The sequence below is a fragment of the Mesorhizobium sp. M1307 genome, assembly GCF_040318155.1.
Taxonomy (GTDB): domain Bacteria; phylum Pseudomonadota; class Alphaproteobacteria; order Rhizobiales; family Rhizobiaceae; genus Mesorhizobium.
In genome coordinates this window covers 1-83,411 of sequence record NZ_JAMYLR010000025.1, presented here as the reverse complement: position 1 = coordinate 83,411, position 83,411 = coordinate 1, and the positions used below count along the sequence as shown (strand labels likewise).

At 60.0% G+C, this 83,411-nt stretch carries 75 protein-coding genes, 8 pseudogenes and 1 riboswitch; of the genes and pseudogenes, 35 read left to right on the top strand and 48 right to left on the bottom strand.

Annotation, left to right across the window (positions count from 1 at the left end):
• Positions 1–495: 495 nt before the first annotated feature.
• The gene (locus NKH16_RS23400) at positions 496–2,574 is read left to right on the top strand and encodes a calcium-binding protein (RefSeq protein WP_352746218.1); all 2,079 of its coding nucleotides are present in this window, start codon (positions 496–498) and stop codon (positions 2,572–2,574) included.
• Between the two features lie 160 nt (positions 2,575–2,734).
• On the opposite strand, the gene NKH16_RS23395 is transcribed toward NKH16_RS23400, so the two are convergent.
• Together NKH16_RS23395 and NKH16_RS23390 are read right to left on the bottom strand one after the other, a co-directional pair.
• Positions 2,735–3,718, bottom strand: a complete 984-nt coding sequence (locus NKH16_RS23395; protein WP_352822612.1) for an aldo/keto reductase — start codon at positions 3,716–3,718, stop codon at positions 2,735–2,737.
• A 10-nt stretch (positions 3,719–3,728) separates the two neighbouring features.
• Complete coding sequence (locus NKH16_RS23390) at positions 3,729–4,037, bottom strand: YjiS-like domain-containing protein (RefSeq protein ID WP_352875458.1); 309 nt, start codon at positions 4,035–4,037, stop codon at positions 3,729–3,731.
• Between the two features lie 82 nt (positions 4,038–4,119).
• Here NKH16_RS23390 and NKH16_RS23385 point away from each other — a divergent pair, with 82 nt between their 5' ends.
• Complete coding sequence (locus NKH16_RS23385; RefSeq protein WP_352501394.1) at positions 4,120–4,989, top strand: LysR family transcriptional regulator; 870 nt, start codon at positions 4,120–4,122, stop codon at positions 4,987–4,989.
• Between the two features lie 161 nt (positions 4,990–5,150).
• On the opposite strand, the gene NKH16_RS23380 is transcribed toward NKH16_RS23385, so the two are convergent.
• The 6 genes from NKH16_RS23380 to NKH16_RS23355 all read right to left on the bottom strand — a co-directional run bounded on the left by NKH16_RS23380 (position 5,151) and on the right by NKH16_RS23355 (position 10,103).
• Positions 5,151–5,834 carry an MBL fold metallo-hydrolase gene (locus NKH16_RS23380; protein WP_352746229.1) on the bottom strand — a complete coding sequence of 228 codons (684 nt, stop codon included), beginning with the start codon at positions 5,832–5,834 and terminating at the stop codon, positions 5,151–5,153.
• Between the two features lie 3 nt (positions 5,835–5,837).
• Entirely contained in the window at positions 5,838–6,632 is a 795-nt protein-coding gene (locus NKH16_RS23375; protein WP_352746231.1) for a helix-turn-helix domain-containing protein, read from the bottom strand.
• Between the two features lie 75 nt (positions 6,633–6,707).
• A complete protein-coding gene (locus NKH16_RS23370; protein WP_023679472.1) occupies positions 6,708–7,052 on the bottom strand; it encodes a hypothetical protein in 345 nt (114 codons plus the stop codon).
• Positions 7,053–7,198: 146 nt separating this feature from the next.
• Positions 7,199–7,969 (bottom strand): type 1 glutamine amidotransferase domain-containing protein, encoded by a 771-nt coding sequence (locus NKH16_RS23365; protein ID WP_352746234.1) that lies wholly within the window; start codon positions 7,967–7,969, stop codon positions 7,199–7,201.
• Positions 7,966–9,465 (bottom strand): aldehyde dehydrogenase family protein, encoded by a 1,500-nt coding sequence (locus tag NKH16_RS23360; RefSeq protein WP_352746236.1) that lies wholly within the window; start codon positions 9,463–9,465, stop codon positions 7,966–7,968. Before NKH16_RS23360 ends, NKH16_RS23365 begins: the two co-directional genes overlap by 4 nt.
• Positions 9,462–10,103, bottom strand: a complete 642-nt coding sequence (locus NKH16_RS23355) for an NADPH-dependent F420 reductase (protein WP_352449697.1) — start codon at positions 10,101–10,103, stop codon at positions 9,462–9,464. Before NKH16_RS23355 ends, NKH16_RS23360 begins: the two co-directional genes overlap by 4 nt.
• Positions 10,104–10,484: 381 nt before the next feature.
• Positions 10,485–10,600: riboswitch (guanidine-I (ykkC/yxkD leader) on the top strand.
• Between the two features lie 101 nt (positions 10,601–10,701).
• On the opposite strand from NKH16_RS23355, the gene NKH16_RS23350 reads away from it, so the two are divergent.
• Genes NKH16_RS23350 through NKH16_RS23325 form a run of 6 tightly spaced genes read left to right on the top strand, consistent with a single transcriptional unit; the run spans position 10,702 to position 15,891 of the window.
• Entirely contained in the window at positions 10,702–11,766 is a 1,065-nt protein-coding gene (locus NKH16_RS23350; RefSeq protein WP_352746239.1) for a putative urea ABC transporter substrate-binding protein, read from the top strand.
• Between the two features lie 38 nt (positions 11,767–11,804).
• Positions 11,805–12,683, top strand: coding sequence for an ABC transporter permease (locus NKH16_RS23345; RefSeq protein ID WP_352746333.1), 879 nt, complete (start codon positions 11,805–11,807; stop codon positions 12,681–12,683).
• Entirely contained in the window at positions 12,680–13,489 is an 810-nt protein-coding gene (locus tag NKH16_RS23340; protein ID WP_023679465.1) for an ATP-binding cassette domain-containing protein, read from the top strand. Before NKH16_RS23345 ends, NKH16_RS23340 begins: the two co-directional genes overlap by 4 nt.
• Before the next feature lie 10 nt (positions 13,490–13,499).
• A complete protein-coding gene (locus NKH16_RS23335) occupies positions 13,500–14,708 on the top strand; it encodes an agmatinase family protein (protein ID WP_023679464.1) in 1,209 nt (402 codons plus the stop codon).
• A 2-nt stretch (positions 14,709–14,710) separates the two neighbouring features.
• Positions 14,711–15,250 (top strand): hypothetical protein, encoded by a 540-nt coding sequence (locus NKH16_RS23330; RefSeq protein ID WP_352746241.1) that lies wholly within the window; start codon positions 14,711–14,713, stop codon positions 15,248–15,250.
• A gap of 47 nt (positions 15,251–15,297) precedes the next feature.
• Entirely contained in the window at positions 15,298–15,891 is a 594-nt protein-coding gene (locus tag NKH16_RS23325) for a HupE/UreJ family protein (protein ID WP_352449702.1), read from the top strand.
• Between the two features lie 1,285 nt (positions 15,892–17,176).
• Here NKH16_RS23325 and NKH16_RS23320 read toward each other — a convergent pair.
• Both NKH16_RS23320 and NKH16_RS23315 read right to left on the bottom strand, forming a co-directional pair.
• Positions 17,177–19,378 (bottom strand): xanthine dehydrogenase family protein molybdopterin-binding subunit, encoded by a 2,202-nt coding sequence (locus NKH16_RS23320; protein WP_352901999.1) that lies wholly within the window; start codon positions 19,376–19,378, stop codon positions 17,177–17,179.
• A 3-nt stretch (positions 19,379–19,381) separates the two neighbouring features.
• The gene (locus NKH16_RS23315; RefSeq protein ID WP_352467057.1) at positions 19,382–19,840 is read right to left on the bottom strand and encodes a (2Fe-2S)-binding protein; all 459 of its coding nucleotides are present in this window, start codon (positions 19,838–19,840) and stop codon (positions 19,382–19,384) included.
• A 342-nt stretch (positions 19,841–20,182) separates the two neighbouring features.
• Here NKH16_RS23315 and NKH16_RS35065 point away from each other — a divergent pair, with 342 nt between their 5' ends.
• Positions 20,183–20,446 carry a hypothetical protein gene (locus NKH16_RS35065; protein ID WP_502898322.1) on the top strand — a complete coding sequence of 88 codons (264 nt, stop codon included), beginning with the start codon at positions 20,183–20,185 and terminating at the stop codon, positions 20,444–20,446.
• Between the two features lie 522 nt (positions 20,447–20,968).
• On the opposite strand, the gene NKH16_RS23305 is transcribed toward NKH16_RS35065, so the two are convergent.
• From NKH16_RS23305 to NKH16_RS23295, 3 genes are all read right to left on the bottom strand, one after another.
• A complete protein-coding gene (locus tag NKH16_RS23305) occupies positions 20,969–22,384 on the bottom strand; it encodes a mannose-1-phosphate guanylyltransferase/mannose-6-phosphate isomerase (protein WP_352852326.1) in 1,416 nt (471 codons plus the stop codon).
• A gap of 243 nt (positions 22,385–22,627) precedes the next feature.
• Positions 22,628–23,617 carry a nodulation protein NodZ gene (locus NKH16_RS23300; RefSeq protein WP_352901996.1) on the bottom strand — a complete coding sequence of 330 codons (990 nt, stop codon included), beginning with the start codon at positions 23,615–23,617 and terminating at the stop codon, positions 22,628–22,630.
• Positions 23,618–24,012: 395 nt separating this feature from the next.
• Positions 24,013–24,168: a hypothetical protein gene (locus NKH16_RS23295; protein ID WP_352483792.1), complete on the bottom strand. Its 156-nt coding sequence runs from the start codon at positions 24,166–24,168 to the stop codon at positions 24,013–24,015.
• Positions 24,169–24,415: 247 nt separating this feature from the next.
• Between NKH16_RS23295 and NKH16_RS23290 the strand changes: the two genes are divergently transcribed.
• From NKH16_RS23290 to gmd, 3 genes and pseudogenes are all read left to right on the top strand, one after another.
• Positions 24,416–24,820, top strand: coding sequence for a hypothetical protein (locus tag NKH16_RS23290; protein ID WP_352479097.1), 405 nt, complete (start codon positions 24,416–24,418; stop codon positions 24,818–24,820).
• 440 nt (positions 24,821–25,260) lie between these two features.
• Positions 25,261–25,577 (top strand): annotated as a pseudogene (locus NKH16_RS23285) (nodulation factor ABC transporter ATP-binding protein NodI); the annotation flags it as partial.
• Positions 25,578–25,708: 131 nt separating this feature from the next.
• The gene (gene gmd, locus NKH16_RS23280; RefSeq protein WP_352746249.1) at positions 25,709–26,779 is read left to right on the top strand and encodes a GDP-mannose 4,6-dehydratase; all 1,071 of its coding nucleotides are present in this window, start codon (positions 25,709–25,711) and stop codon (positions 26,777–26,779) included.
• 124 nt (positions 26,780–26,903) lie between these two features.
• On the opposite strand, the pseudogene NKH16_RS35060 reads toward gmd, so the two are convergent.
• The 3 genes and pseudogenes from NKH16_RS35060 to NKH16_RS23265 form a co-directional block, all read right to left on the bottom strand.
• Positions 26,904–27,180: pseudogene (locus NKH16_RS35060) on the bottom strand (integrase core domain-containing protein); the annotation flags it as partial.
• Positions 27,181–27,823: 643 nt separating this feature from the next.
• Positions 27,824–29,177 (bottom strand): annotated as a pseudogene (locus NKH16_RS23270) (IS701 family transposase).
• A 67-nt stretch (positions 29,178–29,244) separates the two neighbouring features.
• Positions 29,245–30,008 (bottom strand): IS5 family transposase gene (locus tag NKH16_RS23265; protein ID WP_352901993.1). Its coding sequence is split into 2 segments (ribosomal slippage): positions 29,245–29,669 and positions 29,669–30,008, totalling 765 coding nucleotides; the frame shifts between segments, so codons are not numbered across the junction.
• A gap of 368 nt (positions 30,009–30,376) precedes the next feature.
• Here NKH16_RS23265 and NKH16_RS23260 point away from each other — a divergent pair.
• From NKH16_RS23260 to NKH16_RS23245, 4 genes are all read left to right on the top strand, one after another.
• Positions 30,377–30,649: a hypothetical protein gene (locus NKH16_RS23260; RefSeq protein ID WP_023680062.1), complete on the top strand. Its 273-nt coding sequence runs from the start codon at positions 30,377–30,379 to the stop codon at positions 30,647–30,649.
• Between the two features lie 123 nt (positions 30,650–30,772).
• The gene (locus tag NKH16_RS23255) at positions 30,773–31,471 is read left to right on the top strand and encodes a thermonuclease family protein (RefSeq protein WP_352901990.1); all 699 of its coding nucleotides are present in this window, start codon (positions 30,773–30,775) and stop codon (positions 31,469–31,471) included.
• 250 nt (positions 31,472–31,721) lie between these two features.
• Complete coding sequence (locus NKH16_RS23250; RefSeq protein WP_352901987.1) at positions 31,722–33,308, top strand: coiled-coil domain-containing protein; 1,587 nt, start codon at positions 31,722–31,724, stop codon at positions 33,306–33,308.
• A complete protein-coding gene (locus tag NKH16_RS23245; RefSeq protein WP_352901985.1) occupies positions 33,292–34,494 on the top strand; it encodes a PAN domain-containing protein in 1,203 nt (400 codons plus the stop codon). The genes NKH16_RS23250 and NKH16_RS23245 overlap by 17 nt, the downstream gene beginning before the upstream one ends.
• Before the next feature lie 570 nt (positions 34,495–35,064).
• Here NKH16_RS23245 and NKH16_RS23240 read toward each other — a convergent pair.
• The 5 genes from NKH16_RS23240 to NKH16_RS23220 form a co-directional block, all read right to left on the bottom strand.
• The gene (locus NKH16_RS23240) at positions 35,065–35,571 is read right to left on the bottom strand and encodes a hypothetical protein (RefSeq protein ID WP_352901982.1); all 507 of its coding nucleotides are present in this window, start codon (positions 35,569–35,571) and stop codon (positions 35,065–35,067) included.
• A gap of 3 nt (positions 35,572–35,574) precedes the next feature.
• Complete coding sequence (locus NKH16_RS23235) at positions 35,575–36,837, bottom strand: DNA methyltransferase (RefSeq protein ID WP_352901979.1); 1,263 nt, start codon at positions 36,835–36,837, stop codon at positions 35,575–35,577.
• Positions 36,834–38,012, bottom strand: coding sequence for an HD domain-containing protein (locus NKH16_RS23230; protein WP_352901976.1), 1,179 nt, complete (start codon positions 38,010–38,012; stop codon positions 36,834–36,836). The genes NKH16_RS23235 and NKH16_RS23230 overlap by 4 nt, the downstream gene beginning before the upstream one ends.
• 94 nt (positions 38,013–38,106) lie before the next feature.
• On the bottom strand, positions 38,107–39,309 hold the full coding sequence (locus tag NKH16_RS23225; protein ID WP_352901973.1) for an FAD-binding protein: 1,203 nt from the start codon (positions 39,307–39,309) through the stop codon (positions 38,107–38,109).
• The gene (locus tag NKH16_RS23220) at positions 39,310–41,121 is read right to left on the bottom strand and encodes a 5'-methylthioadenosine/S-adenosylhomocysteine nucleosidase family protein (RefSeq protein ID WP_352901970.1); all 1,812 of its coding nucleotides are present in this window, start codon (positions 41,119–41,121) and stop codon (positions 39,310–39,312) included. It lies immediately after the preceding gene.
• A gap of 677 nt (positions 41,122–41,798) precedes the next feature.
• Here NKH16_RS23220 and NKH16_RS23215 point away from each other — a divergent pair.
• Positions 41,799–42,401, top strand: a pseudogene (locus NKH16_RS23215) (alpha/beta hydrolase); the annotation flags it as partial.
• Between the two features lie 369 nt (positions 42,402–42,770).
• Here the strand turns inward: NKH16_RS23215 and NKH16_RS23210 are convergent.
• The 13 genes from NKH16_RS23210 to NKH16_RS23145 form a co-directional block, all read right to left on the bottom strand.
• Positions 42,771–43,043, bottom strand: coding sequence for a DUF2274 domain-containing protein (locus NKH16_RS23210; RefSeq protein ID WP_352901967.1), 273 nt, complete (start codon positions 43,041–43,043; stop codon positions 42,771–42,773).
• 11 nt (positions 43,044–43,054) lie between these two features.
• Positions 43,055–44,272: a TraB/TrbI/VirB10 family type IV secretion system protein gene (locus NKH16_RS23205; RefSeq protein ID WP_352901964.1), complete on the bottom strand. Its 1,218-nt coding sequence runs from the start codon at positions 44,270–44,272 to the stop codon at positions 43,055–43,057.
• A 10-nt stretch (positions 44,273–44,282) separates the two neighbouring features.
• Positions 44,283–45,311 carry a P-type conjugative transfer protein TrbG gene (gene trbG / locus NKH16_RS23200; RefSeq protein ID WP_352901961.1) on the bottom strand — a complete coding sequence of 343 codons (1,029 nt, stop codon included), beginning with the start codon at positions 45,309–45,311 and terminating at the stop codon, positions 44,283–44,285.
• Complete coding sequence (gene trbF, locus NKH16_RS23195) at positions 45,301–46,032, bottom strand: conjugal transfer protein TrbF (RefSeq protein WP_352467838.1); 732 nt, start codon at positions 46,030–46,032, stop codon at positions 45,301–45,303. The genes trbG and trbF overlap by 11 nt, the downstream gene beginning before the upstream one ends.
• Entirely contained in the window at positions 46,033–47,355 is a 1,323-nt protein-coding gene (trbL, locus tag NKH16_RS23190; RefSeq protein WP_352901958.1) for a P-type conjugative transfer protein TrbL, read from the bottom strand. It abuts the gene before it with no gap.
• 36 nt (positions 47,356–47,391) lie between these two features.
• Positions 47,392–48,117: a P-type conjugative transfer protein TrbJ gene (gene trbJ, locus NKH16_RS23185; protein ID WP_352901955.1), complete on the bottom strand. Its 726-nt coding sequence runs from the start codon at positions 48,115–48,117 to the stop codon at positions 47,392–47,394.
• Complete coding sequence (gene trbE / locus NKH16_RS23180) at positions 48,114–50,564, bottom strand: conjugal transfer protein TrbE (RefSeq protein WP_352901952.1); 2,451 nt, start codon at positions 50,562–50,564, stop codon at positions 48,114–48,116. The genes trbJ and trbE overlap by 4 nt, the downstream gene beginning before the upstream one ends.
• Positions 50,558–50,830: a VirB3 family type IV secretion system protein gene (locus tag NKH16_RS23175; RefSeq protein ID WP_023680309.1), complete on the bottom strand. Its 273-nt coding sequence runs from the start codon at positions 50,828–50,830 to the stop codon at positions 50,558–50,560. Before NKH16_RS23175 ends, trbE begins: the two co-directional genes overlap by 7 nt.
• Entirely contained in the window at positions 50,830–51,138 is a 309-nt protein-coding gene (locus NKH16_RS23170) for a TrbC/VirB2 family type IV secretion system protein (RefSeq protein WP_023680310.1), read from the bottom strand. Before NKH16_RS23170 ends, NKH16_RS23175 begins: the two co-directional genes overlap by 1 nt.
• Positions 51,139–51,149: 11 nt before the next feature.
• Positions 51,150–52,118, bottom strand: coding sequence for a P-type conjugative transfer ATPase TrbB (gene trbB, locus NKH16_RS23165; RefSeq protein ID WP_352772400.1), 969 nt, complete (start codon positions 52,116–52,118; stop codon positions 51,150–51,152).
• Positions 52,115–52,528 carry a CopG family transcriptional regulator gene (locus NKH16_RS23160; RefSeq protein WP_352458763.1) on the bottom strand — a complete coding sequence of 138 codons (414 nt, stop codon included), beginning with the start codon at positions 52,526–52,528 and terminating at the stop codon, positions 52,115–52,117. Before NKH16_RS23160 ends, trbB begins: the two co-directional genes overlap by 4 nt.
• Before the next feature lie 120 nt (positions 52,529–52,648).
• A complete protein-coding gene (locus NKH16_RS23155; protein WP_352901948.1) occupies positions 52,649–54,676 on the bottom strand; it encodes a conjugal transfer protein TraG in 2,028 nt (675 codons plus the stop codon).
• Between the two features lie 982 nt (positions 54,677–55,658).
• Positions 55,659–55,892: a hypothetical protein gene (locus NKH16_RS23145; RefSeq protein ID WP_352508341.1), complete on the bottom strand. Its 234-nt coding sequence runs from the start codon at positions 55,890–55,892 to the stop codon at positions 55,659–55,661.
• 274 nt (positions 55,893–56,166) lie between these two features.
• On the opposite strand from NKH16_RS23145, the gene NKH16_RS23140 reads away from it, so the two are divergent.
• The 5 genes and pseudogenes from NKH16_RS23140 (at position 56,167) to NKH16_RS23125 (ending at position 59,777) form a co-directional block, all read left to right on the top strand.
• On the top strand, positions 56,167–56,385 hold the full coding sequence (locus tag NKH16_RS23140; protein WP_023722567.1) for a KTSC domain-containing protein: 219 nt from the start codon (positions 56,167–56,169) through the stop codon (positions 56,383–56,385).
• Positions 56,386–57,340: 955 nt separating this feature from the next.
• Positions 57,341–57,679, top strand: coding sequence for a hypothetical protein (locus tag NKH16_RS23135; protein ID WP_352457937.1), 339 nt, complete (start codon positions 57,341–57,343; stop codon positions 57,677–57,679).
• A 1,070-nt stretch (positions 57,680–58,749) separates the two neighbouring features.
• Positions 58,750–58,903: pseudogene (locus NKH16_RS23130) on the top strand (diguanylate cyclase); the annotation flags it as partial.
• A gap of 143 nt (positions 58,904–59,046) precedes the next feature.
• Positions 59,047–59,259, top strand: coding sequence for a hypothetical protein (locus tag NKH16_RS35055; protein ID WP_502895030.1), 213 nt, complete (start codon positions 59,047–59,049; stop codon positions 59,257–59,259).
• A gap of 308 nt (positions 59,260–59,567) precedes the next feature.
• Positions 59,568–59,777 (top strand): DUF982 domain-containing protein, encoded by a 210-nt coding sequence (locus tag NKH16_RS23125; protein WP_352901946.1) that lies wholly within the window; start codon positions 59,568–59,570, stop codon positions 59,775–59,777.
• Between the two features lie 919 nt (positions 59,778–60,696).
• Here the strand turns inward: NKH16_RS23125 and NKH16_RS23120 are convergent.
• Together NKH16_RS23120 and NKH16_RS23115 are read right to left on the bottom strand one after the other, a co-directional pair.
• On the bottom strand, positions 60,697–60,933 hold the full coding sequence (locus NKH16_RS23120) for an alpha/beta fold hydrolase (RefSeq protein WP_352902016.1): 237 nt from the start codon (positions 60,931–60,933) through the stop codon (positions 60,697–60,699).
• Between the two features lie 196 nt (positions 60,934–61,129).
• Positions 61,130–61,459: pseudogene (locus NKH16_RS23115) on the bottom strand (alpha/beta fold hydrolase); the annotation flags it as partial.
• A 346-nt stretch (positions 61,460–61,805) separates the two neighbouring features.
• On the opposite strand from NKH16_RS23115, the gene NKH16_RS23110 reads away from it, so the two are divergent.
• The 7 genes from NKH16_RS23110 to NKH16_RS23080 all read left to right on the top strand — a co-directional run bounded on the left by NKH16_RS23110 (position 61,806) and on the right by NKH16_RS23080 (position 66,078).
• Complete coding sequence (locus tag NKH16_RS23110) at positions 61,806–62,855, top strand: YihY/virulence factor BrkB family protein (RefSeq protein WP_352901944.1); 1,050 nt, start codon at positions 61,806–61,808, stop codon at positions 62,853–62,855.
• A gap of 13 nt (positions 62,856–62,868) precedes the next feature.
• Positions 62,869–63,060 (top strand): hypothetical protein, encoded by a 192-nt coding sequence (locus NKH16_RS23105; protein ID WP_352901942.1) that lies wholly within the window; start codon positions 62,869–62,871, stop codon positions 63,058–63,060.
• A gap of 144 nt (positions 63,061–63,204) precedes the next feature.
• Positions 63,205–63,540, top strand: a complete 336-nt coding sequence (locus NKH16_RS23100; RefSeq protein ID WP_352901939.1) for a transposase — start codon at positions 63,205–63,207, stop codon at positions 63,538–63,540.
• Positions 63,521–64,036 (top strand): hypothetical protein, encoded by a 516-nt coding sequence (locus NKH16_RS23095; protein WP_352901936.1) that lies wholly within the window; start codon positions 63,521–63,523, stop codon positions 64,034–64,036. Before NKH16_RS23100 ends, NKH16_RS23095 begins: the two co-directional genes overlap by 20 nt.
• 4 nt (positions 64,037–64,040) lie before the next feature.
• Positions 64,041–64,436 carry a phage holin family protein gene (locus NKH16_RS23090; RefSeq protein WP_352901933.1) on the top strand — a complete coding sequence of 132 codons (396 nt, stop codon included), beginning with the start codon at positions 64,041–64,043 and terminating at the stop codon, positions 64,434–64,436.
• Positions 64,433–65,311: a hypothetical protein gene (locus tag NKH16_RS23085; protein WP_352901930.1), complete on the top strand. Its 879-nt coding sequence runs from the start codon at positions 64,433–64,435 to the stop codon at positions 65,309–65,311. The genes NKH16_RS23090 and NKH16_RS23085 overlap by 4 nt, the downstream gene beginning before the upstream one ends.
• Entirely contained in the window at positions 65,308–66,078 is a 771-nt protein-coding gene (locus NKH16_RS23080) for a hypothetical protein (RefSeq protein WP_352901927.1), read from the top strand. Before NKH16_RS23085 ends, NKH16_RS23080 begins: the two co-directional genes overlap by 4 nt.
• A gap of 833 nt (positions 66,079–66,911) precedes the next feature.
• On the opposite strand, the gene NKH16_RS23075 is transcribed toward NKH16_RS23080, so the two are convergent.
• Positions 66,912–67,421, bottom strand: a complete 510-nt coding sequence (locus tag NKH16_RS23075; RefSeq protein WP_352901924.1) for a ferritin-like domain-containing protein — start codon at positions 67,419–67,421, stop codon at positions 66,912–66,914.
• Positions 67,422–67,563: 142 nt separating this feature from the next.
• Here NKH16_RS23075 and NKH16_RS23070 point away from each other — a divergent pair, with 142 nt between their 5' ends.
• The 4 genes from NKH16_RS23070 (at position 67,564) to NKH16_RS23055 (ending at position 71,089) form a co-directional block, all read left to right on the top strand.
• Positions 67,564–68,316, top strand: coding sequence for a hypothetical protein (locus tag NKH16_RS23070; RefSeq protein ID WP_352901921.1), 753 nt, complete (start codon positions 67,564–67,566; stop codon positions 68,314–68,316).
• Positions 68,289–68,489 carry a pyocin activator PrtN family protein gene (locus NKH16_RS23065; RefSeq protein ID WP_352901918.1) on the top strand — a complete coding sequence of 67 codons (201 nt, stop codon included), beginning with the start codon at positions 68,289–68,291 and terminating at the stop codon, positions 68,487–68,489. Before NKH16_RS23070 ends, NKH16_RS23065 begins: the two co-directional genes overlap by 28 nt.
• A gap of 702 nt (positions 68,490–69,191) precedes the next feature.
• Positions 69,192–69,716 (top strand): YciE/YciF ferroxidase family protein, encoded by a 525-nt coding sequence (locus NKH16_RS23060; RefSeq protein ID WP_352901916.1) that lies wholly within the window; start codon positions 69,192–69,194, stop codon positions 69,714–69,716.
• A 206-nt stretch (positions 69,717–69,922) separates the two neighbouring features.
• Positions 69,923–71,089, top strand: a complete 1,167-nt coding sequence (locus tag NKH16_RS23055) for a beta-glucosidase (RefSeq protein WP_352901913.1) — start codon at positions 69,923–69,925, stop codon at positions 71,087–71,089.
• 127 nt (positions 71,090–71,216) lie between these two features.
• On the opposite strand, the gene glf is transcribed toward NKH16_RS23055, so the two are convergent.
• Together glf and NKH16_RS23045 are read right to left on the bottom strand one after the other, a co-directional pair.
• The gene (gene glf, locus NKH16_RS23050; protein ID WP_352902011.1) at positions 71,217–72,359 is read right to left on the bottom strand and encodes a UDP-galactopyranose mutase; all 1,143 of its coding nucleotides are present in this window, start codon (positions 72,357–72,359) and stop codon (positions 71,217–71,219) included.
• Positions 72,360–72,361: 2 nt separating this feature from the next.
• Entirely contained in the window at positions 72,362–73,534 is a 1,173-nt protein-coding gene (locus NKH16_RS23045) for a glycosyltransferase family protein (protein ID WP_352901911.1), read from the bottom strand.
• Between the two features lie 399 nt (positions 73,535–73,933).
• On the opposite strand from NKH16_RS23045, the gene NKH16_RS23040 reads away from it, so the two are divergent.
• Entirely contained in the window at positions 73,934–74,857 is a 924-nt protein-coding gene (locus tag NKH16_RS23040; RefSeq protein ID WP_352473704.1) for a glycoside hydrolase family protein, read from the top strand.
• Between the two features lie 238 nt (positions 74,858–75,095).
• Here the strand turns inward: NKH16_RS23040 and NKH16_RS23035 are convergent, their stop codons facing one another.
• From NKH16_RS23035 to NKH16_RS23010, 7 genes and pseudogenes are all read right to left on the bottom strand, one after another.
• Positions 75,096–76,016 carry an ArsR/SmtB family transcription factor gene (locus tag NKH16_RS23035; protein WP_352901908.1) on the bottom strand — a complete coding sequence of 307 codons (921 nt, stop codon included), beginning with the start codon at positions 76,014–76,016 and terminating at the stop codon, positions 75,096–75,098.
• A gap of 430 nt (positions 76,017–76,446) precedes the next feature.
• A complete protein-coding gene (locus tag NKH16_RS23030) occupies positions 76,447–76,938 on the bottom strand; it encodes an alpha/beta fold hydrolase (protein ID WP_352901905.1) in 492 nt (163 codons plus the stop codon).
• Between the two features lie 246 nt (positions 76,939–77,184).
• Positions 77,185–77,394 (bottom strand): annotated as a pseudogene (locus tag NKH16_RS35050) (hypothetical protein); the annotation flags it as partial.
• A 9-nt stretch (positions 77,395–77,403) separates the two neighbouring features.
• A complete protein-coding gene (locus tag NKH16_RS23025) occupies positions 77,404–77,652 on the bottom strand; it encodes a hypothetical protein (RefSeq protein ID WP_352901902.1) in 249 nt (82 codons plus the stop codon).
• A 15-nt stretch (positions 77,653–77,667) separates the two neighbouring features.
• Positions 77,668–78,120: a YidB family protein gene (locus NKH16_RS23020; protein WP_502911732.1), complete on the bottom strand. Its 453-nt coding sequence runs from the start codon at positions 78,118–78,120 to the stop codon at positions 77,668–77,670.
• Positions 78,121–78,474: 354 nt separating this feature from the next.
• The gene (locus NKH16_RS23015; protein WP_352901899.1) at positions 78,475–79,344 is read right to left on the bottom strand and encodes an MBL fold metallo-hydrolase; all 870 of its coding nucleotides are present in this window, start codon (positions 79,342–79,344) and stop codon (positions 78,475–78,477) included.
• 1,170 nt (positions 79,345–80,514) lie between these two features.
• Positions 80,515–80,829, bottom strand: coding sequence for an alpha/beta fold hydrolase (locus NKH16_RS23010; protein WP_352467863.1), 315 nt, complete (start codon positions 80,827–80,829; stop codon positions 80,515–80,517).
• 374 nt (positions 80,830–81,203) lie between these two features.
• Here NKH16_RS23010 and NKH16_RS23005 point away from each other — a divergent pair, with 374 nt between their 5' ends.
• A complete protein-coding gene (locus NKH16_RS23005) occupies positions 81,204–81,821 on the top strand; it encodes a hypothetical protein (RefSeq protein WP_352901896.1) in 618 nt (205 codons plus the stop codon).
• A gap of 129 nt (positions 81,822–81,950) precedes the next feature.
• Here NKH16_RS23005 and istB read toward each other — a convergent pair whose 3' ends face one another.
• Complete coding sequence (gene istB, locus NKH16_RS23000) at positions 81,951–82,679, bottom strand: IS21-like element helper ATPase IstB (protein WP_027038551.1); 729 nt, start codon at positions 82,677–82,679, stop codon at positions 81,951–81,953.
• Positions 82,612–83,411: pseudogene (locus NKH16_RS22995) on the bottom strand (Mu transposase domain-containing protein); the annotation flags it as partial. The gene istB and the pseudogene NKH16_RS22995, both read right to left, overlap by 68 nt.

The window sequence follows — 83,411 nt, the reverse complement described above, 5'->3', positions numbered from 1 at the left end:
ATCTGCAATCTCTTCTCTCCAACAGAATGCAGAAATTACTTCGCAGCCGCAGGGTATGGACTCACATGAAAGTCCGCCGCTCTAGATCGGCAGCTTCGTCGATTGCGTCACATTTTGTTCTTGCTTTGTGCCGGCAGCTATGCTAGTAATTTGGCTACGGTGCAGATTCGCACTGACGACCCGCCGGTAGGCGGGTTTTGTTTTTGGTCTGGTTTTCAGATTTCCCGGCCGTCCTGCGTCGGACGGCTTCTCGACCGCGCCATTCGAGCCAAGCTCCACACGGTCGGATCAAGTTAGCCGAGTCTTATCCCGAATAGAACCATCCTTGGCTGGTCGTCGATACCGTTGCGGAAACGAGTTCGAAGGGAGCGCCCCTCCAACGCTCAATCCTACTTCAAACCTCAATATTTCTGTCAGAGGGTGTCGGTATGTGATTTGGCGCTAATATACGCCGTCTGTAAGTAGGCACGGTCGAAACAGAAAAAGGAATATTGGATGACAACTCTGCATTACACGTCAGGTGGATCGGGCACGGAAATTGCGCAAGCCGGATTCAATCTGGCCGACGTTTCATCTGTTGACCAACTCAATGCGCTGCCGGACGGTATGAAGGGCTTGGTCTACCTCAACGAAACCGACGGAGCGACGTCGTCCTTTATCGACAAGATCACGCCTTTCATCGGCAATCCGAAGCTGTTCGGATTCTTCCTGGTCGACGAGCCGGATCCCACCGGCCAATGGGGCACCTACGCCTCCGCCGCGAATCTGAAGGCAGAATCCGACTGGATTCACGCCAATGTGCCGGACGCCAAGACCTACATCACGATGATGAGCTTGGGGACGTCGGCGAATCCGGATTTTTCGGGCACGTACAATCCCGCCAATACCGGTATCGATTACTACGGCGTGGATGTCTATCCTGTCCGCACGGATGGCGCGGTCGACTATAACATGATCGACAAATTCGTCGCTGCCGCTCAGGCATCGGGCATCCCGACGAGCAAGATCATTCCAGGCTACCAGACGTTTGGCGGTGGCGACTATAACACCGACATGGGTGGCAAATATGTCGTGCCCACCGCCGCCCAGATGGAAACCATGATGGACCACTGGGCCAAGCTGGTTCCGTCACCCGCCTTCGAGTACGCGTACGCCTGGGGTTCACAGCGAGGCGACACCGCGCTTGAGAGCTCCCCGGAACTGCAGGCCGTTTTCCGGCAACACAATCTCAGCACCGCCGGGACTGCTCCTTCCGAAGCTGCGGCCACCGATCCCATTTCTACGGTCCCTTCCGAGGCCACCACCGGCGATAGCACCTCGACCGCCACAGCCCCTTCCGAAGCCACCTCCAGCGGCGGCACCTCGACCGCCACAGCCCCTTCCGAAGCCACCTCCAGCGGCAGCACCTCGACCGCCACCGCCCCTTCCGAAGCCACCTCCAGCGGCAGCACCTCGACCGCCACAGCCCCTTCTGAAGCCACCTCCAGCGGCGGCACCTCGACCGCCACAGCCCCGGCCGAAGCCACCTCCAGCGGCGGCACCTCGACCGCCACCGCCCCTTCTGAAGCCACCTCCAGCGGCAGCACCTCGACCGCCACAGCCCCGGCCGGGACCATCACCGGCGGCAGCACCTCGACTGCCACCGCCCCTTCCGAAGCCACCACCGGCGATAGCAATCATGGCAAGACCATGCTTTCGCATCTCCTCGCCGGCAACGGCGGTTCGACCACTACCGCCGCCTCCGGCGCTACCGCCAGCGATGGCAGTCATGGCAAGACCGCGCTATCGCACCTCCTCGCCAGCGACGGCAGTTCGACTACTACCGCCGCCCCCGGCACTACCGCCAGCGATGGCAGTCATGGCAAGACCGCGCTGTCGCCCCTCCTCGCCAGCGACGGCAGTTCGACTGATACCGCCGCCTCTGGCGCTATCACCGGCGATGGCAGCCATAGCAAGACCGCGCTTTCTCACCTCCTCGCTAGCGACGGCAGTTCGACTGCTACCGCCGCCTCCGGTGCCAGCACCAGCGATGGCAGTCATGGCAAGACCGCGCTTTCTCACCTCCTCGCCAGCGATGGCAGTTCGACTGACACCACCCAAGATAATGCCGGCGACAAGGTAAGCGAGGGCAGCAGCGTTGACCGCATATTGGCCTCGTTGAGCCATTCTCTTTCGGCCGGCTCGGAACTTCTCGCGACCAACGATCCATCCGACAAGACGGCAACCATCCGCCACGGGTTCGCGCAAACCGTCCAGCCCGATGAAAGTGTCGGCGCCCAGGCAAAAAACGGCGCCGCCGCCGAGATCATGTCTGGCCACGGAGGCAACGATGCCTTCGACTTCAGCAAGCTTCAGGACAAGCTGCACCTCGATCAAGCCGCTCTTACCGAGCTTAAGTCGGGCGGGCTTTCATTGCATACTTCCCCTGCTGGTACGGCCACGGATGATGGTTCCCACCACATCATCTTTGACAGCTCAACCGGGTCGCTCTCTCTCGACAGCGACGCGGTCGGCAGCGCAGCTCAAGCGCAGCTCGCTACCCATCTCCCGTTGCAGCATCACTCTTTGATCTGAAAACCGGAGCGGCGGACCTTCAACTCGAGCGTGTCCGCCGCTCCGTCCGTGGTCAATTGCGCCACGGAAGCTTGACTAAGAAAAATGCGATATCGGCAGACATCAGAGAGATCGAAGTTGGTCGCATTATCGCCAATGCGAATTCCGGATTCACCACACCCTACGCAGTCTCGGCAATTTTCAGCACTGCGTCGATCTCGGCCATCACCGTTGCCGGCAGCGGCCCTTTCTCCAGCGCACCGAGATTGTCCTCGACCTGCTCGGGCCGCGTGAAGCCGGGAACCGGCAAGGCGATTGCCGACTTGGCGAGTATCCAGCCGAGCGCGCCTTGCGCAAGCGTGCGTCCGCCCGAGGTGAGCAGGTCGCGGATTGCCGAGAGCCTTGACAGATAGTGCGGGTTGGCGGCGCCATCCCTGAAAAACACCATCCATTCGGCATTCCCGCCGCGCACATCGTTGGTGGGCAGCCGCATGGCCGGCGTGTATTTGCCGGTGAGCAGTCCCATTGCCAGCGGCAGCCGGCTGAACGAGACGAGGTTCTCGCGCGCCGCAACGGCCATCAGCTCGTTCGCCGGGGTAAACACATTGAAGTCGTTCTCTACGGCGACGAACCCCTCGCGCGTCGCGTAGGCGGCAAGCCGTTCGCGGTGATCGGTGCTCCAGCCGAAGCCGCCGATCTTGCCCTCCTGGCGCAACAGGCCGAGCGTATCGAACACCTCGCCGGCGCGCTCGATCGGATACTCGTTGATATGTAGCAGCACGACGTCGATACAATCCCGCTGCAGGCGCTGCCGCGAATTGTCGATCGATGTCCGGATTGCCGCGGCAGAGGCATCCTCGGGTGCGATCTTACGCGTTTCGGGATCGCCGAAATAGCCGACCTTGGTGACGATGACGGCTTCGTCCTTACCCCTCAACGCCCGCCCGAGGATCAGTTCGGCATTGCCGGCGCCGTAGGCGGCAGCCGTGTCGAACACCCGCGCGCCGATCTCATAAGCCATCGCCAGCGCGGCTTGCGACCTGATATCGTCGACCTCGCCATAGATTGTCGCCGTGTCACGCCAACGCGCGGGGCCACCCGCCGCCCAGGTGCCGATGCCGAGGCGCGGTACCGAGCGGCCATCCCAAAGCATCATCATCTGCATGCCCGGCTCCTCAACGACGCAAGCTGGCGTGGCGGGCACGCTCGCGGATCTCTTCGCGAGAAATGCCGGCATCCGCCAGTGTGCTGTCCCGGGCCTGCCTCAAGCTCGCAAGCGTCTGGCGATAGGCAATCCAGCGGGCGAAACGGTATCGAAGTTCATCCAACATGATCGTCTCCTTTGGTACGCAGAATGCCTGCGCGCCTGGGTTGGTCGGAAGCGCAAAACCTCTGCGCCAATCGCATGCGCGATCGAAAGGGTTCAGTTCGCTTCTTGGCCAGCCGAGGCGCTTGTCCCTGTCCGGCCAGGCAGGATTGTCCAACGCCTCCAATGCCTGCATACTTGCGCACGATGCCCGCTTTGCGCTACAGCCACGGTCGCAAGGAGTTTTTCATTTCTGCAAAATGGATATCGGCTGGGACGATCTGAGGTTGTTTCTCGACGTTGCGCGGCTGGGTGGCTTGAGCGCAGCGACGGGAACCACGCGCCTCAGCGCAGCCACCCTTGGACGACGCGTCACCGCGCTCGAAAAGCAGATCGGCGAACCTCTATTCGTGCGCCAGCAGACCGGCTACCGGCTGACCCCGGTCGGCGAGGAACTGCTGCGGCGCGCCGAAGACGTCGAGGCGGCAATGCAGTCGCTGACCCGCTGGCGCGAGGGAAACCTGCCCGACCGCATTGTCCGCGTCTCGGCCGGGCCATGGACCTCGGCCTTCGTTTCCGCCCATATCGGCGAGATCTGGACGGTCGATGACGGCATAAGGGTAGAGCTTGTCACCACTACCGACCGGGTCGACATCGGCCGCCGTGCCGCCGACATCGGCATCCGCAGCGAGCGCCCGACCGAGCAGTGGCTGGCCGGCCGTCAGAGCGGCAAGGTCGCCCACGCCATTTATTCCGGACGTCACCTGATCAATGGCATCGCCGCCGGATTGTTCGTCGGCGTCACCGGCGAAGGCGCAAACATTGCCTCGGCGCGCTGGCTGCAAGCCCATCACGGCGACCGCATCGCCGTACGCGGCAACAACACCCATTCGGTGCGCGAACTGGTGGCCGCCGGCGCCGGCCTTTCGGTCTTTCCGTGCTTCGTCGGTGACGGCGATCCGCGGCTGGTTCGCGTTGCTCAGCCTATCCCCGAACTTGAAACCGACCAATGGATCGTCACCCATCACGAGGAACGTCACTCCCCGCCGGTACGGAAAGTCGCCGACCGGATTGCCGCCTTGATGCGGGCGCACCAGCCGCTGTTTCGCGGCGAGACGCCGATCCGGTAAGCCTCAGGCATCGATCGGCCGCCAGTGGATCAAGAATCAGATATTTTGGTGGGCCGGACGATGGTACCGCCGCGTTGAGGACGCCGGAGTGCGGCGCGCTGCTCGTCGAGATCCTTGCCTTGGACGAAGAGAGCGGTATAAACCGATCAGCAACGGGCCGCCTATCCGGTCACTCGTCCTCCTGCCGGCTCATAGCCGTATGCTTCGCCCTTACGCACCACACGGCCGATGCCCGGCCAGCCAAGGTGCGCGCCGGCGATCCACGTCCCCGCCTCGGCCGCTTCACTGAAAACCTTTAGGCGGGTTGCGCGCGCGGTCAGCTGATCGTCGTCATAGCCCCAACTGAACGCGGGATTGCCGAACTGCAAGGCCGGCACATGAACGATGTCCCCGAAGAATAGGAAACGGTCCTCGTCCGTGTCGAACGTGTAGCCGGTATGACCGGCAGCATGACCGGGCAAGGCGACCGCCCTCAATCGCTCACCCACCTGGTCGCCATTCTGGACAGGCTTCAGCAGGGGCCGGAACTGCGCAAGGTGCGCGTAAGCGAAAAAGCTCTGCACAGCCGCCTCGGGAATTACGATCGCCTTCAAGTTTGGAAAGAGCACTCGGCCGTCGCGGGTCAAAAGTCCGTGCACATGATCCTGATGGGCGTGGGTGAGCGCCAAGACCGTGATCGAAGCCGGGTCGATCTTGGCTTCCGCCATGGCCTGCTCAAGACGCCCCACTGTCGGGGCCCAGCCCCCTCCTCCGCTGTCGATCAGAACGCCGTCAACGCCTGGACCTGCGAGCGCGAAGCAATTGACAGACAGGCGAAGCGCCCCTGCGATGCTGGAATAGATCACAAGTCAGCCGTCGCGCCTGCGAGACCGCAGCCGGCCTGGCGACAGCCCTTTCAATCGGGTCACGACGCGATTCATATGGGCCTGGTGAGTGAAACCCGCGTGCTGAGCAATCTCGGCCAGCGGCAGATCGCTATTTTCCAAAAGCTCGACCGCGCGATCAACGCGGCGGCGTAAAATGAATTGATGTACCGGCAATTGCGTCGCCTCGCGAAAGGCGGCGGTGAAGGCGCGTCGTGGTATTCCCGCGATTCCGGCAAGATGGTCGATCGACACCCCCTTTTCCAGATCGCCGTCAATCGCAGCGAGGACTCGGTCGAACCGCTGCGAGGTTAGGACCGGAGACTTCTGCTGCCGCTGGCGTGCATGCCCGAGACGGAGCAGGTTCGCGAAAACCAGGCCCAGCGTCCATTCGCGGACGATCGGGTTGACTGGCGGGTCGCCTTCGAGGCGTCGGCACAACTCGGCCACCAGCGAATCGCGTATCGGTCGATCGGTCAGGATTACCAGGTCCTCGGGGGTCCCGCCTGCGGATACCAGGAGCCTTGACGCCAGGGCGGAGTCAACGGTGATCATCGTCAGCTCTCGCGGCTCCTCGATCTTGAACCGCGTGGCACGCTCGGGAAGACTGAGCAGCAGGTCGCCGGGGCGGGTGAAGACGCGCCGCAGCCCGCGGCCAAGATCGATCTCTGCATAGGATGAACCGCTGCGAATCACACGCAGCTGAACGACTCCGGCCGGCGCATGGCGATAGTCGCCGGCAGGAAAGAACAACCTCTTTGCACTTGCCGCGGTCACCATCGTTGTACCGGGCGTCCGGACGCAAGTTCCTCCGGGACTTCGATGATCGATCGCCGCATCCTCGATCCTTGATGCCTACACTTTTGCCCGTTTGACTGGTCCACCAGGCGCATCATTTGCCAGGGCAGTCAGTTCACCAATCCGGGGCACAAAGATGTTGTGCAGTGTCTGGGTCATAATGGTCATTTCACGCTGAACTTGCAGTTCCTGTGCGGCGGGAAACAATGTGTCCTGCAAGAAGAGCTCCAGGCCTGCCTTGTCGTCCCATATCTCGATGATGCGATAACCATCGTCTGTGGCATGCGCGATGTGCTGGTAGATGCCGCCAGCGGGCCGTTTCTCCACGCCGATCCGATCGAGGATGCGGCTATAATCTTCGGCCGTCAGGCCGGCAATATCAAGTGTCGTCACTACGGCCATGGTTCATCCTCGCTGCTGATAGTGGTTGTTTGAGGTGGAGTTTCTTGGACGGACCCGGATCCTACTGGGCCGATGTCGTTTGGCATCGCCCGCCCTGACGGCGAGTTTGTCTCCCGAACTTCACCGACAGGAGCGGTCTTTGGTCCTCAGCCACCGAGCGCCTCGATGACAAGACGGGCGGTCGCCGCTCCGGAGAAGTTCTGCTGGCCGGTGATCAAATTGCCGTCGCGCACGGCAAAATCGCGCCACAGCCCGGCCTGAATATAGTTCGCGCCGAGCGCACGCATCTCATCCTCGATCCGCCATGGCATCAGATGCGTACCGTGCGGCAGCGCGCCCATCTCCCAGACGGCATTTTCGGCGAAGTCCTCCTCGACATTGGCGAACCCCGTAACAGTGCGCCCTTTGGCCAGCAGCTCGCCGGTTGGGAGGCGCGCGTAACGCAGCAGCGCGACGCCATGACACAAGGCAGCCGCGACCTTGCCGGCCGCGAAGAAGTTGACGAACAGCCGCTGCAACTCAGTTGCGTCTTCGAAGGTGAACATCGGCGCCTGGCCGCCAGCGACGACGATCGCGTCGAACGCGTCGACCGACAGCTCTGCAATGGGCCGGGTCGTCTCCACCAGCGCCGCCAGTTTCGGCGTCGACAGGAAACCGAGCGAGATCAGATCCATATCCGAATAGCCGGACGGATCGCGCGGGTCGCTCAATGCATCCGCCTCGCATTTGTTGCCCTCAGGCGAGAAGATCGCGACTTCGTATCCGCGCTCGGTGAAGGCGAGCCAGGGGTGAGTTAACTCGCTCCACCAAAACCCGACCGGCCAGCCTGTGGTGGTTGACACAGCCGGGTTTGAAAGGACCATCGCGACGCGTTTGGGATGCCGCGGGTCGAGTGGGTTGGAATCGCGCACGCTCATCGCGCCATCTCGACTGGTTCGCCAAGATTCGCCCAAATCGTCTTGTATTGGGTGTAGCTTTCCCACGCCACGCGGCCCTGCTCGCGGCCATAGCCGCTCATCTTGAAACCTCCGAACGGCGCATTAGGATGGTACTTGTGCCAGCAGTTCAGCCAGATCGTGCCTGCCTTGATCCGGTCGGCGAGCCGCAAGGCGCGGCCGAGATCGCTGGTCTGGATGCCCGAGGCGAGCCCGTAGCTCGTATCGTTGGCGATCCGGATCGCGTCCTCCTCGCTGTCGAATGGAATCACCGGCAGGACAGGACCGAAAATCTCTTCGCGCGATATCCTTAGGTCGTTGGTCGCATCGGCGAAGATGGTCGGCTCGATGAAGAGGCCCTTGCCGTTGACCTGGCGGGTGCCGCCGCCCGCGGCCAGTCGCGCGGTGCGCTTGCCCTCTTCGACATAGCTCAAGACCTTGTCATACTCGCCCCGCGATGCGATCGGCCCGATCATCGTCGCAGGGTCCAGCGGATCGCCGAGTGTCGCCGACTTCGCCATGGCGCTCAGCTTCTCGACGGCCTCGTCATAGCAGGCGCGTTCAACCAGCAGGCGCGATCCGGCGACGCAGACTTCGCCCTTGTTCCAGAAGATGCCCCAGAAGGCTGCCTGTATCGCGACATCGATATCAGCATCGGCGAAAACGATATTGGGACTCTTGCCGCCGAGCTCCATGGTCAGGTGTTTCATCGTCCCGGCACCGTTGCGCATGATGCCCTGGCCGACGGTGGTCGACCCGGTAAAGGCGATCTTGTCGACGCGGGCATCGTTGACCAGCGCGTCGCCGATGGTGCCGCCCGGGCCGGTGACGAGATTGTAGACGCCTGGCGGCACGCCCGCGTCGAGGATCACTTGCGCCAAGGCGAGGGCCGTCAGGGGCGTGTCGGTCGCAGGCTTGTGAACGACCGTGTTACCCGCCGCGAGTGCCGGCGCGATTTTCGAACAGGACAGCGCGAGGGGAAAATTGAACGGGGTGATCGCAGCGACCACGCCGAGCGGCTCGCGCCGTGTCAGGATCCTGATATTTGGTTCGTAGCTGGTACGATAGGCGCCGTCCATCGCGCTCATGGCGAGCCCGCCATGAAAGCGGAACAGTCCTGAGCAGTGCGGCATGATGATATCGCGGAAATCGCGATAGGGCATACCCATATCCATCGCCTCGCGCACCGCGAAATCCTCGGCCCGCTCGTCCATTAGATCGGCGATGCGAAACAGGATCTTGGCGCGCTCCTCATGATGCATCCGCGCCCAGGGTCCTTGCTCGAAAGCCCGCTGCGCGGCCGCGACGGCATCGCTCGTGTCGGTGACGTCCGCCTTCGCAATATCGGTGATCGCCGCCTCCGTGGTCGGATCAAAAGTCGTCGAAGTCTCGCCGCTGACGGCATCGCGCCATTGGCCATCGATCAGCAGACGTCCTACTGGAATCGCCTTGCGCCGCGCGGGTAGATAATCAGTCATGAACCGGTTCCGTCCTGTCGAATGAGATTGAAGGAAATTGTCGGCCCCATCCCGCGCCGATAGGCGAGCTGGACCAATAGCAGCATCATCGGCTCGATCAGGCGCGAGGCCGTGAGATCGCCGACATCGACCGGCATTGTCGGCAGATCGGCGAGAAGCCGGCAAACCGCCGCCTTGGCATCTGCGTCATTGCCGGCGACATAGCTCGTCACCGGATCGCCGTTGAGACGCGGATCATCCCTGTCAAGCAATTCGGCAAAGGTCGGAATGCACTTGACGACAAGGGCGCCCCGCGCGCGCCTCTGAACCTCCTCGCCTACAGACGTAGTAGTGCCTAGCAGCATCGTGGAAAGGTCAGGCGCGACTGCATTGGTGTTGTCCCAGACGATCTTGCCCGACAAATCGCCAAGCGCGTCCATCGCCAGCTCGAGAGCCGGCCATGGCGTCGCCAGGGCAATTACGTCGGCCCATCTCGCTACTTCGTCAGGGGCACCGAAGCCAACACGGAGGGTTGCCGCGATTGCGCGCAACTTGCCTTCGTCACGACTGAAGCTGAGGCGAATTTCGTGCCCGGCGAGGCCAAGACATTTCGCCAAGGCCTTCCCGAGCGAGCCTGGTCCGATGATCGCAACTTTCACAACTGCCTCCCGACACGCGATCGGGCTTGCCTAGCATCATTGCAGTCGCGCTTATTTCACGAATTGCCCTTGCACGATCGGGCGCACTCGTCACATGGGTCGGCGCCAATTGGCATCCGGATCCGCCGCGCGCTCACGCCCTTCCCGAACGTGTCCCTATTGGGCATGTATGTGTGGGCGACCATAGAGCAGGGTGCGATCAGCGGAGGTCCCCAGGGCACAAGCCTTCTCATATTGGTTGACGCTAGATTTTCCTTGCCTAATCCGTCGGCGTTGCGATGACTTTTGTGGCATCAGCATAACGCGATTGCCTGCAAATCCGGGGAAAGGCCGCCTCAGGACGGCTTTCCGGACTGGCACGCCCCTTGCTTCGTTATTCACGTGCAGAGCGTCTAGGGTTCCGGCCGTGTCGATCACGGTGCTGGTCCAAGAGACGCGACCGCTTGAGATGCATTGAGGCATCTGGCGGAACACGGCGGGCCAAAATCCCGGGAGAACCCTGCACGGGTTTGCTGGCGCGAACCTCTCCCGGATGCGCGCTCCGTGAACCCCCCAACAGACGTTCGGACGCAATCCGGATCGCAAACAGGGGTATGTAATGCTTCGCAAACTGGCCACAATCATCCTAGCCGCATCACTCAGCCTCCCCTTCATCTCAGCCGCGCAAGCGGCGCCCAAGAAAGACTTCAAGATTTGCTGGTCGATCTATGTCGGCTGGATGCCGTGGGGCTATCTTTCCGACAGCGGCATCATGAAGAAGTGGGCCGACAAATACGGCATCAATGTCGAGATCACCCGCATCAACGACTATGTCGAGAGCATCAACCAGTACACGGCCGGCGGCTTTGACGGCTGTTCGATGACCAACATGGATGCGCTTTCGATCCCGGCCGGCGGCGGTGTTGACACGACGGCCTTGATCGTCGGCGATTTCTCCAACGGCAACGACGCGGTCATCCTCAAGAACAAGACCGCGCTCAAGAATATTGCCGGCCAGAAGGTCAATCTCGTCGAGCTTTCCGTCTCACATTACCTACTTGCGCGCGCGCTGGAGACGGTAGGGTTGGCCGAAAAGGACATTACGGTGGTGAACACCTCCGATGCCGACATGGTCGCTGCCTACGGCACCAGCGACGTCACCTCCGTCGTCACCTGGAATCCGCTGGTCTCGGAAATCGCTGCCATGCCGGGCGCCCACAAGGTATTCGATTCGACTGAGATTCCCGGCGAGATCATCGACATGATGGTCGTCAACACCGCGACGCTGAAGGACAATCCGGCCTTGGGCAAGGCGCTTGTCGGTGCATGGTATGAAGCCATGGCGCTGATGACGTCGGGCACGCCCGAAGGCAAGGCGGCCAAGGAAGAGATGGCCAAGGCGTCGGGGACGGATCTTGCCGGTTTCGACGCTCAGCTTGCATCAACGGCGATGTTCTTCGAGCCGGCCAAGGCGGTCGCATTCACCAACGGCGCCGAACTGCCGAAGACCATGGATCTGGTGCGCAACTTCCTGTTCAGCCACGGCATTCTTGGTACCAACGCGCCGAGCGTCGACGTGATCGGCATGAGCTTCCCCGACGGCTCGACGCTGGGCGACGTCAACAACGTTAAGCTGCGCTTCGATCCGGCCTTTATGGCAGAGGCAGCGGGCGGAACGCTCTGACGCGGGAGCGCGACATGCTAGCCAGAGGAACCGGCATCATGCAGACCGCAGCAGGCCCCGAAGTCGCACGCCTGCAACTTAGCAGGCCGAAAGCGCGGCTTCGCCTCATCAACGCGACGGTCTCCCGCGGCGGAGCGTTGCTGCTTGGGACGCTGCCGTTTGCCGCCGTGGCGATTGCCTATCTCTTCGCTTCGGCGCAAAGGCTGGCGGTCAATCCCAGCGACAAGCTGCTGCCCTCCCCTGCACAGATGTGGTCGGCCTTTTCAGACCTGGCGACAGTGCCGGACAAGCGCTCCGGCGACCTGATCCTGTGGGCCGACACCTATGCCAGCCTGATCAGGCTGTTCGCCGGAGTCGGCATGGCCACGCTGGTGGCACTCAGCCTCGGCGTCGCCATAGGTTTCATCCCGCGCGTCAGGGCCTTTCTGCTGCCCTTGGTCACAGTTGTCTGCGTCATCCCGCCACTGGCGCTGCTGCCGATCCTGTTCATTGCGCTCGGCCTCGGCGAAACGGCCAAGATCACCTTGATCGCTCTCGGCGTCGCACCGGTCATGGTGCGCGACATCGCCAACCGGGTGATGGAATTGCCGCCGGAGCTCGTCGCCAAGGCACAGACGCTCGGCGGCAACAGCTGGACCATGGTGCTCAGGCTGGTGCTGCCACAGGTCATGCCGCGCCTCATCACTTGCGTACGGCTGGCGCTTGGGCCGGCCTGGCTGTTCCTGATCGCGGCAGAAGCCATCGCCTCCACCGAGGGGCTCGGCTACCGCATCTTCCTCGTTCGTCGCTACCTATCGATGGACGTCATCCTGCCTTACGTCGCCTGGATCACGCTGCTTGCGGTGATGACCGACTGGCTGCTCGTGCGGCTCTCTCACATCATCTCGCCCTGGGCCCATCCGGTGCGGCGCAGATGAGCCGGATCCTCGTCCATGGGCTGGAGAAGAGCTACGGCGACGCCCGCGTGCTGGAACGGGTCAATGTCTCCGCCGAAGCGGGTGAATTCCTGTCGCTGGTTGGCGCCAGCGGTTGTGGAAAATCGACATTCCTGCGCATCCTGCTTGGCCAGGAACAGCAAAGTGGCGGCGTGGTCGTCGTCGGCGACCAGCCGATCGTGCCGGAACCGACGCCGCAGCGCGGCATCGTCTTCCAGCGCTATTCCGTGTTTCCGCATCTGACCGCGCTACAGAACTTGCTGCTGGTCGAGGACTTCCGTTCGGGCGGACCGTTCGGCCGCGTCTTCGGCGCCAGGCGCAAAAGCGCCAGACAAGAAGCCGAAACCATGCTGGAACGGGTCGGGCTTGGCCATGCGCGCGATCTCTATCCGGCCACGCTTTCTGGCGGCATGCAGCAGCGGCTGGCGATCGCGCAGACCTTGCTCGGCCGGCCGCAGATCCTGCTTCTCGACGAGCCGTTCGGCGCACTCGATCCCGGTATTCGCATCGAGATGCATGAGCTGCTCACCGAGCTCTGGACCGAGCACGGCATGACCGTGGTCATGGTCACCCACGATATCGGCGAGGCATTCAAGCTCGGCACCCGCGTGCTGGTCTTCGACAAGGTGCGCCACGACCCCCAGTTCCCGTCCGCCTATGGCGCGACGATCACCTACGATCTGAAGCTCGACCGCAAGCACCGGGCTTCCGCACGAGACGTGGCCGAAGTGGCCGCGATGGTCGGGACGACCCGACTGGATAGCGCAATCGCGACGACGGCGTCGTGAAGGAGGTTTCATGCACAGAGATAGTCCAGAACGCCGGCATCGTCGCGCCGGGCTCACCGACCACCAGCCACGCCAACGCTTCCACCATCCGAACTTCGAGATCCGCGACATGCAGGGCTGGAAGTCGATCGAGGCGGAAGGAAAGCTGCCCGAGGATGGCTGGCGCAAGGAACAGAAATGGGCACTCGACATGGGCCTGCCCGGATCGGATTCGATCATCGACAAGTCGATCCCGACATTCGCGCGAGGCGAGTTGCCGCATTTCGCCGGCATCAACACCTTCCTCAAGGCGCCCTATGTCGAGAACGTCCGCGATGTCGGCAGATATGACGCTGCCGTCATGGGCATTCCTTTCGACAGCGGCACCACCTACCGGCCCGGAACCCGCTTCGGGCCGCAAGGCATGCGCCGCATCTCGGCGCTCTACACGCCTTACAATTACGAGCTCGGTGTCGACCTGCGCGAGCAGATGACGCTTTGCGACGCCGGCGACGTCTTCACCATCCCCGCCAATCTCGAAAAGAGCTTCGACCAGATCACCAAGGGCGTCAGCCATGTCGCCTCTTCCGGTGCGCTGCCGATCATGCTCGGTGGCGACCATTCGATCGGGTTTCCGTGCGTGCGCGGCATCGCCGACGTTACCTCCAAGCGCATCGGCATCATCCATTTCGACCGCCACATCGACATTCAGGAAAAGGATCTCGACGAACGTATGCACACGACGCCCTGGTACTGGGCAACCAACTTGCCGAACGTCTCCGCCACCAATCTGGTGCAGCTCGGCATCGGCGGCTGGCAGGTGCCGCGCTACGGCGTCGCCGAGGCGCGGAAGCGCGGCACCAACGTGCTGACGATTTCCGATATCGAACAGATGGGGCTGGAGAAGGCGGCGGAGATCGCGCTCGAGCTCGCGTGGAAGGACACCGACGCCGTATACATCTCCTTCGATGTCGACAGCATCGATTGCGGTTTCGTGCCGGGTACGGGCTGGCCGGAGCCCGGTGGCTTCCTGCCGCGCGAGGCACTGAAGCTGCTCGGGCTAGTGTCGGCGCCCGGCATCTGCGGACTGGAAGTGGTCGAGGTGTCGCCGCCCTACGACACGTCAGACATCACGGCGCTGTTTGGCGTGCGGGTTGTCGTCGAGGCGCTCGGCTCGATGGTCGCGCACGGCAATCTCGGCAAGCACAAATCCATCATCGACAAGCCGACGAGCTTTTGACGATGCACGATGATCATCACCACCACAGCCATGACCATGGCGACGGTCACCATCACGGGCCGAACGGTCATCATCACCATCCCCACCCCGTCGGCCACAACGGGCCGGCCGGCAAGCCGTTGCAATGGCAGACACCGCATCTACCGCACGACCATGCGCCCGAACCCGCCGACGCGCCGGCGACGGATCTCGATCTCGTCGAGATCGCGTTTCTCGAAGGGTTTTCGCGGGCGCCCGACCCCTCCAGTTTCCTGCGCCTCGCCGGAATTCCCTTCGTCGGCGAAACCGCCGACGGCATGCGGCTGCATCTCCTGCGCGTCGAGACGCAGGACATGGTCGATGTCGGCGCCGTCATGCCGATGATCGGCGGCGCTGGCGTCACCTATCACCCGCTGCCCGCGAAACTGACGTCGCGCCGGCGCCGCCTGGCCTTCGTCTACCATGACGGCAAGGCACAAACGCCCCTTGACTTCGGCGAGGCGCGACTTCTGGCCGACAGGTCCGGCGCCGCACAATTCACCATGCCAGGGGCCGGACAATGAGCACCGGCCTTGAACCGATCGCACCCCTATCAAACAGGTCCAGAACCATGAACAGAACGCTTTCATTCTTCGGCAGACTCGCCCTGGCAGCCGCCACAACCCTCATCCCCTCATTGGCCTTCGCCCATAGCGGCGGATTTCATGCCCACGGGTTTGTAGACGGCCTTCAGCACCCGCTGACCGGTATGGACCACCTGCTTGCCATGATGGCTGTCGGCATCATTGCCGCTCGCGCCGGCGGCAAGGGGATCATCATCGTGCCGTCGTGCTTTGTCTCGGCGATGCTCGCTGGCGCCCTGCTCGGTATCGCCGGCATCGGCCTGCCCTCACTGGAAACCGGCATAACGCTATCGCTGGTGGTCTTCGGCGCCATGATGGCGCTTGCCAAGCCGCTTCCGCTCGCTGTGGCCGCCTCGCTGACTGCTCTCTTCGCCCTCTTCCACGGCAATGCCCATGGCCTCGAAATTCCCGAGACGGCCAGCGGCATCGCTTATGCGGTCGGCTTCGTGGTCGCTACTTCGGCTCTTCACGCGACCGGCGCGTTAGCCGCCCTAACACTTCGGCGCTGGCCGCGAGCCATCCGCACGGCAGGGGTCGGCACGTCGTTGGTCGGCGTGGCGCTGGCGGCACAGATCATCTGAACCGCAGCCCATTCATCTGCGATGAACAGGAGGCGAAGGCGTGATCAACCGGCTAACCGTTTGGCAGCGCATCCGAAACGTGCTGTACCAGATCCTGAAGACCCGGTCTGAGCGACTCTGATCTCATCCGGAGATTGAGGCTAGCAGCTTGCCGTACGCCGCGCGCGCGTACGGAGCGGTCCGCCGTGGGTCGCGATTAACTTCCTAGCTGCAGCCGGACGGTCTTGCCTGACGTCGCCGGCCTGTTCCCAGCTACGCCAAATGATCGCCGTCGTGAACTCCGCGCCGGCGAGCGTGACTTGGACGGCACCGCTGCTGGCGGCCTCCCGGGCGAGGTCATGAAGAACTGGCGTGTCAAAGCGCCGAACACATTCGATCGCGAATTCGGCTTCTCACGCATGGGCTACGAGATCGCCTGGGGTGCGGCGATGGCCGATGTAGCATCCAGACAGTAATTCGAGGTCGATTGCGTAGGGGACTATGCGCGGCTTTCTATTCCGAACACCGTGCCGGCGTCGTTCAAGCACTTGATAAACGATCCTGACACTCCACCGGCGGTTGGCAACACATCTGCGGCCTCCACAGGCCCACCATAAGTCAATAAAATCAAACGCTATGGACGGCGGTTCGCCAGCCTTGACTTGGCTAACCAAGTGCAACAATGCCTCTAAATCATTGAAAGGTAACGATAATGGTGGGCCCGGAGGGTGTTCAGAAAGCGATAAAAATCAATTTCTTAGAGATCAGTGGGACTTCAGAGTATTCAAATCTTTTCCAATGTTTTTCGATGTTGTTGTCCCACTCAGAAGTGCCTCAGTCCACCAAGCCGACGCACTGAACGCCTCACTCGGAAGGGAGGTTTGCGCAAGGCGAAAGGAAGATCGCGTCGGTGTGCAGCCTTCCTGAGAAAGGTCGCGGTAGCGCCAACTGCTGACGCTCAGCGCGAAGACATCAATGTTCTGTTATGGGGCCGTCAGAGGACCGGCCGCTTCTCGCGCCAAGAAAGCGATAGCAGACATGCAACTAGGTGGTACAAAGTCTCTAGCGTGACCCTTTCGAGACATTTGCGTGCGGCATTTGCGTCTCGAAAGCGGTTCTTTAGTGCTACCAGCACCAACGACCGTCTGCGGTCGTTCAGAACACGGGTTACCGTCTCTAAACCGGATATTGGACCGGGCAGCCGCCGGAAACTGATCGAATGGAGGTGATCGCCTGTCAGGAGGCGTTCAAAAACGACCTACGACCGCGATCTTCATCGCGGCCGTTTTCATGGTGTCATTCCCGGCTATGCTGACAAGTTCTTTATGATCGGCAGCTTGCGGATCGTCTTGCCCGTCGCCGCCCGTAGCGCGTTGGCGACGGCCGGGCCGATCGGCGGCACACCCGGCTCGCCAACGCCCGTGGGCGGCTCGTCGGACGGCACAATGTGCACCTCGACGCGCGGCATCTGCTCGATCCTGAGCGGCATATAGGTGTCGTAGTTCTCTTGGTCTACGACACCGCCCGTCAGGGTCAGCTCCTCCTGGAGGATCGCGCCTAGCCCGAAGCCGATACCGCCCTCCATCTGAGCGCGGATCTGGTCAGGATTTATCGCGGTGCCGCAATCTACCGCGCAGACGACGCGGTCGACTTTGAAATCATTTCCATCGTTGAAGGTGATCTCCACCACCTCGGCGACATAGGTCGAGAGGCTTTCATGCAGGGCCACGCCGCGGAAACGGCCTTCCGGCAGAGGCTTGTCCCAGCCTGCCTTCTCAGCAGCCAATTTCAGCACGCCGGCATGCCGTGGATGGTGACCGAGCATCGACAAGCGGAAGTCGACCGGATCACGGTTCGCAGCGGCGGCGAGCTCATCGATCAGGGTTTCCATTGCGTAAGCGGTGTGGGTGGAGCCTACCGAACGCCACCACAGCACTGGGATGTTCACGTCCGTGGTGGTCAGCTCGACCTTCAGGTTCGGGATCGCATAGGGCAGGTTGGTGGCGCCCTCCACGGAGGTCGGATCGATGCCGTTCTCGATCATCGCCGCAAAGGGCGAACCGCCCGCGATCGATTGGCCCACGATGTGGTCATGGAGAGCGACGACATTGCCTTCCTTGTCGAGCCCCGCCTCGACTGCGTGCACATAGGTCGGCCGGTACCGCCCACCCCGCATGTCGTTCTCGCGGGTCCACTGCACCTTCACTGGCTTGCCGGGTCCCAGCGCACGCGCTGTGGAAACAGCTTCGATAATGAGATCTGCGTCCGAGACCGCTCGGCGGCCGAAGCTGCCGCCGGTCTTCATCACGTGCAGCCTCACCTTGTCCGGCGTGGTGCCGCCTACTTGAGCGGCAGCCGCCTGATAAAGGTCGGGCATCTGGTGTCCGCCCCAGACGTCGATGGTGCCGTCTTCGTTGATTCGGGCGGCCGCGTTGAGTGGCTCGATCGAAGCATGGACAAGATAGGGGAATTCGTAGTGCCCTTGGATGACTTTCTCAGCACTGGCCAACGCTGCGGGAGTGTTACCGTCGTCGCGCGCGGTGGCCGCGCCCGGATCGTCTGCTGCCTTAGTGTATTCGGCCATGATCTCGGCCGTGCCGCGCCTTTCGGCCTTCTCTTCGTTCCAGGTCACCTCCACGAGATCGCGGCCCTTGAGCGCCGTCCACATGTCCCTGCCGACCACGGCAATGCCGCGCGGCGTCTGGACGACATCGACAATGCCGTCGAGTGCCTTGGCCTTGGAGGCGTCGAAGCTCTCGATCTCAGCGCCGAACTTCGGCGGATGGATCATAACGGCCGTATTGAGTCCATCCATCTTGAGGTCGATCGTGTAGGTCTGCGCGCCATTGGTCTTGCCGGCGGAATCGTAGCGCTTGAGGCTGTCCGATCCGATCTGGGCCCAGTTGTCGCGGGGCTTTAGCGGCACGTCGTCGGGAACCGGCATTCCCGCTGCGGCTTCAGCCAGGTCACCGAAGCGCGCCTGCATCCCTGAGGCGTGCGACACGACCCCGGAAGCGACTGTGATCTCGCCGGCTGGCACGTCCCACCGCTGCGCCGCGGCCGCCACCAGCATGGCCCGTGCGGCAGCACCCGCCTTGCGGTAGCGCTCCCACGACGAGCTCATCGAGGTGGAGCCACCGGTTCCCTGCGCGGCCCCGCCCCAGGCGAGATTGCCGTAGAGCGCGGTATTGCCATATCCGCCGACCACGTGGACCTGCGCCCAGGCGCCGTCGAGCTCTTCCATAACCAGGGTGGCGATGCCGAAATAGGAGCCTTGTCCCATCTCGAACTGCGACGAGTGGATGACGATTCGGTTCTCCGGTGTGATCTCGACATAAGTCTGGAAGGGGTTCGCCTGGACCGCTGCAGGCGTCGTTTGTGCGTTGGCGGGCGCGGCCATCATTAGCCGGTAGCCCACGGCGAAGCCCGCGGTGGTGACGGCCGTGCCGAGGAGGAACTGGCGCCGCGTGGGCCCCACGGCATTATGCTTCGGGAGAAACTGCAACATGCCTCAAGTCTCCAGCCGGTTGGCGGTCTCGTGGATGGCCGCGCGGATGCGATGATAGGTGGCGCAGCGGCAGAGATTGCCGCTCATCGCCGAATCAATATCATCGTCCGTCGGCTTCGGCGTCTCTGTCAGGAGGGCCACGGCCGACATGATCTGGCCAGACTGGCAATAGCCGCATTGAGGTACGTCGAACTCGGCCCACACGGCCTGGACCGTTTCGCCGATCTTGCCCGACACGCCCTCAATGGTGGTGATCGAGGCTCCTTCGATGTCGCCGACTGCGGTCTGGCACGAGCGCGTCGGCATGCCGTTAACGTGAACCGTGCAAGCGCCGCACTGGGCAAGGCCGCAACCGAATTTCGTTCCTGTGAGTCCGATGCCGTCACGGATCGCCCAGAGCAGCGGCATCTCTGGATCGACGTCGAGTGTTCGCGCCTCGCCATTGAGGGTAAAAGCGACCATGGCTTGCTCTCCTTGTCCTGAGCTGGCTATCTCGTTGCGCCTCCGCCCGGCTAGGAACCGGAGTCTTCTTGCTGAGGCATAGCGACCACAGACTAGGATCGCGCAGCTCGAGCAACAAGCCGCTAGCTGGCAATCGCGAGATCGTGAAGTGGCTCGTGTCGAAAGGCTGGCGGCAACTGAATGTCATTTTTGGGCCCACCGGCCGGTCAGTTTCCGGCTCGATGACCTGGTTGGCAGTCATTCCGCTTCTAAGCCTAAACCCCAGACATGAACTGTAGCAGCATCATAAAAGACGACATCAAGCGGCGATTTTTCGTTGCGCTGCACCGCTAGCTCGTTCGCGTGGTTCATGATCCGCTGGTTATCCGCGGATGCTGGTTCACTCTAGATGCCAACACAGAGCTTGCGAAACTTGCCACGCGCTATGCGGTTAAGGATGTGGTCGTCGTTCGTAGCGAGCGAATGGCCGAAAATGAAGAAGCAATGGCTGGCGGTCTTCACATTCGCGGTGAACTGCTTGAAGCCTTGGTACAGGTAGGCATTGTGACGGATCTTCGCTTTCTTCTGGGCGCTGGTGGGCTGATGAAGGGCGGCTTAGGGTCATGATTTCCGGTTCATTGCGCTGCAATGACCGATGAGTCACAGACGCTGCATTTCGCGCTAGACCGCAGCTGCGGTATTCTCGATCATACGCTCAGCCATCCTATTCGCACCTCGTTGCCGCCGTTCGCCGCACCTATCGATCGGAGGCCTTCCAGCCTCGCGATAGCCGCGCTATGGGCTGCACACAACCTGACGACGAACAGGAGCAAGATTGGACATAGAAGCCCAGCACAAGATCGCCCTCCCCCTGTCCTTGCTCGTTTTCATGCGAAAACAATTGGGCCCTGAGGGTGCTTGGAAAGTCAGAAATATCAAAGGCTATTCGACAGTGGGACTGTGTTGCGTTACTATGCTCTCCGGTCTTTTCCGGTTGATTTGTCCCACCCTGATGCCGATTGCGGTCATTCGCCGCTGCCTTGGTCAATTCCCGATTCCACAAGCATCCTGTCCTGAGTGGGCAGACGGCCTTCCTGGTGGTAATTAGTCAGCGACACGTTGACCGTTCTCGTCATGCGCGGGTGAAATCTACGTTCGACCATATACGTCGTCGAAGCGAACGATATCATCCTCGCCGAGATAATCGCCGCTCTGCACTTCAATGATCACCAGGTCAATTCTGCCTGGGTTCTCCAGCCGATGCTTATGGCCGCAGGGGATGTAGGCTGATTCGTTTGTCGCCAGGAACAACTCCTGCTCGCCATTGACGATTTTCGCGGAGCCGCTGACCACGACCCAGTGCTCCGAACGATGATAGTGCATCTGCAGGCTCAGCCGCCGACCGGGTTTCACCTCGATGCGTTTGATCTTGAAGCGCTCGCCTTCCTCAAGAACCGTGTACCTACCCCACGGCCGGTGTACCGTGCTATGGACCAGGTGAGCTTCATTTCCGGAAGCCTTGAGGCCCTCGAACAGCTTCTTGACGTCCTGAACGCGGTCGCGGGATGCGACGAGCAAAGCATCCGGGGAATCCACGATCACCAGATCGCTGACGCCGACCGTTCCGATGACGCGCTTGTCGGAGCTCACGTAGCTGCCGGTCGTGTCGACCATGTGAACATCGCCGCGGATCCTGTTCCCGCTTTCGTCGGGGGCGATCAAATCGGCCATTGCGTTCCAGGATCCAATGTCGTTCCAACCCATGTCGCAGGGAACCACGGCAAGTTTATTCGTCTTCTCCATGACAGCGTGGTCGAGCGAGATTCGCGGCGCGGAGCCGAAATGCTCAGGCGCGAGTTCGATTTTGGCAAAGCCTTCGCCTTGACTGAACCGGCCGTTCTCGTAGCTGTCGGAGACGGCCTGGATCACCGCGGGGCAATGCGATGCCATCTCGTCGAGCATGGTTTGTGCGCTAAAGCAGAAAATGCCGGCATTCCAGAAGAAGCGCTTGGACGCGACATAGGCTTTGGCTGTGTCTAGATCCGGTTTTTCAACGAAACGGACGACTTTCTCACCATCCGCTTCGATATAGCCGAATGCCGTGTCCGGTCTGGTTGGGGTGATGCCCAATGTGGCGATCCGCCCGAGCTTCGCATGTTCGATTGCCCGGCCCATGACGTCTAAAAATACAGGCAGGTTTCCAACCATGTGATCGGCCGGGAAGACGCATAGAATTGCGTCAGCGCCTTGCGTTGCCCGGGCATGGATCGCGGCTGCCGCCACGGCGGCGGCCGTATCCCGGCCTTCAGGCTCGAGCAGAAACGTGCGTGGCAGAACCACGGACTCTAGTTCGTCGAAGTCGTCCTTGGTAAGGAAGAGGTGTTCCCCAGATGTCACGGCGACGAGTTCCACTACGCCCTTTATCGAACCGGCGCGCAACACAGTGTGCTGCATCAGTGAATGCCCGTCTGCCACTTTGAGGAAAGGTTTAGGGTGCGATTGCCTTGAGGCGGGCCATAGCCGCGATCCGGCTCCGCCGCTGATGATGACGGGAACCACTTTCATATAACAACCTCGATTTCGTCTCTGGAGTGATTGCCCGCGCCCTTTCGAGCGTTAGCGTCACGATCGCCGTCGCTCTGGCTTGGTCTGCGGCCTCCGAGTAACAGCGAAGTTCTGGCGCGTTGCCGAACGGCCTCAGATGACGACGCTATCGGTATCGTACGACGCTTCCATGGCCTCGATGAGAAATGATGACATTCAACTAGCCTGTTGGTTGCATCCGCCGAATTGTGCAGGTGGCGGGTCTTAACTGAGACCAGAGATTCTTTGGCTGTCTTCTATCAAAATCAAACGACTTGGCTCCTTCAGATCGAACTCAATTACGCGTGGTACGAAAAGGCGTGCATATCGTGTAAAGGCGCTCGTCGGAGGAAACCGAATTACAGTATCGCAGCGCCCGAGAAGATACATCTCAACGAGGGCGGAAATTCCGCCGTCAATCCCAAGTGCTGCAGTGTGTAAGGGGCCATCTTGATCGGATCGGAAATGCTTGGGTACGGTGAGAAGATCGGGAAACTTGGCCGACAGATGATCCAGGATTTGCGCGCTGTCCGTGCACAAGAACAGCCGCACAGGCTTGGGGTGCGGTAACGCTTTAGCCTTATCAACCGCAGTGCACACTTGTCGAACGGCGAACTCCGGATCGGCCCAGTAGGGCGCATGGTCCATGATGTCTTCACCGTTACCATGTCGAACATGAACCCCGATGATGCTGTGCCCCTCAAAACATTCTTGGTAAATGGCATCTATGCGTGTTTGAATTTCAGACCGAGGCTTGACACTCTGGAAGACCTGCCGCTCGGCATCCTCATCGCAGCGCCACATCAAGCAAGCGTCACACACTACTGTGTTCGCTTCGACATCGTGTTCGGCCTGAAAGAGCTCGCCCAACTCGTCGCGCTCTTGGAAAATCTGCTCATCTGGGCGGTAAAGGCAGTCGATCGCTGGCCTATTCCACCACTCCGGGAAGAATGGACCCGGGAAGGAAAAGTCGTTGATCCGGTCGTCGCAAATAGCCGGTACGCCAGCGATGTCATTGATCGGTTGGAAGAACACCGGAAAGGCATTTGTGAAGGGTTGGTCGAGATAGCAGGACCCGCGCCAGTCGACGGCTAGCGTTCGTCCCGACCGCTGAGCGTAGCGCCAAGCGGCCGCCAGCGACCACAGACAATCACCGAACCCCGTACGCCTCTGAGAGACGACGAACCTGCGCTTTACCAATCCACTGACCTGCATTTTCGGAAATCTCGTTTCAGAGACGAGGTTGCATCTGGCTTGGGATCTCTTAATCGATACTAGTCGACCGTTACGCCGGGCGATTTGGTAGAGGCTGCGCGTGGGGCAGAAGAGCTCCCTCAGCACTGCCTATCCTTATCTCTGTGACGCTCGCAAATCTTGACGCCGGGTACACTCGCTTCCGGTTTAAATTCAGCGTTCTCTAATGCGCCCGGCGACATGTGTAAAATTGATTGCGTGAATGTGGCCCATCCATGTGATGGATACTAAGGCGTTCCTTGACCAATGAGCCTCTGCTGACGTGGGGCCGCGCTTTGCTAAGCGAAACAGCCGGTCGAGGCAGTCCACAAAGTCCCTTTTTCAAGTCCAATTCTTAACTGCCTCAAAGTAACATGTCATTTGCGGGCGTTTCCTGAAGGACGGATGTGCAGGACCCGCCAGCCGTCGAATGTCAGGCGCAGGCCATCCACGTCATTTATGGCCATCATGGCGTCCGGTCCCATCGAGAGATGCGACACGGCGCCCTCTGACGCTTTCAAGTGCGCCAACATGGCGCAACTCCTGCCGGATAGCTTTCGAGCCGCCTGGACTGAGCGACTGGCACGCGATGCTGTGCGACGATGGCCGGGAGAGGAATTTTGGCGTCTGCAGCCATGTGGAGGATCGTTCCGACGGTTCTGCGGGTTCTCGGTGTCAGAGCCGACACCTGTGCGAACCCGCTCTCGTCCGTTTTCGACAGGCCCTTGAGGTTCATGACCCTGTTGTTTGCCGAGATCACCCGCCAGTTCAGCGATCCAGGTGAAGATCGGCACGCCTGTCGATGCGGCGATCATCGCCTCGGCCAGCGAAGATGATGAAGAGGGCCATTGGGTCAAGTACAAGCGCCGACCAGCGTTTCATTGCTTCAAAGCCCATTTCGGTGCCTACGCCGATACGGCCCTTGTCGAGGAGATCGCCGTCACGGCGCCCACACCGAGGACGGCAACGCCGTTCCTGATGCTCTGCCCGACAATCCCGGCGAAGTGTTTGCCGACAGCGCCTACCGAGGCAATCATCTCGGCGACGCGGTGCGCGCCAAGGGTGGAAGGCCGCGCATCGTCGCAACCGCTATGTGGGGGCGCGACGAGGCCGAAAGCTCGACGCCTGGAACCAACCGATCCACAGAATTTGTACTCGGATCGAGAAGATCTTCGGCACCTGTAGCCGGATGCGATGGCGAGGGCTGGCAAAGGCGGCCGTTCAAATTCGCCGCACTGCCATCGCCTACAGTATGAAACACAGTTTGATGGTCGCCTCGTCCCGCCCATCGTTGAAGCCCAGCCACCGTTTTCGGGGCTAGCGCGCCCGAAATTCCTTGGAGGTCAATACGTAATGCCCTACCCGGCTGTTCGCCGCCGTCTCAGATGTGCGGTTCGCCCGAAGCCCCCGACTGCCACGAACTTTGTCTTCGCGCGGAGCGAAACCTCGCGCCCACGACTTTGTGCCGCCGATGGTGCCGCGCTGCCCTGTCAAACAATCCATTTTATGGATGCACCTCATCCAAACAATCGATTTCACTGATCAAAACAATTTCCATTAGAAGACGCTGAAGCAGGCAAAGATTACTTGGTCAGCGCAAAAGAGGGATGGTGGAGTTCTAGTGTGGGTTGGACCCACATGCTCGCCATTTTATCTGGGAACTGCTACGTGCCCTGTTGGCGCAGGGCAATACGATTCTACTGGCCACCCACTTCGTGGAAGAAGCGGAGCGGCTATGCAACCGACTGTGCGTGCTTGAGAACGGATGTAGAATCCCAGAAGGGCGTCCTAACTCGCTGATTGATGAGCAAATCGGGTGCGACGTGATTCAAATCTATGTCGCTCACCCCGTGAGCTGAGTTCGGCACTCAGGCCGCATGTGCGACTTAGGCAGGTTAGCGGCGAGACTCTGTTTTGCTATGCCTCGAAGCAGGAGCAGGTGTGCTCGCTGGCTGACACTGTCAATGACGAGTTCCGCGCCGCATCTGTCGAAATCCTACCATAGGGTATGAGGCGGGCCGCCGGTGTGGCGAGCCAGATTCGAAACTTCAACTACCATAGAGCAGGAAGAAAATGGGCGAGAACAGGAAAGTTGCTCTGGTTACGGGCATAACGGGACAGGATGGTGCCTATCTCACGCGTCTTCTGCTGGAAAAAGGCTACGTCGTTCATGGGATTAAGCGACGTTCCTCTTCCTTCAACACGGGTCGCATCGAAGACATCTACCAAGACCCGCACGATCCCGATCCGCGCCTAATTTTGCATTACGGTGACCTCACTGATGCGACTAATCTCATCCGAGTAGTTCAGGAATCCCAGCCAGACGAGATTTACAACTTGGCCGCTCAGAGCCATGTCCAGGTGTCGTTCGAAACGCCGGAATACACAGCAAACGCCGACGGTATCGGAACATTGCGACTTCTTGAGGCGATCCGCCTCCTCGGTCTGAAGGACAAGACCCGCTTCTATCAGGCCTCGACTTCAGAGCTCTACGGCCTCGTGCAATCCGTACCGCAGAACGAAACAACGCCCTTTTATCCGCGCAGCCCTTACGCCGCCGCCAAGCTCTACGCCTACTGGATCGTGGTCAACTATCGCGAGGCCTATGGTATCCATGCTTCCAACGGCATTCTCTTCAATCATGAAAGCCCACTGCGCGGCGAAACTTTTGTGACGCGCAAGATCACCCGCGCCGCCGCTGCTATCTACCTCGGCAAGCAGGACAAGCTTTATCTCGGCAATCTCGATGCTCAACGCGATTGGGGCCATGCGCGTGAGTACGTGCGTGGTATGTGGATGATGATGCAGCAGGATCAACCGGATGATTACGTGCTGGCGACGGGCAAGACGACCCCTGTCCGTCAATTCGTCGAATGGGTTTTCGAAGATGTCGGCGTCGAGCTCGAATGGCGTGGTGAGGGAATCGACGAAAAGGGCTATGATGTCGAGACCGGCAGATGCCTAGTCCAGGTAGACCCACGCTACTTCCGCCCCACGGAAGTCGATCTTCTCCTGGGCGATGCCACCAAGGCGAAGGAGAAGCTCGGCTGGGTGCATGAGACATCCGTGCGCGAGCTCGCCGCGGAAATGGTGCGGGAAGACCTCAAGGTCATGCAGACATCGGTAATCATGAAGGAAGCATAATGTACGATCTGAAGGGAAAAGCCGTGTGGGTCGCGGGCCACAAGCATGGTGGGCAGCGCTGTTGTAGGCCGCCTCGCGTCTGAAGACTGCAAAGTTATGGCCGCCCTGACGTTTCCCCCAAATCTTATCCAGTCGTGAGTTCGTTTCCGGGGGGATTTGCCCTGATGGCCGGTGGACGCGACGGGTGCTGGCGCGGAGCGTTTCACGTTGCGCAGCGCGAGCGACCGTCGCGGGTTAAAGGTCGATGCACATTCGTTGGGTGTCTGCCATCCGATGTGCGAGTGCGGACGCGCGCCGTTGTAATCGGCGCGCCATACATTGAGCCTCGCGCGGGCCTGGGCCAGGGACGTGAACCGCGTCTCGTTGAGGAGTTCATCGCGAAGGGGGCCGTTGAAGCTCTCGCGTTAGGGTCCTAGCCAACCTCCGACTGTGAACTCGCGGAAGCGATTTACAGCAAGCGCACACAGCAGCTCGTCCACGGCGTTCGTACATGAAGTTTGGAAACTTATAATACTGGTACACACCTCCATGGGGGAACATTATCTCCAATATCTCAGCGATTACCGGATAGCTATCTGCCTTCACCTACCTCGGCCTAGTGCAGAATCTTGGCCGAATGAACTCGGCGCTCTTGCTGCACACCAATGGTCCGTCCCGCGCGAAGTGCGATCATACCGCCGCAGCTTACCTTCAAATCCGCACTGGCGAGGATCTAGATCCAAGCCGACGGCGCCGAGGCATCAAATAAAAAGCCGCCGACCGAAGCCAGCGGGCTTGATTGGGATGGCCCGCGCGGAGGGTCAAGGCTGCGCCGGCCGACCATGGCGGAGGGACCACCTTGGTCAACGGCACGGCCCGATGACGGCGTGCCGATGTACCACAACATGCGGCGAGATAGAGCCTTCCGGCGTCGCGGAAAAAAAGCCCGCCGGTTTTGAGCCAGCGGGCAAGTTCTGGAGTGGCTGAGATCAACCCAGCATCAGTCAACGACCGGCGGAAGGGTTGGTTGCAGTGGATGCCAGCTAGCACTACTTTGGCAGATTTTTAGCGGAGATGGTTCTGCGGCAGTGGGGACAACGGATTGGGGGCGGCTGCGCGAGCGCGGTGAGGATGGCTTGCCTGACGGCGGGTAGGCTCGGTTGGAGCGGCGGGCCGAGGATTCTTTTTTCCCCCTCCCGCTTGTTTGAGGCGGCGAGATTGCAGGAAGGCGTAGGCGATCATCGTCATCAGCGCGTGCCGGTGCAGGCCCGTCCATGAGCGCCCCTCGAAGTGGTCGAGGCCAAGTTCCTCCTTGAGCTGCTGATGCGCCTGTTCGCAGACCCAGCGCGCCTTGATGGCGCCTGCGATCTGCTTGAGCGGGGTGTCGGCGGGCAAGTTGGAGAGGTAGTATTTGCGCTCGCCGGTCGAGCGGTGCTCGCCGATCACCCAGACCTCCTCGCCAGGCAGATGCTGAGCGCCCATGTCGCGGATGCGCTGGGGTGGGCCATCTGCAACCCGGACACGGACAGCGGCGAAGCGGGCCGAGAGGCGGCCTTTGGTGCCACGCCGCCAACTGACCGTCCGCCATTGGGCTTTTTCCAGCATCGCCTGCGCGGCCATCGACTTCACATCGGGGATATGCCGGCGGCGCGGGCGGCCGTGTCCGGCAACGGGGAAGATCATCGCCACGTCGGCGGCATAGACCTTCTGCTTGAACGGGATACCGACGGCCCAGGTAAGGCCGCGCTCGGTGAGCGCCTGCCGGAAGGGGGCGCTCAAGCCATATCCGGCATCGGCGAGCACGCAGCCAAAGCGTAAGCCGGCTGCGCGAGCCCGGTCGATCTCGGCCAGCGCGATTTCGGGCTTGGTCCTGTAGGCACGATGGTCCTCGGGCACACCGGCACGGTCGAGCCGGGCGGGATCGGAAGTCCAGCTCTCGGGCAGAAACAGTCGCAGCCCCACCATGACCGGCACTTCGCCAGAGGCCAGCGTCAGCGACACCAGCGTCTGGCAGTTGGCGTTCTTGCCAAGCGCCGAGGCATATTGCGGCGCGACGCCGACCGAGTGGCGCCCCTTCTTGGGGAGCGCGGTGTCGTCCACGATCAGCCACGCATCGTTCCCGCCAACTTGTCTGTCGGCCTCCGCGAGCAGCACCTTCTCCAGCGGCGCAGCATCCCACACGCCGCTCGCGATGAAGTGGTGCAGCTGGTCATAGTTGACGCCTGCGTCGCGCGCAGCCATCGGTTGGACGCTCTTGCGATCCCCAAGGCCAATCAGCCCAGCAATATAGGCCGGACACATCCGCGCACGCGTCTTGTGCCTCAACGCCGAGACGAACGGCTCAAGCCACCGCTCCAGATCGAGTTGCCAATCCCTGTTCATGGCCGGCCCCTCCAACAGCCGACCTCTCATGAATCACGCAAAACCGCTCTTGGGAATCCTCGAAACGCTCCCGGAACTAAAAATCTGCCAAAGTAGTGCTAGGGCTAAGACTCATTGATCCAGAAGATGAAGGCTGCAGCGAAGGCGATCGCGGACAGGAAGGTGTGAGCACATCGGTCGTATCTGGTGTGGATGCGTCGCCAGTCTTTGAGGCGTGCGAACATGTTCTCGATCCTGTGGCGTTGTCGGTATAGGACAGGATCGTAGCTGTGCTGAACACGATGCTTGGCATGGGGCGGGATGCATGGCGTGATACCGCGCTCGACGAGCGCCTGGCGGAAGGCCGCTGAACTGTAGGCCCGATCGGCCAGCAGGGCGTTGGCGGCGGGCAAATCCTCGATCACTGCCGCAGCAGTCTTGTGATCATTGGCCTGCCCTTCGCTCAGATGCAGCAGCCGCGGGCGTCCCTTGCCGTCACAGACCACCTGCAGCTTGGTGGTCAGTCCGCCGCGGCTGCGTCCGATACATCGGGATAGAGCCCCTTTTTGAGCAGGCTCGCCGCCGTGCGATGCGCTTTGAGATGGGTGGCATCAATCATCAGATTGTCCGTTTGACCGCCCTGCGCGGCCAGTTCCGCCAGAATGCGGTTGAACACACCCAGCCGACTCCAGCGGATGAAGCGGTTATAGATGGTCTTGTGCGGACCGTAGTCGGATGGGACATCTCGCCAGCGAAGACCATTGCGGATCACGAACAGGATGCCGCTCAGCACCCGGCGGTCATCTACACGCGGCACACCATGCGACAAAGGAAAATAGGGCTCGATCCGGCGCATCTGCTCCGGGCTCAACATCAGCAAATCACTCAAGGCGGCACCTCCTGCCACCTTGAATCACTCAACAGATATCAACTCAACAAATTAATAGGTCCTGACCCTAGCCGCAGCATGCTGTGAATCGTAGCAAAGTGAAAAACAAAACTCTGGACTTTTAGGTCGAACTCGCCCCAATATTTGTTTGGGGGATTCACATGAAAATTGGAGCACTCATCGCAAGTGCAGCCCTGTGCGTCAGCGGCTGCTCTACGAGCGCTGTCGTGTCGGACAGCGATCTCACGGCAATGAATACCGTTGCGCTATGTCACGTTCTCGCCAGCAGCACGGACGAACAGTATCGTAGCAGGGTAGCGGCCCTTCTAGTGCGCAGGGGCGCAACAGCAGAGAAGTGCACCAGGCTTGTGCAAACCGACAATGCTGTCGCGACAGGCATAGCGATCGCGGCTGTCGGCGGCGCAGCTGTGGGTGTCGCTGCCAACAACGGCTATGGAGGCGGAACATATTACCGGCCACCGCCACCACAAACCTATGGCGTCGCGTGGGACCAATTCTATGGCCAGAACTACAGCGTTATCTGGCGCTGCCGCGACCGGTCCACCGGGCGGTTCCTTGACGATTACTATTGCGCCGGCCTGCCCATGGTCGACAGCGCATGGCCGGGCTGGTCGGCGTAGCGGATGAGCAGGCCATACCGCAAATATCGATCCAATCGGTGGCAGAGACCCACCGGTGCCAAGCTGTGGCGGCGCCAACTTGCGAGCGTGCCGGCAATGCTCGGTCTTACGGCAGCGGCGGCGGTGGCCGCCTTCCTGGCGCCGTCGGGCGCGCAACTTAGCGACGATGCATCAAAGGCCAGCCCACGAAGGGCGGCGCCCGCCTCGCTTACCGGTGTCGCTTCCGTCATTGACGGCGATACGATCGAAATCCACGGCCAGCGCGTCCGCTTCAACGGCATCGACGCGCCAGAGAGCCGGCAGCTGTGCCTCGATGCGAATGGCGCCGAGTATCCTTGCGGCCGGCGATCGGCCGAAGCGCTGGACACTTTCCTGGCCGCGTCGAGGCCGCTCGAATGCACATTCGTGACGTGGGACCGCTACCACCGCTTTGTCGGCGATTGTCGGCGCGCCGACGGCGCGGGCGTGGCCGCCTGGATGGTCAAGCACGGCCAGGCGCTGGATTGGCCTCACTACAGCCAGGGCGCCTATGCGGGGCAGCAGGCGCAAGCCCAAGCCTCAAAGATCGGCCTGTGGGCCGGGACGTTTCAGGCACCCTGGGAATGGCGCGCTGCGCACGCCGACGGCGCGGCGCCGTCGAGTCGCCCGCTGGGCACCATCAGCCGTAAGCTGGTCGCGCAGAGCGGCTATTCTTGCGAGCCGCGGAGAACGTGCAAGCAGATCGGTTCCTGCGACGAAGCCAACTGGTACCTGCAAAACTGCTCATGGGGCGGAAAACTCGATCGCGACAAGGATGGGATCCCATGCGAAACACTCTGCTAGCTGAAATGTAACGGATTAAGCGCGCTACGGCCTGTTCGGCTTTCCGCTTACACCGATCCAACGAAGACCATGCATGGGCGACGCGGTCTGCTAACCCCATTTTTTGACGAGGTATTCTATATCTGAAGGGCAGAAAAAGTTATTGCGACAATAGAGAGAAGAGACGCCTTAACTAAGACTTTCAAAACCGTTAAGTGTATGCTGGCAGGCGATCAAGGCGTGATGTTGCCCTGTCGGGGGGGCGAGTAAAATGCAGACTGTGATGAGTCAAAAGCTGGCAAGCTATGGCCAGTGGACCTACCGTGGTGCCTGGGCCCTAGAGATTGCGGCCGCAGCGATTGGTCTTACGACAGGTGTAGCATTAGGCGTACAAGCGTTTTCTGCAAGCGAGTCTGTCACTGCAATGGATTTGACGCTCGCCAGTGCACCCTTTCTCATGGTGGCAATCGCGGAGCTCACCAAGATACCGATAGCTACACTGCTTTTCAGCGCGTCTTGGCTCTGGAAGCCAATAATCTTGGTCTTCCTCCTGGTTCTTGCAGGCATCACTTTCGAAACTGTCTTTATGGGGATGGAGAGGGCAGGCGCATTGCGTCAGCTGCGTTATGAGGAGCTCGTAAACAAGATTGATGCCCTTGAGCAGGAAGCGACAAAGCTCGCCTCTGCTGACGAACTTGGTCGAAGAGCCGATCAGGTCGATCAAGCCCGTTCCGAAATTGAGCAGCTGACCTCTCTTGCAGAAAAATCGCGTGCGACCTCTCAGTCGCAAATTGCCGAGGCCAATGCGGAATTGGAGGGAACGACAGCCCTTACTCCAGAGGCCTCGCGTGTTCGCGATCAAGTGGATGAGAAAAATGCTGTTCGATCGGCGCTGATTCAACAGCGTGATCGCGAAGTTAAAGACGCTGTCGATCAGTTTGAGCGCCAACGCGACAGCTTTGTTGAACGTATCAAGATGGCGCGCGATTCAGGCGACAGCGACTCGGCACGCAGGCTAGAATGGGAAGTGGCTAAACTTGCCAACCCCCGCACGAAAATTATCACCAAGTTCGACACTCGGATTGAGCCGCTCGATCAAGAGATTGCTGCGCTGCGTGAAAATTTCGATCGTTTGCGGGCAAATAGCCCTCCTATGACTACTGACCAGAGGCAGAAGCTTGTCGATAGGCGTTTGTCTCTGGAGCAAACGCGCGATAGTGATGCCGCGGCTTGGCAGCGTCGATTGGATGAAGCGGGCAAACGGCTCGCAGATGCCCAGGCGGCAGAAGCCAACAAGGCAAACACCTCAGCGCAAAACCAGGTCAGACAGGACCAGATTGCCAAAGCCCTCAGCGCGTTTGCCAAGGAGCGGATCCCAATGGCGCGGACAGATCAGGTCCGCCGTATTGCCTCACGGTGGTACGGCAGCAAACCTGAACTGGTGACTGAGGCACAGGCCGGAATAATCTCTGTGATTTGGTTCGGCTCGCTCGCGCTCATCGCCGCGCTCGCGGGACCAATTACGGCAATGGTCGCTCTAGCGCTCCAGCGCATTGCCGCCCGAGAAGAGGACAATTCAGAGAGCAAGACTTCCAGGCTGCTCCGCAGAATGCTTCTGAGTTGGCGTTGGCGCCGAATTCGAACGATTAAGGTACCAGTTGAAGTTATGGTCGAGAAAGAGGTTGAGAAGCGGGTTGAGGTGCCTGTGGAAAAGGTGGTCAAAGAGATCCTCTATGTTCCGCTCTTCACCGATGATCCCGAAGTCCTTCGCAAGGCCCTCGACCAGGATTTGCCGCCTGAGGTTTCAGACCTCGTGACGGTATCAATGAAGGGTCGCAAAAGTGCTCGTCCGGCATAACACCACCCTGCTTGAGCAAGCCGTCGATCTCGCCGTCAAAAGGTCAGCGATTCCAACCTTGCAGGCTCAAGCCGCGGCCCAAGAGAAGACAGCCCGAGCGACCGCCTTTCGCCGAATGGCGACTGGCGGAGCCATTGCAGTGGCGGCGGTCGGGATTGGGCTAGGCATCAATCTTGGTCTATGGGACAAAACCTTGCCGGAGCCGGCGGCTTTGCCGACCATAGAGCAGCCAAGCGATCTCACCTCTTCAAAAGACGAGCCGCCTATTCCTGTTCCAACTCCAAAGCCAACTCAGGAGCAGGCGCCCCAGGCTGACGCCCGTACCAAGCCTGACGTGGTGACCGTCGACTTCAACAAGTTCGCCACCAAGAACGTCGAGTTCCAAGGCACCACTTGGGAGTTAATCACAGGTCACCACTTCAAGGATGAGAACGACGAAAACTGGGACCGAGCGTGGTGTTACTCTCGGCGGAGTGTGAACGGCGTAGACGTAAATGTATCATTGGCAGCTCGTTCTGCCCCGACAGCGCCACCAGCCGGGCCTGGCGCTGCTGCTCAGACGCTTCAGTTGGTCGGCCTTAATGATTCATCCGCCGTCGATCTTGCAACAAGATGCGCGTGGCTGGATGGTCGCACATTTGCGTCTTCAGACATCATTCCTGACCCGTCACGAGAGCAGGCCGCAACTGTCCCCGCAGAAACTCCTGCGACAGAGGTCGATCCAGATAGTGGATTTGTTGTCGTGTCCGGGTGGGACGCGATCGGAAACGACCTGCCGGATATGCCAATTAGGAACGTGAGTTCTGAGCAGTGTCAAACCGCCTGCGATACCGACTTCAGGTGTCTAGCGATTACTTATAACACAAAATTTCGAGCTTGTTTCATGAAAGGGGACGCATCGCTACTGGTCAAAAGCGAAGAGTCGATCATGGCCGCAAAGAAAGTGGTCGAGAGCAATTTGCGCTACTCGAATTTGGTGTTCGCCACAAAAACGGAAATTTCTGGCAATGCTTATTGGACCTCTTCGCTCCGATATCCCGACTGCATACTGCAATGTGCAAACGACAAATCCTGCTTAGGGTTCAATTTCCGCAAAAAAGAAAGTGCGTGTGTCCTTTTCAACAGCATAACCCAATCCGCTGATAACGCAGCGGTCGCATCTGGCATCAAGAGCGTCGCCAACTAAAGTTGAAGCAAAGCACCTATCCTCAAGGAGCGATTGAAGCCAAGCTGCGCCAAAGAAAGTGGCTAGCAAAATTCCACGACAACCTTTGGGTTAGCGGCAGGAATGTTCTTCGACGAAGCTCTAGCAGAATGCAAAGTGGAGCCAACTGAGGTATCTCAGAGAAAGAATTGTCGTCGGCGCATTGCGGGACCGTCTGACTGAATGTCAAAAATTGGGCCGACAGCGGACTGGCAGCTTGCAGTCTCGGATCTTCAACTTCGGAGCTTCGACGAGCGAAAGCAGCGCTAAGACGCGCGCCCCGGGAACAGCGTCTCAAGAAAGGAACGCTGGCTCAGTGCGGCGGCGGGAGAAAGTGCGATCGTGCGATCGCATATGGCAGGCAATTGAGGATATGCGGATATGGTCCTCTGGTGTAAGTCCTTCGGCGCTAGCCGTACATAGGCGAGCAAGCGTTGAGCGCACCGCCTCAATGTGGCTTCTGACTTGCGCGACGGATGCCACAGGTTATCGGGTCACATCTTTAAAATGAACCGCGGACAGATCTGCGAACGATCTGGAGATAGCCGGACGCTACCGATCGGTCAGGATTGTCATGATTGCTTCCATGACCGCCTGCCGATCACCATCAATTACGATATCTGCTGCTCGGACCCTCGTAACTGCCGTGGAAAACTGCTCAGGCGTCATCATACGAGATGCGTCCGCACTGACCCTTGAATGCTGCTCCGCAAGATCGGATATCGTATCCAAGCCAATCGTGCGCGCGCTGATACCAGAGCGTTCCCGGAAATCATAGAAGGTCTGGATGGCGATCGGCTCGAAGACGGTGAATGCGGGCGCCGTTTCTGATCTATCGATCTCGCTGAGCCGCATACCGTAGTCGTGCTCACCAACCGTTATTGACCAAGCGTAGCGCTCCAGAGACCAGGACGTGACGAACTCATACTCCGCTTCTCCCACGAAGCGCGGTGGTCGAGTTGTTGAAGGCTGCAGGACCAGACCCCGGTCGCTCTTCCGGATTGCATCTATCAGCGTCGTTTTCCCGGCTCCGCGGACTCCGGTGACCACGTAGAGCATAATTCACTTCCCTTGTCTGAAGACCAAGATCGTCTCCTTCTTTATCGAGGTCCAAGATTGTCGCGTTCGAGACTGGCGCACTGATCGATCAGCAGAGAAGCACAGCTCCCACCCGTGTTCGCCAAGTGCCTTCTTTAGCATCAGCTCACCCACGTCCCGGCCGTGGTCTTTGTGCGGCAAGACGTATGCTGTGTAGCTGGCAGGTGCCATGGACTCAAGCTGTAGTCCCGCTACCTCTACAAGCTGCTCCGCCCAAAGGTTGATATGGCCCGGCCGAAATCTCTTTCTTCGCGCGCCTATCTCGGCACTGACCATCGCGGCGAGTTCATCATCTGACATTCCCATAAAATACATCGTAAGGCGTTGCGCTAAGCCATAGTCAATCGCCCCTCCATAGGGTGGAGAAGTCAACAGGAGCGCAGCTTCATGTAAATGCGGTTCCAGCTTTCGTTGCGCAGTCCAGTCAATAACTGAAAACTCGAATCGCTGACTTTGTGGGCTTCCGGGAATCGACCCGCGAACGGCAGATAGTTGTCGTCTGGTCCGCTGCAGCCACGCAGTAGCCGCACGTACTACGTCCTTATACACAAACTCGCGCGGCCGAACGTTGTCTGCGACGTGGCCCCAGCTGCGCGTCTCTGAAGACGTGCTTCGAGCTATGGCCGACAACATTGTGAACCCCACGACCTTTCCGAACCGCGGAATTTTTGAACTCTCAAGAAGATCAATGAGCCTCTGCAACTCCAACAATGTCTTTGGATGGTACCAGCTACGAAGGTTCTCAGTCGCTGCCTGCCGAAACAGGAACGGCAGCACGTTATTTACCGATTCCCCGCCAAGATGGTCGACATGTTCGTCCACCAATGATCCTCGCCCAGCTGGATTTCTGATAAACGCATTTTTGCTCTGAACTTCACCCACAACCTCGCGTAGGCTATCGAACACATCTTCAAACAGGTACCGGTTGTGCAACAGTAGCGCTAGCAGCCCGACTGTGGCCAACCCCGACATCACACCTACGGGGCTGATATCACAGGAAACGGAATTGCGGCCGCGAAGCATGGCAGCCACTGCAGTCGACCCAATACCGCAAAACGGATCAAATACCGTATCGTTAGGTATAGATAGAAGGTCGACCAATACACCGGGAAGTCCAGGCGCGAAGCTACCCGGATACCAATGGATCGCTGAGATGTCTAACGGACCGCGTTCGATAAAGTCCCAGTCTACCAACGACAGCTGTCTGTGAACGTCGGCTTCCATCATATCAACTTTAGCTGATCAGAGACCGCCTGAAATGGGTCTTCTAATGGATCCGACAATAATTGGACATCTTTCAGATATTCCGGCAGTACGAGACGCAACTCCACCAGTGCACGCGCTGCTATTCGATCGGAAGGTGCCCGCGACGAGAATAGACCCATCAGAATTTCGCTTGAATCCTCCCCTATTGCGACATCTTCCGCAAGGTCGCGAACGTATAACTCAACCCTTCTGTCAGTCTTTGATCGATCTAGTATGACGTGGAATATACAGGGAGATCCCAAGACCTTCGACATCCTGGCCTCAAGAGACCGCTTAACAATCGGCTTTGAAAGTTCTGCGTATCCCTCAATATTGCGACTTTTTAGTAAAGAAATTGGATGGTACAGATCAGCCAGCATTATCCTCTTGATTATTGCGCCAATGTCTTGGTTTGCGCCGACAGACATTGAGATTAAGCGATTAATTAGACCATCATCGGTAAGTATCCAGCTGTCAGTGCCAACTATTTGCGCTGCGGTCGCTAGCTCTATGGCTTTCGTTAGCATCCCTTTTGCCGAGAATTCAGCCCAATCGTGCAAAAGATATCGATACAGTTGATGACGCAGAAATTGCCATCGCTCAACGAGGGGAATGGTATTACTGGATATAGACAGTTTGCCCGCCTTCACACGAACATCTCTTGCAAGTGCGAGTGCCACATTAGCATCGTCATGACCGGCCAACCCAACGTGATACGCCAGCCTCACAACGTTATCGATGTTGTCGAGATCCATCGTCCCACTTATCAGTGGTCCTAGCCGTCCGCCTCCTGCAATTGTCTGCGTGACCTGAGGCCAATGCTCACCCATTATCGAGGGGGCAGCGAACTGAGCGCCCATGTAAGAGACGTTAGCCCGGGTCCTCTGGAAGAAAGCCTCCTCTAGGCCTTGGTTCATACGCTGGTGATCTAAATCCGCTAGCTCGGGCGTATCGTTTAGTATGTATTCAAGTGAGTGCCCGAACGGCCCTGTCTTTACATCATGAAGTATCGCTGCGGCCGAGATAACAGTAGAGGCCTCCTCATCGGCATTGCTGTACAGCGACCATTCTCTGGCGAGTCGCATAACACCAAGACTGTGCTCGAAGCGGGAGATTTCTGAAGCTCCAGACATAAGAAGGGAGTTGATGTTGCACATCCTTATGCTCCGAAGCCTCTGCACTTCTGGAGCGCGCATGAGCTCAGCCTCACGCGACGTGAGGACCATGCGTCCATATAGCGGATCGAAACACCTAAACGCTTGCATCTGCTAGAGCCTCACGCGCTGCAAGCCACCCTGAAACGCCTGCCTGCAGAAGACCGCGTGCATGTCCCGCCGCGTCACCCGCAACGAAGAGGTTTGGCTGGCTGGTCCGATGGGAATGCCCGACTGCGAAAGTGTCCCAGTGCCAGTCCAGGAGCGGAAAGTGAACTCGATGCTCCGAAGTCCAATCAACAAGACCCAGCTCCCCCAGTGTTTCAGCAAATTTGTTAAGATGGCCAACGACCTCATGACCGTATGCTGATTCTAGAATAGCCATTTTTTCTTGGAAGGGAGCCCCTGTTAGAAGGTGCGCTGTTTCGTAATCCGTAGGCGGCATTGAACGAAGGCATTGTAGGACGCGATCCAGTCGCTCATCCTTCCCTTGAACCCTTGTGAGGACGCCGAAATTGGCATTGCGCTCTGACGGATCCGCCACGATCCCGCCAGGTATGGTGATATCGCGAAAGGCATATCTGAAGATCGTCCCTGGATAGTTGAGACAGAACGTTCTGGTTGGCCCAATGAGGATCTTCGCGTCTGGGCCCCGATCCCGCAGTGGGCGTACACTTTCTCGTTCTACGAACTCTAAGCGAACGCCTAAATCAATTCCTTTTCCTTCCTGCGGTGTCGCACCCGCACGCCTCAACAACGTCCCGCCCATCCTGCCGCCGCAAAAGACAGCGACCCTACCCTTCACAAGTTCCTCGCCACCCACGAAGGCCACCCAATGCGACGAGCCCCGCCGTAAATCATCTATCTCAGCATCAATTACGCGAACCAAATCGCCAACTTTGATCGAAATGCGTTCCACCAGGCGTTCGACTTGCTGCGGTGTCAGGACAATGGACTGGTAGGCCCGAATGTTCGCCTCTGTACCGATCGGCTGATCGTCTAGGAGATCCCGCGAACCAACAGCTGGGTGATCACCCAGCTCACAGAAATCTAAGACCTCATGAATTGCATCATGTAGCTTTTCCACACCGCCTGCGACCGGCGCGAGCCCTTGTCCCGCAGGGAGAAGCGAGAACTTTGCACCAGAAAACCGGGTAAATCCGCCTAGCGACCTGTTTGCCTCGGGCAGACTGCGGTCAATCAGCACTACGGTATGCCCTGCGGTAGCGAGGACATAGGCGGCGGTTAGGCCCCCAAGACCTCCGCCGACAACCAGGAAATCGCAATGCACCGTGGACACTCATTTCCCCTCATGGTCCGGGACGATCTGCAGCGCCCGAAAGACGAGGGAGACCGCATTCTTAGCAGCGAAAGACTGACGCTCCTTTTTTTGCTCGGATTTCTTACCATCCGCCCAATCACAGATCGCCTTCACAATCACCCAATGTGTGGGCTTTTCAGCTGTAGCCACCACAAATCCTACTCCTTCCATCTCACCGCCAATAGCTTCTCCATCCGCAATCGATTTCAGATCTTCTCGGAAATCGACATTGTCGACGAGCTTCTCACCACTCAACATCAGACCGATTTCAACGGGCGCCTCGTTCCATACGCCCGTTGCCGCTTCAAGAAGACTGACGAGTTCGGGACTTGCGTCAGTTATCGAGCCTCTTTGAACGTTGAGTCTCGTAACGCCATCTTCGGCCGTACCAACGCGCTGCTGTTCATACCCAAGCACTTTTCGGCTGATCAGAACTGTTCCTATAGATTGTTTGGCTTCATCAACGCCAAAAGCGATTCCGACCATGATCACGAAACGCGGATTGAGATGCGGTAGGATGCGCATTGTAGTAGAAATGGAGCCGCCAACTGTAGCCGCACCCATTGCTACTTTAACGAGAGCCACCCTGCACCCATGTATAAACCCAAGGTCAAAATATGCGCGGCCGCCGCCGGTATGAGGAGTGATGACGTTGCCCATCTCTTGCGTCTTTTCAAATACGCTTATTCTCTCAATTTCGGTCGCAACAACGATTAGATAGTCGTATTTCAAAGCCCGCTCCAAACTTGATTTAACAACTTCCTTAGCGCGTAAAAAATCACCATTGTTTGATAGATTTCCTATTATATTATCTATTCGTGAAGCCGCGATCGAAAATTGGTCTACTCTTATACTAATTTCTCTATAGGAGAATTGGGAACCTACTCTGCGCAAGGCCTGGATCACCCACAAACGAAACGAGGACCGGCTGATGGACTCGCCTCCTTGGAACATGTTACTCAAAGTCGAGCCTAGCAACTCAATCTTGGATTGAAAATGGATGATTCCTTCATGAGGCTTAGTTGAGTTCAAGTACTCTTCCCAGAAGTCGCGAAGACTACCCCAATCCGCACTGATAATTTGACTAAGTCCGATTGCCTTAGCGATTTCGATAAGTATAGGAATATCGAAAGCAGGATACCGCGATGAACATATATCAAAGAACCCGATCTCTGGTATACCTGTGCAAATATCGGAGTTCAAAGAACTCATAAAATGCCGAGTGTATTCGACGGATATTTGTCTACGGATCAAGCCAATTGCAGTTTCTGGATGACTTGACGTACTAGCTGCAGCTGAGAACAAGGCGGCGGTAACCGCGCGATCTTCACGCTGTTGCAAGCTTGCAAGCACCACCCTCTTGGCGTCACGTTCTCGATCTTCCCCCGATCCTTGGTCTGCTCCCCAAGCACCAAGCTGCCGAGCCAACGTGAGTGTTGCGCTTGTGGACTTGGGAATAATGGAGACAGAATCTGGAATCAAAATCTGCCTTCCAAAATACATAGGATATCGAGCGCGGTCATGTGAGTATAGGGTTGACCTAGATTCGAAGAATTCAGCCATCGTCGGATGGCTACTCAAAACTGAAATATGGCTCGTACTTACAAGGAGCTGAGTAAAGCGCTTCAGGGAGTCCGATTTATTGACAGCGGGACTTTCAAACATAATTGATGCGCTGCAGTTAAGAGCGGAACCCGTGAACAAGGTCAGCAGCTTAAGCGCGACCTGCGCATTTGTTTCCGACACCTCATTTCGGACAGACTCTGCCAATTCCCGGTCAAAGAGGTGCAAGTATATCGATTTTCCATGTATAGGCATGAGCTAATCGCTCTGTTTCCCGAATCGCAATAGGATACCAATAGCGCATTCGTTAGATGCAAGACATCGGTGTGCCGCTCCATACTAGGCGGCTTGCGACGCACGGCGAACCATACCGGCGCCTGGCGCCTTGTTATCCACCCAAGATGCCGATCGGTTGCGGTCCTTCACAATGCGGCATGGACGAGAAGCGGCCTCCGCCGGGTGCGGCAAACACCTGACGAAGGCCTGACCCAACCACCTTTGGAGAGGCAATCGGGCGTTGAGTATTGATTGATGAAATGGTCGCCCTCATATTCGGGGGGATGCCACCTAACTTCCTTCCGCAGCGCCGCCTCAGCTTTATCAATCTACAGGGCCGGTTTCGCGGCCTCACGTCGATAATTCGTTTATCCGCTACGACGCGAAATTTGCGGTTCGACCAAGGGGCGAATGGCCGCTTTTGCGATTCGGCGAGGTCCGCTCAACGGCCGGATCGCGGCGCAAAGCGGAATGGCGCTTATACAGCCGTGTTTCGGCCTTTTGAGCCGAGTTCCCGTGCTAGCTCAACGAATGCTCTGTGCGCCGCGGATGGATTGCGTCGTCCCGGGTAATAGATGCAGAGTTCGTCGGAAGGCGGCGCGCGGCGTCTATGAAGAACAGACCGCCCGCGTGTGTCCATCGTCCAGAACCCGCTTACCTCGCTTGCCGACGACGTTGCCGCAACCAAACGCATTCTTGACCGTCAGGATGGACCTGCGGTCCTTGTGGGACATTCCTGGGGCGGCACCGTGATAACGGAAGCAGGTACCCATTCAAACGTGAAAGGCCTGGTCTACGCATCGGCGTTGTCGCCAGATGCCGGAGAGACGACTGCGAAGCAGTACGAGGGTTACCAGACCCCGCCTGAATTTGTCATCGAAACTAACGCGGACGGCTTCGGCTTCGTTTCTCCCGACAGGTGCAAGATTGGCTTCGCCAGCGACACGACGGACGCGGATGCCGCTTTCATGCGGGGCTCTCAGGTGCCGATAAACATGTCCGCCTTCGCAACCAATTTCGAGCATGCCGCCTGGCGGAGCAAGCCGAGCTGGGCAGTGATTGCAACCGACGACAAGGCCTTCGATCAGCGTATGTTGCAACCGATGGCGAAGCGCATCGGGGCGACTATCACGGAGGTCGCGGCAAGCCATGCGGTCTTTATGACTCAGCCAAAGGTCGTCGCTGACGTTGTCGACGAAGCTGCCCGCAAGGGATCCGTCGAAAAGCGATAGTTCGGCCACGCGCCGTGTGCGGACATTTCGAGTTTAAAGGTGAAAAACGAAAATACGGCCGCCGGATGGATCGTCCGGCGGTTTTGTTCGAGAGTGTTTCTCTCCAACGTCCGCAGACCGCCTTGAGGGGGCACCGGCAGAAGACTGCGCCGGCACTTCTTCGCTACGACCAAGGCGGTCGAGGAATGTACGGTTTCAGGCTAATTCGGATATCGCCGAAACGACCGACTTCGGGCGCAGAGCCGGCATTGGTTCGGGGCAGATCAGCTCGTCTATTGTGCCCTATTTTTCGGCTTGCCGCCGGCAAGTTGCTTCAATGCATTCGCCCGCCTAGAAAGGTGCCCCCTCGGACTCACTGGTCGCTGTCACTTATTCGGACCCTGAAATTGCCTGCCGCCGCGATTTCTCTGACTTGTCGACGACAGGGAGCCCTTCCTTTCTGGCCTTGGCAAACGCTCGATCGCTCTCCATGAACTCCGCCAGCATGAACGGGATCAGTTCCGCTACCGATTCGGACTCGCCATAGGTCTGACGATAAAGGGCCGCATAGTCCTTCAGTGCTTGGTTCAGGTCTGCACTTACGCTTATGGTGATCTTCGAAGGTGTCCGATCCGGAAGTTTGCCGAGTTTCAGATTGGTCATGATGACTCCAGTCAATTCGGGTACGGCCGTAGCACAAGATCCTTGTGCACGATGACGCGCAGTGGCCAACCAGGACGGACGGTGATCGTGGGCTGAATATTGAGGTTCTTCTCGGTGATGCGCTGGCCAGCTTGACTAACGTTCTGCTGAGCGGATTCGCGGATTGCTTTGACCAGGTCGCTTTCGTCTTGCCCGAGGCTCAGCTCCGTGCCGACCCCCAGCAACGTGGCCAGCGCAACGCCTTTCATCAGCTGCCAGGTGTGGAAATCCACCTTGTCCTCAAGCCCGGCATAGCCGGCGGTGTCCGTCGCCGGCAGATTGTCGATTTCGATCGAAGAGCCGTCGGGCAGCAGTATCCGTTGCCAGACCAGCAGCGCGCGCCTTTGTCCAAAGGCAACAACGCTGTCATAGGTGCCAATCAGGCGAGAGCCTTGCGGAATGAGCAAGGTGCTGCCGGTGACTGTGTCGTGCACATTCTCGGTGACCTGTGCGACGACGAGGCCGGGCAAGTCGGAATTGATGCCAGTGATTAGGCTCGCTGCGATGACGCTGCCGGCCATCAGCTGATACGGCGAAGCCGGCGTCTGCAGTGCATGCAGATTGTAGATCCCACTTGTGTTCCGCTGGCTGACAAAATCGAGCTTGCGCTGTTGATTGTTTGGGTCGCCCTCGGCCGGTGCTACCGAAGCTGAATCGCGTGCGGCATCGGATTGTGGAGCCGTTGCCTCAAAGGGTGGACGCCCGCCCTGTCCGTTGCCGGCGGCATCCGCTTGCCGGGGTCGATTTTCGATCCGGAAGAAGACTTGCGATTCGCGCGCCTCGACCGCCTGCTGTGCAAGGCGCTGCTCCTCCGCCGAAACCTCCTGGCTCGGCGCGATGCCCAGCTGGCGTTGGTGCTCAAGGATGGGGCGGCCGAGGTCGCCGGGCAGCGGTGGTCCAAGCACCGGAGGCTTGGGCTTGATCCCGGAATAGTCCTTAGGCAGCCTTTCAATTGCCTCCGCGGTTGGCTTCCGCTCAGTGTTGTAAAGCTCGTCAGCCTGCTCTTTGATGCGCAGCGCCGGTCCCTGCAGCGCCATCATGGCGACGCCTAGAACGGTGCCGGAACCAACAGCTGCAATGGCGACAATAATGCCGCGCTTGAAGCGCACAGCGCGGCGAGGCGAGGCCCGCAGCTGCAGCTGTTCTGGATCGAGTTTCGGTGGAGCATCGGAGCGGGAAGTATCCGTCATGGGCCGTCCCTCACCTGCTGGGACGCGAAAAGAGCAATATCCGCCTCGGCGCTTGCCTGCCGTCGGTCCTCGTGATGCGCACCACCTGCTGCTGCTTGGCGCCGAGGCGCAGTTCGGCCGCGGCGAAGAGGCGATCGACGATGTAATAGTTGCCCCGTATGCGGTAGTTGACGAGCTGGTTGTCCCCGTCAGCTCCGACGATGAAGAGCGGCGGGGCCTCGCCCTGATCGATGCGGCGCGGGAACTCGATGTAGACCTTGCTGCCATCATCGAACGCGCGCGTCGGCCTCCAGGGCGGCATGTCGCCGGTAATCGAATAGCGGAAACGAATATTTTCGAGAGCCACATTCGACGCCACTGGCATAGCGGCGTCGGCCTGCGCATTGCGCCGGCGTAGCGCGATGATCTGGTCCTCGCTGTAAGTCCAGGAGATGGCCGCCATGGCGGTCTTATCCGTGCTTTGAAGCTGCAGGTGATAGCTTCGCCGGTCCGTAGTGATCACCAGATTGGTGGCAAGTCCTGGCGCGAAGGGCTTCACCAGCACATGGGTGCGCTGGTCATCGCCGGAGCCACTGACGGTGTCGCCAATTACCCAGCGCACTGTATCGCCGGCCGACACGGATTGGAGTTTCTCGCCTGACTGCAGAGCGATATCGCTGACGCGCTCCGGTGCGGCATAGAGCTGGTAGAGCGCGCCTTCGGCAAAAGGGTAAACCTGCACCGCATTCACATAGCCATATTTGGTGGGTTGCTGCGTCGCCGCCTTGTTGGCATCGGCGACACGTTCTTCAGGCGAGCGCTTGTCTTCAGCAGCCTTGCCCGGCTCGGGCTGCAACTGGCCGGGCAGCGGCAGCGGTTTCGGCACTTCCACGACCTTGACGGGCTTCTCCGGCGCCTTCTCAATCGCGGCCGGCTTGAAGTCAGCATGGTCATAGGAAATCTGCGGTGGCGGCACCGGCTTCGAGGCACAGGCCGAAAGTACCGCGGTCGACGCCGACAGGATCAGGACGGTGCGGAGCGATGGGGCTCTATTTGTCATTGGCGGGCTCCTTCGGGGAAACGGTTGTCGGCGCGGCGCTGTCCAGCTCGCGCGACCAGTCGATGGCATTGATGAAGACGCCGAGCGGGTTTTTGCGCAGCTGATCGGTATTGTTCGGCGGCCGGATCACAATGGTGAGGATCCCGGTCCAACGCGTTGTGCTGGCGAGGCTGCCGCGCTCAAAGACCTGCTCGGTCCATTTGACTTGAAAGGAGTTGTCGGACGCTCGTACCACGCTCGTCACCTGCACCGAGACGCTGCGCGTGCCGATCTTGCCGAACGGGTCATTGGCCTTAGCGTACTCATTGAGAAAGAGGGCTGCACGGTCGGTGGCGAAGTCGTAGGCCGAGAGCCAATTCTGCCGCACCAGCACCGCATCGGTGGAGACGGAGCGGACATTCTGGATGAAATGGCCGAGATGCCAGGCAATCTGGGCATCGTCGGGCTCGTAGGTTTGGATTGCCGGCGCGACAGCCCGTGTTTCACCGAAGCGGTCGACCTCGACAACATAAGGCACGACGCGGCCCTGCATCGACTGCCACAAGAGTCCACCAGAGAGCCCGATGGCCAGAGCGAGGCAGCCAAAGGCCATCAGGCGCCAGTTCCTTGCCTGCACGCGCGCAGTGCCGATGCGCTCGTCCCAAAGTTGGGCGGCCTTCTGGTATGGTGTGACGGGGTGGGGCGTCTTCCCGTAACGCTGAACAGGTCGCTTGAAGAGCATCTAGTCTTCCTTGTCGTTGAGAGAGGGGTTGGCCCCGCTTCCACCCCGATCGCCATCGCGGACGGCCTGCGTGGCGGCGTGGCGATGGGCGCGCGCGGTCTGTTGGGAACGCAAGCGCCTCGCCCACGCCGGCGCGGCATTGGCACCTGACGCGGCAGGGTTTCCGGTCATTGATGCGGTCGGCGTGCCGCCCGTCGCGGTCCAGGCGGCATCGCGGCCGGCATCGGCGCTGCGCCGGAATGGTTCTGTAGCAGATCGCATTCCCCGCATCGCGGCGCCGCCAGCTGCGCCGGCAACGCCCTGCAGTCCAGCAGCTACGCCGGAGAGGCCGGACTCGTGCGATGTTGCACGCCTCATCTGCCAAGCTGTGGAAGCAGCCGATCCCATGGCCGTGCCGGCTCGAACGGCGGCGAGACCGCCGCCGGTTGCCATGCGCGCGCCGGCAAGCGCCGCACCTCCGGCAACGAGCGTTGATCCGGCGGCCGCCGCGGTGGTTCCGAGTGCAGCTCCCGCGCCAAGCTGCGGCGCGCCGGAAACAAGACCCGAGGCAATTCCCGGTCCGAAAATGCCGAGCCCAAGCAGCGCCAACGCGCCTAGTACCTGTGACATGGCCGCGGCCAAGTCCGGCTCCTTGCCTTGCAGGGCGGAAGCGAACTCGCCGAAGAGCGTGGAGCCGATGCCGACGATGACGGCAAGCACCATCACCTTAATGCCCGACGAGATCACATTGCCGAGCACGCGCTCGGCCAGAAACGCCGAGCGGTTCCAGAGCGCGAAGGGCACCAGAACAAAGCCGGCCAATGTGGTGAGTTTGAACTCCAGGATGGTGATGAAAAGCTGGATGGAAAGGATGAAGAAGGCGATGAGAACCAGGAACCAGGCGAGAAGCAGCACGAAGATGGTCAGGGCGTTGCCAAAGATCTCGGGGAAGCCGACTAGCTGGCTCGCTTGATTGAGCAGCGGCCAGGCGCCCTCGAAGCCGGCCGCGGCAATGCGGCCTGGCCGCAGGAGACTGTCGGCGGACAAATTGCCGGACGAAGCGTTGATGCCGAGCCCGGCAAAGGAGCGGTAGATAATGTCGGCAAGGCTTCGGAAATTGTTCAGGATGAACGCGAAGGCGCCGACATAGAGCACCTTTCGAACGAGCCGACCGAGAATATTGGGTTCGCCGCCGAACGCCCAGACCAGGCCCGCCAGCGTGATATCGATGCCGATCAGGATGGTGGTGAGAAAGGCGACGTCGCCCGAAAGCAGACCGAACCCGCTGTCGATATAGCGGATGAAGGTCTGCATAAAGCGATCGATGACGCCGAGGTCATTCATGTCGCCGTCTTCCTCGTTGTCTTGAAGAACTGCTGATCAGTTGCCGGGATAGGCCGTACCGGTGCCCAGGAAACGCTTCGTCGTCTCGCGGGCGGCTTCCTCGGACTGCGCCTTGCGGGCAGCATCTTCGGCTTCAGCACGGAACTGGGTCGCGAGCAGCGTCTGGATCTGCATCTGCTGCTTGGTCGAAAGCGCGATCAGCTGATTGGTGGCCTGGCTTGCCTCAAGGGCACCTGCCGCGCCCTGACTGCGGTTGACGAGATCGGTGAGCAGGTCGCCGTCGGCCCGCACGTTCTCCACGATCTGCGACTGCGCGCTCATGGTTTGGCGGAACGCCTGCATGGCGTTTTGCCAGCGCTCGCGCGCGGCGCTCGCCACATCGCTGACCTCGATTGTGGCGTCGTAGCTTTCCGGATATTGCACACGCCACTGGTTCTGAAGCTTGTCGAGATCGAAGCTCAGGCCGCTGGCCTGGGTCATCAGGCCGTCGATCTGTTGGAGCGAACCTGTGAGCTGGCCCACGGAAGAAAAATCCAGGCGCTGAAGGTGCCGCGCCATGTTCTGCAGCATCGTCGCCTGGTTCTGAAGCGACTGGATCTGGTTGTTTATCTGCTCCAGGGAACGTGCCGCTGTCAGCACGTTCTGCGCATAATTCGACGGATCGAACACGATCAGGGCGTGGGCCGGCTGGACGTAGTCGGCCATTGGTTTTGCGATCAGGGAAACGGTGATCAGGCTGGTGAGAAGGCGGCGCCGCATCATGACGATTGCTCCTTGTCTGGTTGAGGGAATTGCTGGAGAAGCTCGGCAGCCCAATCGAGGCCGCGCGCAATCAGAAGCCGGGCGGCAAAGCCCTCCTGTCCGTGCTCTGACAGCACCTTGTCGATCAGGGTCTGCGTGGCCGGATCAGAGGCGCCGCAGAGCGCAAGAGCGATCGGGCCGAGCCCGAGCTCGAAGAGGCGGTTGCCGCGGCGCGACTGCAGATAATACTGGCGCTTCGGTGTGGCACGGGCGACCAATTCGATTTGCCGCTCGTTCAGGCCGAAGCACTCATAGGCTGCCCGCACCTGCGGTTCCACGGCACGGTCATTGGGAAGAAAAATGCGCTGTGGGCAGCTCTCGATGATTGCCGGCGCGATCGACGAGGCAGCGATGTCTGCAAGTGACTGCGTGGCGAAAATGACGGAGACGTTCTTCTTTCGCAGCACCTTCAGCCATTCGCGGATGCGGGCGGCAAAGAGAGGGTTGTCGAGATAGACCCACGCCTCGTCGAGCATCAGCAGCGTCGGCCGTCCGTCGAACCGCTCCTCGAGACGATGGAACAGATAGGTGAGCACCGGGAGCACAGCGCCTTGGCTGTGCATCAGCTCTTCGGTCTCGAAACACTGCACATCCGACAAAGCCAGCCGATCTTCATCGGCATCGAGCAGCCGGCCGAAGGGACCGTCGAGCGTGTAGGGCATCAACGCGGCCTTGAGCCCATTGGACTGAAGCAGAACCGACAGGCCCGTCAGCGTGCGTTCCTGCACCGGCGCAGTCGCAAGGCTGATGAGTGCCGACCAGATCGCCTCCTTTACCTCCGGCGTAACGCTGACATTCTCATGGGCAACGAGGCCGGCGATCCATTCCGCCGCCCAGCTGCGAGTAGTCTGGTCGCCGATATTGCTCAGTGGCTGGAAGGCAAGCGCACCATCCGCGCCCAGCGCGTGGTGTTCTCCGCCCATGGCCAGTGTTGCCGCACGAGCCGAATTGCCCTTGTCGAAGACATAGACCTGCGCCCCGGCATAGCGTCGAAACTGCAGAGCGACTAGCGCGAGCAGAACCGACTTGCCGGCACCGGTCGGCCCAACGACCAGCATGTGGCCGACATCGCCGACGTGGGTGGAAAGCCGAAACGGTGTCGACCCGTTGGTCTCTGCGAAGAGAAGCGGCGGGGATTCGGTCCCAGTCACGTTGGCGAGATGCTCGTTGTCCACCGGACCGGCCCACGCCGACGACAGCGGCATGACATGGGCAAGATTCAGCGTGTGAACGAGCGGCTGGCGAACGTTAGCGTAGACATGACCGGGCAACGAGCCGAGCCACGCCTCGACCGCGTTGATGCTTTCACGGATCGTGGTGAAGCCGAGCCCATTGACTATGCGCTCAACCGCTCGGAGCTTTTCCGCGGCGGCCTGCCGGTCCTGGTCCCATACCGTCACCGTTGTGGTGAGATAGCCGAAGCCGACGTGATCGCCGCCCAATGCCTGAAGGGCGGCATCCGCATCGAGCGCCTTGTTGTCGGCGTCACTATCGACGAGAGGGACGGGTTCGTTGGTCACGACCTCGCGCAGGATAGCTGCGACCGATTTGCGCTTGGCAAACCACTGACGGCGCAACCGGGTCAGTGTCTTTGTGGCTTCCGGCTTGTCGAGCGGGATGAAGCGCGTCATCCAGCGGTAGGCGAAATCCTGATGGTTGAGCGCGTCGAGGATCCCTGGCCGGGTGACGTTCGGGAAACCAAGAACGGTGAGGGTGCACAGATGCTGCTCACCCAGCATCGGCTCCAGGCCGCCGGTAAGCGGCGCGTCAACCAGAACACCGTCGAGATACATTGGCGTTTCCGGCATGGCGACCGGATGGCGGTAGGTCGAGATTGTGCCGTGCAGATAGGTTAGCGTCTCGGCATCATCGAGGGCGCGCACTTCCGGCATGAAGCCGGACAGCAAATCCAGGACGCGGTCGGTCTCGTCGCGAAACCACGCCAGCTCCTGGCGCCAGTCTCTAGCCCCTCCCGAGTGATGCGAGTCGACCAGTGCGCTTTCCGCCCGCGCCTGGCCATCTGGCGCCGGCATGAAGACCAAGGTCAGATGATAGCGACTCTCGAAGTGCGCGACCTTGCCCTCGAAGGCCGCGCGCCGTTCCTCATCGACCAGCCATGAGGCAGCATCGGGAAAAGCCGAGCTCGGATAGCCCAGCGCTTCAACGCGCTCGGCCTCGAAAAACAACCCCCATCCGGAGCCCAACCTTCGTAGCGCATTGTTAGCTCGTGCGCAGATGCCGACCAACTCGGCTTCGGTCGCGCTTTCAAGGTCGGGGCCACGGAACCGGAAGGTTCGCTGGAAGCTACTGTCTTTATTGAGCACGATGCCGGGCGCGACCAAAGCGGCCCAGGGCAGATGATCGGCAAGCCGATCGGCTTTGCCGCGATACTCCGAAAGGTTCAGCATGCAAGCCACCCCTTCAGGCGAAGATGACGGACAAGCACGCTGGCGAAGTCCGGATCGCGGCGAGCGGCAAAGACCGCGAGGGTGTGGCCGGCGATCCAGAGCGCCAGTCCGGCGATCCACTGCTGCAGGCCAAGGCCTATTGCCGCGGCCACCGTGCCGTTGAGGATCGCCACCGCTCGCGGCGCGCCGCCCAGCAGGATCGGCTCAGTCAATGCCCTGTGAACGGGGACTTCGAAACCCTCGATATGCTGCTCTCCGGTGGCCATCAGACGAGTGCCCCGCCGCCGAAGGAGAAGAAGGAGAGAAAGAAGCTCGATGCCGCGAAGGCGATCGACAGGCCGAAGACAATCTGGATCAGCCGGCGAAAACCGCCTGCCGTGTCGCCGAAAGCAAGGGTCAGGCCGGTGGTGATGATGATGATCACCGCGACGATCTTGGCGACCGGTCCCTGGACCGACTCAAGGATCTGCTGCAGCGGCTGTTCCCAAGGCATGCCGGAGCCCGCTGCGTGGGCCGGGACGGTGAGAAGAAACGCGAGCGCGGTGGACGAAAGGAAGCGAAGCTTCTTGAGCATGAGGTGACCTTTCAAAACTGCTGGAGTTGCGGAAGCGTGAGCGGGGTAACGGCGTAATCACCGCTGCTGTCGAGACCGGTGACCTCAGCGATCGCGTCAATGCGGCGCGAGGATCCGCGCCCAGCGATGAAGACGATCAGATCTACCGCATCAGCGATGAGGCGGCGGGGAACGGTGACGACGGCTTCCTGGGCGAGCTGCTCGATACGGTAGAGAGCGGAGCGCGCCGAATTGGCGTGAACCGTTGCGATGCCGCCGGGATGCCCGGTGTTCCATGCCTTCAGCATGTCCAGGGCTTCCGCGCCCCTGACTTCGCCCACGATGATGCGGTCGGGTCTGAGCCGCAGGGTCGAGCGCACGAGATCGGCGAGCGTGACCGACCCCCGCCTCGTCCTCAAGGCAACGCAATCCTTCGCCGCGCATTGCAGTTCGCGCGTGTCCTCGATCAGGATCACCCGCTCGTCGCAATCGGCGGCTTGTGCCAGCAGCGCATTGGCAAGTGTTGTCTTGCCCGACGACGTGCCGCCGGCGACCAGGATGTTGCGCCGCTCGCGGACCGCCTTCTTCAGCGCATCGGCCTGCAGCGGCAGCATGACCCGGTCGGCGACATAGTCGGCCAACGTGTAGAGTTTCGCCGCAGGCTTTCGGATGGCGAAGCATGGCCCCAGCACGACAGGCGGCAGCAGACCCTCGAAGCGCTCGCCCGATGGCAATTCGGCGCTGACAATCGGATTGTCCGCATGCGCCTCGGCGCGCACGTGGGAGGCGACCAGGCGGATGATGCGTTCGGCCTCAGAAGGATGCATGTGCACGCCGATGTCGACCCGGCCTTCACCCAACCGGTCGAGCCGCAGCGCACCGTCGGGATTGACCATCACCTCGATGACGGTCGGATCGGCAAGGGCTTCGGTGATCGCCGGACCCATGGCGGTGCGCAGCATGGCGCGGCGGCGATGGTCGGCTTCCGGATGAGAACTCATCCTTCCCCTCCCCTGCGATCGTCGGTGCCAAGTGACCGTTTCCCGGAAGCGATTTGGCGGCCGACTTGTTCGACGAACTTCTCGAAGCGCTCCTGGGCAATCGCTTGCGTCGCCTTGTCCGGCACCGGCGTGTGAGCATGAAGCGTGATCGAAAAGCGGATGAAGAGCGCCAGGCTCTCCAGGATCATCTCGACATCGCGCCTGACATGTCCGAGGTCACGGGAAAGACGGTCGAGCCTCTTGCCGTAGCGGTGGTCGAGTTCATTCTCCCCACGCCGCTCGATAAAGGCCTCGACCGCGTGCGCCACAATGGCCGATTTGGTGGTCGATGGATTGCGGCTGAGGTTCTCCAGCTTCTCGCTCAACTCGGGTCCAAGCAAAAACTGGTGACGAATGCGGTGGGGCTTCATGCTGCTTGTTCCCTCTGACCGGCGCTGATGCACCGGCGACGGGAACGAGCATCGTCGAGATCCTCGAAATCGCTTACGGCCGTTATCTACGCTGAGATGCGCCCGCGTATGGCGCGCCGTTCAGAAGCCGGGCACGATGTCCTTGTCGTCGCCCATTCCCTCATTGAGGCCGTACGCACGTGCTGCGGTGGAAATCCGATCCATGACGCGCTTGTCGGCGAGCGTCTCGCAGTCATCGTCTGCGGGCGTGAACAGATCGCCATGATCAGGCTCCTGGGCGACGAGGGTCCGTTCTTCGGGCAGGCCCGGATGGCGCTGCTGCTGGACACCTCCGTCTTCGATTGCCGCGCCGGCACTGTCGTCGTCGCCAGCAAGACTCCGATCCACGCCGCGCACCTGTCCGCTCCAATCGTCCGGGCGCGACGTGGGCCGATCCGCGTAGGCACCGTCGCGCAGCACCGGCGAAGGCAGCACTCGCTCCGTGAAATTCGGATCCTGGTAATAACGCAACTTCTTGGCGCGAATCGGCGGCAATCCCGAAACCAGGATTAGTTCGTCAGCCTGCGGCAACTGCATCACCTCACCCGGCGTCAGCAGGGGGCGAGCGGTCTCTTGGCGGCTTACCATGACGTGGGACAACCAGGGCGCCAACCGATGGCCGGCATAGTTACGCATCGATCTGAGTTCCGTCGCGGTACCGAGCGCGTCCGAGATGCGTTTGGCCGTGCGCTCGTCATTTGAGGAAAAGGCAATCCGCACATGGCAATTGTCGAGAATGGCGTTGTTCTCGCCATAGGCCTTGGAGATTTGGTTCAACGATTGCGCTATCAGATAAGCGCGGATGCCGTAGCCTGCCATGAAGGCGAGCGCAGTCTCGAAGAAGTCGAGCCGACCGAGCGCCGGAAATTCATCCAGCATCATCAGGAGCTGATGCTTGCGGCTCTTCTTTGGATCGCCCTCCAGGCGCTCGGTCAGCCGCCGGCCGATTTGATTGAGCACCAATCGCACCAGGGGCTTAGTGCGCGAGATATCCGACGGCGGCACGACCAGATACAGCGACATCGGTCGCTCGGCATCCACAAGGTCGGCAATGCGCCAGTCGCAGGCCGATGTTGCCGCGGCCACCGTTGGATCACGATAGAGCCCGAGAAACGACATGGCGGTCGAGAGAACGCCTGAGCGCTCGTTCTCTGACTTGTTCAGCACCTCACGAGCCGCCGAGGCTACGACCGGATGGACCTGGGGCTTGTCCACCGTGCCGAGGTGGTTGGTGGTCATCATCCGCTGCAGTGTCGCAGCGAATGAGCGTTGCGGGTCCGACAGGAAGGTGGCGACACGGGCGAGTGTCTTTTCCTCTTCGGCGTAGAGCACGTGCAAGATGGCGCCAACTAGAAGTGAATGACTGGTCTTCTCCCAATGGTTCCGCCGTTCCAGCGCGCCTTCCGGATCGACGAGAATGTCGGCGATGTTCTGAACGTCGCGGACCTCATCTGGACCTTTGCGCACTTCCAGCAGCGGGTTGTACCGCGCCGATCTCGGATCGGTCGGATTGAACAAGAGACAGTGCGAGAACTTCGACCTCCAGCCAGAGGTCAGCTGCCAGTTCTCGCCTTTGATGTCGTGAATGACGGCCGAGCCGGTCCAGGAAAGAAGGGTTGGAACAACGAGTCCGACGCCCTTGCCCGAACGTGTCGGCGCAAAGGCCATGACGTGTTCCGGTCCGTCATGGCGCAGATAGCGATAATTCAGTCCGCCAAGGAAAACGCCGGCCGGCTGAAACAGCCCCGCCTTCTCGATTTCCAGCTTCATGGCCCATCGTGAGGACCCATAGGTGGTGACCAACCCCCGCTGCCGTGCGCGCCAGAGGGACCCAGCTATCGCGGCGGCACAGCCCAGGAACCCACTGGCTCCGGCAAGTATGCCAGCCTTGTCAAAGACCTCAGGCGCATAGGCGTCAAATTGGAACCACCATTCGAACAGCTTCCACGGCTGGTAGATCGGCCAGCCGACTGTCACAAACCATGGTGGGCCGAGTGACGGCTGATAGGAGAGCATGTGGGCGCACCATTGGGTTGCAGTCCACACGCCAAGAATGACAATTGCGAATACGACAGCGATCTGCCCAATCAGCAACTTCGTGGGTGTCAATGGCTTGCTCCGCTCTTCTGGCCAGACGGACCAAACATCGCGCCGAGCGATGAGAATTCAAACGGCCGCTACATGCGACTAGGTGCGATGACAAGGTTGATAGGCATTGTTCAGCTGCGAACAGCGAAAATCCGCCGCAGCAACCGATCGGCGGTGCCAGGTACGCGGTTTGGTCGCAGAAGATGTTGGGGCTTCAGGCGCGGGCACATTGAAGATGTGCTGACAGACAAACCTTTGGAGCCGACGCGTTTGTGCGAGTAGCGAGCTGAAGGGCTCGGCGAGAAGTCGTCGTTCTCAATCGGGCGACGGGGGATACATCGGCGAAGACGGCATAAGGGAGGATGGGCCAGACCGAGCCGACGGAAAGGTCGTAGCCAAGGCGGCCTTGGAGCGCATAGCGCCTGGCCGGGAGGCCGCCGCCAGCCAGGCTTACGCGGCGCGTCGTTGAGCGAGGTGAAGACCCCCCGAACGGGCTCGACGAGGGTCCACGGCGGTCACAATGTGGTGGTGGTGATCGCAGTAGACGCGATCCGGCGAAGTTGGCCCAGCACAAAAACGATAACCGCCGGGTACAGAAGCGTCTTCGCTCACCGGGAAGCGGCACTGATAGAGGCCTAGCTGAATGAGGGGGACGTCTCGCGAAGTTGGTCTGATATTTTCAGGCATCATGATGGTTTCCTAGTTCACAGCAATTGCCGGCTGACGGCCGCAGTGCGACCCATCAGGGGCGAGCTTCTCTCGTTTGGGAGGCTATGGATCACCATATGGTGTTGGCAGCACCGTCAATGAAGCCCGACGCCCTGCTTCTGAAGCCAATAGTTTGCGACTTAAGGCCACACCCATAAACGCATTGGCGATCTACCATCGTGTCCCCGAGGCACTCGCCCGCCGCGGTTTGCCGGCGGCGGGGTGGCACTGGCTTGTGGGGCCCTAGGCCCACTCGCGGCGCTCGCACGGGATCTCGGTGCGGGTTTCCCTTGTCTCATCGCCCTGTCAGCGCCTTGCAAATGAGCGAAACCAAGCTGTCGCGCGCTCGCTCGTGGAGTGCGCCTTTCGGCCGCCATGCAAGGAAATCATCAACGCTCATCCAATCAGCCGGGTTTGTGTCGGCGTCTGGCTGGCTGAATTCCACATACAGATGCAGTTCGTCCGGCACGAAGACGACCCTCCACAATCCTTCGATGTCATTGGCAAGGTTGTAGGCGAGGACGGTCATGGCGGGGCACTCCTTTCGCCGTGGAGCGTGCCTATCTCACGGGAAAATTCCATCACCAGAAGTTAGTATTGACGCTCGCGCTTTCTCACAAATCCAACGTCCGCGTGATGCCGAAAGGTGCAGCCAGCTTTTTGTGTATCTCGATTGGGAACACGGGACCGCCGCGAAAGTTCGGTGCACGCAGCGAATCCTCCCCCTCCAGGTATTGCTGCAGATCGGTATCCCGATCGGCCCGCGCTCCCCGCAAGGGCGCGGGCCTCGGCCTGTGGTGCTCATGCCATCTACTTCGATCCGCAAGATGGAATATGATCTGGATAGAAGGACCCTCTCGGTGTGGTTCGTCGCCAGCGGTAAACGGTACGAGTTTGAGGGGGTACCGCCGGAAACCTTTGCCGCGTTCCGGGCCGCGTTCGCCAAGGGCCGCTATTTCAACGACCACATCCGCAACAATTTCCGCTACCGTCTGGTTGCGAGCGATAGCGACCCGGGATGACCTGACCTGCCGGCGGCTCAATCGTCCTGTCGCTCCAACCGGCGGTTGGTGGACGCGTTGCCGCTGTGGCGCTTAGGGTTGGTTACGGTCCGCGCTCACTTGGCAAGCCCACCCCCCGCATCCCCCCGCCTGGTGCAAAGCGTTTGATCGGTCCCGCCGTTCTGGCAGTGCGGCGGGACTTTTTTGCGGTCCAGGTGGAACATCGGCGCGCGGGGAAGGCGCGGTGCACGCAGCACCCTTTCTCATCCAACGTACGTCGCTGGCGCTGAAGGGTCTCAACGTCGGTTTGCCGCCGGAGCTCAACTAGTGGACTATTGCTCGACCGGAAGCGGCTGGTGCTGCGGCTCAGCGTGGTGGAAGACCTGTCCAAGATCGCGCGCGTCGAACGTTTGGCCGCAGACTGGGCAGTAGACCAAGTGCTTCGACTCGTCCTCTACCGGCCCGTCATGCGGCCTGCCCTCATAGCCCGTCGCGATGTTGTCGGTTCTAATCCGGGGCAACGACAAGTGCCTTTCGTCGGTTTGGCGGCCGATATTTCTCGCTTGTCACGGTCGACCGTGACTAGTGGCCCGAGGTCGATCGTCGCGGTGTCCTCGTCGATGCGCGTGACCTCGCCTTTCAGGTCAATTTGCTGGCCTCGGTTCACCTTGGTGTGGTCGATGATGGAATGTGGGAACTCGTAACCTGGGATAGAGACGCTTACGCGGTCCTCTGTTATCCGCCTTCGAACCGTGGCAGTAATCGCCACTTGGTCACCAATGCCTATTCCCCGAGCCATGCCATGGATTCTGGTGCGGGCAGTGTCTTCTTCAAGAGGCTTCTAATATACGCCGGCCATCCTAAGGCTGACCTACGACCAGAGTTACAAAAGTTGAACTTCATCGGGGAACACTCCTTCTGTCTGCCTGTTCGATTTGGCCAGGCGCATCCCGCGCATTCAGAAAGGAGAAAGAAGATGAAACGCATCCTTTTGGCTTCGGCCGTGCTGGCGGTGTCGGCCGGGCTTTCCTTTGCCCAGACGACGAGCGGAACTTCGAGCGGAACCTCGACCACCACAACCATGCCCAGCACGACGGATCAGGGCACCGGCACGACCAGCAGCGGGACCAACATGTCCGGCGATCAGGGCACCGACACGACCACCACCAGCGGCACCACAAATCCGAACTCGGCCAGAGACTGCGCGCCCGGCCAGCAGACTGGCAGCGCTCAGCAGGCGGCGCCTGGTCAGCAGGACACGACAGCCAACACCGCCGCGCCCGGCCAGGTGAAAAAGACCGACGAAGGTTGCTGATTGGCACATCGGCTCAGGTTGGGAATCACCAGCGTGTGGCTGGCTGATCTCCCCCGACCACCGCCTGAACTCAACTCGGCTGGCGAGCAAGTTCCCGCCAGCTCAACGTTCTGATGCTGAAAATACTGGACCAGATCTATGCGGTCTCACCGTTAGCGCCAGCGAAGCGACGACACCGGGGCGGGACAGGCGGGGCCGCTACAGCTCCAGGCTTGTCTTCCCGGTGCGCACGGCGTCGACGACTTCGCGCATCGAGTCGAGGACGAGCTGCCGACGATCCGCATGCGGATCAGCAACTCAGGGTCGATCGAGGGACGGCCGACCGGGCAGGCCGCACCCTAATACCCAAGCGGAAAGGCCACGCCCACGCCTGGACACGGCCAGTGTATATCGGCGGGCTGCTTGCCAATGAGCTCTAGTGATGTCGAGCGCCCGCTGCGCCGATATGAGCGTGGAGGCCAACAACAGGCGTATCAAAGGTCTGGCCTGATCGCGCCGGCTGATGATGCGCATAAAGGCCTGGGGGCCAGGCATCAGCGGCTCGGCCGTCGCCACGATCTCGGCCTGCCGCCACTTGTAGAAGGGCGCCAGATACTGGCGGATGGCCTTTAGCGTAGCGTCATGCTGGAGCGCCAACGGATCGGGATCGATGCCGTCAAAGGCGACAAGACCAAGTACCCAGGACGGAAGCCAGCAGCGATGGGGAAGCGCGACAAGATCGTGAAGTTGGATGCCGAGGGCATGACCAGAACAGCGATAGCCAAAGGAACTGGGGGTCAGTGAGCGGAGCGTTTATCCGGCGCTTCAGGGGACCGGTGAGCGCCGATAGGTGACCACTAGGACTACGAGGCGAATTAGGCCCCACCAGACTATGAAACGCTCCTCTCCCAAGCTGACCCGCGCTCTTCCGTATCTTGACCCTCAGCTTCAGACGCCTGTCGAGGAAGTGTTCGACGCTGGCCATCACCCGTGCGCCCGCACGCTCGCTGCGAACATAGAGGGCAGTCGTCGGCGTAGCGAACGAAGCAGTGCTTGCGTCGCTCCAGTTCCTTGGCGAGTTCGTCCAGCATTCCGACTTTGAAACATGGCTGATTTCCACACAGTCGCGGCGGGGCAAGACCGGCTTTTAAGCGGTTGAGACGGATCATGGATGGTCGCTGGCTCTGGATGACGGAAACGGATCAAAACGACGGCTGGATGCTCTGCATAGCCAACGAGATCACAATCTGCGGCTTCGGAAGCGAGGCTAGTCTCCATGACGTCAGGGCACGCCGCCGCTTCCGGTCTGCCAGTCTGGCGCATGTGTCAACAGTTCCGAGCCGAAGCACTGCACCGCCCTCCCAGCCAAAGAAAGTTGGCTCGCCCGACTGGCAGAAGAAGGCCTCGATGCTTCGCGCCTTCGCGGGGCCGTCAGCCAGACCATCGCCGGTGAGCCGCCGAAGGAACGTGGCATCCTTGCCGCGCTGCGCCGATCCCGCTGCCGGAGCCGATCTCCAGGTCAAGATCTGATGCGACATCTGCTCGATACAAACCGCCTCGGAGCCCCTGCTCTAAAGGACGGCCCAACGAAACGACCATAATCTTTTCATCTCCTCCCTCACAGCCGTCGAATTCGTCGCGGTGTGCTTGAGAAGCCGTCGGGCAAGCGGCGTGACGAGCTCGAAAAATAGTTCGCGGCGTCGGACGGTGCACAGATGCTTTTTGCCGGCCGGGTCCTGTTGTACGACGAGAGGATGGTCCGGCTAGGCAAAGTGCCGGGCCCAAGGAGAGCCAGCTCAGCCTCAATCGAATCGGCCAGCGGTTCTTTGAATTCGCGGTAATCCACATTCATGCAACCACTGCCCTTGTCTTCGCGTTTAGCTGCGTTCAATCGTGGGGAGCGACAAGAATGCGGGCCTTCAGTCCAATTACAATCTGCCTCAATCGCAACCTGACGGTGGTCGCGTCCATAGCCGACGCAATGAAGGTGCTTCAGCAACCATGGCCTAGAATGGGAAAGCCGGGGCGGCTCAACGCGATCCGAATGGTCGAGGAGTCCCTCGCCGGGCATTGGCAGCCAGCAAGCTGCGCTCGAGGCCTTCAAGGCGGCGGCGGCTGAACAGGGACTCCTTAGAACAAGAGGGACCACCGCAGGTCTGGGGAAAATTGCGCGGATGGTTGAAGATCTGATGTGAGGTCATGCCGGCCTCGCTAACACTGAAGAGCCGCCCCACTTGAAGCCCGAAATACTGCCTTCTCCCGCGGCAGCCGAAACGCCTCAAAACGGGCTATTAGCCTGGACGTGAGAAGGCCCTGGCTTCGTCCGGGACAGCCAGGACCCAAGTCGCGGCGGTGGCAACTAATCTGGTGGTGGCCGTCAGATGGTTCAGCCAGGTCGGCACGAGAACCGAAGATAACCGGGACTGTGCCGGCGTCGGCATTCGCAAAGAGGGGCACTCTGCATCGTTCTCGATGGCTAATCAGCAGGAAGGAACGTCTTGGCCTCTTTGGCAGCAGCCTCGAAGGCCTGACGGACCTCCACCGGGGTCAGCCGCCCCTAAAATGCGTCGGCGCAGGACTGGATCGCCAGCTTCCACTTCGGTCCCCTCTTCGGCCACTTCATGTTCCTCGGCGGCTCCCTTGACGTGGCTCACCCCGTAGGTGAGCCCAGGTCGGTTGGCCCTGACGTAGACCGGAGGGGATAACCAGTGGAGTGCCATGAGGGGGAACTTAGGCGGGAAGAGCCCGTTGACCAACCCAGCTGTAGGCGCGGATAGGGGAACGATGTAGGCCCCTCGCGGGTTTAGAGGTTGCAGCGGTCGTTCTTCGGATGTGCAGCCGCTGTGGCGGGGGTCCGTCCTTGCTGGCGGCGGGCTCCGCAAAGCGCGGTGTTGGTCGGAGACAATAGAACCTTATACCGCAATCCAACTTAGCTAGTTGTAATGTCCCCTCCTCTTTTGCAGCAGCCAGGAATGCCCTGCAGGCCTCCTCCGGCTCCATCTGACGCTGCCCCCAGTTTCTATTCATTTTTGAGTTCCTCAGCCCTCCATGAACGCCAGAAGCGCCGCATTCACCTCGTTGCTCTCTTCGCGTTGAACCCAATGCGTCCCCTTCTCGAAAGTCTGCAGGCGGCCATCGTCGCAAAGGGCGAGACTGCGCTTGGCCAGCCCGGATTCCAGAGCCTGGTCCCGCATCCCCCAGATTACAAGAGTGGGCGTCGTGATCCGCTCCTTCAGGCTCGGGCGAAAGCGCAGGGCGCGATACCAGTTGAGCATGTTGGTCAGCGCCCCGGCCGCTCCCAGGCCTGCCGATATTCTGCAATCTCCTCTTCTTCGAAGGCGCCTGCCCGGCTGGATGTCCTGAGTGCTCGTGCGAGCAAGGCCGAGCGGCGCGCACCCAAAACGGCTTCGGGCAGCAAGGGATCTGGAAGAAAACCGCGTAGCTGCTCCGCAGAAACTGCGTCGGAGATCGCAGGGCATGGGTAAACAGCACCTCGGGATGGGGCGCATTCAGGATGACGAGCTTGTCCAGGCGATGAGGCAAGTTTGCCCCGGCGGCCCAAGCGACGATGCCGCCCCAGTCATGGCCGACGAGGTGAAACCTTCCGATGCCGAGCGCGTCGGCCAGGGCGACGACATCGCCGAGGAGCTTGGGGAGCGTGTACTCGTGGATGCCCTCGGGCTTGTCGCTGGTGTTGTAGCCCCTCTGGTCGGGAACGATGACCCGATATCCGGCGGAAGCGAGCGTACGGATCTGCCGTCTCCAGCCGATCCAGAAGTCCGGGAACCCGTGCAGGAGCATGACCGGCTTACCCTCGGCAGGCCCGGCCTGAACGACATGAAGCCGAATGCTTCCGGCGTTGACGAACTGATGTTCAGGCGCGAGTGAGATCATGGCTGGTAACGTGGGTGTCGTTAAAGTGATCCAGCGCAATGAGGATTTAGATCAGGCTGCGTCGTCCCGACAACATGCACGCTCAGCCGTCGCATCCTCCGCCAGATGGGCATGGGAGCCGAAGGGCCAAGTGGGGATGGCGCAGGTGTTGGTACAGGCGGCGGATGTTTATTTGTAAGCGCAGGTCTGCACCTGCATCCTTTGGCGCTATTATACGTTTGCCCCGCGAAGAAGATGCTCCGGACCGGCGGCCATGTCGAAGAAAACAACCGAGGACGCTTACGAAGGTCAAGTGCAACTTGAGCGGCGGGCCGAACGGGAGAGCCGCGGACGCAATGCCGAATGGCCGTCAGAGATTCCCAGCCGCGGCTGGAAGGACGTGCTGTGGCGGGTCTTCGCTGAGCTCACCGAGGACCGTGTTATGCTTATCGCGGCCGGGGCCGCATTCTATCTGCTTCTTGCCCTCTTTCCAGCACTTGCCGCCTTCGTGTCCATCTACGGTTTCGTCGCCGATCCTCAGACCATCGCTGAGCACATTGCGTTCCTTGGCGGCGTACTGCCTTCGGGAGGGCTGGATATTATCAGATCTCAGCTTGCGTCCTTGGCCGCTCAGAAGGCTGGCGCGCTCAGCTTCGGCTTCATCTTCGGCCTTGCCGTCGCACTGTGGAGCGCCAGTAACGGCATAAAGACGCTATTCGAAGCCATGAACATCGCCTACGAGGAGAGTGAAAAGCGCGGCTTCATCCACCTGAATCTCCTGGCCTTGGGCTTCACGCTTGGCGCCATCCTCATTGGTATCGGCTTTATCATCTCGGTGGGGATTGTGCCGGCCATGCTTGTGCTGCTGAACCTCGGCGGCTGGACCGAAGCCCTTGTGCGGATCCTGCGGTGGCCGATGATGCTGATCATGGTGGGCGTCGGGATCACGCTGATTTACCGCTACGGGCCCAGCCGGGAAAGGGCAAAGTGGCAATGGGCGACATGGGGCGCCTTCCTCGCGGCTGTGGTCTGGATCGCAGTCTCGATAGGCTTCTCCTATTATCTTGAAAACTTCGCCAACTACAACGCCACGTATGGAGCCCTTGGGGCAGTCATCGGCTTGATGATGTGGACTTGGATTTCTGTGATTGTCCTGGTTGTAGGTGCGGAGCTGAATTCCGAGATGGAGCATCAGACAGCGATGGACACCACAACAGGTGCGCAGCAGCCGATGGGTGCGCGAGGTGCCACGGTCGCCGACACACTGGGCGGATCGGCCGATGCCGCCGACCAGCAGTCGCGTTTGGACGAGCGCAACGCGTAGCGCGCAGATCACTTTGCACGCCATCGTCAAGCGGCTGCAGCCGAGCGTGGCCCAGCAACGGCTCAAGGCGCTGGTCGCCCGGCTTGCCCAGGTGACTGGCGATCTCACCATCCAGAAGCAACGCAAAAGCACCGTCGCCGATGCCGAAACCTCGCCAGCCTCGACGAGGTCATTGTTTGCTCAAGCGTCAGAGCCGCCGACTTGAAGGGCGAGATCGCCTCGCTAATCGACGACGATCCGCTGTGGGCCTGTCTCGATCAGGTCTTCGGTTCGGTCAAGGGCCCCGCGTACTCCTGATGGCCGAGTTGTCCGAGATTGACACCTTTCCAATAAGGCCATCGCCAAACTCGTGGGCTTGGCGCCGATCGCCAATGACAGCGGCAGGCGCAGCGGTCGAAGACCTGTGCGCGGCGGCCGTAAAGGTCCGCGCTCCATCCTCTTCCTCATCGCGCTCACCGTCGCCAGATATGATCCCCCCGCGCCTTCAGGCAGGAAAGGAAAAGATGATTATTCGCATTGCGCCCGCCCGCAAGCTACCCATCATTCCCAATGCAAAAGCACGCGATGCGCGCCACGAGTTCGCAAACGCAACTTGACACCCCAGATAGTCACTCATTGGGAACCAACGGGCCTTACCTCCGTTTGCTCCTCGAATGGAGGAAACCATGAACAACCGGAATTCTGAACGGCATCCCCCAACTGCGCTAAGAGCTGGTGACGGTACCCCGGAAGACATAGGAGCGACCGTAAGCGGCACGTTATCCAAAGCGTCCGACATAGCGCAAGGGGCAGCGGAAACCGCCAAACGGGCGGCCGTTGGTGGCGCGTCCACCGTGACCAATCAGGTTAAGGAGATGTTGGACCGTCAGGTCGGCAGCGGCGCCGAGGTGATGGGCCAACTGGCGAGTTCGACTAAGCGTGCGGCCGAGGACCTCGACGCAAACGCACCGATAGTCGCTGGGGTCGTGCGCACTTTCGCGAATAGGCTTGATGGATACGCAGACGACCTGCGAGACAGGTCCGTCGATCAGCTGGTTCTTGCAGCGTCCGATTTGGCGAGGCGCAAGCCGGGTTTGGTGTTTGGGCTGGCCGCAGTAGCGGGTTTTTTGACATTCCGCACACTGAAGAGCGCGCCTCCCGCACCAGAGTCCATCAAGGAAAGGCGGCAGGGAGCGAACTGATCTGATGGCACAGGAACAACTGAAGAATTCGCCTCTCCCTCAAGCACTGTCGGCAGTGTTGGGGGACGTCGCGGACCTCTTTCAGAAAGAGTTGCGCCTGGCGCATGCGGAGCTATCCGCCAACGTCTCAACGAAGCTCCAAGCAGGTGTGTGGATGTCTGCTGCGGGCGTGCTGGGAGTGGTCGCCGCTCTGCTTCTAATGCAAGCCGTCGTACTTGGAATAGCCAGCTTAGGGATAGCCCTGCACTGGTCGTGTCTGATCGTCGCGGCCGCAACGGCCGTCGCCGCTGCTTTCGCCTACTATAAGGGCCGCGCTGATGCCCAAAAAGAACTTCTGCCGACACACTCCATAAGCCAAATAAAGCAGGATATTGCGACAACCAAGGAGCAACTGACATGAGCCGCAATTCACAGGTCCAGGATTTTGGAACCAAAGAATGGCTTCTCAGCTCCGCTAGGAACAATCCCGAAGGCCTTCTGCTCGTCGCGGCAGGGTGCGCGCTGCTAATGCGCAGCCGCGGTTCAAGTGCCGGGCATCGCGAGCAATCCCGTGGAAACGACGGGCGCCAAAATGCTCCGCACGTACGCACCGCCAGCGGCGGGGCGTCGAAAGCGCAGGAAGAGGCTAGCGAGACAGCAGAGGCCATGCGCGACAATTTAGCCGGCATTGGGGAGAAGGTGAGTGAAACCGCAACTCAGTACGCATCATCCGCCGCGTCATACGCAGAACAGGCCGGTCGCTCCGTATCCGAGAAGTCAGGGCGCGTGGTGCAGCAAGCCCAATCAACGTTCCAAGACACGATTGGCCGCATGGTGGAAGAACAGCCATTGGCTTTTGTTCTGGCCGGCTTCGCAGCCGGTGCCGCTATAGCTGCTGCTTTGCCGGCCAGCGATGTCGAGAGGCGCACGCTCGGCCCAGCAGGAGAGCGATTGACGGATGCTGCTGAAAAAGCTGGGGAACGCTTGAAGTCCTCGACAGCAAAGGCGGGCGAACGGCTCAAAAGCGCCGCCGAGGAACATGGGCTGAATTCGGACGGCCTCAAGGAGGTCGCAAGGGACGTTGCGGGTGCCTTTGGGAGTGCCTTATCAGAAGAGCAATCAAGTGAACCCGTGCAGCCGTCTTCGCCAAGCCCAAGTGGATCGAGCGGTCCATCCACCGCCAAGCTGCAACCGGGCAGCGCCACCCCTTCGGAAGGAATAACGGCCAAATCGCAGCGGTCGGACAACCCTCGGTCGAGCAAACCTGCCCGCCCCGTTGGCAAGAGAGATTTATGATGGCCGATCCGCAACTTGAGCATCTTGAATACGAAGTTGAGGCTGCCCGGGCTAAGCTCGCCGAGGATTTGTCGACACTTCGGTCGCCAAACACGCTCTCCGAGTTTACCGATGATTTGAAACACGAAGCGCTTGAGGCAAAGGATGCGCTGGTAGAGAAAGCAAGAGCCTCAATGCAATCGGTGGCGCAGGCGACTATTGACGATCTCAAGGCCAAGGCGGCTGCCAATCCGAGCGCTGCTTTGGCGATTGGGGCCGGTTTGGGGTGGCGTTTCCTCCGCCATCCGCCGATCGCAACCGCACTCGTCGGAGCGGGATTGATCAGCTTGTTGCGGACCAATTCAGCCCGGCCACCCGGCGAGCAGCAGGTGGATCACCTATCGTACGCCAAGGAGCGCCTGAAGGAGCAATCTAGTGATTTGGCGGAAAGCGTCAGTGATTTCGCTCTTGAAACGGCTGGTAAAATAAAACGCGAAGCTGCCGAGTTGACCGGCGTGGCCAAGGAAACTGTTAAAGAGAAGACAGAACGTCTGGCTGCCGCTATCCGCCGTAGCGGCGATGGGCAGCACGAGGGCGAGACTGCCGCAAGAGCATCCGCGCCCTTCGATGAAGCGTCGTTAGCTCGCCAAGACGCATCGCGCGATGAGCATACCGAGGACAAACTCCTTCTGGCGGCAGCAGGTTTGGCAGTCGCCGCGGCTGTCGGCTTTGCCTATCAACGACGTCGGAATGAGCAGATGGACACCGACCGAACTGGAAGGGCGTAGACAGAGGTCATTGCAGAGAAACAGTCGTCCTGAAGGCAAAGTATGATGCCGCGCTCACATTTATCGAGTCCCGACGAGTTCAGCCATCGGGTTGCATATTCTGGAACCACGGACGGCGCGATGACGATGCGCACGGCGGAGAAGATCGGACAAAGGGGTCAAGCCCTTCGAGCATGATGATCGTCGGCCGGTCGGTCATGGCCCTCAGCGAAACCGCCAGCGACCGGCTGAAGCGGAATTTCACCCCGAAAACGATGCAAGTGCTGCCGACGCCATAACGTGAGCGCAAGAATTGGCAGTTTAATTGTATCTTTTGCGAGCGAAAACATCTGCACGCTCCCGCATTACGCGATGTTAACGCCAGTTTTCCATTGTAAGTTCCCTCGCTGGGCTGGGCTGACAGGAACCTCTGCCCGTCGCTGGCGCGCTCTGTCCCCTGTCAGGACGAACTTTCTCGGATCCGGCTTGGCGCTGCCGGTGCCCGCGCACGCAACTGCTCAGTCATCAGGGACGAGTGTTCTCGGGCATTCCGCTATCGCGACCTCGTTTCCAACGTTTTAACACGCCCACTCGAGCTTGATCTCGCCGAGCGCTGCGCTAGCCCTTCCGATCTGGCTATTGCCAATGTGTATTTGACCAGGCTTGCGCAGGCGAACGCTTCGACTCGCTAAGTGACGACGCCGCAATATTAGCATCGCTCGTCGTTGCAATTTCTCGAATGCGCAGCTCGACGACCGCCTGCTAGGCGTGTTCGTTGCCCAGCGCTCACGAAGGGGACGCGCTAGCGGACGAATCCCGATCACCCAGTTCACGATCACTACGTTCCTACCCGATCACCGCTTGGCGCTGTCGCTGTCCGCTTCGGCCCGCGCAAGGAACTGCTCGGTTGTCGAGGGAAGATGGTCCTTCAACCATTCCGCCATCGCGACCTCCTCTCGCAAGTTCTCGTCGCAAGCCCGAAGAACCTCCGTTTCGCCGAGCGATCGAGCAGCGGCAATCAGGATCGTGTAGGAGGCGATTTCCATATGCTCGAACGTGTAGCTCGCGAGCGATCCTTTCATCACCTCGTCTCCAGCGAAGACGCCGCTCAGCGATTGCGCCATCGCCGTCAGCTTACCGCCAGCGTCCTTCATCGTGGATGAACCCTCGTCCATCTGATCGAGACAAGTCTTCAGCCGGGCAGCCTGCTGCTTCGTTTCGTCGAGGTGCTGTCGGATTCGGTCGCTCAGCTCGGGATAGTTCTCGATGCGACCCAACTGCCCGTTCAACATCGTTTCGGCCTGCTCTTCCATGGCATGAGCATCTCTAAGCCATTGGACAAACCATTCGCGGCTTTCTGACATTTCGAATCTCCTTTGCGATCTAAGGAAACTTTCAGAAGAGGACATTGTTCCGGAGTAGAGCCCGCCGAACGGGCCTTGACCGTCGCAGAGATCAGCGTCATGGCGGGTCTCAATTCATCTCGCGAAAATCCTGCAGCGATGCGTGGGAAAGGCCAAGATCGCGGAAGATCGGCGCAAGGAAAACGGCCCGTGGACGCTCGCCGCTGCGCCGCTCCATTATAAAGTCCAACTAGCACTCGCCCGCTTCCTGGCCATCCGACGCGGCGACATACGGCGACATGTTGAAGTGCCGCGCATGGCATACTGCGACCGCTGCATGTCGTTCCTGGCAAGTAACAACGGCAAGCAGATGAAGCTACCAGCGCTCGGCGAAGCTGAAGTGGATTGTCGACGAGGCGCTGATCGCGGCGGCTGGCGCTCCGCATTGAGCCTTGTGCCTCACCGCACCACCGCAGTCACAAGGAACGCGACGGCCTCTCCGCTCGTTGATTGGTTTTCGAATCGAGCCGTCGTCATGAGGCTTCTAATATACGCCGGCCATCCTAAGGCTGACCTACGACCAGAGTTACAAAAGTTGAACTTCATCGGGGAACACTCCTTCTGTCTGCCTGTTCGATTTGGCCAGGCGCATCCCGCGCATTCAGAAAGGAGAAAGAAGATGAAACGCATCCTTTTGGCTTCGGCCGTGCTGGCGGTGTCGGCCGGGCTTTCCTTTGCCCAGACGACGAGCGGAACTTCGAGCGGAACCTCGACCACGACAACCATGCCCAGCACGACGGATCAGGGCACCGGCACGACGAGCAGCGGGACCAACATGTCCGGCGATCAGCGCACCGACACGACCACCACCAGCGGCACCACAAGACCGTGTGCAAGGATTATTTTTCCCACCTGACGCTCACCAAGTTCTTACGCAAAGTGAGCATTGGAGAAATTGAGCTTCCGCTAACCCGAGCAGAAGAAGCCAGAAGAGTGCCAAAGGCGTTCATCTCCAGCGACCTAGCTTCATACCTCGATAAGCGGCGCAAAATGGCACTGTCTGAAGTGCGCGCCTTCCGACGTAGCTAGCGCTCCCATGGCTCCTTTGCGCTTGGAGTTCAGCAGTCTCTAGATGACTGCAGGATGCTACCTCCCGTCCGCCATTCGTGCCCCCCTACCCCGAAATACGCCGACGGCTCGCGGGAACCCGCCAACTCCGAATTCCCGTTCGTGTCGAAATGGCAGAAAAGCGATGGAGGACTGCACGATGGACCCGCAAAACGACCCTTTCGAGATGTGCTGTCTTCTAATGGGGTCGTAAGCTGAGTTCGAAGCTATTGGACATGGTGTCAACAGCCTGAGGGTCGCCAAGGTCAGAGCGGCCGGCCGGCGCCCATCATTATGCGCGCGATCGCGATCTGCGCCTCGACCTTGGTGCCGGCAGGTGGCTCGCGTTACCTGCGGGCACATTAAGCGCTTCTCCAACCCTCTCGAACTCCGAGAAGAGACCGGAACCTTGATCAGGTGCGGGCAAAGGTCCGTTGCGAAAAATGCGGCCGCAAGGACTCGATGACAGCGGAAACCCTTCAGGCAGACGATCCTCATTCCGGAACTTCCGCAATGGAGCGCAGCCGAGATGCTCAAGCCGCTGCTGGCGCGGCGGACTGAAATCAGCGGTCAACCCGACCGTCGCTCGCTGTTGGCCGCCGCTGTGCCGTGGCGAAGGAACAACAAGAGACTGGTCCAGTTAGAGCCATGCATGCGTCGATACAAATGAAAGAGGAGATGACAATGGCGATAAAAAAAAGCTCTCAGGGCAGCTCCAAGGGCTTGGAAGACCTTTTCTATGATGGTCTGAAAGACATCTACTACGCCGAACGCAAGATTCTGACGGCGCTCCGGAAAATGGCAAAGGGCGCGGAGTCCGAAGAGTTGAAGGCGGCGTTCGAAAAACATCGTGACGAGACGGAAGGTCAGATCGAGCGTCTGCAGCAAGTTTTCGACGCCTTTGGCAAGAGAGCCCAAGGGAAAACGTGCCCGGCGATCGACGGCATCATCGAAGAAGGACAGGAGATTTTGGAGGAATTCGAGGAGACTCCGGCATTGGACGCGGGTCTCGTGGCTGCAGCCCAGTCCGTCGAACATTATGAAATAGCGCGCTACGGGACTCTTGTCACATGGGCCGGGTTACTTGGCTTGAAAGACGCCGTCCCGCTACTCGAACAGACGCTCAAGGAAGAAAAAGCAACCGATGAGGCGCTCACCCGACTAGGCGAAACAGGCGTCAACGAACGGGCGATGCAACAGGCCGCATAACTTCGGATCGAATCGACGCGACCGCGGCCCCCAGCAGACGGGATTGGAGCTTGGTTGTATTCGCCAATCCAGGCACACGTGTACACCGCAGCCGCCGAGCCGTCGACGTGGTGGTGGCCGACCGATTTCGACTAGGCCACCGGAACTGACGATGGGGGACTGCGAATGCGATTACTTGCGCACGCCTTGGGCGACAGGATGTTGGTATGAACGAGAACACCGCTCGTCGGCCCACGGCAGGCTCTTCCGGGTTCGACAGCTTTTTCATGGCTGGTTTCGAGTGTTCCTCGCATCGTCGTGCCGACGGGGTGCGCCTTGATCTGATCCGTGCGACCTCACATGACACCCATGCATCCGGCGACTATCGCCGCTGTGCCGAGCTTGGGCTTCGCACGATCCGCGACGGCTTGCGCTGGCACTTGATCGAAACAGCGCCGGGAGTCTTTGACTGGTCGAGCTGGATGTCGGTGATCGAAGCAGCCCAGGCGGCCGGGGTGCAGATTATCTGGGATATATTCCACTATGGCTCGCCAGACCATATCGACCAAGGTGGCCCGGGGTTTATCAAGGCCTACGTCCGTTTCGCCGCGGAAGCTGTTCGGGTTCATCGCTCCGCTACCGGGGTGGCTCCCCTGGTGTGCCCGATCAACGAGATTTCGTTTTTTGCATGGGCGGTGGAGGTCGGCTATTTCCCCCGCGTCGGGCCCAACAAGCGTCGATGGTTCAAACGACACCTTGTCAGGGCAGCGGTCGCCGGCGTGAGGGCGATGCGGGAGGCTGAACCCGGCTGCAGGTTCATCTGGGCTGAACCGCTGATCCATATTGCTCCTCGTGACCGTACTCGCCCCGAACGGCGGCGCGCCGAAAATGCTCGTCAGGGGCAGTTCGAGGCGTATGACATGCTGATTGGGCGCGTGGAGCCGGAGTTGGGCGGCAGCGAGGACGTTGTGGACGTCATCGGCCTAAACTTCTATCCGCACAACCAATGGTACTTTAATGGCCCAACCATACCGATGGGGCACCACGAATACCGTGCACTTTCGGAAATGCTGGTCGAGGTCGCCGAGCGATACAAAAAGCCGATGTTCATCGCCGAGACCGGCGCCGAAGGGTCCGGTCGGCCGGCCTGGCTTCATTACGTTTGCGACGAAGTGCGCGACGCGACCAGCCTCGGGGCACCTATCCAGGGCATATGCCTTTATCCGGTGACAGCCTACCCAGGTTGGGACAATTCGCGCCACGCCGAAGTCGGCTTGTTCTCCACCATCCATGCGGACGGCTCGCGCGCTCTTCGCAAGCCCCTTGCCGACGAGTTGGAGCGCCAGCGCCAATTGTTCGTGGCCTTCGAAAAACAACAAGCAGGCGCGCCATAGCCTCGCTGATCAGAACAGTGCGCACGTTTCAGCTGCATCAACAGCACAGCTAAAGCTGTTCGCCGAGAAAGATCCTTGGCCTCTTTCCCCGTGGGTCGCCCTAACGCCGGTCAGCCCGGAGCATCATTCACTCGGCCGCCTCGCGCTGCGTCGGCGTGACGAGCATCCCCTTGCCGGCAAGGCGCGCCTGAATGCGTCCGAACGTAGCCAATGCCTGGCCGACGACCTGATCCATATTGTAATAGCGATATGTTGCCAGACGTCCGACGAACCAGACCTCCGGGCAGGCCGCGGCCAAAGCTTCATAGCGCTTGTACAACGCCTCGTTTTCGGCCCGCGGCACCGGGTAATAAGGATCTCCGATGTCCGTGGGGTATTCGTAGGTGAGGCTGGTCTTCGGACTCTCTTGACCGGTCAGATGCTTGTACTCGGTGATCCGTGTGTATTTTTCCGTCTGCGGATAGTTAACGACGGCGACCGGCTGGAACTGCTCACAATCAAGCGTCATGTGCTCAAAGCGCAGCGAGCGGTAGGGCAAGTGACCAAGCTTCCAGTCGAAATATTCGTCGATTGGCCCGGTGTAGATCATCCGCTGAAAGGGAATCTTGTCGCGAATTTCGCGGTAATCAGTCTGCAGCAAGATCTTGACCTTGGGGTTATTCAACATGCGGTGGAACATGCGCGTATACCCGCCTGCCGGCATGTTCTGGAAGCTGTCACCAAAATAGCGATCGTCACGATCGGTCCGGGTCGGGACTCGCGCCGTCACTGACTTGCTCAACTGGGAAGGGTCGACACCCCACTGCTTCCTCGTGTAGCCGCGGAAGAATTTCTCGTAGAGCTCTCTGCCGACAGTGCTGACCACGACGTCCTCAGCGGTGCGGACTTCTTTGACCGTTTCGCGCCGGGAAGCGAAGAAGTCCTGCAGCTGCTCGGACGTTAACTCAAGGCCGTAGAGGCGGTTTATGGTGTCGAGATTGATCGGTATCGGCAGCAGCTTTCCATCGACAAGCGACAGCACGCGATGTTCGTAAGGCCGCCATTCGGTGAATTGCGACAGATAGTCGACGATCGATTGCGCGTTGGTGTGAAAGATGTGAGGCCCGTAACGGTGAATTAGGATTCCCGCCTCGTCGTAGCAGTCATAGGCATTGCCGCCGACGTGATTTCGTCGGTCTATGATCAGGACGCTTTCCTGCCGTTGCGATGCGATACGCTCGGCCAGCACACTGCCGGCGAAACCGGCCCCTACGATCAACCAGTCGAACACGCTCACGCCCTCCTCAGGAATGGGACGACGCTCTTCATCGCATGGGCGCGCTCGATGTGGGCAGCCATCGCGCTCCAGGTCTTCTCCCAGGACATGTCGGCGAGGTAGGCGTCGGCCTTCTTGACCAGGAAATCGCGGGGGTGGGCCAGGATCGACCGAAGCTTGGCCTCGATATCCTCCGCCTCGACAATCTCGACAAGGCCTTCGACGCCGTAGGTACGCACAACGTCGACGATCGCCGTGGACAACACCGGCAGTCCTGCCGCAAGAAACTCGGGAGTCTTGGTCGGGCTGATGTAGCGGGTCGCTTCGTTCAGCGCGAACGGCATCCAGCCGGCACTCCAATGCCTGAGATAGTTCGGCAGGTCTGCATAGGACTTGCCGCCCAGCCAATGCAGGTTGCCTGCCGTGGGAAGGCTCGCCCGATCGATCTTGACGACAGGGCCGAGCATGACAAAATGCACGTCTGGCATTGCCGCAGCCGCCTGCGCGATAAGTTCAAGGTCGAGCCGTTCGTCGATGACCCCGAAGTACCCCACCCTCGGGTGAGGTATGTCGGCCTGATCGAACGGGTCCTCACCTGGCGCCCTAGCCTGATGGAAATGAGTAGCGTCGATGCTGCTCGGGAAGGGAAAGATCGCCCGGTGCAAGCTGCGCTTGGCCTCATAGAGGCTCTGCCCGCCCGTGAAGACGACATCGGCACGTTGCAACAGCGCCTTTTCCAACTGCGTCAACTCTGCGGGAGCGTCTTTGAACGCGGAGAGTTCATCCATGCAGTCGTAGACGCAGACGTCACAGGCGAGATGATCGCTGAAGCGTAGCGCCATGGGCGTGTAATACCAGGTCGTCAATCGGTCATGCGGCGTCGAGGCGAGGATCTGATCGACGAACCTGCGCTGGATCGCGTCCGCCCTGGTCGCGGAGGTACCAACTGGGATCAGCGGCGTCACTATTCTGATCTTGGGGGTAATATTGTGCACCCGCATCGAAGGGTGGCGCCTCTCATCGAAGATCGGCTCTTCGAAGTAAATTAGCTGTTGCTGTTTTGACGCCAGGGTCAGAATGTGTTGTGGTCTCTGATATACGAAGTTCCATCGGAGGTGTGAAAAGCAAATGAAAATAGACGGTTGTACAGGGTTTTTTGGTGTTTTGGCCCGGCCCGCCGCCATTTCCATGTAGATTATCCTTCGATATAGTTACAAAATGCCTCGACTAACAAAAGTCAATCGAGGCAGCTTTGACATGAAGTTCGCAGCCTTCTATATAACTTCCATCCCGATAAGTTGTTCCATAGCTCCAAACTGTCTCGGGCGAGACCAGCCGTCCGCTCCACTTGCGACGGCTCGACAGAGAAGGGGCGAGCCGGCCGCCCCCATTCGATCCACATGATGAAGCCCCTCGCGTCAGGTCGGGCTCCCCAAATGTGGCCCTTTGCCACAGAGCGGTTCAAATCCTTCAATCGTTCAACAACCGTTCATCAGCGGAGCTATAAATACGCTTGGAATCGATTCATCTGAGTCGCGCCGGTGGTTCATTTGAATGGAGACCGAGACGAATCGAGGGATGGCTGGCGAATGAAGATCGACTTTGAAACCAACGTCTTTCCATTGTTTCACCCGCAGGTTGTGGATGATCTGAAGGACCCTTGTCCGGTGTTCGACGGCACGCTCTGGCACGTCTTCGGCTCCAGCGGCACCGTCACAACAGAGAGCTGGAAAATCCTCCACGCCACAGCGCCGGATCTTTATGGACCCTGGACAGAGCACGAGGCGATCGTTTTGCCGGTAACCGGATCTGGCATTGCGGCGCCCGGCGTCATTCATGAGTGCGGCGTCTTCCACATGTTTATCCAGACCGAATTCATGAAGTCCGGCGGACGTTGCGAGCACGCGGTGTCCAATGACGGCTTTCATTGGGTGGTGCTCAATCCGGCGATATTGTCGCTGCCCGACACCGATGAGGACGGCATCTACGATCCCCATCCCGCAATCGTCGGAGGCAAGCGCTATATCGTCTATTCAGGCATGCCCAAATTCACCAGGGTGCCCCAGCCTGATGTCTATCTGGCGCGCAGCCAATCCGATTCCTGGTTCGGGCCATGGAAACGTCTCGGCAAGATACTCGATCATCTCGACGTGCCACATCACAATGCGCGCGAGCACCCCGATTACGAATGGGGGATCGAAGGCGCGCAGCTCGTCGAGCTGCCGGACGGTCGTGTGCTTCTCAACGCCACCTGCTTCCTCCCCGAAGGTCCGCGCGGCAGCCGGCAGCGCGTCTTCTTCGCCATCGCCGATGACGTCAAGGGTCCCTACGTTTCCGTTGGCCCCGTTCTCGACCCTGGTGAGCCCGGCGAGAATGGCCATTCGACGGTGATGATCGACGGCCGGCAACTGACCTTGTTCTACCAGAGCAGGCGTGAGGCGACGAACCATCGCTGGCGGTTCGGGTTGGCAAAGTGTGACCTGGATCGGCATATACTTTCGAGAGTTGCCTAGCTGGTAAGTTCCGGCATTTGCCGGAACGGAGGATGCTCTGGCTGTTGGTTGGTGGGACGGATCCCTTTGTACTGGTGATTGAGGGTAGCAGGGGATTCGCAGCCAGTGGGCAAAGCTTGCGACGAGGGATCTATACACGTCAGGCAAGCCGGTCGCCTCATGGACGGCGGTGCCAGCTGCAAGCCTAGCCTAGCCTAGCAATGAACTGTAACTGAGCGCAGCAACGCGGCCAGTCGATTCACGCGGTTTTGATCCTGAGCACAATGTCCTGATCGTAATTTCCAAAGCCCTTGCCGAAAATATTGATCCCGCCGGGGCGCTTGGCGTCGTCCTTGACGCCGATACGGACGCGGATTGAATGATGGCTCTTCAGATCGAGTGCGGCGAGGCCGGTTTCGGAAATCCTGAGGCCGTCGACATAGGTGCCGTCATTGGCAATTCGCCAGTTCTTCAGCTTACCGTATTGCGAGCCCTTGAGCTTCCACCAGGAGGGCGTGAAGACGCCGCGCTTGTCGCCGAAATCCCCCGGCGACGTCCAGGTGCCGACATCGACACCATTGATCGTCAGCGTGATGTCCGAGGGCCAATCGGCGCTGGTGCCCGGCACTTCCGAAGACAGCTCTATCGCAACTTCGAGTCCGGTGATCTCGGCATTGGCGAGCTTGGCATTGTTGGGGAACTGGTATTCGACAAAACCGCGCGTGAACCATAGCAGACCGGCCTTCATGCGGTCCGGATCGAGGAAAGTGTTCGGCACATCGAGCAGACCGATGATGCCGTCCGGCGAACAAAGGCCGCAGGGCGCGGTAACCTCGAAGCCGGTATAAAGCCCGATCGGCATCGACACTTCGATCGCGTCGTTCTTGACCGCACGATATTCGCTCTTGAACACGACGAGCACTTTTTCGGCGGTCGGATAGCAGATTTTCCGACTGCCTTTCTTCGCTCTCTCGGTGCGGATCAGCCCCGCATCCTCCAGCACCTGGATGTTGGTCGAGACGGTCGACTGCGGTAGCGACAGCACGGCGGCGATTTCGTTGATATTCATCGGCCCCTTCTCATGCAGCAGTTTCAGCATCGAGATCCGCGCCGAGGAGGCAAGCCCCTTGAGCACGGCAATGCCTTCCTCAGGTTCAATCACCAGAAAATTGCGACTCATGAAATCGCCAGTCTATGCTCGTGACAGAGGTTATGGCTTCGCTCATTGCAACGGCGCTGACCGAAACGCCGAGCCGTTGATTTGGTTACATTAAGCCCTCGACCGTCAGTATGCATCGCAAGCCGTACCCGCAAGGATGGTGCGACATGTCTACATTTGTTCTCCGACCGCCAGCTCCTTGTAGTGCGGGGGTGCTTGTCAGTCCGTGGCCTCGATTTGCAGACGACTAGATGCTGGCAGCCACAAAGAGAGGCAGAAGCCGAACACGGAATTGGGGCCGTTCCCCTGGCCAAATCCCCAAGATACGGGACCTCGACGTCGATGTTAGCCGAACCGGCGCGGATGGATGCACAGGATGCGGTTCGCTGAAGTGCGTGCCGCCGTGAAGTAAATCATCGGATTCGCCACCCGATAGAGTCGGGACGGGGTTCTACCTATTGCTTTTGAGCATGATCTTTTCCGAAAATCGCGATTCCACTTCTTCGGGATCGCGCCAGTGCCGGCCTACTTCACTGCTGGCCGCGGCAGCGACCCTGTCCACCATGGCGAGAACAGCTAGCGGTGCGGTGTGGTGGACCATGTGGCCGGCCTGCGGGATGATATCGACAAAGGAACCAGGAATCTCCGATTGTAGTCTAAGAGCCTCGGCTTTCGCATCGAACAACCGGTCGCCGGCCCCGGCAATAATGCCGGCAGGCATCAACAGGGTGAAGCGGCCGCCGGCCAGCGCGTCGGCCAGCATCAATCCGATTCGGCCGCGATCGACCGCAGCTGTGAGGCCAGCTGGCGATGTCCTTTGCCGACGAAGCAAACCCCGCAGAGACGATGCCGGGGCGAAATACTTGCCCATGGCGAGCGGCCAGGTGAGCAGCACAAGCAGCGGCAGCAAAATGTGGGGGAAAACACCACCGGCGACAGGCAAGGCCGGCAGCCCGCCAGTGCAAGGCCCAGGCGCGGCGGCAAGAACGGACCGATGAAGACTCCCGATCGAATCGTCGTCCGATCGAGCTCATCGACTCGCCCGCCTGCCATCGAACCCAAATCTCAGGCGCTGAGCGGCCGAGTAGTAGATGCGACTTCGCTGCTTCATGGCTCACACTCCCTCTTTCAGAAAAGAGCGTGTGTTGCTGCGATCAGTTGAATCCGCCACCCAAACCGAACGCGGCTGCTAGGCAGGCCGAAGCTTGTGCAAGTACAGCTGTGCGTCACAAGGCAAGTGAACTAAGAAGCTGCACGAACCGCGGGTGATCGCGAATGGCGTCGAAATGACTTCGTGACGGATTCGTTCCAATACGTTCTGACTCACGCTTCCTCCGACGGCTCTTTCCAGGTACCGCACCGCTTCCTCCACTTCCCCGAGCACGGAATACATGCAAGCGGCGTTGTACTACGTCACGAAGTCGTCCGGATCGATCGCCAGCGCTCTGGCCAGCCAGGAACGCGCCTTCTTCCGCTCACCGATATACGCGAGCGAGGGCGCCGCGATGCAGCGGTGCCGCATTTTCAGGATGGCGGCCAGTTGAGCGTTCGGCGCGCTCGAAACAGACCCTTGGTTCGCGAGCGGATGAAGGCGATCGCGCAGGAGCGTCCCCCCGTGTAGAGTTGCCACCCTGGATCTCGCCTTGGCCGGCTGCATTCCTGGCTGTGTCCCCTAGGATACATTGTCGAGCAGGGTCGACTTATCCAAACCATGTGTCGGCTCAGGCGGCCATTCACCATTCGGCGTCATCTCGTTGACTGTCTCGGGTAGATCCCGCGCAATCCTTCTGATTAGCTCCTCGCGCGAAAGACCCGTCTGCATCGAAATGGACGTGAGTGTACCTTCGTCCATTGCCGCTTGGACGTCCCTTGGCTCAATCGGTTGGTTTGGCCCGCTGCCAACCCACGAGTCGACCTTCGATCCTGCCCCCACCTCCCTGAACCGGTCGAGGATCTCACCAAGGTCAGCCCTCGACACGCCATTCGTTATCTGAGCCAGAATTCTGCGTTGCGGGTCGTTTGGGTTAAGATACCCCGCTCCCGGAATCAATTCACAGAGCTTGTCGGGGTTTTGGTGTGCCAGAACGCCAAGCATCGCGATCGCCAATCTTCCCAGATTTGCCATTTGGTCTCCTCCACGGTTTTGGCCGATGAGCGAATCAAAGCCAAGTCTTGGCGGATGCCGACGCGTGTGGACTCGAACAACTTCTTGCCGGTCGGCTCGCGGGCGGACAGGACGCGTCCTTCGGGTACTCGTTTTCCATCTGACGTCTTCTCCTGACGCAGAACTTCGGGGCGCTTGGCCGCAGTCGCCCTGCGCCGATCGAACGCCCTAACCCGGCGCCTCCCGGGTTTGTTCCGCTTGTCAGAGTTTGTCGGCGACGATGGGGCGCGCGACCCGACGGGTAACTCTACCGGCTCGAGAGACAGAGTCTGCCCAACTTGACCATACTTCAGAACGACGACGGCTCGGTTAGCCTCAGCTACCTTGGACTGCCGCCGGCTCGCGCACGAATTTCAATTTCGGCGGGACGGCGAACACCCTGAACCGCTCAGCCAGGCTGTCAAGAGCTTGACGCATGCCCACTCCCGCAGCAGCCGCACCGTGTCCACTGATGACCATCCGCGGGTTCAGGGCAGCCAGGTGCTTCACGGATCTTTCCGCCGCATCCCAGTCCGGCGTGAAGTAGCGCGGCGGACCGTGCATCTCAAGATCCTGAACGGCGACCTCATAGACTGACTCCTGACCGGTGGTGATGAAAGCGTCCCCTACGATCAGCGAGCGGTCCTCCTCGCGCCAGAGCGAGATATGCCCAGGAGCGTGCCCGGGTGTGTGTAGCCATCGCCATCCGGGCATTCCGGGGATCGATCCGTCGGCAGGTAGGAGTTCCAAACGGTTGCCAAGATCAATTGGCCCCCGTGGAAAAAGCGGCGAAAGCAGCGCCATCAGTCCACCCCCGACCCAGGGATCCGGTGGCGGATAGGACGCGGTTCCGTCCAGATAGGGGCGCTCGAGTGCATGCGCGAAGACAGGCACGTCCCACCTATTCGCGAGGCCTAGAACCGTTCCCACATGGTCGAAATGGCCGTGGGTCAGGATGATCGCGGCCGGCCGTGCGTTCGTGCCAAACCGCTTTTCCGCGACCGCAAGAATGCTGCCGCGGGACGTCGGCAACCCGGTATCGATCAGCATCCAGTTCCGATCTCCGCTGCCCGGTGCGCCGACGAACACGACATTGACGATTGCTAGGCGCAAATAGCCCAAGTCCGGTGCGATGCTCCAAGCGCCGTCGCCACGATCCTCGCGCCTGGCGTGGTCGATCTCGGAAAGTCGAATCTGAACGGTCATGTGATCCCGTGCCTCTCTTGTTGCTGAGCAGCCGCTCGAGTCGATCGGCGGCGGTGGTATATCGCCCCGAACTTGGCACGGCCCTCCTTGTTCCTCCTTCGCCACCCAGCTCCGGACAGTCCACCACAGGAACAAAGGCTCGACCAAATCGGTTCGGCATTACCCGGTCGCGCCAGGACGAGCTGGACTGAGCAACGAAGATGGCGCGCGCCCCATTGGATGCGGTATTTCGCCAACGCGGTTCCCGGTCCTAACAAGGCGGCCGAGTTCGAAGCCGACTGCTGAAAGAAGACTTCGAATGAGCGAAGTGGGGCGTATGGACGAGCACCAGGTGGAGGCTCCGGTTCCGCAAGCTTCGCCTATGACTGGTCAAGTTGGGCGCCAATGGTCGAGGCGGCCCGATCGGCAGGTGTCCAGGTTATCTGGGACATCTTCCATTACGGATCTCCAGACCATGTCGATCAGCGATCGCTGCATTTCATCGATGCCTATGCCTCGTTCGCGGCAGAAGCCGTGAGCGTACAGCGTTCGATCGCCGGAACACCGCCTCTGTTGTGTCCCATCAACTAGATCTCCTTTTTCGCATGGGCTGTTGAGGTCGGCTATTTCCCGCGTGGGGCCGAACGAACGTGGATGGTTCAAGCGGCATCTCGTGAAGGCTGCCATCGCGGGTGTTCGTGCAATGCGGGAGATCGACCCCGCCTGCAGATTTGTCTGGGCCGAGCCCCTTATCCAAATCGCTCCTCGTGACCGGACCCGCAGCGAACGGGGTCGGGCCGAAAACGCCCGTCAGGGGCAGTTCGAAGCTTACGACATGTTGCTGGGCCGCGTCGAACCTGAGTTGGGCGGGAGCGAAGATGTTGTCGATGTCGTGGGCCTGAATTTCTAGCCGCACAATCAATGGTAAATAAACGGGCCGACGATATCGATGGGACACCATGAGTACCGCGCTTTGTCGGAAATGTTGCTCGAGGTTGCTCATCGGTACGGTAAGCCGATGTTCATTGCCGAGACCGGCTCAGAGGGATCCGGCGGGCCGGCTTGGCTCCACTATGTATGCCGCGACGAGGTGCGTGCCGCTATGGGTGTCGGAGCATCGATTCGAGGGTATTTGCCTGTACCCGATAACGGCCTACCCGGGCTGGGACAATTCGCGTCATAGAGGTGGGGTTATTTTCGGCCATCCACCCGAATGGCACACGCCGCCTCCGTCAGCCCGTCGCGGACGAACTGGTGCATCAGCAAGATCTGTTCACGGCAAACCGGACGCGCTGATTGTGTTGCGACACACCGCAAGGGCGAGCACCGAAGACCAGGGCAAATTACGGTGTATTCCTCAGCCAAAATCGGCGCCACGCGATGCCAAGTGGCATGGGTGCGAGGATGACCGTGCAGCATCAGGAAGCGGTGGCCCCTTCCACCAACCCGCACTCTGAGCGTCGCTTCCGGAAGTTTGATCTGCTCCAGCGAGAAACCTTCAAACATGCAACTCCCTCCATTCGCAACATTTGCCAAACGTGTAAACGGAGAGGCAGTTCAATGTCGGCTTCCGCGGGATCTGAACTTGCCTTGTATTCCGCGAAGAGGTCGTGAGCCGAACGGCGGCTTTAACTGGTCCCTCGGCAATAACCGGACGGACAGCAAACGGCCCCCAAAAAGCCGCCAGGCGGCGACGCGCCTGATATCGCACTTCGAGATCAACTCTGCCGTTTCCTGTTAGCCGAATTTGCAAACGGCCCCGCTCACAATCGTGGTTGCGCCTTTGGGCATCGTGGTTCAGACCGCTGGCGGATTAGAACTCATGTTGGCTTTGCGATCGGCTCATCGCTGCCGACAATCGGTGACCTATATAAAGGGGCATGTCCACGCGCCGTAAAATCAATGCAACAGCGAAGCTGATTGGAGAGTGGCCTTTAACCCCGGCTGCAACGTTTGGATCGTCCGTCAGAGCGAGGGGTATTTTTCTCGAAATACGCGCCCGCCTTCCAACGGAGTTCAGGAAACTGCTCCATATCGAGTCCCGCGTGCTTACCCTGCGCCTGTCTCAGGGCGCCGAGAATGATGTGCAGGTGGTATTCGGGATCGTATCCAAAGCACTGCAGAATATCGAAGACCTGCCCGTAATCCCCCGTGAAATCGAGGACATTCTGACGATCTCGACGGCCGAACGGCACCGCTGGCTGAAAGGTGGTCGCTTGCAGAGCGCCGGGACGAAAACGGTGAAACTCCGCGGGCGGGCAAGGAACATCACCTTTCACGTGTTCGACCCGCAGCACGTGGAGGATGTGCTTGACCGCGACCTGGTTACGGTCTGGCGCGAACAGGACGCAGCGACAGCTGCAGAGAATAGGCGGCGAGCCGCGGGGAAGGCCGCTATGAAACGTGCTCAAAGAAGCGGTCGCGGAACTGCAGCTTCAGGTGGCTATTGCCACGATGAGAACTCGCACTCCAGTTTGTCAAACGGCTTCCAAAACTGACCCCGGATCGGCGTCCAATTTTGACCCCCCTTATGTAATACGCGGCGGTCAGCGTTCGCCCGGGCGGAGCTGGTCAGGGTTGCGCAGCCCGGGCGAGCGCGGATGGACTGGTCGAGGTGGTTGGGCTGATCAGGCGCGGTTCTTGAAGCGCCAGGACTCGTTTCCGGTCTCGATGATCTCGCAATGATGCGTGAGACGGTCGAGGAGCGCTGTCGTCATCTTGGCGTCGCCGAAGACGGCGGGCCATTCTCCGAATGCCAGGTTGGTGGTGACGATGATCGAGGTCCGCTCGTAGAGCCGGCTGATCAGATGGAAGAGCAATTGCCCACCGGCCTGGGCGAACGGGAGATAGCCGAGTTCATCGAGCACGACGAAGTCGAGCCGGGTGAGGTAATCGGCAATACGGCCCTGCTTGCCGCCGCGGTGCTCGGTCTCGAGCCGGTTGACGAGATCGACGACGTTGAAGAAGCGGCCACGTGAGCCGTTGCGGATCAGGGCGCGGGCAATGGCGATTGCCAGATGCGACTTGCCGGTTCCGGTGCCGCCGATGAGCACGGCGTTGCGCTGGTCGGCGACGAAGGTGCCGTTGGCAAGGTCCCGGACCAGGACTTCGTTGACCGGCGTGCCGTCGAAGTCGAACTCATCGATGTCCTTGGCGATCGGCAGCTTGGCGACAGTGAGCTGGTATTTGATGGAGCGGGCCTGCTTCTCGGCGATCTCGGCCGACAGCAGATCGCCGACGATCCTCGGCGGCTCGTGCTGGCGCTTGATGCCTGTCGCCATGACCTCGTCATAGGCGCCCCGCATCCCGTAGAGCTTCAGCGTCCCCATTAGTTCCAGAACCTGCGTGCGTTCCATCAGCTTGCCCTCCTGAGGCTGTCGTAGCGGGCGCAGTCGGCCTGCGGCTCATGCTGCAGGCGAAGCGCGTCCGGGGTGAGGATGGTGATGGCCGGCGCGGGGTCGCGCCGCCGCGCCAGAATGTTGATGATGACGGCACAGGAGCAGACGTTCTGATCGAGCGCCTCCTGGCAGGCGGCTTCCACGGCATCGATGCCGTCGGTCAACACCGCCGCCAGGATCGACACCATCTGCCGATCGCCGTCATGCGCCGCCTTCAATTTGCGTCGGATACGCTCCATCGCCGAGGGCAGAACCCAGCCCTGGAAGGGCGCACCGTTGCGCAGTGCACCGGGCTTGCGGGCAAGGACCGGCATGTAATGCCAGGGATCGTAGATCGTGTCGCCGCGCCCGAAGGAGCGGGCATGTTCGGCGACGACCACGCCGTCCTGGCGGATGACGATCTTGCCGGCATAGGCATGGATCTCGACCGGGCGGCCGACGGCGGTCGACAGCACCGAGTATTTGTTGTTGTCGAAGCGCACCGTGCATGTCTTCGACACCGAGGCCGGCACCGTATAGAATCCGTCGAAGGGACCGCGGTATTCAACCAGCTTGCCACGCTCCTCCTCGAACACGTTCCAGATCGTTCGTTCCGGTTGCTCGACGTGACGGTGCGCCTTGGCGTAGGCGACGCACTTGTCCTGCAGCCAGGCGTTCAGCTCCTCATAGGTCTTGAAGCGCAGCCTGGGC

Excerpts from the sequence above, each read along its gene's own strand:
- NKH16_RS23400 (WP_352746218.1), top strand. The coding sequence starts at position 496 with ATGACAACTCTGCATTACACGTCAGGTGGATCGGGCACGGAAATTGCG.
- NKH16_RS23395 (WP_352822612.1), bottom strand. The coding sequence starts at position 3,718 with ATGCAGATGATGATGCTTTGGGATGGCCGCTCGGTACCGCGCCTCGGC.
- NKH16_RS23385 (WP_352501394.1), top strand. The coding sequence starts at position 4,120 with ATGGATATCGGCTGGGACGATCTGAGGTTGTTTCTCGACGTTGCGCGG.
- NKH16_RS23375 (WP_352746231.1), bottom strand. The coding sequence starts at position 6,632 with ATGGTGACCGCGGCAAGTGCAAAGAGGTTGTTCTTTCCTGCCGGCGAC.
- NKH16_RS23370 (WP_023679472.1), bottom strand. The coding sequence starts at position 7,052 with ATGGCCGTAGTGACGACACTTGATATTGCCGGCCTGACGGCCGAAGAT.
- NKH16_RS23365 (WP_352746234.1), bottom strand. The coding sequence starts at position 7,969 with ATGAGCGTGCGCGATTCCAACCCACTCGACCCGCGGCATCCCAAACGC.
- NKH16_RS23360 (WP_352746236.1), bottom strand. The coding sequence starts at position 9,465 with ATGACTGATTATCTACCCGCGCGGCGCAAGGCGATTCCAGTAGGACGT.
- NKH16_RS23350 (WP_352746239.1), top strand. The coding sequence starts at position 10,702 with ATGCTTCGCAAACTGGCCACAATCATCCTAGCCGCATCACTCAGCCTC.
- NKH16_RS23345 (WP_352746333.1), top strand. The coding sequence starts at position 11,805 with ATGCAGACCGCAGCAGGCCCCGAAGTCGCACGCCTGCAACTTAGCAGG.
- NKH16_RS23340 (WP_023679465.1), top strand. The coding sequence starts at position 12,680 with ATGAGCCGGATCCTCGTCCATGGGCTGGAGAAGAGCTACGGCGACGCC.
- NKH16_RS23335 (WP_023679464.1), top strand. The coding sequence starts at position 13,500 with ATGCACAGAGATAGTCCAGAACGCCGGCATCGTCGCGCCGGGCTCACC.
- NKH16_RS23330 (WP_352746241.1), top strand. The coding sequence starts at position 14,711 with ATGCACGATGATCATCACCACCACAGCCATGACCATGGCGACGGTCAC.
- NKH16_RS23325 (WP_352449702.1), top strand. The coding sequence starts at position 15,298 with ATGAACAGAACGCTTTCATTCTTCGGCAGACTCGCCCTGGCAGCCGCC.
- NKH16_RS23320 (WP_352901999.1), bottom strand. The coding sequence starts at position 19,378 with ATGTTGCAGTTTCTCCCGAAGCATAATGCCGTGGGGCCCACGCGGCGC.
- NKH16_RS23315 (WP_352467057.1), bottom strand. The coding sequence starts at position 19,840 with ATGGTCGCTTTTACCCTCAATGGCGAGGCGCGAACACTCGACGTCGAT.
- NKH16_RS23305 (WP_352852326.1), bottom strand. The coding sequence starts at position 22,384 with ATGAAAGTGGTTCCCGTCATCATCAGCGGCGGAGCCGGATCGCGGCTA.
- NKH16_RS23300 (WP_352901996.1), bottom strand. The coding sequence starts at position 23,617 with ATGCAGGTCAGTGGATTGGTAAAGCGCAGGTTCGTCGTCTCTCAGAGG.
- NKH16_RS23295 (WP_352483792.1), bottom strand. The coding sequence starts at position 24,168 with ATGTTGGCGCACTTGAAAGCGTCAGAGGGCGCCGTGTCGCATCTCTCG.
- gmd (WP_352746249.1), top strand. The coding sequence starts at position 25,709 with ATGGGCGAGAACAGGAAAGTTGCTCTGGTTACGGGCATAACGGGACAG.
- NKH16_RS23250 (WP_352901987.1), top strand. The coding sequence starts at position 31,722 with ATGCAGACTGTGATGAGTCAAAAGCTGGCAAGCTATGGCCAGTGGACC.
- NKH16_RS23240 (WP_352901982.1), bottom strand. The coding sequence starts at position 35,571 with ATGCTCTACGTGGTCACCGGAGTCCGCGGAGCCGGGAAAACGACGCTG.
- NKH16_RS23235 (WP_352901979.1), bottom strand. The coding sequence starts at position 36,837 with ATGATGGAAGCCGACGTTCACAGACAGCTGTCGTTGGTAGACTGGGAC.
- NKH16_RS23230 (WP_352901976.1), bottom strand. The coding sequence starts at position 38,012 with ATGTGCAACATCAACTCCCTTCTTATGTCTGGAGCTTCAGAAATCTCC.
- NKH16_RS23210 (WP_352901967.1), bottom strand. The coding sequence starts at position 43,043 with ATGACCAATCTGAAACTCGGCAAACTTCCGGATCGGACACCTTCGAAG.
- NKH16_RS23205 (WP_352901964.1), bottom strand. The coding sequence starts at position 44,272 with ATGACGGATACTTCCCGCTCCGATGCTCCACCGAAACTCGATCCAGAA.
- trbG (WP_352901961.1), bottom strand. The coding sequence starts at position 45,311 with ATGACAAATAGAGCCCCATCGCTCCGCACCGTCCTGATCCTGTCGGCG.
- trbF (WP_352467838.1), bottom strand. The coding sequence starts at position 46,032 with ATGCTCTTCAAGCGACCTGTTCAGCGTTACGGGAAGACGCCCCACCCC.
- trbL (WP_352901958.1), bottom strand. The coding sequence starts at position 47,355 with ATGAATGACCTCGGCGTCATCGATCGCTTTATGCAGACCTTCATCCGC.
- trbJ (WP_352901955.1), bottom strand. The coding sequence starts at position 48,117 with ATGATGCGGCGCCGCCTTCTCACCAGCCTGATCACCGTTTCCCTGATC.
- trbE (WP_352901952.1), bottom strand. The coding sequence starts at position 50,564 with ATGCTGAACCTTTCGGAGTATCGCGGCAAAGCCGATCGGCTTGCCGAT.
- NKH16_RS23175 (WP_023680309.1), bottom strand. The coding sequence starts at position 50,830 with ATGGCCACCGGAGAGCAGCATATCGAGGGTTTCGAAGTCCCCGTTCAC.
- NKH16_RS23170 (WP_023680310.1), bottom strand. The coding sequence starts at position 51,138 with ATGCTCAAGAAGCTTCGCTTCCTTTCGTCCACCGCGCTCGCGTTTCTT.
- trbB (WP_352772400.1), bottom strand. The coding sequence starts at position 52,118 with ATGAGTTCTCATCCGGAAGCCGACCATCGCCGCCGCGCCATGCTGCGC.
- NKH16_RS23160 (WP_352458763.1), bottom strand. The coding sequence starts at position 52,528 with ATGAAGCCCCACCGCATTCGTCACCAGTTTTTGCTTGGACCCGAGTTG.
- NKH16_RS23145 (WP_352508341.1), bottom strand. The coding sequence starts at position 55,892 with ATGACCGTCCTCGCCTACAACCTTGCCAATGACATCGAAGGATTGTGG.
- NKH16_RS23140 (WP_023722567.1), top strand. The coding sequence starts at position 56,167 with ATGCCATCTACTTCGATCCGCAAGATGGAATATGATCTGGATAGAAGG.
- NKH16_RS23135 (WP_352457937.1), top strand. The coding sequence starts at position 57,341 with ATGAAACGCATCCTTTTGGCTTCGGCCGTGCTGGCGGTGTCGGCCGGG.
- NKH16_RS23125 (WP_352901946.1), top strand. The coding sequence starts at position 59,568 with ATGCGGGCCTTCAGTCCAATTACAATCTGCCTCAATCGCAACCTGACG.
- NKH16_RS23120 (WP_352902016.1), bottom strand. The coding sequence starts at position 60,933 with ATGCTCAACTGGTATCGCGCCCTGCGCTTTCGCCCGAGCCTGAAGGAG.
- NKH16_RS23110 (WP_352901944.1), top strand. The coding sequence starts at position 61,806 with ATGTCGAAGAAAACAACCGAGGACGCTTACGAAGGTCAAGTGCAACTT.
- NKH16_RS23095 (WP_352901936.1), top strand. The coding sequence starts at position 63,521 with ATGAACAACCGGAATTCTGAACGGCATCCCCCAACTGCGCTAAGAGCT.
- NKH16_RS23090 (WP_352901933.1), top strand. The coding sequence starts at position 64,041 with ATGGCACAGGAACAACTGAAGAATTCGCCTCTCCCTCAAGCACTGTCG.
- NKH16_RS23085 (WP_352901930.1), top strand. The coding sequence starts at position 64,433 with ATGAGCCGCAATTCACAGGTCCAGGATTTTGGAACCAAAGAATGGCTT.
- NKH16_RS23080 (WP_352901927.1), top strand. The coding sequence starts at position 65,308 with ATGATGGCCGATCCGCAACTTGAGCATCTTGAATACGAAGTTGAGGCT.
- NKH16_RS23075 (WP_352901924.1), bottom strand. The coding sequence starts at position 67,421 with ATGTCAGAAAGCCGCGAATGGTTTGTCCAATGGCTTAGAGATGCTCAT.
- NKH16_RS23060 (WP_352901916.1), top strand. The coding sequence starts at position 69,192 with ATGGCGATAAAAAAAAGCTCTCAGGGCAGCTCCAAGGGCTTGGAAGAC.
- NKH16_RS23055 (WP_352901913.1), top strand. The coding sequence starts at position 69,923 with ATGAACGAGAACACCGCTCGTCGGCCCACGGCAGGCTCTTCCGGGTTC.
- NKH16_RS23045 (WP_352901911.1), bottom strand. The coding sequence starts at position 73,534 with ATGGAAATGGCGGCGGGCCGGGCCAAAACACCAAAAAACCCTGTACAA.
- NKH16_RS23040 (WP_352473704.1), top strand. The coding sequence starts at position 73,934 with ATGAAGATCGACTTTGAAACCAACGTCTTTCCATTGTTTCACCCGCAG.
- NKH16_RS23035 (WP_352901908.1), bottom strand. The coding sequence starts at position 76,016 with ATGAGTCGCAATTTTCTGGTGATTGAACCTGAGGAAGGCATTGCCGTG.
- NKH16_RS23025 (WP_352901902.1), bottom strand. The coding sequence starts at position 77,652 with ATGCAGCCGGCCAAGGCGAGATCCAGGGTGGCAACTCTACACGGGGGG.
- NKH16_RS23020 (WP_502911732.1), bottom strand. The coding sequence starts at position 78,120 with ATGGCAAATCTGGGAAGATTGGCGATCGCGATGCTTGGCGTTCTGGCA.
- NKH16_RS23015 (WP_352901899.1), bottom strand. The coding sequence starts at position 79,344 with ATGACCGTTCAGATTCGACTTTCCGAGATCGACCACGCCAGGCGCGAG.
- NKH16_RS23010 (WP_352467863.1), bottom strand. The coding sequence starts at position 80,829 with ATGTTTGAAGGTTTCTCGCTGGAGCAGATCAAACTTCCGGAAGCGACG.
- NKH16_RS23005 (WP_352901896.1), top strand. The coding sequence starts at position 81,204 with ATGTCCACGCGCCGTAAAATCAATGCAACAGCGAAGCTGATTGGAGAG.
- istB (WP_027038551.1), bottom strand. The coding sequence starts at position 82,679 with ATGGAACGCACGCAGGTTCTGGAACTAATGGGGACGCTGAAGCTCTAC.